This window comes from Pelomonas sp. CA6 (genome assembly GCF_022549225.1).
Taxonomy (GTDB): domain Bacteria; phylum Pseudomonadota; class Gammaproteobacteria; order Burkholderiales; family Burkholderiaceae_C; genus Roseateles.
Genome location: NZ_JAKZFD010000010.1, coordinates 1 through 111,171 on the forward strand (window position 1 = coordinate 1; position 111,171 = coordinate 111,171).

Here is a 111,171-nt window from a genome sequence, read left to right on the forward strand (position 1 = left end):
GGAGCGATCCGGCCCTTGGCGTTCATGCCCGCGGCGTCAGGGCAGGGTGTAGCTGGCCAGCGCCTTGGGGAACTTGATCAGCCACAGCCGGGTGGGGCGCACGGACGCCTCGGCGCGGGCCACGCGCGCGCCCACCGCGCCGGCGGCGCAGCTGCCGTCGTTGACGATGGCGCCGGCGGCGTCCACCGTGCACGCGGTGATGTCTCCGGCGAGTTCCTTGCCGTCCTTGTCCACCAGCACGGTGCGCAGGCCGAAGTCGTTGTCGTTGATCAGCGCCACGGTCTGCTCGTCGACCAGGGCCAGGCCCTCGGCCTTCTCGGCGGTCCAGCCGATGGCATTGAGGTCCAGCAGCAGGGTCTTGCGCAGCTTCACCAGCGCGGCCCAGGGGTGGGCGGTGGCGGTGCTGCCGTCAATGCTGTTCTGCTCCAGTTCGATGCCGTCGGCCTTGATGTCGGTGACGCCGGACGGGATCTCCACCAGCATCAGGAAGTTGCGCACCTTGCCCGCCGCGTCGGCGCCTTGCTCGATGACCAGGAACTTGCCGTTGGGCAGGGCCAGCAGGTCACCCAGCTTGGCGCTGCCGGTGCGGTTGCGGTCCCACTTCTCGCCGGCGACGGCGTAGTTCAGCGGATAGGCGTAGAGCTTGGAGCTTTCCGTGACCGGATCGAATTCCAGCCAGCGCGTGAACTGGGCGTAGTCCTTCACGTTGACCTTGTCGGTCTTCTTGCCATCGCCGTTGAGGTCGCTCGCGTCCACCGCCTTGATGGACTTGCCGGCAGCGTCCAGCGGGTCGACCGGGCTTTGCAGGAAGCCGTGCAGCTTGCCGTCGGCGGCCAGGGCCAGGCCTTCCATGCCGCGGTTGGCGCGGCGCTGCTTGAGCACCTCGGGCAGGTCGGCGGCGCCGGAGCCCGGCTGGTACTTCTTCAGGATCACGCCCGTGTCGGCATTGATCTTGACGATGAAGGGGCCGTACTCGTCGGAGGTCCAGAACACCTTGTTCTTGGCGTCGTAGACCAGGCTTTCGGTGTCCAGGCCGTTGGGGCCGAAGGCGGCCTTGGCGGCGTCGTACTTCATGCCGTCGGTCAGCGGGATCTCGACCGGGTTGCCGACGCTGCGCGGCAGGCCGGTGATCTTGGTGCTGGCGTCCAGCTTGATGGGCATCAGCGACTTGATCTGCGCGCCGTCCTTGCCCACCGAGATCAGGCCGATGGACGGCGCGAAGCTGGGGGCGGGGAACATCTTGGTGATGCCGGTCTTGCCGCTGGCATCGCCGGGGATGGGGGCATTGGGGCTGTCGCCATTGGGGCCGCGGTCGGTGATGCCGTAGAACTCCAGGCTGCCGTCCGCGGCTTTGCCCTTGAAGGCCAGGCCGGAACCGACGGCCGGGAAGAAGCCGTTGGCGAAGTCCTTGCGGGCCTCGGCGTTCGTGCCCTCGTAGGGCACGTACAGCGAGGGGTCGGCCGTCAGCTGAAAGCGGGTGACGCTGACCTCGCCGCCAGCGCTGGCCTGGTTGCTCTTGCTGGTGTTGTGGCTCTGGCCCAGCTGAGCGCCCAGCACGCCTTCGACGAAGTGCTGGCGGGCGAGGGCCAGCCGGGTCGCGTCGGGCTTGCGGCCACCGTAGGCCTTGCCGGATTTGTCGGTGGCGACGATGCCGTTGAGCCGGGTCTGCAGATCGCCGAGGAAGGCGGCCGAGGCCTGCTTGAAGTTCAGGCTCTGGCCGGCCAGCGCGCTCGCGGCCTCGGCGCTGATGCGGATGCCGTTGGTCGGGTCGTCGTCCTCGTCCAGCGACTGCAGGAACATCAGCAGATGGCCGACCTGTTCGTTGTCGTCCGAATAGTTGACGGTTCCGGCCAGGTCCAGCGCGGTGACCAGGCTGGCGCAGCGCGCCGTGCCCAGCTCGATGCCGCCGACCTTGAAGCTCACGCTGTCGCCGGCCAGGCAGTCGAACTTGCCGCTGGCGTCCGTCTTGCCCGATTTGCCAGAGGGGCTGGCGCTGTAGGCCACGCCTTCCACCGCCGAGTCCAGCAGCACGCCGCTCATCGCCGCGGGCACCGGCGTCGCCGGGCTTTCATCGCCATCGCCCCAGCATCCCGCCAGCCCGAATGCCGCGGTCAGCGCGGCGCCCCACATCTTCTTTTGCATCTGCTTTCTTTCGCCTGACCCCGTCGTGGTCGTGTCGGTGGAAGGCCGAATCTAGCGACGGGGCGTGAAAGAAATATGGCAGTGCGCTAAGCGGTCTCGCGGCGGGCCAGGAATTCCCAGCAGGACTTGGGCGCGCCGTAGCGTTCGGTCCGGCTCTTGTCCAGCTGCAGCAAGGTCCAGTGCGGCGTGTCGAACAGCGCCAGCAGCTTGGCGCGGTCGAAAAACTGCTTGGGCACGCCGTCCACCAGCACCGGGGCCCAGCCGCTCGAATCGGGCGGCGCGCCATAGTGCCAGTCGTCGTCGGCGTTGACGCAGCCCAGCAGCAGCCCGCCGGGCCGCAGCACGCGCGCCGCTTCCTGCCAGGCCTTGCGGCTGTCGGCGTGGTCGAAGTAGTGCAGTGACAGATGGGCCACGACCAGGTCGAATTCGCCCGTGCGCAAGGGGCCCAGGTCGCGCAGGTCCAGCCGCAGGTGGCGAGCCGCGGGCGTGCGGCGCTGCGAGCGTTCCAGCGCCTGGGCCGACAGGTCCACCGCGGTCACAGCCCAGCCCCAGGCCGCGAGCAACTCGGTTTCGCCGCCGTCGCCGCAGCCCAGATCCAGCGCCGCGCCCGGCGCGGGCAGGCGCGCCTGCCAGCCGGGCAGCCAGCCGTCGGGCGTGGCCAGGCCCTGGTTTCGGTAGCGCTGCTCCCAGCGCGCGGCCGCGGCGCGGTCGGCGGGCTTGCTCGTCGTCATGCGCCCAGTGTGGCATGGCGGCGGGCGCCCAAGAAAAAGCCGCCTGCGTCGGCAGGCGGCTGTCATGGCGGGGCGGGGAGGGGATCAGCCGGGCAGGAAGTGCAGCTTCACCGCGACCAGCACGCCGTTCTGCACCGTGCCCTTGACCTCGACCTTGGCGCCGTTGGCCAGCTTGCTGGCATTGCCGTCCACCCATTGCACGCCGCTGCCGCTCGCATCGACCCACTGGCCGCCGACGCGGAAGCTCGCGGCGCTGGCGTAGTCGGTGATCAGGCCGGTGACGTAGGCCAGGTCGCGGCCTTGGTCGTCCTTGTCGCCCTCGATCTCGACCTTGACCGCACTCAGCGTCACGCTGCCGTTGGCGCTGCTGACCTGGGCGACGACGCTGACGCGCACGCCATTGACCAGGTCGGCCGCGCTGTTGGTCTTGGACTCGAACTGGGTCGTGTTGGTGATCTGTACCGTGTTGCTGCCGACCTTGAAGCTGCTCGCGCCGACGTCATAGGCCAGGCCCGAGAAGCCCACGGTCTTCAGGCCGGTCACCGGCTGCAGGAAGGCGATGCTGGTGGCATTGAACGCGCCGCTGCTGGCCGAGTAGCTGCCCTCCACGGCGACCATGCCGCCATTGGCCAGCTGCGCGGCGGACTTGCCGTCGGGGCTGAACTTGGTGCTGTCGCTCCACTGCACCTTCACGCCCAGCAGCGTGAACTGCTTGGCCGTGCTGTCCAGGCCGCCGATCGCACCGGCCAGCTTGGCCGGCTTGTCGCTGGGCGGCGGGGTCACGCTGATTTCCTTGGCCAGCACGCCGCTGGCGCTCAGGCTGCCGGTGATCTGCACCCAGGTGCCCACGGCCAGATCGCTGGCCTGGCCCTTGGTGAAGCTGGCCTGGCTGCCGTCGACGACGGTGCCGCGCACGCTGAAGTTGGCCAGCGACACATAGTCGGTGACCTGGCCCACCAGCAGCGCCTTGATGGCCGTGTCCTGCTTGAACACCTTCAGCGTGTCGGCCGCCAGCACGCCGTTGCTGACCTTGCCCTGCGCCAGGGCCAGCGCGCCGTTGACCACGTCGGCGGCGCTCGTGCCCTCGGTGAGCTTGGCATTGCTGGCGTCGACCTGCACGTCGCCGATGCGCATCGAGGCCAGGCTCTGGAAGGCCGAGATCACGCCGCCGACGCTGACGCCATTGCCGTCCGGCAGCTTCTTGGCCTTCACCTCCACCTGCTTGGCGGCGAGCACGGTCTGGCCGCCCGTGGTCGTGGGCGCGCTCAGCGAGATCACGCTGACCAGCTTGTTGTTCTCCAGCACGGCGCCGGTGGGCAGCACATTGGCCTGGCTGTAGTCCACGACCACGCCGCTGTTGCCCTGCAGGCCGAAGCGCTTGTTCGTGCTGTCCAGCGACTGGATCGCGCCGCTGAGGCGGAAGACCTCGGTGCCGCCGTTCTTGGCCTTGCGCTCGATGCGTGTCGCGGTGATGCGGCCATCGCTGCCGACCGTGCCGTAGACGCGGATCAGGTCGCCGATCGCCAGCTGGCCCAGCGCGGTGAAACCGTCGAACACGGTGGGCAGCTGCCCGCTGGCGACGGTCTGGATGGTCTGGCCGAACACGGTCACGGTCCCCGCCGTGGCATCGACCGCTCCGATGGTGCCGACCAGCGCGAAGTTGACGGTCAGCGCCTGCAGCACGCCGTCCTTCACATCGGCCTGCACCCGCATGCCGGTGCGCAGGTCGGCGAGCGTGCCCGCGGTGCTGGCATCGGCCATCTTGGCGAAGCCGACCCGCGCCTGGCTGTCGTCGTAGCGCACGCCGTCGATGACGACGCTGCCAAAGCCGGTGATCGTGCCGTCCAGCATGCTGATGGTGGCGGGCGCCGGGTTGGCCGGCGTCTGGGCATTGCTGCTGGTGTCGGTCCCGCCGCCGCCACCGCCGCCACAGGCGATCAGCAGGCCGGCGGACAGGGCCATCGCGGCCACGGTGCTCATCCAACGGAAGCGAGGGAGTCTCATGTCATACCTCTGATGAAACGATGGAATTGGGCGAAATTCGCCCGTAAATCCCACTTTAGGGGGTATCGACGCGACACTGTTCGCGGCTTTGTAAGTCAACGTGACAGCGCCACCCATGATTCGTGACGCTTTTCACAACCCGCGGGTAGGCGCCGCGGAGGCGACCCCAGGGCGCCGGCAGGGCGGGCCCGGTGGGGCGCTCGGAAGCACGCCGCGGGGCGCGGGCTAAAATGGCGGGCTCTTTGTCTGCCGCGGCGCGCGCGGCGCAAACACCCCCGGGATTCCATGGTCAGCACCACCTCCTCCAAGCATCTTGTTCACTTCGAGGGGGGGAATGCCCTCTCCGCCTTCCGCGCCCAGGCGCTGCTGGCGCGGCTGCAGGCGCTGCATCCGGCCATCGCCGAACGCGTGGACGCCCTCCATGCGCGCCATGTGCACTGGGTCTGGACCGACAGCCCGCTGGACGCCTCGGCGCAGGACAAGCTGGCCGCGCTGCTGAACTACGGCGATCGCTACGAAGGCCCGGCCGAGGGCGCGCTGATCGTCACCGCGCCGCGCCTGGGCACGCTGAGTCCCTGGGCGTCCAAGGCCACCGACATCGCGCACAACTGTGGCCTGGCGATCCGGCGCGTGGAGCGCGTCACCGAGTACCGCCTGGTGCTGAAGAGCGCCGGGCTGCTGGGCAAGGTGACCGGCGGTGCCGTCGGCGGCGTCAAGCCGCTGGCCCAGGAGGAACTGCTCGCCTGCGCGGCGCTGCTGCACGACCGCATGACCGAGAGCGTGCTGTTCGCGCGCGAGGACGCCCGCCATCTGTTCGACGACAAACAGGCCGAGGCGCTGGCCCATGTGGACGTGCTGGGCCGCGGCCGCGCCGCGCTGGACGAGGCCAATGGCGCCTGGGGCCTGGCGCTGTCCGAGGACGAGATCGACTACCTGGTCGCCGCCTTCCAGAAGCTCGCCCGCAACCCCAGCGACGTGGAACTGATGATGTTCGCGCAGGCCAACAGCGAGCATTGCCGGCACAAGATCTTCAACGCCCAGTTCACCATCGACGGCGAGGCGCAGCCGCTGTCGCTGTTCGGCATGATCCGCAACACCGAGAAGTGCCATCCGCAGCACACGGTGATCGCCTATGCCGACAACGCCGCGGTGATGGAAGGGCATGTGATCGAGCGCTGGATGCCGGCGGGCGACCAGCGCGCGCCGCAGTACCAGGCGCGCCAGGAGACGGCGCATGTGCTGATGAAGGTCGAGACGCACAACCATCCGACGGCGATCTCGCCGCACCCCGGCGCGTCCACCGGCGCCGGTGGCGAGATCCGCGACGAGGGCGCGACCGGCCGCGGCTCCAAGCCCAAGGCCGGCCTGACCGGCTTCTCGGTGTCCAACCTGCACCTGCCCGGGCTGGCCGAGCCCTGGGAGCAGCAGCCGGTGGGCAAACCGGCCCACATCGCCAGCGCGCTGCAGATCATGACCGAAGGTCCGCTGGGCGGCGCCGCGTTCAACAACGAGTTCGGCCGGCCCAATTTGGCGGGCTACTTCCGTGTCTATGAGCAGCAGGTGGACGGCGTGCAGCGCGGCTACCACAAGCCCATCATGATCGCGGGCGGCCTGGGCGCGATTCGCGCCGACCTGACGAAGAAGATCGAGTTCCCCGCCGGCACCTTGCTGATCCAGCTGGGCGGCCCGGGCATGCGCATCGGCATGGGCGGCGGCGCGGCCAGCTCCATGGCCGCCGGCACCAACACCGCGGACCTGGACTTCGATTCCGTGCAGCGCGGCAACCCCGAGATCCAGCGCCGCGCGCAGGAGGTCATCAACCACTGCTGGGGCCTGGCCGAGAACAACCCCATCCTGGCCGTGCACGACGTCGGCGCGGGCGGCATCTCCAACGCCTTCCCCGAGCTGGTCAATGACGCCGGCCGTGGCGCCACCTTCGACCTGCGCCAGGTGCCGCTGGAGGAGTCCGGCCTCGCGCCCAAGGAAATCTGGTGCAACGAAAGCCAGGAGCGCTATGTGCTCGCCATCGCGCCGGACAGCCTGCCGCTGTTCCAGGCCATGTGCGAGCGCGAGCGCTGCCCCTTCGCCGTGGTCGGCGTGGCGACCGAGTCGCGCGAGCTGGTGCTGGAAGACGGCCCCGGCGGCGAGCGCGCGATCGACATGCCCATGGACGTGCTGCTGGGCAAGCCGCCCAAGATGCAGCGCGACGTGCGGCGCGTGCAGCGTTCGGGCGGCGTGCTGGACCTGACCGGCGTGGCGCTGGACGCGGTGGCGACCACCGTGCTGCGCCACCCGACCGTGGCGTCCAAGCGCTTCCTGATCACCATCGGCGACCGCACCGTGGGCGGTCTGAACCACCGCGACCAGATGGTCGGGCCCTGGCAGCTGCCGGTGGCGGACTGCGCGGTGACGCTAGCCGACTTCAAGGGCTTCGCCGGTGAGGCGATGAGCATGGGCGAGCGCACGCCGCTGGCGGCGGTGGACGCGCCCGCCTCGGGTCGCATGGCGGTGGCCGAGGCCATCACCAACCTGCTCGCCGCGCCCATCGAGCTGTCCCGGGTGAAGCTCAGCGCCAACTGGATGGCCGCCTGCGGCGAACCCGGCGAGGACGCCGCGCTGTACGACACCGTCAAGGCCGTGGGCCTGGAACTGTGCCCGGCGCTGGGCGTCTCCATCCCGGTGGGCAAGGATTCGCTGTCCATGCGCACGCGCTGGACCGAGGCTGGCGGCGAGGTGCGCCAGGTCACCGCGCCGGTGTCGCTGATCGTCACCGCCTTCGCGTCGCTGGCCGATGTGCGGGGCACGCTGACGCCGCAGCTGCGCGAGGGCGACACCACGCTGATCCTGGTCGACCTGGGCCAGGGACGCATGCGCATGGGCGGCTCCATCCTGGCGCAGACGCTGAACCAGTTCGGCGGCCCGGTGCCGGACCTGGACGACCCGGCGCTGCTGAAGAACCTGGTGGCCGCCGTCAATGCGCTGCGCGCCGAGGGCAAGCTGCTGGCCTACCACGACCGCAGCGATGGCGGCCTGTTCGCCGCCGTCTGCGAGATGGCCTTCGCCGGCCGCCGCGGCGTCAGCCTCAACGTGGACCTGCTGGTCACCGAGGGCGACGGCATCAGCGACAGCCGTGCCGAGTACGGCGACTCCAAGAACTGGGCCGGCCAGGTCAGCGCGCGCCGCGAGGAACTGACGCTGAAGGCGCTCTTCAACGAGGAGCTGGGCGTGGTGCTGCAGGTCGCCTCCGGCGAGCGCGACGCGGTGCTGCAGACCCTGCGCGCGCACGGGCTGTCGCGCCACAGCCATGTGCTGGGCAAGACCAACGAACACCAGCAGCTGGAAGTCTGGCGCGACACCAAGAAGGTCTTCGCCGCCGGCCTGGCCGAGCTGCTGGAGGCCTGGGACCAGGTCTCGTGGCGCATCGCGCGCGAGCGCGACAACCCGGTCTGCGCCGACCAGGAACACGAACAGGCCCGCGACCCGGCCCAGCCCGGCCTGCAATGGGCGCCCAGCTTCGACCCGCTGGACGACGTCGCCGCGCCCTATGTGGCGCGCGCCAGCGCGCGGCCCCGCGTGGCCATCCTGCGCGAGCAGGGCGTGAACTCGCACGTCGAGATGGCCTATGCCATGGCGCTGTCCGGCTTTGACAGCTTCGACGTGCACATGAGCGACCTGCAGGCCGGCGCGGTCGACCTGGCGCAGTTCAAGGGCTTCGTCGCCTGCGGCGGCTTCTCCTACGGCGACACGCTGGGCGCGGGCGAGGGCTGGGCGCGGTCCATCCTCTTCAACCCGCAGCTCAAGGACGCCTTCGAGGCCTTCTTCGGCCGCAGCGACAGCTTCGCGCTGGGCGTGTGCAATGGTTGCCAGATGCTGGCTGCGCTGTCGCCCATGATCCCCGGCGCGCAGGACTGGCCCAAGTTCACGCGCAACAAGAGCGAGCAGTTCGAGGCCCGTCTGAGCCAGGTGGAGGTGCTGGATTCGCCCAGCCTGTTCTTCGCCGGCATGGCCGGCAGCCGTCTGCCGATCGCGGTGGCGCATGGCGAGGGCTATGCCGACTTCTCGCAGCGCGGCGACGCCGGCCGCGTGCTGCGCGCGATGCGCTTCGTCGACGGCCACGGCCAGCCGACCGAGCGCTACCCGACCAACCCCAACGGCAGCCCGCAGGGCCTGACCGCGGTGACCACGGCCGACGGCCGCTTCACCGCGATGATGCCGCACCCCGAGCGCGTGTTCCGCAACATCCAGATGAGCTGGAGCGGCGGCGGCGCGGGCGATGCCAGCCCCTGGCTGCGCATGTTCCGTAACGCGCGCAAGTGGGTGGGTTGAGCCCGCGCGCGCGGGCCGGTCAGGCCTGGTTCAGCTCGGCCAGCAGCCGGTAGGAATGGCGCCGCGCGTCGGCGTCGTGCACCGGGCAGTTGACGATCAGCTCGTCCGCCCCGGTGCGCGCCAGCGTCTCGCGCAGCGCGGCGCGCACCGTGTCGGGTGAGCCCACCAGCGATTCGGCAAGCATGCGCTCCACCGCCAGCCGCTCGCCCTCGCTCCACAGCCCGTCCATGCAGTCGACCGGGCGAGGCAGAGGGCCGCGCTGGCCGCGCTGCATGCCCAGGAAGCGCTGCTGCAGCGAGGTGTAGAGACGCCGCGCCTCGGCATCGCTGTCCGCGACGACGACGTTGAGCCCCACCATGGCCTGCGGGCGCGGCTGGGCGGGGCTGGGCCGGTAGCCCTCGCGATAGAGCTGCAGCGCCTGCATCAGCTGGGCCGGCGCGAAGTGCGAGGCAAAGGCGAAGGGCAGGCCGAAGGCCGCGGCCAGCTGCGCGCCGTACAAGCTGGAGCCCAGGATCCAGATCGGCACCTCGGTGCCCTGACCCGGGATCGCGCGCACGACCTGACCCTCGCGCGCCGGCGCCAGATAGGTCTGCAGCTCCCGCACGTCCTCGGGGAAGCGGTCTTCCATCGCACTGGACAGGTGGCGGCGCAGTGCGCGCATCGTCGGCCCGTCGGTGCCCGGCGCGCGGCCCAGACCGAGGTCGATGCGGCCGGGGAACAGCGTGGCCAGCGTGCCGAACTGTTCGGCCACGGTCAGCGGCGCGTGGTTGGGCAGCATGATGCCGCCCGAGCCCACGCGCAGTGTCGTGGTCGCGGCGGCGATCTGCCCGATCAGCACGGCGGTCGCCGACGAGGCCACGCCGTCCATGTTGTGATGCTCGGCCACCCAGTAGCGCCGGTAACCCAGCGCCTCGGCATGGCGGGCGAGTTGCAGCGATTCCCGCAAGGCGTCGGCGGCACTGCGGCCTTCGGCGATGGGGGCGAGGTCGAGGATGGAGAGGGGCACCAGCATGGCCGCAGTCTAGGCGCCGCCTGCAAAAGCCTGGGCCGGCAAGGCTATTGGTTTGCTGGCCTGAACTGCGGCGCCACGTAGGGGAGGCGGAAGACGAAACGGCTGCCCTGTCCCGGCGCGCTGTGCAGCTCCAGCTCGCCGCCCAGCGGGCCGGTGACGATGTTGTAGACGATGTTCAGCCCCAGCCCGGAACCGCCACGGCCCAGCTTGGTGGTGAAGAAGGGGTCGAAGGCGCGCCGCCGCACCTCGTCGCTCATGCCGCGGCCGTCGTCCGCCACCTCGAGCAGGAAATGCTGCGCGTCCAGCGGCCGGCCGACGATGCGCAGGCGGCCCTGATCGCGGCCCTCGAAGGCGTGCAGCAGCGCGTTTTGCAGCAGGTTGCCGAGCACCTGGCCCAGTGGGCCCGGATAGCCGTCCACCTGGCGCTCGACTTCGATCTGCGACTCCAGCTGGAAGGGCGTCGTGCGCCAGCGCGCGCGCGCCAGCCCGAGCACGTCGTTGACCACCTCCTCCAGCTGGAAATGGCGCCGCTGCTCGCTGGTCTGGTCCACCGACAGCTGCTTGAAATGCGTCACCAACTCCGCGGCCGCGTGCAGGCCGCGCAGCAGCAGCTCGCTGGAGGTGCCGGCATCGACCAGGTAGTGCTCCAGCACCGAGCGGCGCAGGCTGCCCTGGGCCATCGCGCGGCGGACTTCCTGCGTGCGCTCCGACAGCGTGGAGGCGGTGGTGAGGCAGTTGCCCAGCGGGGTGTTCAGCTCGTGCGCGACGCCGGCCACCAGCGAGCCCAGCGCGGCCATCTTCTCGGAGCGCAGCAGCTCGTCCTGGGCCTGGTGCAGGTGCTCCAGCGCCTCGCTGAGCTCGCGCGTGCGCGCCTGCACGCGCGCCTCCAGCTCGGCATTGAGCGTCTGCAGTTCGCGCTCGGCCTGCAGCTGCTGGCCGATGTCGCGCGCCACCCAGAGATGCCCGATCGGCTCGCCGGCGCGCGACAGGACCCGGCTGATGGTCAGCGAGACCTCGACGCGGCGGCCATCGGCGCGCACCAGGACGCGCCGGCGCGCCGTGCCATTGGCCAGCGGCGCGGGGTCCCCACCCGCGCTGGCCTCCAGCGTGTGCAGGTCTTCCTCGGCGGCCAGCGTCAGCGGCAGGCCGTGCCAGGTGTTGTCCCGGTACCGGCCCAGCAGCGCCGGCGCCAGCCCCAGCACCTCGCGCGAGCGGTAGCCCAGCATGCGCTCGGCGCCGGCGTTGAAGACCAGCACCCGGTCCTGCGCGTCGGTGGCGATGATCGCGACCTCCACCGCGGCGTCCAGCACCGCCTGCAGGCGGTCTTTCATGGTCTGGGCGTCGGCCTGCGACTGGCGCAGGCGCGCCTCGGCCTCGCGGGCCGCCGTGATGTTGCGGCCGATGCCGCGATAGCCCTGGAACTGGCCCTGGGCGTCGTAGAAGGGGGCGCCGCTGACCGTGACGTGACGTAGCCGGCCGTCGGGCTGGTAGAGCGAGTACTCGAAGTCGCGGAAGGTTTCGCGCCGCTGCAGGCAGGCCTGGTGCGCGCGCCAGTCCATCGGCAGCAGGCCGGGCAGCTCCCAGCGCTGGCGGCCCAGCACGCTGCCGGCGTCGGGGTCGCTGGCGTCCTCGCCCAGGCGCGACACATAGGTGAAGCGCAGCTGCGCGTCCTGCTCCCAGACCCAGTCGCTGGCCAGCATGGCCAGCGTGCGGAAGCGGGCCTTGGAGGACTCCATGTCATCCTGCAGGCGCAGGGCGGCGTCGACGCGCGCGCGCAGCTGCCGGTTGCTGCGCCGCAGCCGCCAGGCCTGATGCAGCAGCCCGGCCATCAGCAGCGCTAGCGCCGCGCAGATCCAGGGCAGCAGCCACAGGGGGCGCGGGGAGGGCGCGGCCAGCAGCGCCGGGTCGACCGCGCGGCTGAGCACCCAGCGTGCACCGGGCATGCCCAGCGTCGTGCGCAGCGAACCCTGGTCGGCCGCGGCGGGGCTGCCCCACAGCAGCCGGCCGGCCGGCGTGCCGCCGTCGTCCTGGCTCAGGCTCAGGTCACCCGCTTGCGCCGGGTCCAGTCCGGCCGCCCGTAGCAACAGATCCAGGTCGGCGACCAGCGCGATGCGCCCCCAGTAGCGGAGTGCGCCACCGCCCTCGCCGGGCAGGTAGAGGCTGCGCTGTTGCACCAGCGCGCTGCGCCCGCCGGGCAGCGCGATCGGGCCGAGCAGGTGCGCTGCGGGGCCGTGCCGCGGCGCGGCGGTGGGCGCGCGCTCCGCGGCGCCTGGGGCGGGCTCGCGCGCCGCCGCTTCGTCCAGCGCGGCCGCCCAGTCCGGCTGCACCTGGCCCAGGCTGGGGCCCTGGGCCGGCGTCACGCGCAGGCCGCGTACCTGCGGCGGCAACGGCGGCGCGCCGTCCATCAGACGACGCCAGCGCGCCTCGCTCAGTTCGCCGTCGGCCTGGATCAGCGCGGCCAGCGTCGCGGCCGGCTCGAAGCTGGCCCGGCCGGCGGTCTCCAGGCGTTCGCGCAGCAGGTCCAGCGCGTCGGCGGCCTGGCGCCGCTGTTCCTCCTGCCGCTGATCCTGGCGCAGTGCCAGCAGCGCCCAGCCCAGCGCGAACAGCAGCAGGGCGAGCATCAGCGTCAGCGGCCAAGGCGCCGGCGCATTCCAGATCGCTCTCCGAGGGGCGTGGAGAGGACGGGCTTCGGGCACGACACCGGGGTCGGGGCGCATGAGCGGGGCGGGAACTGCGGCGGCCCACCGACGCTAACACAGGCCGGCGCGGGCGGCGCGGCCTGGCGCCCCCCGACAACAAGGGATGACCCGGGCTAGCCTGCCGCGGCGCCGGGGCGGCTGCGGTAGAACTGCAACGGCTGCGCCGCGACCTCGTTGAGCACGCCGCGCTTGATCTTGCCCACCACATGCATCTCGCAGGGCTTGCAGTCGAAGCGCAGGGTCAGCTTCTCCTTGCCGTTGATCAGCTGCAGCGGCTCGGCGCGCACCGTGCCCTGCACGCCGGTCACGCCCTTGGCCTGCTTGGGGCACAGCGACAGCGAGTAGCGCACGCAGTGCTTGGTGATCATCAGGCTGACCTCGCCCAGTTCCTCGTGGCTTTCGTAGGCGGCGTCGACCACGCGGACGCCATGCTTCAGGTAGAACTGGTGCGCCGCGTGGTTGTAAACGTTGGCCAGGTAGCTCAGTGTGTCCTCGGGGTAGGGCACCGGCGGCTCGACGGGCACAGCGCGCGGCAGGCGCATCCAGGCCTGGGCGCGCGCCTGTTCCAGCGCGGCGATGCCGTCGCGGCGCAGCGCGTTCAGCAGCGACGCGGGCCAGAAGCCCGGGGCGCCGCCGTGCAGCGGCTGCAGGCTGATCTCGCGTGCCTCGAAGAGGGTGTTGCCCAGCCGGGCCATGGCCTCGCGCATCGCGGCCTCGGCCCGCGCGGCGTCGCGCGCCGGTTGGCGCTCATGCGTCAGTTCGACGTAGGCCGCATGGTGGTCCTCGTCCTGCAGCTGCAGCGCCAGGCCGTCCGGGGTCTCCATGAGCATCAGGTCGACCGCGATGCGCCGCTCGGCGGTGCGTTCGCCGGCGATCATGCGGTCCCAGGCCATGTCGCGGTTGCGTGACAGGGCCACGCCCTTGCGCAGGTCCTTCAGACTGTCCATGGGCTCATTGGGCCAGGCGCGCCAGCGCGCGCCGCCCAGCGGCTCGGCGATGTTGACGCGCAGGCCGATGAGTTCTTTCTGCAGGTCGAAATAGGTCAGCGCGTCGCCGTTGTTCAACGCCGCGACGCCGTCGTCCAGCGCCAGCTCGAAATGATCGGCCGCCGTCTTCGTGACATAGCCCAGCGGCAGCCCGGCGTGCTTGGGCGTGTCGAAGGCGCCGATGTCGTCTTTGCGGCCGTTGACGAAGTAGTCGGTGCTGCCGCGGTTGAAGCTGCGCTCCGGGTCAGGCGTGAAGAGCAGCCGGGTGTGGCCGCTGGACGCGCGCGCCAGGTCGGGGCGCTGCGCCAGCAGCTCGTCGAGCAGGCGGCGGTAGTGGCCGGTGATGTTCTTCACATAGGCCATGTCCTTGTAGCGGCCCTCGATCTTGAAGCTGCGCACCCCGGCATCGACCAGCGCGCGCAGGTTGGCGCTCTGGTCGTTGTCCTTCATGGACAGGACATGCTTCTGGTGCGCCACGATTCGGCCCTGGCCGTCGACCACCTCGTAGGGCAGGCGGCAGGCCTGCGAGCAGTCGCCGCGGTTGGCGCTGCGGCCGGTGTGCGCATGGCTGATGAAGCACTGGCCGCTGTAGGCCACGCACAGCGCGCCGTGGACGAAGAACTCCAGCACCGCGCGGTCCAGCTGCTGCGCCACCGCGCGGATCTGCGGCAGCGTCAGCTCGCGCGCCACCACCACCTGCGAGAACCCGGCGTCCTGCAGGAAGCGCGCTTTTTCCGGCGTGCGGATATCGCATTGGGTGCTGGCATGCAGCTGCAGCGGCGGCAGGTCCAGCTGGGTCAGGCCCATGTCCTGCACGATCAGCGCGTCCACGCCGGCGTCGTAAAGCTGCCAGGCGAGGCGGCGCGCGCCTTCGAGTTCGTCGTCGCGCAGGATGGTGTTGAGCGTGACGAAGATGCGCGCGTTGAAGCGGTGGGCCTCGCGCACCAGGCGCTCGATGTCGCCGATCTCGTTGCCGGCGTTGTGGCGGGCGCCGAAGCTGGGCCCACCGATGTACACCGCATCGGCGCCATGGTGGAGGGCGGCGATGCCGATGTCGGCCGTCTTGGCCGGGGCCAGCAGTTCCAGATGTTTGGGGGAGGCGCTCATGGGCGGCGATTTTATCGGCCGCCCCGTGCTCGCGTGCCCCGCATTCCGCGCCTTCTGCCTGCCTTTGGCGGCGCGCTGAGGCCGTTTGGTCGCAGCGCCATGGCGCTGCCCCAGGGGCTGCCTACACTGCGGCGCAACCCAGGAGCCCACGATGAACGACACCCTCCACCCCCAGGTCTCGCCGCCGGCCGCCGCTGCGGACGAGGTGCTCAGTGCCAGTGGTCTGCGCAAGCGCTTCGGCACGCGCGAGGCGGTGCGCGGCGTCAGCCTGTCGCTGCGCCGCGGCGAGATCCTCGGACTGCTGGGGCCCAACGGCGCCGGCAAGTCCACCACGGTGGCGATGCTGTGCGGCCTGCTGCGCCCCGACGCCGGTACGGTGCAGGTGCTGGGCCAGCCCATTGGCGCCGACGCCGATCCGCGCAAGGCCCGCATCGGCCTGGTGCCGCAGGAGCTGGCCTTGTACGAGGTGCTCAGCGCACGCCAGAACCTGGAGGCCTTCGGCCGCCTCTATGGACTGGGCGGCGGGCTGCTGGCCGGGCGCATCGAGCGCGCGCTGGCGCTGTCGGGCCTGCAGGAGCGCGCGCGGGACCGGGTCGACGGCTTCTCGGGCGGCATGAAGCGGCGGCTGAACATCGCCTGCGCGCTGCTGCACGAGCCGGACATCGTGGTGCTGGACGAGCCCACCGTGGGCATCGACCCACAAAGCCGCAACGCGATCTTCGACACGTTGGAGCAGCTGCGCGACCAGGGCCGCGCGCTGATTTACACCACCCACTACATGGAAGAGGCGCAGCGCCTGTGCGAGCGCCTGGTCATCATGGATCACGGCGAGGTGATCGCGCAGGGCCGCCTGCGCGAGTTGCTGGCCGGACTGGCCGGCGCCTGCGTGCTGCGCCTGCAGTGGGCGGCGGCGCCGGGCGCGGAGCTGGAGGCGCGGCTGCGCGCGCTCGCCGGCGTCCAGGCGCTGCAACGCCTGGACGAGCGAACGCTGCGCCTGACGCTGGCCGGCGCCGAGCATCTGGCGCCAACCTGCGCGGCGCTGGGCGCCCTGGGCCTGCCGCTGCAGGGCCTGCAGACCGAGGAGGCGAGCGTGGAGCAGCTCTTCCTCGCGCTGACCGGCCGCCAGCTTCGCGACTGACCCGGACTGCCCCCGGCTTTGAGTAACCCATTTCGTGTGACAACGAACCGCAGGACTGGAGAAGCGATGAATCTGTCGGCACTGGCAGCCTTGGTCCAGGTGCAGCTGAGGCTGTACCTGCGCAACCGCAAGGCCTTGATGATCCACCTGGCCATGCCCATCCTGATCGCGGCCTTCTTCGGCTCGCTGTTCGGCGGCAAGGGCGGCGACATGCCCACCCATGTCAAGGTGGCCCTGGTCGACGAGGACCGCAGCGAGCTGAGCCAGGCGGTGATGACGGCGCTGGCCGCCGATGCCGCGCTGGAGGCGCGCCGCCTGGCGCGCGACGAGGCCCAGGACCTGGTGCGCCAGGGCAAGCTGCCCGCGGCCCTGGTGTTGCCCGCCGGCTTCGGCGACTCGGCCAGCCGCGCGCTGCTGAGCGGGCACAAGGCCCAGGCCGAGATCCTCTACGACCCGTCGGACGCCATCACGCTGAATCTGCTGCGCGGGCTGCTCGCCCAGTATGCGATGCGCGAGACGCTGACGCGCAGCTTCAGCGGGACCGCGGGCCGCGAGCGCCTGGCCGAGACCCTGCAGTCGCTGGACCGCGCTCAGGGGCTGCCGACGGAACACCGCGAGCACCTGAAGGGCTTGTTCACCCATCTGCAGGCGCTGCAGTCCGAGCCGCAGGCGGCTGGCGCCGCGGCCTCGGCGGCCTCGGGCCCGGCGGCCCTGGGGCAGGCGCTGTCGCTGCCCTACGAGCTGAAGGAAGAGGCGCTGAGCGCCGGGCACAGCGGCTACAACGGCTATGCCCATTCCTTCGGCGGCATGGGCGTGCAGTTCGTGCTGATGCTGGGCGTGGAGCTGGGCGTGGGCCTGCTGCTGGCCCGCCGCGGCGGCCTGTGGCAGCGGCTGCGCGCGGCGCCGCTGTCGCGCGCCACGCTGCTGGGCGGCCATTTCATCAGCACCACGCTGATCGCCAGCGGCGTGCTGGCGCTGGTGATGCTGGCGGGCATGGCGCTGTTCGGCGTGCGGCTGCATGGCTCGGCGCCGGGGCTGGCGCTGATCGTGCTGGCCTATGGCTTCTTCACCGCCGGCTTCGGGCTGCTGCTGGCGGCGATCGGCGGCTCGCCGGAGGCAACGCGCGGCCTGGCCATCATGGCCAGCCTGATGATGGTGATGCTGGGCGGCGCCTGGGTGCCCAGCTTCGTCTTCCCGCGCTGGCTGCAAGACCTGACCCTGTTCGTGCCGGTGCGCTGGGCGGTCGACGGCCTGGACGCGATGACCTGGCGCGGCCTGGGCCTGGACGCCGCCTGGCCGGCCGTGGCGGTGCTGATGGGCAGCGCGGCACTGATGGTGCTGCTGGCGGTGTGGCGCTTCCGTTGGGAAGAGTAGGGGGCGCGGCCCTCAGTCGGCGGACGCGGCGAGCAGCGCCTGCACCTGGCGCGTGCGGCCGCCGTTCCAGACCGTCAGCGTGACGCGTTCGCCGACCTGGCGGGTTTCCAGCAAGCTGAGCATGTCGTCCAGGTCGGCCACCTCCTGGCCGTTGACCGCGGTGATCACGTCGCCGGACAGGATGCTGCCGTCGCGCGCGCGGCGGAAGGCCTGCAGCCCGGCGGCCGCGGCCGGCCCGCCGGCCTGCACGGCCACCAGGGCCACACCCTTGGGCAGGCGCAGCGCGCGGCTCAGGTCCTGCGAGCCGGCGGTGACGCCCAGCGCGGGGCGGATGAAGCGGCCGTCCTTGATCAGCCGCGGCACGACGCGGTTGACCTCGTCGGCGGGGATCGCGAAGCCGATGCCGGCGCTGGCGCCGCTGGGGCTGTAGATGGAGGTGTTGACCCCGATCAGCCGCCCGGCCGAGTCCAGCAGCGGGCCGCCGGAGTTGCCGGGGTTGATCGCCGCGTCGGTCTGAATCACCCCGCGTATGGTGCGCTGGGTCATCGATTCGATCTCGCGGTTGAGCGCCGAGACGATGCCGCGCGTCAGGGTCTGGTCCAGGCCGAAGGGGTTGCCGATCGCATAGACGGTCTGGCCCACCAGCAGATCGCGGCTGCTGCCCAGCGGGATGGGCTGAAGCTTGTCGCGCGGCGCACTGATGCGCAGCACCGCCAGGTCGCGGTCGGGAAAGGCACCGACCAGGCGCGCCGCGTAGCTGCTCTGGTCGGCCAGCGTGACGCGGGCGGCGTCGGCGCCCTGGATCACGTGGAAGTTGGTCACGACGTGGCCCTGCTCGTCCCAGACGAAACCGGTGCCGGTACCGCGCGGCACCTGGCTCACCGCGCGCGAGAAGAAATCGCGCTGGGTGTCCAGCGTCGTGATGTGCACCACCGAGGGCGAGGCCTTGCGGAACAGCTGGGTGGTCTGCTGTTCCTGCGCCTCCAGCGGCCCGCGGGGCGTGATCGCGCGCGGCTGGGCCTGCAGCGCGGCGCAGAACAAGACCAGCGCCGCGGTCGCGGCGCCATGGAGGAACAGCTTGAGAGTCATGGGCGGATGGGTGTGCGGCGCCCCATCGTCGGGGCTTCGCGCGGATTATGGCTAGACTGCGGCTCCCACCATGACACAGGCCCCCGCATCCCCGGTTCCCGCACGGCCCGTGCGCCACGCACGCCTGGACGCGCTGCGCGGCTTGGCCATGGTGTGGATGACGGTCTTCCATTTCTGCTTCGACCTGAGCCATTTCCGGCTCATTCAGCAGGACTTCTACCGCGACCCCTTCTGGACCTGGCAGCGCGTCGCCATCGTCAGCCTGTTCCTGCTCTGCGCGGGCATGGGGCAGGCGCAGGCGCTGGCCCAGGGGCTGCCGGCGCGGCGCTTCTGGAAGCGCTGGGGCCAGATCGCCGTCTGCGCGCTGCTGGTTTCGGTGGGCTCGTGGTGGATGTTCCCGCGTTCCTACATCCATTTCGGCGTGCTGCACGGCATGGCGCTGATGCTGCTGTTGCTGCGCTTCGGGCTGCACCGGCTGGGCCCCGGGCTCTGGCTGCTGGGCCTGGCGGCCGTGCTGGCGCCGCAGCTGCTGGCGCACCCGCTGTTCGACGGTCGCGCGCTGAACTGGGTGGGCCTGGTGACGCGCAAACCCATCACCGAGGACTATGTGCCGCTGCTGCCCTGGCTGGGCGTGATGCTGTGGGGCTTCGCGTTGGCGCGCACCGCGGCGCTGCGCCGCTGGCTGGCCGGTCCGCTGCCGCGTGCGCTGTCGCCGCTGGCCTGGCTGGGGCGCTGGTCGCTGAGCTACTACATGCTGCATCAGCCGGTGATGATCGGGCTGTTGATGCTGGGCTTGGCCCTGTCGCCGAACTGAGCGGCGGCGCGCGCGGCGGGCTTCATGGCGCCGTCATGCGGTGTGCGAAGAATGCACGGGATCACTGCCGGAGCCCCCCATGACCCCGTTTCGCAACTGCCCCATCCTCGCCCTGAGCCTCCTGGCGACCGCCGGCCTGCTGAGCGCTTGCGGCGGCAGCGACGAGACGCCGCTGCCCACACTGGACGGACGTGCGCCGCTGGTGGTGGGGCACCGCGGCGCCTCGGGCTATCTGCCCGAACACACGCTGGAGTCCTACACGCTGGCCATCCAGCAGGGCGCGGACGTGATCGAGCCGGACCTGGTGTCGACCAAGGACGGCGTGCTGGTGGCCCGCCATGAGCCCATGCTCAGCGGCACCACCGACGTGGCCAGCCGTCCCGAGTTCGCCGCTCGCAAGACCACCAAGATGGTCGATGGCGATGCCACCACCGACTGGTTCGTGGGCGACTTCACGCTGGCGGAGCTGAAGACCCTGTACGCCAAGATCGCGCCGGCGGACCGTCCGCAGGGCAACGACGGCAAGTTCCGCATCCCGACGCTGCAGGAGATCATCGACCTTGCCAAGGCCAAGAGCCGCGAGACTGGCCGCACGATCGCGATCTATCCCGAAACCAAGCATCCCACCTTCCACATCGAACAGGGCCTGCCGCTGGAGGACCGGCTGGTGAAGGCGCTGGTGGACGCGGGCTGGAACAGCAAGGAGGCGCCCGTCTTCGTGCAGAGCTTCGAGCCCGGCAGCCTCAAGGCCTTGCGGGCCAAGGGGCTGCAGGTGCGCATGGTGCAGCTGATCGACGCCGACTGGGTCGACTTCATGACCGGCCAGACCACGTATGACGCCATCGCCTGGGCCCGTCCTTACGACTGGACCAAGGCCGGCGACACGCGCTTGTACAGCGTCATGGTCACGCCGGCCGGGCTGGCGGAGATCAAGACCTATGCCGACGGCATCGGGCCCTGGAAGCCCTACATCGCCTCGCTGAAGTACACGCTCGATGCGGCGGGAAAGCCGCGCGACATGAACGGCGACGGCAAGCTGGACTGGAGCGACGCCAGCAGCATGGCGCCCACCTCGCTGGTGGCCGATGCCCACAAGGCGGGGCTCTTTGTCCATGCCTACACCTTCCGCAACGAGAAACGCAACCTGGCCTACGACTTCGGCGGCGATCCCCAGAAGGAGTACCTGCTGTACTTCCGGACCGGGCTGGACGGGCTCTTCTCGGACTTCCCGGATACCGCGGTGGCGGCTCGCGGCGCCTATCTGAAGGAAATGGGCCACTGAACCGTCCTTGCGCCGGGCCGGCCCCGGTGCTCGCCGCTGCGGCGACAATCGCGGCATGAGCGCCTCTTCCTCCTCTCCCTCCAAGACCCAGATCCTGTTTGGCTTCCACGCCGTCACCGTGCGGCTGAAGACCGCGCCGGACTCGGTCCAGGAGATCCATTTCGACGCCACGCGCCGCGACCAGCGCATGCGCCAGTTCCTGGACCGTGCCCGAGACGCCGGCGTGCGCCTGATCGACAGCGACGACGAGCGCCTGCACAAGCTCTGCGGCAACCACCGCCACCAGGGCGTGGTCGCGCGCGTCAGCGCGGTGGCGCGCTCGCATTCGCTGGACGAGGTGCTGGACGGCGTCGACGGCGCGCCGCTGGTGCTGGTGCTGGACGGCGTGACCGACCCGCACAACCTCGGCGCCTGCCTGCGCGTGGCCGACGGCGCGGGCGCCCATGCGGTGGTGGCGCCCAAGGACCATGCGGTGGGGCTCAACGCCACGGTGGCCAAGGTCGCCAGCGGCGCGGCCGAGACCGTGCCCTACCTGATGGTCACCAACCTGGCGCGCACCCTCAATGAGTTGAAGGAACGCGACATCTGGGTTGTCGGCACCTCCGACCGGGCCGAGAAGACCCTGTATGACCTGGACCTGAAGGGCCCGGTCGCGCTGGTGCTGGGCGCCGAGGGCGAGGGCATGCGCCAGCTCACCGCCAAGACCTGCGACGAGCTGGTGCGCATCCCCATGCAGGGCGCGGTGGAGAGCCTCAACGTCTCGGTCGCCGCCGGCGTCTGCCTCTACGAGGCGCTGCGCCAGCGCAAGGGATAATCGGGCCAACTCATCCCCCCATTGCCACCATGCCCGTCATCGAAGTCAAACATCCCCTGGTCAAGCACAAGATCGGCCTGATGCGCGAGGCCGACATCTCGACCAAGAAGTTCCGCGAACTGACGGGCGAGGTCGCGCGGTTGCTGGCCTACGAGGCCACCGCCGATTTCCCGCTCGAGAAGACGACGATCGACGGCTGGTGCGGCCCGGTGGAGATCGACCAGATCTCCGGCCGCAAGGTCACGGTGGTGCCCATCCTGCGCGCCGGCCTGGGCATGCTGGACGGCGTGCTGGACATGATGCCCAACGCCAAGGTCAGCGTCGTCGGCCTCGCGCGCGACCACGAGACCCTGCAGCCGGTGAACTACTTCGACAAGTTCGTCGGCCATCTGGGCGAGCGCACCGCGCTGATCATCGACCCCATGCTGGCCACCGCCGGCTCCATGATCGCGACGGTGGACCTGCTGAAGAAGCGTGGCTGCAAGGACATCCGCGCGCTGGTGCTGGTCGCCGCGCCCGAGGGCGTGGCCGCGCTGCAAAAGGCCCACCCGGAGGTGCGGTGCTGGACGGCGGCCATCGACTCGCACCTCAACGAGCAGGGCTACATCATTCCCGGCCTGGGCGACGCCGGCGACAAGATCTTCGGCACGAAGGACGCCTGAGGCCCCCTTCGCACCAGCGCGTCATTCGGCGGCCTGGTTGATCACGGCCTCGATGCGATGGCCATCCGGGTCGACCAGGAAAGCGGCGTAGTAATGCGGCCCGTAGTGCGGGCGCAATCCCGGCGAGCCGTTGTCCTGCCCGCCGATGCGCAGCGCATCGCGGTGGAAACGGTCGACCGCCGCCCGGTCCGGTGCGGCGAACGCGAGGTGAAACCCTGGCCCGGCGGCGATCGCCGGCGAGCGCAACTTCAGGCAGAGCTTGTCCTTGCCGTCTTCGACGCCATAGCCGATGGCGGTGTCGTCCTCGAAGACGCGCCGAAAGCCCAGTGCGCCCAGGGCCGCGTCATAGAAACGCCCGCTCAGGGCAAGGTCCGCGACCGGCAGTGAGAGGTGATGCAGCATGGGCGTCGGTGTGTCGAGTGGTCGAATCCTTCGGCCTTCAGACCCAGCCCAGCGCCCCCGCCACGCCGCCGGCCAGCACCATCCACACCAGGCTCAGCCGGGTGCGCAGCGTCAGCGCCACGGTGGCGGCGATCAGGGCCAGGGTGGCCCAGCGATGCTCGGGCACGAGCAGATAGGGCTGGGCGAGCAGCCAGCCGGTGGCCAGCATCAGGCCCAGGGTCAGCGGGGCCATGCCCAACGTGAAGGCACGCACGGCCAGGCGCTCGCGGTTGGCGCGCGCCCAGCGCGTGGCCACCATCACCAGCGTGGTCGAGGGCAGCATGATGCCGAGCATGGCCGCCGCGGCGCCGGGCAGGCCGGCCGTGTTGTAGCCCAGCACGGCCACGAAGAGGATGTTGGGCCCGGGCGCGGCCTGGGCCAGCGCGATGGAGCTGGTGAACTGGGTGTCGGTCAGCCAGTGGCGCTGGTCGACCAGGAAGCGGTGCATCTCCGGCGCGGTGCTGATCGCGCCGCCGATGGACAGCAGCGACAGCATCAGGAAATGCAGCATCAGCTGCAGCAGCAGGCTCCAGTCCCAGGCCGTTCCCATCAGTCCGCTCCCTCGCGGCCGCGCAGCGCGCGCCAGGCCAGTGCCATGCCCAGGCCGCCCACGCCCAGCACCACCCAGACCAGCGGCGCCCGCCACACCACGGTGGCGGCGATCACCAGCGTGGCCAGCAGCAATGCCGGCCGCAGCCCGACGGGGTTGGCGCGCAGCGAAGGCAGCAGCTTGAGCCCGGTGGCCAGGATCAGCCCGGCCGACACCGCGCCCATGCCGCGCAGCGCGCCCTGCAGGGTCTGCGCATGCGGGGATCCATCCGACCAGCCCGCCGCGGCGGCGGCCAGCCCCAGCACGATCAGGGCCGGCAGCAGCAGCATGCCGGCCAGCGCCATCAGCGCGCCGCGCAGGCCGAAGAAGCGGTCGCCGATCATCAGCGACAGGTTCACGACGTTGGGTCCCGGCAGCACCTGGGCCACCGAGAGCATCTCGACGAACTCCTCGCGCGTGAGCCAGCCCAGGCGCTCCACCAGTTCGCGCTGCGCCACCGCCAGCACGCCGCCGAAGCCCTGCAGCGCCAGCCGGTTGAAGGCCCAGAACAGCGCGCCGGGGCTGTGCGGGCGGGATGTCGGGGCGGCCGGGTTCAGCGCAGGACCTTCAGCGCGTCGGGGTTGACGATGTTGCTGGGCTGCCCTTTGATGTAGTTCAGCACGTTGTCGAAGGCGGCGCTGAAATACATCTCGTAGCTGTCCAGCTCCACATAGCCGATGTGGGGCGTGCAGACGGCGTTCTCCAGGCGCAGCAGCGGATGGCCTTGCAGGATGGGTTCGCTCTCGAAGACGTCCACCGCCGCCATGCCCGGCCGGCCGCGGTTCAGCGCGTGCACCAGCGCGCCGTCGGCCAGCAGCTCGGCGCGCGAGGTGTTGACGAACAGCGCCGAAGGCTTCATGCGCGACAGGTCCTCGGGGCCGATCTGGGCACGCGTCTCGGGCGTCAGGCGCAGGTGCAGGCTGAGCACGTCGCATTGCTCGAAGAAGCTCTCGCGGCTCTCGGCCGCCAGATGGCCATCGGCCTCGGCGCGCAGGCGCGAGGCCTCGCTGCCCCAGACCACCACCTTCATGCCAAAGGCCTTGCCATAGCCGGCGACCAACTGGCCGATGCGGCCATAGCCCCAGACGCCCAGCACCTTGCCGCGCAGCACCATGCCGATGCCGAAATTGGCCGGCATGGACGCGGCCTTGAGGCCGGACTGCTGCCAGGCGCCGTGCTTGAGGTTGCCGATGTACTGCGGCAGGCGGCGCATCGCGGCCATGATCAGCGCCCAGGTCAGCTCGGCCGGCGCGACCGGGGAGCCCACGCCCTCGGCGACCGCGATGCCCAGCCGTGTGCAGGCCTCCAGGTCGATGTGGGCGCCGACGCGGCCGGTCTGCGCGATCAGCTTGAGGCGGGGCAGTTTTTCCAGCAGCTGGCGGTTGAACTGGGTGCGCTCGCGGATGGTGACCAGCACGTCGGCGTCACGCAAGCGGATGGACAGCTGGCCCAGTCCCTTCACCGTGTTGGTGTAGACCTTGGCGTTCAGCGATTCCAGCTTGTCGGCGCAGCGCAGCTTGCGGACCGCATCCTGGTAGTCGTCGAGGATGATGATGTTCATGGCGTGCGCGGCCATTTTGCACCGCCTCCGCGGCCTCGCCGGCGTGGGACTGCAACTTTCGTGAAACAGCGTGGCCCGGACCGGGCCGCACGCTCAGCTGGCGAAGGCGCAGAGCAGCTGGTCGATGTCGGCGCGATGGCGCTCGGCGCGCGGGCATTCCGTGGGCAGCGCCTCCAGCAGCGGGTGGCTCAGCACCCACAGCTCGATGGGCTCGCCGGCCGTGCGGATGCGTGCCTGCAGCTCGCCAGCGCCAGGGCCTTGCAGCTCGGCCGCGGCGCGCGAACAGGCGAGCTTCAGCGCCAGGAAGTGCTCGCGCGCCTGGGCGCGTCCGCGTCGGTCGCTCAGGCTGGCCTGGGGGAAGCGCACCGAGGCATAGGCCCAGGGTGGCGGGAAGTCCGGGATGGAGCGCAGGGTGAGGGTCATGGTGGGGCTAGAGCGGCATTCCGCGGCGCTGGGGCTGGAGCAGCGGGCCCAGCGAGGCCAGCCGGCGTTCGGCTTCCTGCTGGCTGAGTGCCCGCGCGACTTCGTTGTAGAGGGCGGTGCGCAGGTACCAGAGATCCTGGATGCCGCGCGCCCGCGTGATGCCGTGCTGCAGCTCGGCGGCGGCCTGGCCGTCCAGCCCCTGCAGGCAGGCGCGGCAGGCCTCGCGCAGCGCCTGCATGTGGGCGCTGTCGGGGCCGCGGCGGCGCCGTTCGCGCGGCAGCCAGCGCAACAGGCTTTGCAAGAAGGAGTCGGTGTTGCGCGCCGTGGCCGAGCCGGTGGCGAGCTGCGAGGACTCGTCGCGCGCGCCGGGGGGCGGCTGGGCCGACGCCGGGCACCAGGCCAGCGTGGACAGCTGCAGCGGATCGACCATGGCGGGCGTCCGGCCGTCGTGGGCCGCATGCCGGAGGGACCTCAATGTCTTGTGGATCATGGGGGGCTCTGATGGCTGGTCCGGGTTCCCCCTCCCCGGGGACCGCGGTGAGCCTCTGACCCAGGGGAGGGCAGGGGCGAGCCACCATTCTGGGGAGCTGACCGGTGCGGCAAAGCGGCGATAAGGGCCGGGAGACACGGCCAGATCCGTGCCGTCTGCACGGCGCCCGCCCCAGGGCCGGAAAGTCTTGAACCAGTGCAAGGAAACCGGGCGGCGCGCCGGCTACGGTGGAGGCTGCCCCGCTGAAAGAGAGCCTTGCCGTGAGCACCACCGCCCTGACTTCGTTGCCGCTGCCGGCCGCGCCACGCCGCGGCGGCCAGGGGAGGGTGCCCGGCAACCTGGGCATCTGGGCCGGCATCTGCTGCGAATTCATCGAGTTTTCGGTGCTGTTCACCGTCTATTTCGTCGCCCGCAGCCATGCGCCCGAGGCCTTCCATGCCGGCGCGCAGCGCCTGTCGCAGACCGCCGGCGTCGTGATCACGTTGCTGATGATCACCAGCAGCGCGCTGCTGGCCTGTGCCGTGGCCAGCCTGCGCGCCGGGCGCCGGCGTGAGTCGCAACGTTGGCTGATGGGGGCCTTGCTGGTGGCGCTGGGCTACCCGGTGGTGAAGCTCCTGGAGTTCCACTTCAACCTGTCCCAAGGGCTGGGCGTGGGTGCCGGGCTGTTTTTCACGGTCTATTACTACCTCTGCATCGCTCACATGATCCATGCCGTCTGGGGCATCATGGGCATGTGCTGGGCGCTGGCGCGCCATCTTGGCGGCGCCTACACCCCCGAGCAACACGAGGGCCTGGAGGCGCTGGCCAGCTACTGGCACGCCACCGACCTGGTCTGGCTGGCCATCTTCCCCTTCTTCTACGTGCTGGTCTGAGCCATGAGCGACCTGTCCTCGCCCCGTCCCGGCCGCTCGCTGCGGCCCCTGCTGCTGGCCTGGGCCGCGCTGGTGCTGCTGACTCTGCTGAGCCCGCTGCTGAGCCACGTGCTGAAGGACCCACGCCTGGGCGCGCTGGTGGTGGCCAGCATTCTGTGGGCCAAGGCCTGGCTGGTGCTGCGCCATTTCCTGGAGGTCCAGCTGGCCCGGACCTTCATCGCCCGCGCGCTGTGGATCTTCGTGTCCTACGCGCCGCTGGCCATCGTGCTGACCACCTTCCTGGCCTGATCCGACAAGCCGGCCCGGCTGTCCACTACTGGGCAATTGCCGGGTTTTGATCGCCCAATTGGCGCGATCGCGCGCCCGGCGGCGGCCTAACATCCCCCCAAAGCCGGCCCGTGGGGCCCGGAGCGGCCGCGCGCGAGGCGTGGCGGCCGTCCGGACCCGCCTGGGCCGTCGCCCCGGTCTGGCCCGGAATCCGACACCATGAACATCGCCGCACCCAGCATGCAGAACCTCAGCGTCCCCGAGGCGGAAGCCCGCGCGCTCGAGCAGGCCCTGGCGCAGAGTCGCGCCGGCCAGCTGGGCCTGGCCGAATTGCTGGGCCTGGCCGGCACGCTGCAGCAGCGAGGCCACCTGGACGCGGCCCTGCTGCTGTACGAGACCTGGGTGGCCCACCAGCAGACGCCGCTGCGCGTCGTCGCGCTGTACAACATGGGCACACTGCTGAGTCAGCAGCGCCTCTACGACCGCGCCGAGCAGGTCTACCGCCAGGCGTTGGAGATCAAGCCCGATTTCACCCAGGCGGCCCTGAACCTGGGCCACCAGCTGGAGCACCTGGGCCGCCCGGCCGAGGCGCTGCAATGCTGGGCCGCGGTGGCCGACGACCAGGGCCCGCAGGATCCGATGGGCACCGACCCGCTGGAGTTGCGCATCCATGCGCTGAACAACTCCGCGCGGCTGCTCGAGCAACTGCGCCAATACCCCGCCGCCGAGGCGCGCATGCGCCAGAGCCTGGCGCTCAAGCCGGCCCAGCCCGACGTCACGCAGCACTATGTGCACATCCGCCAGAAGCAGTGCGCCTGGCCGGTGTACCAGCCGCTGGGCGAGGTGACGATGAACCAGCTGATCGCCGGCACCTCGCTGCTGGCCATGCTGTCGGCGAGCGACGATCCGGCGCTGCAGATGATGGCCTCGCAGCGCTTCGTGCACGACCGCGTGCAGAAGTACAGCGGCGCGCCGCTGCACAAGCTGGCGGCGCAGCAGCGCCCGCGCGAAGGCAAGATCCGCATCGGCTACCTGTCCGGCGACCTGTGCATGCATGCGGTGGGGCTGCTGACCGCGGAGCTGTACGAACTGCACGACAAGAGCCGCTTCGAGCTGCACGCCTTTTGCTGGAGCCGCGAGGACGGTTCGCCGCTGCGCGCGCGCATCGTCGCGGCGATGGACAAGGTCTGGCGCATCGGCGAACTGGACGACCGCAAGGCCGCCGAGCTGATCGCCGGGCAGGGCATCGACGTGCTGGTGGACCTGCAGGGCCTGACCAGCGGCGCGCGCCCCAACATCCTGGCCTACCGGCCAGCGCCGGTGCAGGTGGGCTACCTGGGCCTGCCGGCGACCTCCATGCTGCCCGGCGTGGACTGGATCGTCGCCGACCGCTTCGTGATGCCGCCGGAGTACCTGCCCTACTGCAGCGAAAAGCCCATCTACCTGCCGCATTGCTACCAGGTCAGCGACCGCCGCCGCGAGGCCGGCCCGCTGCCCACGCGCGCCCAGTACGGGCTGCCGGAGCAGGGCTTCGTCTATTGTTCGTTCAACAACAACCACAAGCTGGGCGAGGAAACCTTCTCGGCCTGGATGCGCATCCTGAAGGCGGTGCCGGACAGCGTGCTGTGGCTGCTGGCGGACAACGAATGGTCGCGCGCCCACATGCAGCAGGCCGCGATCGCGCAGGGCGTGGACCCGGCGCGGCTGGTGTTCGCGCCGCGCGAGGACCCGCCCGCCTACCTGGCGCGCTTCCAGCTGCCGGACCTGGTGCTGGACACCTTCCCGTACAACGCCGGCACCACCGCGAGCGACTGCCTGTGGATGGGCACGCCCATCCTGACCCGCTCGGGCCGGACGTACATCTCGCGCATGTGCGGCAGCTTGCTCACCGCGGTGGGCCTGCCCGATCTGGTGACGCATTCGCTGGACGAGTACGAGCGCCTGGCGATCACCATCGGTCGCAACCCGGCCCGCGCGGCGTCCTACAAGCGCTATCTGCGCGAGCATGGCCGCCAGAGCGCGCTGTTCGACCTGCCGCAGATCGTGAAGGACCTGGAGTCCGAGTTCGAGCGCCTGGCGCTGGCGCAGCGCGGCTGAACGGACGAAGATCCACCCCATGAGCCGGCGACACGATCCCTTCTTCGACGGACCCCAGGGCCGCCCCGGGGCGCCGGCGCTGCGCCTGGCCACCGCGGAGGACGCCGCCCGCCTGCCCGACCCGGCGCCGCCGGCCCAGCCCGGCGAGGCGCTGCAGGGCGATCCGCTGCTGCAATGCCTGGTCTGGCTGACCCAGCACCATGGTCGCGCGCGCTCGGCCGAATCGCTGCGCGCCGAGGCTTCGGTGGACGGGCTGCTGACCCCCGATGCCGCGCTGCGCCTGATGCGCGACGCCGGCTACAACGCCGGGCTGCTGCGCCGCGGCATCGCTGAGATCAACCCGCTGCTGCTGCCCGCGGTGCTGCTGCTCAATGGCGGCGACGCCTGCGTGCTGGTGCGGCGCGTGGACGAAGTCGCGCAGCCGGCCGGGCCGGTACGCTTCGAGGTGGTCTTCCCCGGCCCCGACGCCAGCCGCTGCATCGCGGCCAGCGACGAACTGGAGCAGGAGTTCAGCGGCTTCGTGCTGACGGTCTCGCCGCGCGAGCAGTCCCTGGCCGCGCAGTCGGGCCGGCGCGCGCACGGCGACGACGCGCTGCTGGCGCCGCCCGAAAGCCACTGGCTGTGGGGCACGCTGCGCCGTTTCATTCCCTATTACCGCTCGGCCATGGTGGCGGCGCTGCTGTCCAACGTGCTGATGCTGGTCTCCGGGCTGGTGACTTCGGTGATCTATGACAAGGTCATCCCGCACCAGGCCATGGTCACGCTGTGGACCCTGGCCGTCGGCGCGGCGGTGGCGCTGCTGTTCGACCTTTTCTCGCGCCAGCTGCGCTCTCACCTGATCGACCTGGCCGGGCGCAAGGCGGACCTGATCATCAGCGCCAAGCTGTTCCGTCAGACCCTGGGCGTGCGCATGGAACACAAGCCCGCGTCGGCGGGTTCCTATGCCCACTATCTGGCGCAGGTGGAGGTGGTGCGCGACTTCTTCACGTCGGCGACCATGTCGGCGCTGTCCGATGTGCCCTTCATCGTGCTCTTCGTCGCGATGACCTTCATCGTCGGCGGGCCGCTGGGCTGGGTGCTGGTGCTGGCGATTCCGTTGATCCTGATGCTCAGCTGGGCCATCCAGGGGCGGCTGCGCCGCGCGATGCGCACCCAGGTCGCCGAGACGGCCGACCTGCAGGGCACGCTGGTCGAGGCCATCGAAGGGCTGGAGGACCTGAAAACATCCGGCGCCCAGGGCCGCTTCCTGCGCCGCTACGAGCAGAGCACCGTGATCGCCGCCGAGGCGGCGCTGCGCGCGCGCAGCGCGTCCAGCTGGAGCAGCAACATCGCGATGACGCTGCAGCAGGCGATCAATCTGGTGATGCTGGTCTGGGGCGTCTATCTGATCCATGAAGGTCAGATCACCTCCGGCGCGCTGATCGGCGCGGTGATGTTCGCCGGCCGCGCCACCATGCCGCTGAGCAGCGTGGTCAGCCTGGCCACCCGCTACCAGGGCGCGCGCGCGGCCATGCTGTCGCTGAACCGGATGATGAACGCGCCGACCGAGCGCGAGAGCGAGCGCAACTACGTGCCGCTGAACCAGACCACGGGCCGGCTGGGCCTGCATGACGTGGGCTTCGCCTACCCGGTGCAGGGCCAGGCCGACCCCGGGCAGGCGCCCAAGGTGCTCAAGGGCGTGAACCTGCGCGTCCCGGCGGGCGAGCGGGTCGCGGTGCTGGGCCGCATCGGTAGCGGCAAGTCCACCGTGCTGCGCATGCTGGCCGGGCTCTACCAGCCCACCGAGGGCATGGTGGAGATCGATGGCATCGACCTGCGCCAGGTCGACCCGGCCGAGTTCCGCGAGCGCGTGGGCTTTGTGTCGCAGGAGCCGCGGCTGTTCCAGGGCACGCTGCGCGACAACGTGCTGATGGGCCGCCATGTCGACGCGCAGCGCCTGGTCGAAGTGGCGCAGCTGACCGGGCTGGACCGCGTCGTCGCGGCGCATCCCATGGGCTGGGACCTGCAGGTCGGCGAGATGGGCAGCCAGCTCTCCGGCGGCCAGCGCCAGCTGGTGGCGCTGGCGCGCGCGCTGGTGAGCCGGCCGCAGATCCTGCTGATGGACGAGCCCACCAGCTCGATGGACGCGCAGTCCGAAATCGCCTTCCTGCGCCAGCTGCGCGACGCCGCGCAGGGCTGCACTCTGATCGTCGTGACCCACCGCCCGGCGGTGCTGGAGCTGGTGCAGCGCATCGTCGTGATGGACAACGGCCGGCTGGTGATGGACGGCCCGCGCGACCAGGTGCTGGCCGTGCTGTCCGGCGTGCGCCCGGCGCAGGGCGCGCCGGCGGCACCGGCCGCGCAGGACGGCGCCAATCTGCACATGCATCCGGCCACGCAGCCGGTGCAGCGTTCGGCGTCGGTCTGAGATGGCACGCCCGTCCCGGTCCAGGCCTGCCGCGTGGGAGTCGCCGGCATGAGTGCGCCCAAGTCGCTGAGCCGCGAGGAAGGCCTGTTCGTCGGCGGCGTGCAGGGCGCGATGCTGGACGAGCCGCTGCCGCGCGCGGTCTGGGCGCTCTACCTGGTGTTGGCGGTCGTGGTGTTCGCGATCGGCTGGGCCGCGCTCGCCAAGGTCGACGAGGTCACGCGCAGCGACGGACGCATCGTGCCCGACGGCAAGGAGCAGGTCATCTCCAGCCTGGAGGCCGGCGTGCTGGGCGCGCTGATGGTGAAGGAAGGGCAGGAGGTCGAGGCCGGCCAGCCGCTGGCCCAGCTCGATCCCACCCGCGTCGAGGCGGCCCAGAACGAGGGCCAGGCCAAGCGTCTGGCGCTGATGGCCCAGGTGGCGCGGCTGCAGGCCGAGTCCTTCGGCCGGCCGCTGCAGTTCCCGCCCGAGGTGCAGAAGCAGCCGCGCCTGGTGCAGGCCGAAACCGAGGTGCACGAGAGCCGCCGCCGCGCGCTGGACGAGGCGGTGGCCAGCATCGGTAGCAGCATCGGGCTGGTGCAGCGCGAGCAGCGCATCGCCCAGTCCATGGCGGCCAAAGGCCTGATGTCGGACGTCGAGGTGATGCGCCTGGCGCGCCAGGTCAACGAGCTGCAGCAGCAGCGCAACGAGCGCGTCAGCCGTTTCCGCCAGGAGGCCAGCGCCGATCTGTCGCGCGTGCAGACCGAGCTGGCCCAGGTGGACGAGCAGATGGTGGTGCGCCAGGACGCGATGCGCCACACCCTGCTGAAGTCGCCGGTGCGCGGTCTGGTCAAGAACATCCGCATCAACACCGTGGGCGGTGTCGTGACCACCGGCGCGCCCATCATGGAGATCGTTCCGCTGGGGCCGCGCGTGCTGATCGAGGCGCGCATCAAGCCGCGCGACGTGGGCTTTGTGCAGATCGGGCAGACCGCCATCGTCAAGCTCGCCGGCTATGACTACAACGTGCACGGCGGGCTGGAGGGCAAGGTGGAGTACATCAGCCCCGACGCGTTGGGCGAGACGGAGAAGGGCGGCGACGCCACCTACTACCGCGCCGTCGTCGCCGCCGAGCGCAACAACCTGCGCCTGAAGGGCGAGCCGCTGCCGGTCATCCCCGGCATGACCGCGTCGGTGGAGATACGCACCGGCGAGCGCTCGGTGCTGAGCTATCTGCTGCGGCCGATGATGAAGTCGCGCGAGGCGATGCGCGAGCGTTGAGCGGCAGCGCCGCATTTGCGCCCCGACAGGCCTTTTAATCCGGCTTTTGCGGCCGGCGCCGCGTGATGAAGTACGGGCTACGGAAATCCGCCGTCGTCGTTCCCGCATCTACCTGCCGCGCCCATGTCCATCGAACCCCGGTCATTTGCCCTTGCCCGTCCCGGCACCTTGGGGATGGGCGCTCTGCTGCTCGCGTTGGGCCTGCTCACGGGCCCCGCCGCGCAGGCTCAGAAGGCCGGCGCGCGTGGCGCGCGTCCCGCCGCAGCCCAGCCCGCGCCGCCGGCCACGCCGGCCGCCGAAGGCGGTGTCAGCCGCTGTGGCGAGGACGAGGTGAAGGTCGCCGCGCGCGGGCAGGACCTGTCTCAGCTGGAGGCCAGCGGCGCCGACCCGCGCGGGCAGCTGCAGGAGCTGGTGCAGGCGGCGATGACGCGCAGCCGCGCGATCGGCGCGGTGCGCCTGCTGACGCTGGCCGCCGATGCCGACCACGAGGAAGCCAAGGCCCAGCGCCTGCCGACGATCAGCCTCAACGCAACCAGCAACTACACCGGCACCGAGGTGGGCGGCATCACCACCGCCAATGGCATGCAGTCGCGTCTGGCCCTCAACGTCAGCGCGCCCATCTACGATTTCGGCCGGATCGAAAAACTGGCCCAGTGGCGCCGCGAACTGGCCGAGGCGGCGCGCTACAGCCAGAACAGCGCCGAGGAGCAGCTGGCGCTGCAGACCGTGTCGCTGGCGCTGGACCGCGGCCGCTACCAGCTGCAGGCCCAGGTCTACCAGCAGTACACGCGCAAGATGGCCTGCCTGGTCGACGCGCTGGAAACCATCACCCGCGCCGACCGCGGCCGCGCCAGCGAGCTGGTGCAGGCGCAGAAGAGCCTGCAGCAGGCCCAGCTGTCGCTGGAGCAGACCCTGTCCACGCTGCGCCAGACCGAGGTCAAGCTGCGCCGCTTCGTCGGCGACGAGCTGCCGCGCCCGGCCAGCATGAGCGCCGTGCTGGCGCGCCTGCCCGATCTGCAGGAGATGCAGTCCGACGTGCTGCAGTCCGCCGACGTGGCCCAGCTCACCGCCACCGCCAATGCGCAGCGCAGCTATGCCGAATCGGTGTCGGCGTCGCAGAAGCCTTCGGTGAGCCTCTTGTCCAGCGGGGCCGTGGGCACCGGCCAGGTGCGTTCCAAGGAGGTGGTGGCGGGCCTGGCGCTGAACATCCCGCTGCTGCAGCCGGGCGCGGGTTCCGCGGTCGCCGCCGCGCAGCGTCGCGCCCAGGCCGCCGGGCTGCAGCGCGAGGACACCATCGAGGCCAAGCGCTACCGCGTGCAGGAGATGCACGAGCTGGCCAGTTCGTCGATCGACCGCGCCGGCCGCATCGTCGACATCCTTCGCAACAGCGACCGCGTGCGCAGCTCCACGCTGCAGCAATGGCAGCAACTGGGCCGCCGCTCGCTGTTCGACGTGATGGCCGCCGAAGGCGACTACTACTCCATGCGCATCGCCCATGTGAATGCGCTGTTCGACGCTCAGCAGATCATTGCGATCATCTGGTCGCAGGGGCGCGGCGTGATGGCGCCCTTGCGCTGAGCGACTCTATTCCCTAGACAGACAAGGCCGGGTCCCGGTGGGGCCAGGCGCGGAGACCCTGGATGAGCCCGAGACTGGAACACGACAGCGAACGCAGCAAGCTGGAACAGATTGCCGGCCAGTCGCTCTATTCGGCTGGCGTGATGGAGGCGTCGATCGCCTATTGCTGGCGCATCCTGGCGCGCCATCTGCATGGCGAGCGGGTGCTGGAAATGGGGCCGGCCGAGGGCGTGATGACGGAATTCCTCGCGCGCAGCGGCCGCCGGCTGTCGGTGGTGGAAGGCTCGGAGAGTTTTTGCCAGAGCCTGCGCCAGCGCTTCCCGGACGCCGAGGTCACCCACGCGCTGTTCGAGGAATACCAGCCCAGCCAGCGCTTCGACACCATCGTGATGGGCCATGTGCTGGAGCATGTCGACGACCCGGTGGCGGTGCTGCGCCGCGCGATGGGCTGGCTGAATCCGGGCGGGCGCATTTTTGCCGCCGTGCCCAATGCGCGCTCGCTGCACCGCCAGGCCGCCGTCGTGATGGGCATGCTGGCCCAGGAGGACGCGCTGAACGAGCGCGACCGCCACCATGGCCATCGCCGCGTGTTCAATCCGGAGTCCTTCCGCGCCTGCTTCAGCCAGGCGGGTCTGCGCGTCGAGCTGTTCGGCGGCTACTGGATGAAGCCGCTGGCCAACGGGCAGATCGAGGCCCACTGGACGCCGCAGATGGTCGAGGCCTTCATGCAGCTGGGCGAGCGCTACCCCGACATCGCCGGCGAGATCTACGTGCTGGCCGCGCTGCCGGACTGAGCGGCGGTGCGCGGCGCGACCTCAGCCGCGCTCGATGAACTCCAGCATGGGGCCGTGGCGGAACATCACGAAGGCGATGCGCCGCCCGCCAAAGGCCACCGCGGCGACCGGTTGCACCGTCACCAGGCCGCGCTGCGCGCGGCTCCAGGCCAGCGCGGCGTCCATGTCCGGCACCTCGTAGGCCAGGTGATAGAGCCGCGAACCGCCGCCGTCCAGCCAGGGGCGCAGCGTGTCGCGGCCGGGCAGGTCTTGCAGCAGTTCGATGCGCGGGCCGGCGCCATTCAGGAAGCGGCCGCGTATGCCCTGGGTCGGGTCCTCGAACTCCGCGCCTTCCAGCGTGTAGCCGATGGCGGCGAAGAAGCGCTGCGCCGCGTCCAGGTCCTTGCAGGCGTAGCCGAGGTGGTGGAAGTCCCAGCCTCCGGGCAGGGCGGGCGGGCTGGGAGAAGTGGGGGCGGTGGTGGGTTCAAGCACGGCGCAGCCTTCTGGCGGTCAGCGTGGCGAGGCGTTCGAGCTGGGCGCCGACGGCCGGCCAGGCCTCGCGCGACAGCCGGTGCTCGATCGCGTCCAGTGTTTCATCTCCCAACTGGAACTGCGCGGTCAGGCGCTCGCGGTCGGTGAGGCCGCAGGAGTCGTGGAAGGACACCACCGCCTGGTTGTCGGCGACGGTGCGGCAGTAGACGCTCTGCAGGCCCAGCACCTCGAACGCGGCGCGGTAGATCAGCCAGGCGCTCTCGACCGCGGCCAGCGACTGCGGCTTCAGGATCCAGCGTCCCCATTCGGCGCGCTGCGTCTGTGTGTCCAGATCGTAGAGGGCGATCAGCCCTTCGGGCGATTGCGTATCCCGGCGTTCGACGACGAAGTAATAGTCGCCGGCGCGCTCGTAGTAGCGCGCCAGCCAGTCGAGCTGTTGCGACGTGTTCGCGGCGCCGCCATGCAGGTAGCGGCCCAGCGCCGGATCGTTGCGCAACTCGACGATGAAGGGCGCGTCCTCGTCGCGGACCGGGCGGATGCGCCAGGCCGGGCCTTCCAGGCAGATCGAATGCCGCATGGTCGCCGGGCGCTCAGGCGCCACTCTCGGCCGCCGCGACCAGCGCGGCGATGCTGTGCAGCGAGGCCAGCTGTTCCTCGCTGAACTGCAGCCCCAGCTCGTCCTCGATGGCGAAGACCAGCTCGACATGCTTGAGCGAATCCCATTGCGGGGTGTTCTCGCGCGAGCTGTCGGCATGGATCTCGCACTTGAGCACGCTGGAGGCGATGGCGATCACGCGGTCACGAAGAAGAGGGGAGCTCATGCAGAGGGTCCTGGCAGGTGGCGGAAACGGTGGAGGTGGCGGGGAGGGCGGGGGCCAGCAGCGTGACGCCGTCGGGCGCGCGGTGCGCGCGCAGCCGCTCGGCCGGCACGGCATGCCAGCCCGGCTCCGGCGCCTGGCCCAGCCAGCGCGCCAGCCATTCTCGCGCAGGCTGGTTGCGCGGCCCATGTTCGACGCGGAAGCGCACCGACTCGCAGTCCGCCAGCTGCGGCATCTGCTGCAGCGCCAGCGCAACGATGCTGTCCTCCAGCCGGCGCCCCAGCGCGCGGCAGCTGATGCACAGCTCCAGCACGTCCAGCGCCGGCCCGTTGCGCTGCGCGACGAGCACGGCGATGGTGCCGCTGTCCGACAGCCGGTCGGCCAGGCGCACGCTGACCACGGCCGAGTCCGGCGCCTGCAGATGCTGCTGCAGCTCGGCGCCGTTGAAGCGGCGCATCGCCAGGTTGAACTGGTTGGTTTTCACGCAGAGGTCGGCCAGGCGCTGCAGGTCGGCTGCCGGGTCCAGGCGCAGCTCCAGGCTCACCTGCAGGCTGCGGTAATACTCGGCATCGGGCTCGCCCTGGCCCTGCAGCGCGGCGCGCTCGGCCTGGGCCTGCGCGTCCTGCACGCGCTTGCGGTCGTCGTCGCTGACGGCCCAGCGCCACAGCGCGGGGCAGAGGTCCAGCGCGGCCTGGGTCTGCGCGGCGTCGGCATGGGCCCACAGCGTGCGGATCTGCGGGTGGTGGCTGGCCACTTGGGCCAGCTCGCCGGCGTTGTCGTCCACGTAGACCATGGCGTCCAGACCGATGCGCAGCTGCTGCGCGATGCGCGCGAGCGCCTCGGACTTGTCGCCCCAGCCGATCTCGGTGGCGGAGAAATGCGCCCAGCGCAGCGGAAAGTCCTGCCGCTCGTCAAACAGCTGGCGCACGTCGACGGCCTCGTTGCGCGAGACCAGCGCGAGAAAGATGCCGCGCTCGCGCCATTGCAGCAGGCGCTGCTGCAGCGCGCGGTGCGCGTCGCTGAGCTCGACGCCGCGCACGCCGTCCTCGCCCAGCACGCCGCGGTACAGGGTGTGGTCCAGGTCCAGCGCGATCGCCTTCAGCGGTGGCAGCAGCAGCGCCGGCAGCCAGTGGCAGGCCAGCGCGCGGGCGGCCTGCAGCTGGGCCAGGCGCGACAGCGGCGAGCCGGCCCAGCTGGCATTGCGCGTATCCAGCAGCGGCACCCCGGCCTGCTCGCACAAAGGCTGGAGATTGGCCAGCTGCACGCCCGGCTGGGCCAGCAGCCGCTCGCGAGCTTGCGCCTCCTGCTCCGGCGCGAGCCAGGTGGCGATCAAAATGGGCGCGGCGTCGGCCTGGCGCAGCGCGCGGACGCGGCCGCTCAGCCAGTCCAGCCAGTCCGCGAGCGCCAGCTTGCTCAGCAGCCGCGTGTTGTCCAGCCAGAGCAGGTGCAGGTCGGGCGGGCGCAGCGTGGGCAGCTCGGCGAACATCAGGCTGTCGTCGTAGTCGCCGATGTCGAAGTCCGCCGTCCAGCGGCCGAAGCGCAGGTAGGGCGTCATCAGCTCGATGAGCGGCTCGAAGGCGTGGTTGCGCCAGACGCGGATGCGCCGCGCCGGGGCCTGCGGGTCCGTGGGCAGCTCGGCCTGCGTCAGCGCCAGCCGCGCGGGCCGGGGCGCGAACAGCAGCTCTTGCGCTTCACACAGCGCCAGGACTCGGTCGATGGTGGGAGGGCTGGACATGGCGGTGGTGGGGCAGGGTCAGGCCTTGCGTGAGGCGGCGGGCGCCCGCGCGAGGCCACAAGCTTGGCAGGCATGATAGCCAGGCGCCCCGCCGATCAAGGCCGCAGTAGGCGGGCAAAGGCCGCGCATCTCTGCGCCTGGCCCCGCGGCGCGGCACTGGGTCTGTCGGTGGAACTGCCGGGGTCGGACGGCGGTCCTCCGGCGATTGGCCGCGGCCACGGCTTGCACAATCGGCCCATATTTCCGTGCATCCGAATCCCGGAGAGCCCTGGTATGAGCATTCACGATTGCAAGCTGCTGGACCTGCCCAAGATCCACGATCCCCGCGGCAACCTGACCTTTGTCGAGGGCGGCGTGCATGTGCCGTTCGACATCCAACGCGTCTACTACCTCTACGACGTGCCGGGCGGCTCCGAGCGCGGCGGCCATGCCCACAAGGCGCTGCACCAGTTCATCGTCGCGATGTCGGGCAGCTTCGACGTCGTGCTGGACGATGGCAAAGATAAGAAGCGCGTGCACCTGAACCGCAGCTACAACGGGCTCTATGTCTGCCCCATGATCTGGCGCGAGTTGGACAACTTCTCGTCCGGCGCGGTGTGCATGGTGCTGGCGTCGACCAAGTACGACGAGTCCGACTACTACCGCGACTATGCGGAATTCATGCGCGCGAGGTGGAGCAAGTGATTCCCTTCCTGGACCTGAAGCGGGTCAACGCCCCGCACGACGCGGCGATGCGCGCGGCCATGGGCCGCGTGCTGGATTCCGGCTGGTACATCCTGGGCGAGGAGGTGCAGGCCTTCGAGCGCGAGTTCGCCGCCTACTGCGGCGTGCGCCACTGCATCGGCGTGGCCAACGGGCTGGATGCGCTGCATCTGATCCTGCGCGCCTATGGCATCGGCGCGGGCGACGAGGTGATCGTGCCCTCCAACACCTTCATCGCCACCTGGCTGGCAGTCAGCCAGGCCGGCGCGCAGCCGGTGCCGGTGGAGCCGCTGGCGGCCACGCACAACCTGGACCCGGCGCGCATCGAGGCGGCGATCACGCCGCGCACGCGCGCCATCATGCCGGTGCACCTGTACGGCCAGCCGGCGCAGATGGACGCCATCCTGGAGATCGCGCGCCGCCGCGGGCTGAAGGTGATCGAGGACGCCGCGCAGGCGCATGGCGCGCGCTGGCAGGGCCGGCGCGCCGGCGGCCTGGGCGACGCCGCGGGCTTCAGCTTCTATCCGGGCAAGAACCTGGGCGCGCTGGGCGATGGCGGCGCGATCACGACCGACGACGACGAACTGGCCGAGCGTCTGCGCAAGCTGCGCAACTACGGCTCCAGCGTCAAATACCACCACGAGTTCGCCGGCGTGAACTCGCGTCTGGACGAACTGCAGGCCGCAGTGCTGCGCGTCAAGCTGCCCCATCTGGAGGCCGAGAACGCGGCCCGCCGCCGCGTCGCCGCGGCCTATCTGGAGGCGCTGGACGGACTGCCCCTGGCGCTGCCCGAGGTCGCCGCCGGCGCCGAGCCGGTCTGGCACCTGATAGTGGTGGCCAGCGAGCGCCGCGGCGCGCTGCAGCAGGCGCTGGGCGCGGCGCAGATCGGCCATCTGGTGCACTACCCGATCGCCTGCCACCGCCAGGGCGCCTATGCGGACCAGGCCTGGCCGGCGCTGCCCATCGCCGAGCAGCTGCAGGAGCGCGTGCTGAGCCTGCCGATCGCGCCCTACATGGGCCCGGACGAGGTCGCCGAGGTGGCTGCGGTGCTGCGCCGCGCGCTGGGCTGAGGGTGGCCGCGCGATGCAGATCACCACGCTGATCCCGGCCTACAAGCCGGCCTATCTGGCGGAGCTGCTGGCCTGCCTGCGCCATCAGACCCTGAAGCCGGCCCGCGTCCTGGTCTCGGACGACAGCCCCGACCAGGCCTTCGTCGCCGCGCTGTCTCAGGAGCCGCTGAAGAGCCTGGTGGCCGATCTCCACATCGAGGTCTTCCCTGGCCCGCGCCGCGGCGGCTACAACAATTTCCGCCAGCTGCTGTGGCGCTTCCGCCAGCAGCCCACGGAGCTCTTCCATTTCCTGCTCGACGACGACGTCATCTACCCCGCCTTCTACGCCCGCCACGCGATGGCGCATGGTTCGGGCGAGCCGCTGTGCGTGGTGAGCCGCCGCTGGACCGCGCTGGAGGGCGGGCTGCCGGTGCGCGACCTGCCGGTGCCCGCCGCGGTGGACCAGCATCCGCAGCGCCTGCTGGCGCTGGACGCCACGCTGCTGTTCCGGCACACCGCGGGCTCCAGTGCGAACTGGCTGGGCGAGCTGTCCAACGCCACCTTCCGCGCCGAGGCGGCCGAGTCGCTGGACCAGGCCCGGCTGGCCGGCCTGTCCTACGCGGGGCTGGAGGACCTGGGGGCCTTCCTGGTCAATTCGCTGAAGCGTCCGCTGGGCTATATCAACGAGCATCTGGGCTTCTTCCGCACCAGCTCGCAGCAGAACTCCGCCAACCCCATGGGGCGGCCGTTGAAGCTCGCACACCTGGCCTATGTGGCGCTGACGCTGGCCGGCCGCGATGTGGGCGTGCTCAGCGCCGACGAATGCGCGCAGAACCTGGCGCGGCTGTGCCCGCTGATCGCGCAGCGCTACGGTGGCGAGGCGGACATGGCGGCGCTGTGCGAGACCATGCCGGCGCTGGCGCGCCACGAGGCGGCGGCCGAACAGCAGTTCCGCGCGCTGTGGGCCGACTACAGCGGCGCAAGCCACATGCCGCCGGTGCCGCTGGTGTGAGCGCGATGGAACCCAGGCTGAGCGAATTCCTGCAGGCCGAGCGCCAACTGGCGCTGGCCAACCACCAGCGGCTCGCGGCCCTGTACGACCGCCCGCAGGGAAGCCTGTCGGCCGATCAGGTGGCCATCACCGGCGCCGACGGCTGGCAGTTCATCGCCAATGGCAGCAATGCCTGGGAGCAGCAGTATCTGGGCCAGGTCCGGCTGGGGGATGAGGCGCTGGGCCAATGGCAGGCGGTGTTCGCGCGCCGTCAGCAGGCCGCGCGTGCGATCGGCGCGCGCTTCGCCCATCTGGTCGTGCCGGAAAAACAGGCCCTGCTGCCGCAGGCGCGCTGGCCGGGCGGCGCGCCCGTGCAGGGCGATCGGCCGGTGCAGCAGCTGCAGAAGGCGCTGGCGCCGGACGCCGGCCTGGTCTACCCACTGGCGCATCTGCTGGACGAATCCTGGCGCGCCGAGCTGGCCTTTCGCGGCAACAGCCATTGGTGCGCCAGCGGCAACTGGTTCGGCTTCGAGGCGCTGATGCGGGCGGTGTTCCCGGAGCGACGCTTTGACTTCGCGCGCGTCCCGCTGGCGCGCGCCTGGTGGCGCCACGACCTGCTGCTGAAGTACGTGGCCGAGCCGGTCTACGAAAGCGTGATCGCCATCCCGCGCCGCGCCCAGCTGGTCTACGACAACCGCCTGCTCGCCACCACCGGCGCCCATGTCGGCAACCACTATGTGCTGCAGAACCCGGCCGCGCCCTACCAGGAGGCGGTGGTGATCTTCGGCGACAGCTATTCCTACGACTGCGGCTTCGCCGACCTGTGCGCTGCCTTCTTCGGCCAGGTGCATTTCGTCTGGAACACCGTGGTCGACTTCCGCTATTGCCGGCAGATGCGCGCCAGCCTGGTGCTGCTGCAGAGCGCCGAGCGCTACCTGATACGGCCGCACGGCGACGACCTGCTGCCCGAACCTGCACCCTGAAAGAGGCGCCTGATGAAAGTCTGTCTGGTCCAGTACAACCCCTTCCATCCCAAGGTGGGCATCCTGGATGCCTACAACGAGGTCGTCGAGTCCTACCACTGGGGCTTCCTGGCCCTGGGGCATCAGGTGGAACGGCGCATCAACCACTTCGACCCGGACGCGCTGAACATCGTGTTCGGCTTCCAGATCCCCATGCAGCTGGGGCTGATGCCTCAGTTCCCGGACAACACCATCTTCTTCAACATGGAGCGCTATGCCGGCGTGAACCTGCGCGGCACCGCGGCCGAGCAGCTCGCCTCGCGCTTCCAGATCTGGGACTACAGCCGCTCCAACGTCGACACCTGGAACGCGCTGGGGCCGCGCTTCCCGGCCTACCACGCGCTGACCGCCTACGCGCCCAACCTCGAGAAGGTGCCCAAGGGCGTGGAGCAGGACATCGACGTGCTGTACTACGGCAATCTGACGCCCGACCGCGTCGAGTCGCTGCACAAGATCGCCGGGCTGCGCCGCGACCTGACCGGGCTGTCGGTGATGACGCTGTGCAATGTCTGGGGCCGGCAGCGCGACGAGTTCATCGCCCGCGCCAAGGTGATCGTCAACTTCTCGCGCGGCAACATCTTCGAGATCGTGCGCGTCTCCTACCTGATGGCCAATGCCAAGGCCGTGGTCTGCGACTACAGCGAGGAGCTGGAGATCGAGCCCGACCTGCGCGGCCCCGATGGACTCACCTTCGTGAAGACGCCCGAAATCCAGGCCGCCTGCGAGGCCCTGGTGGCCGACGACGCGCGCCGCGAGGCCTATGCGCGCCAGGGCTATGAGCTGATCCGGCGGCGCGACATCCGCGACGTGATCCGCGGTTTCTTCGGCTGAGTCCGCGCGCAGCCTGGGCGGCACGGGCCGCCCGCGGCTACTGGCTGATCTCGCGCGCCGCCTCGACCTGGCTTTCGAAGTAACGCTGCGCCGAGAAGGCGATGGTGGCCATCAGGCAGCCGCCGCCCACCATCAGGCAGGCGATCGCACCCAGCACCGGCCCCCAGCCGGTCTTGCGCACCGGCTGGCCGGGGTTGTGGCGGTCGCGCCAGCGTTCGTCCGGCGTCAGCGCATGCACGATGCCGGCCAGCATGCTCTGCGTCAGCATCAGCCCCAGCAGCGGGATCAGCACCCAGGCCAGGCGGTCGTCCTGGCCCAGCACATCCATGCGCTGCACGCCATACAGCCCCAGCAGCGTGGGCGGCAGATGCAGCCAGGCCCAGGGATCGCGCAGGCCATGGAGGTAGAAACGGTGCACGCCCAGGCTGCCCAGCGCGAAGCTGAGCCACACCGCGACGGTCTTGGAGCGCTTACCCGTGCTCATGGGTCGCCCCTCAGCGCTCATGCCGCCGGCGGGCATTGGTCGCCTTGGCCCAGGGTCTTCTGCATCAGCACCACGTCCAGCCAGCGGTCGAATTTCCAGCCGGCGGACTTCATCACGCCCACCGGCTCGAAGCCCAGCGCGCGGTGCACGCCGATCGAGCCCTGGTTGGCGGAGTCGCCGATCACCGCGATCATCTGGCGCGCGCCGGCCTGCTCGCAGCGGCTCACCAGTTCGGCCAGCAGCAGCCGGCCCAGGCCCATGCCCTGGGCCTGCGGGTGCAGGTAGATCGAATCCTCGACGAAGAAGCGGTAGGCCATGCGCGGCCGGAAATAGTTGGCATAGGCATAGCCCAGCACCTGCCCGTCGCGCTCGGCCACCAGGTAGGGCAAGCCGCGGCCCAGGACCTCGGCGCGGCGGCGCGCCATCTCGGCCGTGTCGGGCACCTCGGTCTCGAAGGTGCCAGTGCCCTGCAGCACGGCAATTTCATAGATGGACTGGATGGCGGCAAGGTCGGCGTCCGTGCTGGATCGGATCAGCAGACCGGGCTGCGGCGCGCGGCTGGCCGGGTCGTGAGAGGAAGATTGCATGGGGTGTCCACAAACAGGTCGGCGCGAGTTTATAATGCCCGGTTTTGGCGCTGGCCCTGGGGTGTGGTTTGCGCGCGGTGGATGGCCTTGAACGGTGGGGATTCTCTCCCATCCGCGAGAGGCGATCGGCGGCGGGCGACAGGCTTTCGGGCACGTATCTACAGTGCCTTTCCCGGCTGCTGTCGCGGGGGATCCGGATCGATTCCGGAGCTTCGTGGCGAGGCCTTTCCGATCTGCTGGCCTGTTGTGTCCCTGGTGCGGTGGAACGCTAGAGAACATTTGAAGGATTGATCATGGTCGTGATTCGACTCGCACGCGGTGGCTCCAAGAAGCGCCCGTTCTACAACATCGTCGTGGCCGACAGCCGCGAGCGCCGTGACGGCCGCTTCATCGAGCGCGTGGGTTTCTACAACCCCGTGGCTTCCGGTGCCGCCGAGTCGCTGCGCGTCGCGCTGGACCGCGTGAGCTACTGGACCGGCGTGGGCGCCCAGCCCTCGGCCGCCGTGGCGCGCCTGGTCGACGTGGCCACCAAGAAGGCCGCAGCCTAAGCCTCGCGCCTCCATGCCAGCATCCGACGCCACCTTGGTCCCGCCCGCCGGCAGCGACTGCCCGGACGACGCGATCGAGGTCGGCCGGGTGCTGGACGCCTGGGGCATCAAGGGCTGGATCAAGGTCCTGTCCCATTCCGCCGATGCCCAGGCCCTGTTTTCCGCCCGCCGCTGGTACCTGAAGCCCAGCGAGCAGGCCTTGCCCGGCAAAGCCCCGAGCGTGCCGGCGCAACTGAAGATACGCGCCATCCGCGATCACGGCGACGGCATCGTCGCCCAGCCCGATGGCGTGGCCGACCGCAATGCCGCCGAGGCGCTGCGCGGCGCCCGCATCTTTGTCTCCCGCGCCGATTTCCCCGCCACCGATGGCAACGACGAGTTCTACTGGGTGGACCTGATCGGTCTCACCGTGGTGAATCGCGAGGGTCAGGTGCTGGGCGAGGTGCTGGACCTGATCGACACCGGCCCGCACTGCGTGCTGCGCATCGTGCCGCCGGGTCTGACCCCGCCCATCAAGCCAGACCAGGAGCGCCTGGTGCCCTTTGTGTCGGCCTTTGTCGACGGCGTGGACCTGGCAACGCGCCGCATCACGGTCGACTGGGGTCTGGATTTCTGATCCCCGCGGCCTGCGGGCCGTCCCGAACTGTCGCCACCGGCGCGAATCCCCATGCGCTTCGACGTCATCACGCTGTTCCCCGAGCTGTTCGAGCCCTTTCTGCAGGTGGGCGTGACCCGGCGTGCCTTCGAGAGCCGGCAGGTCGACGTGCGCCTGTGGCCGCTGCGCGAGCATGCGCTGGACAACTACCGCCGCGTCGACGACCGCCCCTATGGCGGCGGCCCCGGCATGGTGATGCTGGTGGAGCCGCTGGAGCGCGCGCTGGCGGCGGTGAAGGCGGACCGCGCCGAGGCCGGGGAGGGCGGCGGGGCGCCCGCCATCATCCACTTCACGCCCACCGGGCGCCGCATCGACCAGGCGCTGGTCCGCGAGATGGCACAGGGGCCCGGCGCGGTGCTGCTGTGCGGGCGCTACGAGGGCATGGACCAGCGCTTCCTGGACCGCCATGTGACGCTGGAGCTGAGCCTGGGCGACTTCGTGCTGTCTGGCGGCGAGCTGCCCGCGCTGGCGCTGCTGGACGCCGTCGCCCGGCTGCAGGAGGGGGTGCTGAACGACGCCGCCTCGCACCAGCAGGACAGCTTTTCCGAGGGCTTGCTGCTGGACTGCCCGCATTACAGCCGTCCCGAGCTGCTGACGTTGCCTGACGACGCCGGCCAGCCGCAGGCGCTGCCGGTGCCACCGGTGCTGCTGTCCGGCAACCACCGCGAGATCGCGCGCTGGCGCCGCGAACAGTCGCTGCGTCTGACGCAGGCGCGCCGGCCCGAGCTGATCGCCGAGGCCCGCGCCGCCGGGCTGCTGAGCCCGGCCGACGAGAAATTCCTGCGCGCTTTGAGCAAGAGCTGATTCACGCTACAATCGCGGGCTTTTCCGATCCTCTGCCTGGGCAAACGGGATTGCACGCGTGGCCTTGAATCGCGTCCGATAGGGGCGAACTTCGGGGGAGCGCCAGCAAACCAACGGCAGGTCCGCCATCGGGGCGGCCTTCGCCAGCTGAAGTACACAGCGCCGGCATGATCACTAGGAGATAAGTCGTGGATCTGATCCGTACCCTCGAGCAAGAAGAAATTGCTCGCCTGAACAAGACCATTCCCGCGTTCGCCCCCGGCGACACGGTGATCGTCAACGTGAACGTGGTCGAAGGCACGCGCAAGCGCGTGCAGGCCTACGAAGGCGTGGTCATCGCCAAGCGCAACCGTGGCCTGAACTCGTCCTTCATCGTCCGCAAGATTTCCAGCGGCGAAGGCGTGGAGCGTACCTTCCAGCTGTTCAGCCCGCTGATCGCGTCGATCGAAGTCAAGCGCCGCGGCGATGTGCGCCGCGCCAAGCTGTACTACCTGCGTCAGCGTTCGGGCAAGTCGGCCCGCATCAAGGAAAAGCTGGCCTGATCGGCAAGCCCCGGGCGGTGTCGTCGATGGCTGTTCGCAAGCCCTTGACGCCGCCGCCGCACCGGGTCCTGGCGATCCGGTGTCTCGAAAGCCGCCTTCTGGCCCCCGGCCGAGGCGGCTTTTTTCATGGCCAGGCGTTTCTTGTGTCCTGGCCGCCGCGTTGACAGGCCTGAGTCCCGCCGATGAACGCTCCCTCGTCGCGTCCGCCGATCCAAGATCCCCGCCAGGTGCCGGTGACCGGGCTGGACACCCATCTGCCACCGGTGCCGGCGCAGCGCCTGCAGGCCCAGGCGCTGCGCGAGCGCTTCGCGGCGGGCGCGGACTTCCAGCCCGAATGGGCCGGCGACGGCGGGCTGCTCAACGGCGCCCGTGCGCCGGCCGCCGCCGCGGTGCTGGTGCCGCTGGTGCAGCGCGACGCCGGCTTGAGCGTGTTGCTGACCCAGCGCACCGCGCATCTGCGCGACCATGCCGGGCAGATCAGCTTCCCGGGCGGCCGCAGCGAACCCGAGGACCTCTCGCCCGAGGCCACCGCGCTGCGCGAGGCCCAGGAAGAAATCGGCCTGACGCCGCGGCATGTCGAACTCATCGGCCGGCTGCCGGTCTACCGCACCGTCACCGCCTTCGACGTGACCCCGGTGGTCGCGCTGGTGCAACCGGACTTCCAACTGGCGCTGGATGCCTTCGAGGTGGCCGAGGCCTTCGAGGTGCCGCTGGCCTTTCTGATGGACCCGGCGAACCATCGCCGTCACACCGTGGCCTGGGGCGGCGGGGAGCGCCAGTTCCTGTCCATGCCGTGGACGGGGACAGGTCTTGCCCCGTCCGATGGTCCGCGCGAGTATTTCATTTGGGGGGCGACGGCCGCGATGCTGCGCAACCTCTATCGTTTTCTCTCTGCGTAGCGCCTGTCCGGCGGGCTTGCAGGGCCCCCGCTCCCGCTATCATCCCGGGCCATGAACTTCTTCGCCGTCTTGTTCGCGCTGCTGTGCGAGCAGCTCAAGCCCTTGCGGCATGGCAATCCGGTGCACCAGGGCATGATCAACTGGGTGCGCTGGACCGGCCGCAACTTCGATGCCGGCCGCGAGCATCATGCGACGGTGGTCTGGTGCATCACCGTGCTGGGGCCGGCCGTTGCCGTGGCGCTGATCTATGCCGGCGTGCGCCATTTCAGCCTGCTGCTGGCGCTGGCGCTGGACGTGCTGGTGCTCTACCTGACACTGGGCTTCCGCCAGTTCAGCCATTACTTCACCGACATCCGCGATGCGCTGGAGCGTGCCGACGAGAGCGAGGCGCGCCGCCTGCTCGCCGAGTGGCGCCATCTGGACGCCAGCGAGCTGCCGCGCACCGAGCTGTTGCGCCATGTGCTGGAGCACTCGCTGCTGGCGGCGCACCGCCATGTGTTCGGCGTCTTCTTCTGGTTCGTGCTGCTGTCCACGCTGGGCCTGGGGCCGGCCGGCGCGGTGCTCTACCGCATGGCAGAGTTCGCCAGCCGCTACTGGGCCTTCAAGAGCCGCACGCTGGATGCGCCGACCAATGAGCGGCTGATGCAGCTGTCGCGCCGCGTCTTCGGCTGGATCGACCATGTGCCGGCCCGGCTCACCGCGGCGGGCTTTGCCATCGTCGGCAACTTCGAGGAAGCCGTCGGCAGCTGGCGCCGCCATGCCAGGCTGTGGGCCCATGAGAACGAAGGCGTGATCCTCGCCGCCGCCGCGGGCGCGGTGGGCGTGCAACTGGGCGGATCGGCGGCGCCGGGCGTGACCCCGGACCGCAGCAAGACCTTCGAGGCCGGTGGCGACGCCGAAGCCACCCAGGCCGAGGGCTCCACCGCGGGCCAGCCGCCGCAACTGGGCCACTTGCAGAGCGTGGTCGGCTTGGTCTGGCGCTCGGTCGTGCTGTGGATGATGCTGCTGGCGTTGATGACCTTGGCGAACTTGGTCGGCTGAATTTGTTGGCTCTCCCGGGGAGCATGGTGCCCCCCGCCCAAGGAGTACCTTGGGCCGCCCCCCATGGGGGGCGGCGATACGGGTGGCATTCAGCCACCCGTATCGCCAAGCGGGCCGGCTTGGGGCGGCCCGGCACCGGCCCCTGGAATACCCCCTCGTCCAGGGAGTACCCTGGCCGGTCCCCCGAGGGGACGCCGATACGGGCGGCATTCAGCCACCCGTATCGCCAGGCGGGCCGGCTTGGGGCGGCCCGGCGCTTGGCCCTGGAATACACCCCCTCGTCCAGGGAGTACCCTGGCCGGTCCCCCGAGGGGACGGCGATGCTCGCGGGGGTGCCCCCGCTCGCACATCGCCAAGCGGGCCAGCTTGGGGCGGCCCGGCGCTCGGCCCCAAATACAGTCTCTGCTCGCGGCGAAATTGGCAGGCGTCTCGGCAAGAGGCCCGATGTGGAGTCGAGCCGTACTCGGCGAGCGACTTAAAGCCTGAGCGGTGGCGTTGCCCCGCTGGTCGTCGGGCCGGCACTCAGTGCCCAGCGCGGGTCTCGGTCAAATCGCATTCAGGCCCTCCTTTTGGTGACTTTTCCTGGGCCCGCAGGAAAAGTTACCCGGCTGCCGGGCCGGGACCCGGCGGGCTCTGCGCCCCGCGCAAAACCCAATAAACCCAAAACCCCGAAAACCCAAAGAACCAAAAAACAAACACTCAATCCCTTACATCCCCCACCACCACCTCCCCGAAATCCTCCCGCGCCAGAAAGCGCAACACCCGCTCCGCCGTGTCCTCGGCGGACACCAGCTGCCCCTGGCTTTTGAAATCGGCAAAGCGCTGCCGATCGGGGAAGCCCGCCGGGTCGCCGCTGCGCAGCTGGACCTGCATCTGGGTGTCGATGATGCCGGGGGCCAGTGAGACGATGCGCGCCGCGTTCAGGCCCTGCGCGCGCTTGTGCGCTTCGTCCAGCGCCATCGCGCGCGACAGGTGGTCCATGCCCGCCTTGGCGGCGCAGTAGGGCGCGCTGCCGGCCATGGCGCGCCGCCCCAGGCCGGAGGAGATGTTGAGGATGCGCCGCCGCGCCGGGCTCGCGCGCGTGGCGTCGAGGAAGGCCGCGCTGAGCAGCAGCGTGGCCTCCAGCCCCGCGCGCAGCGCGGCGGACAGCTGCGGCAGCGGCACGCCTTCCACCGGCCCCGGCGGCGTGACCACGCCGGCGTTGTTGATCAGGGTCAGGTCTTGCCAGGCTTCGTCGCCATGCTGGGCCAGCCAGCCGGACAGGCGCTCGGCCACCGGCAGCGGGTCGGCCAGATCGGCCTGCCACTGCCCCAGGCGCAGCGTGGCGCCCTGCGCGGCGGCAAAGGCGTCCAGCGCGGCGCTGCGGCCGCGTGCGATGCCCAGCACTTGGTGGCCCTGGGCCAGCAACTGCCGCGCCAGGGCCTCGCCCAGGCCGCGCGAGCTGCCGGTGATGATGGTGAAATGCTTCATGAAGGGTCCTCGTTCGACGGTAGGTCCAGGAAGTCCGGCGCGCTGTTCAGCCGCAGCGCCGCGGCTCCCAGCAGCGCGGGCAGGCCCAGTTCGCAGGCATGCAGCATCAGCCGTGGCGCCTGCAGCTCGGGCGGCGCGTAGAGGGCGTCGCCGAGGATGGGGTGGCCGATCGCCATCAGGTGCACGCGCAGCTGGTGGGAGCGCCCGGTCACGGGTTCCAGCTCGACATGGCTGAGGTCGCGCCGGGCGTCGTAGCGGAGCAGGCGCACGCGGGTCAGGCTGGGTTTGCCGCGCTGCGGGTCCACCATCTGGCGCGGGCGGTTGGGCCAGTCGGCGATCAGCGGCAGCGCGATCTCCTGCCGCGGCTCGCGCAGCCGGCCGTGCACCAGGGCCTGGTAGCGCTTGTGCACCTGGCGCGCCGCAAAGGCCAGGCTGAGCGCCCGCTGCATGGCCTCGCCGCGCGCGAACACCAACAGGCCGGAGGTGGCCTGATCCAGGCGGTGCACGACGAGCGCGTCCGGCGCGCGACCGCGCACGCGCAACCATGCGCAGTCCTGCTTGTCCTCGCCGCGCCCGGGCACCGACAGCAGGCCCGCGGGCTTGTCGACGACGATGCGCTGCTCGTCCTCGTGCAACCAGCGCAGCGCGGGCGCGGCCGGGCCGTTCGGCAGGGGCGGAGCAGGGGAGGCGAGGGCGTTGGCCGGCATGCGCGCATTGTCGCGTGTGCCTAAAGGCAACGGTCCGGGGCGGCCCTTATCATCGCCAGCCACGCAGTCGAGCACAGCAAGGAGATGGCCATGCGCCAGGACGACAAACCGGCAAATCCCGATTCCCCCGCGCGCCGTCGCTGGCTGGGCGGCCTGGGCGGGACCGCGGTGGGCGCGGCCTTGGCCGGCTGCGCCAGTGGCGGCGGGGCGATCAGCGCACCGATCGCGGCGGCCGGCAGCAAATCCGCGATGGGGCTGCGCGCCAATCCCATGGAGGAGGTGCGCTTCGCGGTGATCGGCGTCGGCCAGCGCGGCAGTTTCCTGGCGCAGACCCTGTGCCAGATCGAGGGCTGCCGCGTGGTTGCCATCGCCGATACCGACGCGCAGTCGATCGCCAGCACGCAGGCCCTGATCGCCAAGACCCAGCGCCCCCAGCCCGAGGTCATCACCGGCTCCAGCGGAGCCTGGGAACGCGTGCTGGACCGCCGCGACGTCGACGCGGTGGTCATCGCCACACCCTGGGAGCTGCACACCGCGATGGCAGTGGCGGCGATGCGCGCTGGCAAGCATGCCTTCATCGAGGTGCCCGCCGCGGTCACGCTGGACGAGGCCTGGCTGCTGGTGGACACCGCCGAGGCCACGCAGCGCCATTGCATGATGCTGGAGAACTGCTGCTACGGCCGCGAGGAGTTGATGCTGCTGAACATGGTGCGCCAGGGCCTGTTCGGCGAACTGCTGCATGCCGAGGGCGCCTATATCCACGACCTGCGCTGGCAGATGAAGGAGATCCAGCGCGGCACCGGCTCCTGGCGCACGCTGTGGCATGCGCGGCGCAACGGCAACCTCTATCCCACCCACGGGCTGGGACCGATCGCGCAGTACTTCGGCATCCACCGCGGCGACCGCTTCGAGTACCTGAACTCGCAGAGCTCGCCGTCGCGCGGCTTCGCTGCCTACGCGCGGCGCGAGTTCCCCGCCGACCATGCGCGCAACCGGCTGCCCTACATCAATGGCGACATCAACACCAGCCTGATCAAGTGCGCGTCGGGGCGCACCATCCTGCTGCAGCACGACACAAGCACGCCGCGGCCCTATTCGCGGCTCAACCAGGTCGTCGGCACGAATGGCAGCTTCGCGGGCTTCCCCGACCGCATCGCGCTGGAGACGCTGGACGGCAAGACGCTGATGCAGCGCTCGGGCAAGCGCGAGGCCTACCACGACTGGGACATGCGCATGGAGCCCTGGTTCGAGCGCTACGACCACCCGCTGTGGAAGCGCCTGGCGGCCGAGGCGCAGCGCAATGGCGGCCACGGCGGCATGGACTACCTGATGATGTGGCGCCTGGTCTACTGCCTGCGCCATGGCGAGGCGCTGGACCAGGACGTCTACGACGCGGCGAGCTGGTCGGCGGTGTTTCCGCTGTCCTGCGATTCGGTGGCCGATCGCGGCAACGCCAAAGACTTCCCCGACTTCACGCGCGGACGCTGGAAGACCGCCAAGCCGCTTGCCGTGGTGGGCTGAGCCCGCGCCATGCTCACCGCGCTGGCCGTCGCCAACTACCGCTCGCTGCGCCAGCTGCGCCTGCCGCTGGGGCCGCTGACGCTGATCACCGGGGCCAACGGCAGCGGCAAGTCCAGCCTCTACCGGGCGCTGCGCCTGCTCGCCGATGCGGCGCAGAGCCGCGTCGTGCCGGCGCTGGCGCGCGAGGGCGGGCTGGAATCCACGCTGTGGGCCGGGCCCGAGCAGATCAGCGCCGCGATGCGCCGCGGCGAGCAGCCGGTGCAGGGCACGGTGCGGCGCGAGCCGGTCAACCTCAAGCTGGGCTTCGCGGCCGAGGATTTCGGCTATGCGCTGGAGCTGGGCCTGCCGCAGCCGAGCAACTCCATGTTCGGGCGCGACCCGCAGATCAAGCGCGAGGCGATCTGGTCCGGCCCGGTCTACCGGCCCGCCGCCGCACTGGTGGAGCGGCGCAACGCGCTGCTGGAGCTGCGCGAGGGGCGCAGCCTGCGCGCCCAGAGCGTGCCGCTGGCCTCCTTCGACAGCATGCTGACCGAGCTGCTGGACCCGGTGCGCGCGCCCGAGATGATCGCGCTGCGCGAACGCATGCGCGCCTGGCGCTTCTACGACCAGCTGCGCACCGACGCCGACGCGCCCGCGCGCCGGCCGCGCATCGGCACCGCGACGCCGGTGCTGGCGGCCGATGGCGCCGACCTGCCGGCGGCCTGGCAGACCCTGCGCGAGATCGGCGACGACGCGCTGCTGCAGCGCAGCCTGGACGATGCCTTTCCCGGCGCGTCCGTGCATATCCGGCCGGGCGACGCGGGCCTGTGCCTGGCGATGCAACAGCCGGGCCTGCTGCGCCCGCTGATGGCGGCCGAGCTGTCCGACGGCACGCTGCGCTACCTGATGCTGCTGACCGCGCTGCTGAGCCCGCGGCCGCCCGAACTGCTGGTGCTCAACGAACCCGAGACCAGCCTGCACCCCGACCTGCTGCCGGCGCTGGGCCGGCTGATCGCGCGTGCCGCCGAACGCAGCCAGCTGATCGTCGTGACCCATGCCGCGCGCCTGGTGGCCACGCTGGAGCATGAGCCCAGCTGCACCAGCTGGCACCTGGAGAAGGAACTGGGCGAGACCCGGCTGCGCGGGCAGGACCTGGACAGCACGCCGCCCTGGCAGTGGCCGGCGCGCTGAACGGGCCGGGGACCGGACCGGGCAAGACCTGACCCCGCGGCGCGCGGATCAGTTTTGATCGGGCCGGGTCAGAACTGATCGATCCAGCCCGATTGCAGCGCCGACTGCGGATTGGAACCGGCGGCGCGCACCGCGGCCAGCGCCTGCTCGGCGGACAGGCCCAGGCGCTTGAGCACGCAGGCCGCCACCGTGCCGGTGCGACCCATGCCGGCGGTGCAGTGCAGCAGCGCGCGGTCGCCCAGGACCAGGCCGTGCGCGAGTTGTTCGACGCCCTGGCGGAAGGCCTGGGGGTCGCTGCCCAGCCCGAAGTCGCGCATCGGCAGGTGCATCCAGCGAAAGGGCAGCCGGCCCTCGGCGATCGCCTTGTGATACGCGGGCGAATGCTGGGCAACCTCTTCCAGCGGATTCAGGCAGACGACCAGGTTGAGCCGCTCCAGCCGCGCTTCGTCGAGGAAGCCGCCCCAGGATTCCAAGCGCCCGGGCATGGACTGCAACCACAGGCGGCCGGGCGTGCCCGCGGGGAGTTCGAGTGATCGGAAGGCCATGCGCGGATTGTCGTTCAAGCCCGCCCACCCGACCTTTGGTCAGGGGTGGCCGCGCGCGCGGGCGCATGCCGCGTCGCGCGACCGCGCAAGCGCGGCGCGGGACGGATGCATGGTTTATCTTGGCGGCTGGCCGGCGCGGCGGATTCGACAGAGGAGGGCGGGGTGGAGGTGGCGATGAGCATGAAGGTGGCACCGGGCGGGCCGGGGCTGCGCCATCCGCGGCTGATGCTGCTGATGGTGTGCGCGCTGGCGCTGATGAGTACGGCCGGCGTCGCGCTGCCTTATCCCATCCTCGCGCCCATCTTCGTCGGCGGCCCGGTGGACGACTTCACGCATTGGGCCGGCCTGCCGGCGGAACTGCTGATGGGCGTGGCGCTGGCGGTCAATCCGGCGGGCATCCTGCTCGGCAGCCTGGTGGTTGCGCCGCTGTCCGACCGCTACGGCCGCCGCCGCGTGCTGACCATCACGCTCAGCGCCACGCTGCTGGGTTATGCGCTGAGCGCGCTGGCGCTGGCGCGGCGCGACTTCCCGCTGTTCGTGCTGTCGCGCTTCGTGACCGGGCTCACCGAGGGCAACGTGGCCGTGGTGCGCGCGCTGGTGGCGGACTGGCATCCGCAGCTGGAGCGCACACGCAGCTTCGCCTGGCTCAACGCCAGCCTCTACGGCGGCTGGCTGGTGGGGCCGCTGCTGGGCGGCCTGACCCTGCCCTGGGGCGAGCCGGTGCCCTTCCTCGCGGCGGCCGCGGTGCTGCTGCCCTGCCTGTGGCTGCTGTGGCAGGGCCTGCCCGACGACAGCCCGGCGCACCCGGTGCGCGGCGGGCTGTGGCGCGCGATGCGCGAGCAGCAGTCGCTGGGGTTGCTGGCGCAGGACGCGGTGCTGCGCCGGCTTGCCGTGCTGCAGGCGCTGTACACGCTGGGCGTGAATGCGCTGTACGAGTACGCGCCGCTGTGGATGCTGCAACAGGCCGGGCTGGGCAGCCAGGGCATCGCCGGCATCACCGCGGGCCAGTGCGCGTCGATGACGCTGGCCAGCGTGCTCGCTGCTCGGCTGGGCAGCTCGCGCTCGCCGCTGCACCAGTCGGCGCGCTGGGCGCTGGTCTCGGCGCTGGGCATCGCCAGCCTGGCGCTGCTGCCCGGCGTGCCGGGGCTGGTGATGGTGATGGCGCTGGGGCTGTCGCTGTCCTTTTACAACGCGCTGATGCCGGCCTGGATGTCGGAGCGCTTCGCCGCCCATGGGCAGGGGCGGGTGATGGGGCTGCTGACCACGGTGTTCTGCCTCTCCAACGTGGTGATGGCGCTGGTGGGCGGCCTGCTGGGCCAGCTGTCCGCGCGCTGGATCATGGCGCTGGGCGGCCTGTGCTGCATCGTCGCGGCGCTGGGCCTGCTGCGCTTCGCGCAGCGCGAGGCGCCGCTGGAGAAAGCTCAGGAGACGATGTAGGCCGCCGAGCCGGTGGACAGCAGCCGGCCCTGGGCGTCGAGGAAGCTCATGCGCGTGCTCGCCACGCGGCTGCCCAGGCGCAGTACCTCGGCCGTGGCCTGGAAGCGCTCGCCGGTGGCCGGACGCAGATAGTCCACGCGCAGGTCGATGGTGCCCAGCTTGCCGAAGCGCTGCAGGCGCTGCGCCGGCGGCTCGTCGAGATGGCGCGCGCCGATGGCCGCCATCACGGCCAGGCCGCCCATGGCGTCCAGCGTCGCGCTGATCACGCCGCCATGCAGGCGGTTGTGTGCGTAGTGGCCGATCAGCTCGGGCCGCATCTCGATGTGGGCCTGGGCGCCGAGCTGCTGCAGCGCGTCGACCTTCAGGCCCAGCACCTGGTTGAAGCAGATCAGCCGCTCGAAGATTTCGCACAGCTTGTCGGTGAACTCGGGTTCGAAAATGCTCTGGACGTGGCTCATGGCCCGACCTTAGCCGATCGTGCCGGCGGCGCGTCCGCGTATCAGCCCGCATTGCCTGACGCGCAGGCGACAGCAGCCCTTGGCGCGGGGCAGGGCGCGCGGGCTTCTTGCACAATGGCGCCATGAGCGAATCCGCGACCCCCACCGTCAACGAGGGCTTCGAGCGCGTGCGTGCCGCGCTGGCCGAGCGAGCCCACTCCGAATCACCGCGCTGGCTGGACGCGTCCGCGCGCAGCTCCGCCGAGGCTGCGCAGGCCCTGGGCGTGGCGCTGGGCCAGATCGCCAAGAGCGTGGTCTTCCGTCGCAAGGCGGACGACGCGGCGGTGCTGGTGATCGCCTCCGGCGACAAGCGCGTCGACGAGAAGAAGCTGCAGCAGCACACCGGCCCGCTGGGCCGTGCCGATGCCGACTTCGTGAAGGCGCGCACCGGCTTCTCGATCGGCGGGGTCTCGCCGCTGGGCTTCGCGCCGGGGCCCGGCCTGGCCCATCCGCAGCTCTTCATCGACCGCGAGCTGTTCCGCTTTGCCGAGATCTGGGCCGCGGCCGGCCATCCCAACGGCGTGTTCCGCCTGTCGCCGGACCAGCTGGTGCAGCTGACCGGCGCGCCGGTGGTGGAGGTGATGCAGTCATGAGCGCGCCGGGCCGTTCCCAAGCGCGAATCCCGGAGCACCCCGTGCGGAGGGTTCAATGAGCGCGCCGGGCCGTTCCCAAGCGCGAATCCCGGAGCACCCTGTGCGGAGGGTTGTCCAATGAGCGCGATCGCCCCGCCGCCGCCGCCGGTTTCCTCGGTGCCGTCGCCCTGTATCAACGTTTGCAAGATGCACGAAGCCACCGGCCTGTGCCGCGGCTGCGCGCGCACCATTGCCGAGATCACGGTCTGGAGCCGCGCCGACGACGCGACGCGGCGCGAAATCCTCGCCCGCCTGCCCGAGCGCCATGCGCAGCTGGAGGCCGCGGGCGTGACCGACTGGAAGCGCTGAGCCTGGCGCTGGACCTGACGACGGAGCTGATGCGGGAGCCCTTTCGATGAAGACGCTGCATTTCCACTTCGACCCGATCTCGCCCTATGCCGCGCTGGCCTTCGCGCGCCTGCCCGAGGCGCTGGCCGGCTGCAGCTACGAGGTCCGCTATGTGCCGGTGTTCTTCGCCGGGCTGCTGAAGGCCTGGAGTCACAAGGGCCCGGCCGAGATTCCGCCCAAGCGCGACTGGACCTATCGCCAGGTCGCCTGGCTGGCGCACCGGCAGCAGGAGCCGCTGCAGCTGCCCGCCAGCCATCCCTTCAATCCGCTGCCGCTCTTGCGCCTGGCCTGGGCCTGCGCGCCCGAGGGGCAGACGCCGGGCCGCCATGTGGTGGAGCAGATCTTCCACCACGTCTGGCGCGGCGGCGCCGAGGCCGCGGACCCGGCGCGGCTGCAGGCCCTGGCCGAGCAGTTGCAGCCGCGGCGCGACCCGGACTGCGACGCCGTGAAGCAGCAGCTGCGCCAGGCCACCGAGCAGGCACAGGCGCAGGGCGTGTTTGGCGTGCCCACCGTGGTGGTGGACGATATTCCGTTCTGGGGGCTGGACGCGCTGGAGATGGTCGCCGCCTATCTGCGCGACGACGCTTTCTTCCACGGCCAGGCCTGGGCGGAGGCGACGCGTCCACGCGCTGGCCTGTTCCGCGCCGGCTGAGCCCACGCCGCAGGGCGGGCCGCGCCAAGCCGCGGCAAATCGGCACTACTCCCTGTTTTTGGCAGGCGCATTGGCGCATTCCGGCATCGACGGCGCATAGTTGCTGTTCGCAAACCGCCCGCAGATGGCGGTTCAGGGAGCGTGACCATGAACCTGTCACTGGGCATGCGGGCTCGCATGCGTCTCTTTGCCGCGGTGCTCACCGCGTTCACCCTGCTCGTGATGGCCGTCGGCCTGCAGCGCATGCACAGTCTGCAGAGTGGACTGCAGACGGTGTACGAGGACCGCGTGCTGCCGCTCAAGCAGCTCAAGCGCGTCGCCGACGCTTATGCGGTGCAGGTCGTTGACGGCGTCCACAAGGCGGCGCATGGCGCACTGGCGCCCGAGCAGGCCCTGGCCCAGCTGCGCGAGGCGCGCGGCCGCATCCGCAGCGAATGGCAGGCCTACCGCGCCACGCAGATGGATGCCCGCGAACGCGCGCTGGCGGACGAGGCCGAAGCGGCGATGGCCGCCGCCGAGCCGGCGCTGGCCGAACTGGAGCAGCTGCTGGCCAGGCGCGACCTTGGCGCGCTGCAGCGCTTCGCGGCCGGTGCGATGTACCCGCGCCTGGATCCGATCTCCAGCCGCGTCGACCAGTTGGTGGACCTGCAGCTTGACGTGGCGGCGCGCGAGTACGAGCGGGGCCAGGCCAACTACCAGGACACCTGGCGGCTGCAACTGGTGATGATGGTGGGCGCGCTGCTGGTCGGCGCGATGGCCGCGCAGGCGGTGGTGCGCTGGCTGGGGCGCACGCTGGGCGGCGAGCCGGCGCGGGTGGCGCAGATCGCCAGCGAGATTTCCGCTGGCCAGCTGGACGACCGCGCCGCCGATGGCGGCGAGCCCGAGGCCAGCGTGATGGCGGCGATGGTGCGCATGCAGCGCCAGCTTTGCACGGTGATCTCCGAGATCGACACGGCCTCGGGCTCGGTGGCCTCGGCCTCGCAGCAGATCGCCATCGGCAACCAGGACCTCAGCCATCGCACCGAAAGCCAGTCGGCCCATCTGCAGGAGACGGCGGCGACCATGGAGCGCATGAGCGAGGACGTGCAGGACAACGCCCAGCTGGCCCAGCAGGCGCAGGGCCTGGCGCAGGGCGTGGCGCACAGCGCCGACCGCAGCGCGCAGCAGATGACGCAGGTGGTCCAGACCATGCAAGAGATCCAGCAGGCCAGCCAGCGCATCGGCGAGATCACCGGGCTGATCAACAGCATCGCCTTCCAGACCAATCTGCTGGCGCTCAATGCCGCGGTGGAGGCCGCGCGCGCCGGCGAGGAAGGGCGCGGCTTCGCGGTGGTGGCGGCCGAGGTGCGCGGCCTGGCGCAGCGCGCGGCCGCGGCGGCGCAGCAGATCACGCGGCTGATCGCCGACAGTGGGCACAAGGTGGCGCAGGGGGCGACCCTGGTGCAGCAGACCGGTGCGGGCATGCGCGACCTGGCCCAGCAGGTGGGGCAGGTGCAGACGCTGACGCAGCGCCTGGCGCAGGGCACCGAACGCTACAGCGCCGGCATCCATCAGATCAACAGTTCTCTGGCCCATCTGGACCGCAACACGCAGAGCAATGTGGCGCTGGTGGAGGAGTCCTCGGCCGCGGCGATGGCGCTGGCCGAGCAGGCGCAGCGGCTGCGCAGCGTGATGGGTTTCTTCCGCCTGCGCTCGTCGGGATAAACCCTTTGCCCCCCGTCAAGACCGCCTGATTTCCACATGGAGAAAAGCCGGCCTAGGGTTGCTGCTCATTTTGTCAGCCAACGGAAAGAATGACGTCAGAAAGAGGTCAGAGCCCGCGCAGATAGTCGCCCTCAGGAGGACACCGGGCGGTGCTTCTCTGCACACACACACTACGGAGACATCAACCATGGCAACCGCAAGCGCAGTCGCCACCAACACGCCGATGACGGCCGAGGAAAAGAAGGTCATCTTCGCCTCCTCGCTGGGCACGGTGTTTGAGTGGTACGACTTCTACCTGTACGGCTCGCTGGCCGTGTTTATCGGCAAGCACTTCTTCTCGGCGCTGGATCCGGCCTCGCAGCTGATCTTCTCGCTGCTGGCGTTTGCGGCGGGCTTCATCGTGCGCCCCTTCGGCGCGCTGGTGTTCGGCCGCCTGGGCGACATGATCGGTCGCAAGTACACCTTCCTGGTGACCATCCTGATCATGGGCCTGTCCACCTTCATCGTGGGCTTGCTGCCGGGCTATGCCACGCTGGGCGTGGCGGCGCCGGTGATCCTGATCGGCCTGCGCCTGCTGCAGGGCCTGGCGCTGGGCGGCGAGTACGGCGGCGCGGCCACTTATGTGGCCGAGCATGCGCCGCATGGCCGCCGGGGTGCGTACACCGCCTGGATCCAGACCACCGCGACGCTGGGCCTGTTCCTGTCGCTGCTGGTGATCCTGCTGGTGCGTAACATGGTGGGCGAGGACGCGTTCGGCGAATGGGGCTGGCGCGTGCCCTTCGTGGTCTCCATCCTGCTGCTGGCGATCAGCGTCTGGATCCGCCTGGCGATGAACGAGTCGCCGGCCTTCCAGAAGATGAAGGCCGAGGGCAAGACCTCCAAGGCGCCGCTGTCCGAGTCCTTCGGCCAGTGGAAGAACCTGAAGATCGTCATCCTGGCCCTGGTGGGCGTGGTCGCTGGCCAGGCCGTGGTCTGGTACACGGGCCAGTTCTACGCGCTGTTCTTCCTGACGCAGGCGCTGAAGGTGGACGGCACGACCGCCAACCTGCTGGTGGCCGCGTCGCTGGTGATCGGCACGCCTTTCTTCGTGGTGTTCGGCACCCTGTCCGACCGCATCGGCCGCAAGCCGGTCATCATGGCCGGCCTGCTGCTGGCCATCGTCACCTACTTCCCGCTGTTCAAGGCACTGACCAAGGCCGCCAACCCCGACCTGGCCGCCGCGCAGGCGAACGCCCAGGTGGTGGTCACCGCGGATCCGAAGGAGTGCTCGTTCCAGTTCAACCCGACCGGCACGGTGAAGTTCACCAGCACCTGCGACATCGCGAAGCAGAAGCTGTCGGCCGCCTCGGTGAGCTATGAGAACGAGGCCACGCCGGGTCAGCCCGCGACCATCAAGGTGGGTTCCACCGTGATTCCGGTCAACGTCTCGGCCGAGGACGTCGCCGCCGCCAAGGCGGCCGCCGAAGCCAAGCTGGCCACGCTGAAGGCCGCCGCCGAACCGGATGCCAAGGCCATCAAGGCCGCCGAGGACAGCGTCAAGACCCTGGGCGACGAGAAGAAGGCCAAGGACGCGGTGTTGACCGGCAAGCTGAAGGCCGCGTTGAAGGCCGCCGGCTATCCGGACAAGGCCGACCCGGCCAAGCTCAACAAGCCGCTGATCGTCGCCATCCTGACGGTGCTGGTGATCTACGTGACCATGGTCTACGGCCCGATCGCCGCGATGCTGGTGGAGATGTTCCCGACCCGCATCCGCTACACCTCGATGAGCCTGCCGTACCACATCGGCAACGGCTGGTTCGGCGGCCTGCTGCCGACCACCGCCTTCGCCATCGTGGCGCAGACCGGCAACATGTACAACGGCCTCTGGTACCCCATCATCGTGGCCGCGATCACCCTGGTGGTGGGCATGCTGTTCGTCCGCGAGACCAAGGACGTGGACATCTACGAGCACGACTGACGCCGCCGCGTGCCGCGCCGCGCGCGGCACCCGCCGACCACGCCCCCGGGTCCGCCCGCGGGGCGTTTTTCATTGGGGCGGGCCTTCGCGGGCGGCATGGCGCTTGGCGGGACGCGGCCCGCTGCTCAGCCTGTTGTCAGCCAGCCGTCCAACAATGGCTTTGTCTTCATTTCGACCTGGAAACGATCATGTGGAAACTTGTCGTGGGCTTTCTCGCCTTTGCTGCGTTGGTCCTGTACGTGATGTTCAAGAGCGACGCCAACATCGACATGAGCGGCGAGAAGCACGACGTGTCGGGCGGCCACACGGAGACGGCGGCCTCGGTGCCGGCGCCCAGCGCCAGCCTGCCGGCCGAACCGGCCTCCGCGGCATCTCAGTAAGACGGGCGCCGCTCAGGCCACGCGTTCGTCGGCCTGGGCGTTCTGCGGTGCGCTGCGGGGCAGGCGCACCACCAGCCGCGTGCCTTCGCCGGGGGCGCTGATCACCTCGACCTGGCCGCCCAGCACATTGGTGACGATGTTGTGCACGATGTGCATGCCCAGCCCCGAGCCGCCCTTGCCCAGCTTGGTGGTGAAGAAGGGGTCGAAGATGCGCCGCACCACCGAGGCGTCCATGCCGCGGCCGTCGTCTTCGACGACCAGGGCCACCGCGTCCTCGCCTTGCGCGGCGCAGCGGACCACGACCGTGCCGCTCTCGCGGCCTTCGAAGGCGTGCACGCGCGCGTTCATCAGCATGTTGGTCAGCACCTGGCCCAGCGCGCCCGGATAGCTGCTCATGCGCAGCCCCGGCTCCAGCTCGGTCTGGATGCGGAAGGGCGTGTGCTTGAAGCTGGGCTCCACCATCACCAGCACGTCCTCGATCACCTGGGCCAGCTCGAACTCGCGGCGCGTGTCGTTGGTCTGGTCGATCGCGACCTGCTTGAAGTCGCGCACCAGGTCGGCGGCCTTCTGCACATTGCGGTGCAGGATGTCCTGGCCGCGCCGCGTGTCCTTGACCAGTTCTTCCAGCTGGCTGCGCCGCATCGGCGTGTTGTCGCTCAGCATCTGGTCCAGCTTGGCCCAGCGATCCTCCAGCGCCGACACCACGGTCAGCGCATTGCCCAGCGGCGTGTTGAGCTCATGGGCCACGCCGGCCACCAGCCGGCCCAGCGAGGCCAGCTTCTCGGACTCGACCAGCTCGCGCTGCGCGGTCTTCAGGTGCTCCAGCGCCTGGGTCAGCTCGGCGTTCGTCTGCGTCAGCTGCTGAGTGCGCTGCGTCACCTGGTCTTCCAGCGTGTTGGCATGGCCGCGCAGTTCGTCGAAGGCCTTCAGCAGCGCCAGTCGCATGCGCTCCATGGCGCCGCCGACGCGGGCGATCTCGTCCTCGCCTCCCAGGCGCAGCGGGCTGTCCAGCCGGCCCGCGCCCAGCTCGTCCGCGGCCTCGCTGAGCCGCGCCATCGGCGACAGCACGCGACGCTGCATCACCAGCAGGATGAGGGCCAGCGACAGCGTCAGCGTCAGCAGGCTGCGGCCGATGGCGCCGAACATCTCGTCGCGCTTGCGCGCCAGCAGCGGTTCGGCGCTCATCACCACGGTCAGCTTGGCGATCTCGCGGCCGTCGCGCAGCACCGGGCGGGCCTCGCTAAGGGTCAGCTTGGGATCGTAGTTGTCGCGGTGGCGCTCGATGAAGGGCTCCTGCGCGGTGTTCTCGACCACCAGCACCGAGACGAAGCGCGGGTCGTCCATCTGCGCGTCGATCATCGGTTCGGCGAGGTCGGGCGAGACCTGCCAGATCGGCTCGGCCAGCGACAGCGCCAGCACTTCGCTGGTGCGCGTCAGGTCACGGCGCAGGTCTTCCATGGCGACGCGCTGGCTGGCCTGCTGCTCGTAGAGCAGCACCAGGGTGGTCGGCAGCGCCAGCCCCAGCAGAAGGGCCAGCACCACGGCGTTGCGAAGCGAGCTATTGATCAGCGCCACCGGCCTGTGTCCATGTCCTGTCGTCGCGGCTCTTGGCGGCCGCCCTCCGGATGCGACAACGGGACCGTGCCCCGCTGCACCCGCCTCCAGCCAGCGCGTGGCCGGCCTCTCTGTCGCGGACCATTATCCATACAAACCGTTGCAGTCCGGACCGCGCCGCGCCGGCCGACCGTCAGGCTCAGGCGGCCAGCGCGTCCTCGCGGGTCACGACGGTGACGCGGTTGCGGCCCTGGGCGCGCGAGAGCTTGAGCGCCTGATCGGCGCGCGTGACGAAGGCTGCGGCGCTCTCGTCGCGGCCCAGCTGGGTCAGCCCCACCGAGAGACTGACCCGGCCGTTGGCCGACTGCAGGTGGTTGACGCGCTGGCGGAACTGCTCGGCCACGGCCACCGCCTCGTGCAGGCCGGCGCTGGGCATCAGCAGGGCAAACTCATCGTCGCCCAGGCGCGCCGCGACATGGTGGGCCTGGGTCACGCCGCGCAGGATGCCGGCCAGCTGCAGCAGCAGCTCGTCCAGTGCCGGCGCGGCGAGTTGCTGGCGCAGGCGCTGGAATTCGTCGATGTCGCCCAGGATCAGGCAGGGGCCCACCGGCGTGCCGGCGTCGGGGCTGCCCAGGCAGCGCTGCAGAGCCTGCTCGAAGCCGCGCCGGTTGGACAGACCGGTCAGCGTGTCCAGCAGTGCCTCGGAGCGCGCGCGCTGCACCTCGCGGTGCAGGCGCTCGATCTCCTCCTGGGTGCTCGCCAGCCGCGCGGCCAGCGCATCCATCGCGGTGTGCATGCCCGAGGTGCCCTGCATCACCTCGGCCAGCACATGCATGTGTTGGCCCGGCGCGGCGCGGCGCAGCGCCTCCTGCCAGTCCTGCAGCGCGCGCCCGTACGCCTGGGTGCGCAGCCCGGCCTGCTCGGCGCTCTGCGCCATGCCCTGCAGCAGGTCCTTGAAGCCCTGCTCCAGCCGGCTGGCGCTGTCTTCGTCCAGCTCGGCGATGTGGCGCTGGTAGAGCGACCAGGTCTGGGCCTCGTCGATGCTCTGGCCGTCGCGCGTCAGCGCATTGAGCTCGCGGCTCAGGGCGCCGTTGCGGCCGCTGACATGCTCGTACCACACCGCATAGCTGACCGGATGCAGCGCCGCGCGCTGCCGGGACATCAGCGGCAGGGCCATGCGCAGCGTCTGCGCGCTCTGGGCAATGCTGTCTTCGTATCTCATGCTCGTTCCTCGCGAAGGCTGACACCTGTGGCGGTGCCTTCCCTTCCTCCCTCGACCGTGCAGCGCCGCACCTGGCCGGCGCGGCTGCATCGGTTTGATCGGCCGCCGCCCGGGCAATCTGTAGGCCTGCGCACGCGCGGCGCGCCCGGATCTCGCGCCCTGGCGCGTCAAAGCGGCAATAGCTCACGACCGGCAGCCGTCGCAAGGCGCGATGCCGGGCTTGAGCAGAGGCGGGGGCTGGCGGCCGTGCGGGGCCGGAGCCTCTTCCTAGAATGGGGCCATGTCTTCCCGTCCGCCGTCCTCCGCCATGCCCGTCGGTCCCGTCACGAGCACCGCCCCGGCCTGGCAAGGCCTGGCACTGGCCTCGCTGGGCGCGGTGGCGTTCTCCGGCAAGGCCATCATCGTGAAGCTGGCCTATCGGCATGGCGTCGATGCGGTCACGCTGATCATGTTGCGCATGGTGTTCGCGCTGCCGCTGTTCCTGGCCCTGGCGTGGTGGGCGGGCCGTGGCAAACCGCGCCTGGGCGGACGCGACCGGCTGGCCATCCTGGGCCTGGGCTTTTGCGGTTACTACCTGTCCAGCATGCTGGACTTCGCCGGGCTGGCCTATATCAGCGCCAGCTTCGAGCGCCTCATCCTCTATCTCAACCCCACCCTGGTGCTGCTGCTGGGCTGGCTGCTGTTCAAGCGCCGCGTCGGCGGCCGGCAGCTGCTCGCGCTGGCGATCAGCTATGGCGGCGTGTTGCTGGTCTTCGGCCAGGAGCTGAAGCTGCAGAAGGGCGAGCACACGGCGCTGGGCGCGCTGCTGGTGCTGGGCAGCGCGATCAGCTATGCGGTCTATCTGCTGTACAGCGGCGAATGGGTGAAACGCATCGGCGCGCTGCGCCTGACCGGCCAGGCCACCGCGGTGGCCTGCGTGCTGTGCATCGCGCAGTTTCTGCTGCTGCGGCCGCTGTCCGGCCTGGCCGAGCTGGCGCCGCCGGTGTGGTGGCTGTCGGTGCTCAACGCGGTGGCCTGCACCTTCGCGCCGGTGGTGATGGTGATGCTGGCCATCGAACGCCTGGGCGCGACGCTGACCGCGCAGACGGGCATGATCGGACCCATGTCCACCCTGTTGATGGGCGCGTTGCTGCTCGACGAGCCCTTCACGCCCTGGGTGCTGGCGGGGACGGCGCTGGTGCTGTCCGGTGTCTGGTTGCTGAGTCGAAGGTAGCGAAGATGGATCTAGGAATCGCGGGCCGCTGGGCCCTGGTGTGCGCGGCCTCCAAGGGCCTGGGCGCGGGTTGCGCCGAGGCGCTGGTGGGCGAGGGCGTGCATGTGGTAATCACCGCGCGCGGCGAGGAAGCGTTGCAGGCGCAGGCCGAGCGGCTGCGGGCGTTGAACCCGGCGGTGCAGGTGCGCAGCGTGGTTGGCGACATCGCCACCGAGGCTGGCCGTGCCGCCGCGCTGGCCGCCTGCCCGCAGGTCGACATCCTGGTCAACAACGCCGGCGGCCCACCGCCCGGCGACTTCCGCGACTGGGACCGCGCGGCCTGGCTCGCGGCGCTGGAGGCCAACATGCTGACCCCCATCGAGCTCATCAAGGCCACGGTGGACGGCATGGCACAGCGCGGATTTGGGCGCGTCGTCAACATCACCTCGGGCGCGGTGAAGGCGCCCATCGACGTGCTGGGGCTGTCCAACGGCGCCCGCTCGGGGCTGACGGGCTTTGTCGCCGGGCTGGCGCGCCAGCCGCGCCTGGCCGGGCGCAATGTGACGATCAACAACCTGCTGCCCGGGGCCTTTGACACCGAGCGGCTGGGCAAGACCCTGGCCGCCGGCGCCGCGAAGAGCGGCCAGCCGCTGGACGAGCTGCGCGCGCGGCGCATGGCGGCGATCCCGGCGCAGCGCTTCGGCAGCGCGGCGGAGTTCGGCGCGCTGTGCGCGATGCTGTGCAGCGCGCAGGCTGGCTATCTGACGGGGCAGAACATCCTGCTCGATGGTGGGGCCTATCCGGGCACGTTCTGAGCGGTCCGCGACCCGGTGCGCGGGCCTGTCGGCCGCCGCCGGGCGCGCCATGAAGAAAGGGGCCCGCGGGCCCCTTCGATGGCAGGCGGCCCGGCGCCGGCTCAGAGCTTGCGCAGCAGCACCTTCTTGACCCAGCCTTCGCCCTTGGGCGCCTGGACCTTCAGGAAGCCGTCCTTCTCCTCGCCGAGGAACAGCACCTCGTCGGCCTTGGTCAGCGACTGCAGCTCGGGCGAGCCCTCGCGAGGCATGCGCAGCACCTTGGCGCCGGCGATCTTGGGCACCATCACATCGCCTTCGGCCGCGGCATTGGCCTGCACGCTGTGCGCGGCGTTGGCCTGGGCCGCCGGGCCCGCCTTGGCCTGGATCAGCTGCGGGCTGTTCTTGATCGCGCGGACGATGTTGTTCCAGTTGTCGACGAAGGAGGCGGTGATCACCTTGCCCTCGTTGGTGTTGGAGTAGCCGCCCGCGCCGACGCCCACGCCGCCGCCGAACAGCGCGCCACCCAGCGAGAAGTCCGCCTTTTCGGCACTGCCCTCGGCCGCGGCGACCTGGATGCCGGAGCGCGCATCCACCAGCAGCATGCTGGTCTGCGCCTGCTTGAACTTCAGCCCGCCGGCGATCGCGCCCAGCACGCGGCCGGCGCCGCCGAACAGGCCCAGCACGCCGGCCCCGACGCCGCCAGCATTGTTCTCGGAGAACACGATGTTGGGGGTGACCAGGAAGTCCGCCGTCACCATCTGGCCGCGGCCCATGTTGGCACCCTGCTGCAGCATGCCGCTGTCGGCCAGCTGGCGCTCCTGCATCATGTTCTGCATCGCGACGCCGCGCTCGATCACCTGGAAGCAGTTGGACTGCTGGATGATCATGCGGATCAGGCCGTTGGGCGAGGGCAGGCCGTAGCCGCGCAGGCGCACCAGCAGGTCGTCCTGGGGCTCATGGACCGCGATCGTGCCCTTGGGGCTGTCGCAGCGTTCCAGCTGGGCGTTGGCGTTCTGGGCGCCGTCGGGACCGGCGCTGCCGGTGGCGATGGAGCCGCCCTTGCCCAGCTCCTGGGCGGCGGCGATCAGCGGCAGGCACAGCGCCACAGCGGCTGCGGCGCGCAGGATTCGTTGTTGTTGTCCGTTCATCGGAGTTCTCCCACAAAAGGTGACCGGCGATTCTAGGACCCGCGTGGCGGGCTCGCGATCCCGAAGACCTCCGGTGTGCGCCTGCAGCGCCGCCGGGGCACGCCGCGCCGGCAAGCGTGCAGGAAGTCGCGGCGCGACTGTGGCGCGCCGGCCTCAGCGTCGCGAGGACACCAGGATGCCGGCCGCGATCAGCACGAAGGCCGCGCCATGGAACCAGCGCGGCCACTCGCCCAGCAGCGCGGCCGACATCAGCGCGGCGAACACCGGCGTCAGATTGCCGAAGAAGGCCGCCATCGCCGGGCCGGCCTGCGCCACGCCCAGCCCCCAGGCGCGGTAGGCGATCAGCGACGGGCCGACCGCGACATAGACCAGCGCGGCCACCAGCCCGGCGCTCCATTGCAGCGTCTGCGACGTCCAGGCCTGCTCGGCGCCGGCCATGCCCCAGGCGAAGCTGAGGCCGAACAGCAGCTGTGCCATCAGCATCTGCGCCCAGTCCCAGGGCGGCCGGGCCTCGCCCTGCATGTGCGCGGGCGGCCGCGCCAGCAGCCAGCTGTACACGGCCCAGGCCTGCACCGCCAGCAGCATCAGCAGGTCGCCGGGCACGAAGTGCACCGCGGCCAGGCTGCGCAGGTCGCCGCGCGCGAGCACCAGCGCGACGCCGGCCAGCGAGAACAGCGCGCCCAGCAGCTGACGCCGGGCCGGCATCACGCGGTAGAACAGCGCGCCCACGCTGAGCATCCACACCGGCAGGCTGGCGGCGATCAGCGTCACGTTCAGCGCGCTGGAGCTGTGCAGCGCCTGGTACTGCAGCGCGTTGTAGCAGCCGATGCCCAGCAGCCCCACCACGGCGAGGTAGCGCCAGCGCTGGCGCAGCGGGGTCAGGTCTTGCAGCAGCGGCCGTGCCAGCGGCGCCAGCAGCAGCCCGGCCAGGGTCCAGCGCATCGCGTTGAGCAGCAGCGGCGGCACGGCGCCCGCCACGAGCCGGCCGACGACCGCGTTGCCAGCCCACAGCAGCGGGGGCAGGGTCAGCATCAGGGCCAATCGTGGGGTCAGCTGCATGAGGTCGGGCGGGAGCGGCGCAAGGCTGGCACGATAGCGGAATTCCATCCCAGTTGCAGGAGACGCAGATGAGCGAGAAGGCGGTGCGCATGGCGCAGGCGGGCGGGCCCGAGGTGATGAGCCTGGAGACCGTGGTGGTGGGCGATCCCGGACCCGGCGAGGTGCGCATCCGCCATATGGCCTGCGGGCTCAACTACATCGACGTCTACCACCGCAGCGGCGTCTATCCGCTGCCGCTGCCGTCGGGGCTGGGCATGGAGGGCGCGGGTGTGATTGAGGCGGTGGGCGAGGGCGTGCAGCACTTGCGCGTCGGCGACCGCGCCGCGTATGCGAGCCAGCCCGTCGGCGCCTACGCGACCGCGCGCGTGATGCCGGCCCGCTGCGTGGTGCGCCTGCCCGAAGGCATCTCCTTCGAAACCGGCGCGGCGATGATGCTCAAGGGGCTGACCGCGCAGTACCTGCTGCGCAAGACCCTGCCACAGGGCGGACTGCAGGCGGGCGACGCGGTGCTCTTCCACGCGGCGGCTGGCGGTGTCGGCCTGATCGCCTGCCAGTGGGCGCGCGCGCTGGGCCTGCGCCTGATCGCCACCGCCGGCAGCGACGAGAAATGCCGTCTGGCGCTGGAGTCCGGCGCCAGCGACGCGATCAACTACCAGCGCGAGAACTTCGCGCAGCGCGTGCGCGAGCTGACCGGCGGGCAGGGCGTGAAGGTGGTCTACGACTCGGTCGGCGCGGCGACCTGGGAGGGCTCGCTGGACTGCCTCGCGCCCTTCGGGCTGATGGTGAGCTTCGGCAACGCCTCGGGCATGGTGCCGCCGGTCTCGCTGGGCGCGCTGGCGGCCAAGGGCTCGCTCCATGTCACCCGGCCGACGCTGTTCACCCACCTGGCCACCCGCGAGAGCACGCAGGCGATGGCGGACGAATTGTTCGACGTCGTGCTGAAGGGCCAGGTGCAGATCCGCGTCGAGCAGCGCTACGACCTGGACCAGGTGCAGCAGGCCCACCGCGACCTGGAGGCCCGCCGCACCGTCGGCTCAGGCGTGCTGCTGACCTGAGGCAGCGGCGCCCAGCCCGCCCGGCAGGGGCGGCGTGGGCGCTGCGGGCGCCGGCGGTTCCTCGGCCAGCGCCTCGGCGGCGCGGGTGAGCGGCGCCGCGGCGGCCTCGGCCCGCGGCAGCTTCAGCTCAAAGCTGAAGCAGGAACCCACGCCGGGCTCGCTCTCGACCTGGATCTGCCCGCCCATCAGCTCCACCAGGCGCTTCACGATGGTCAGGCCCAGCCCGGTGCCGCCATAGCGGCGGGTGATGCTGCTGTCGGCCTGCGTGAAGGGGCTGAAGACCTGCGCGATCTGGTCGCGCGTCATGCCGATGCCGGTGTCGTGCACCGAGAAGCGCAGGTGCACCGGGGCCTGCGGCGCCGGCGTCTCGTCCAGGCACTGCACCTCGACGCGCACCTCGCCCTTCTCGGTGAACTTGAGCGCGTTGCCGACCAGGTTGACGAGGATCTGGCGCAGCCGCAGCGCGTCGCCCTGCATGTGCTGGGGCACGCCGGGCTGCACGCGCGCGTTGAGCTGCAAGCCCTTCTCATGCGCCTGCAGCAGCAGCGGGTGCAGCGCTTCGCGCAGGCAGTCGTGCAGCGAGAAGGGGGCGTGGTCGATGACCACTCGGCCGGCCTCGATCTTGGCGACGTCGAGCAGGTCGTTGATGATCAGCATCAGCCCCTTGGCGGAGTTGTGGGCGAGGTCGATGAACTTGCGCTGGCGCTCGCTCAGCTCGGTCTGCAGCACCAGCTCGGTCAGGCCCAGCACGCCGTTCATGGGCGTGCGGATCTCATGGCTCATGTTGGCCAGGAAGGCGCTCTTGGCCTGGCTCGCGGCCTCGGCCGCGGCGCGCGCGGATTCCAGCTGGGCCTGGGTGGTCTTGAAGTCGGTGATATCGCGGGCGTTGAGCTGCAGCACCAGGTCGCCGCTGACGGGGTCGCGCATCGGGCGCGCGTCCAGCGCGTGCCAGCGCCGTCCCTGCACGGTGTTGAGCTCGATCTCGGCGCCGAAGGTCTGGCCGCGCTGGACCTGGGCCATCACGCGCCGCGCCAGCTCGGGTTCGGGGAACAACGCGCTGAACTCGCTGCCGCCTATGGTCTTGCGCAGGCCGGCGAAGGTCACGGCGGCGGCCGGGTTGCGCATCAGCGCGCTGCCGTCGCGCAGCGAGAACACGGCGATGCGCACCGAGGTGTGCTGCAGCGCCTCGACGCCGCGCAGCATGGCCTTGTCCACGCCGCTGACCAGCGAGTCCGCCGCGAAGAGCATGACCTGGCGCTGGTCGGGCGTGCGCAGCCCGCGGGAGACCAGCATCACCGTGATGGGCTGGCCCTTGGGGTAGAGCGTCCATTGCTCGCGCACGATCTTGCCTTGCGCATGGTCGGCGGCGGTGACGGCGAGGCGCTCGCGTACCGCCTCGCTGGTGTCGGACAGGTCCCGGCCCAGGAATTCCTCGGCGCTGTCGGCGCGCCAGAACTGCAGCGCGGCGGCGTTGGCCCAGAGGTTGCGACAGCGCTCGGGGTCGTGGACCCACATGGGCACGTCCAGCCAGTCGTAGTGAGTCAGGCAAGAGAAATCAAGCATGGCGGGGCGATTGTCGCCGCGTTGGATGTCAGTCAGATCACCGCCGCCCGGTAGGCGTGCCAGCTGGCGTGACCGATCACCGGTCCGACGAACAGCAGGCCGGCGAAGCCGGGCAGCAGGGCGAGCAGCACCAGTCCCGTGATCAGCGCGCCCCACAGCAGCATCACGCCGGTCTGGGTCAAGGTCAGCTTCATGCTGGTCAGCGCGGCGGTGATGGCGTCGACCTCGCGGTCCAGCATCATCGGGATCGCGACCACGGACACCGAGAAGATCAGGCCGGCGAACAGCGCGCCCACGCACAGATAGGCGACCAGGAAGCCCAGGTTGTCCCCGGACAGCAGCGTGGACAGCGAGCCGGAGAAGTCCGGCATGCCGTCAAAGCTCACCGCGAACACCACCAGCGACGCGCGCCCCCAGATCATCTCCAGGATCAGCAAGGCGCAGCCGTAGATGGCCATCTGCCCGCCATGGGAGCGCCAGGCGAAGAGCGCGTCGGCCAGCCCGACCGGCTCGCCGCGCTCCAGCCGCCGGCTCGCCTGGTAGAGCCCCATGCACAGGAAGGGGCCCACGAGCAGGAAGCCGGCCGACAGCGCCAGCGTGTAGGCCGGCGCATGCTTGAACACCGCCAACAGGGCCCAGCCCATGGCCATGAAGCAGGCGCCGAAGAACAGCCCGATCAGCGGCGCGCGGCGGAAGTCGCGCCAGCCGGCGGCCAGCCAGCCCAGCGGTGCGCTCAGGCGCAGCGGACGCAGCTCGGGGGTGAGGGGGCGGTCCTCGGAGGGCGGGGCGCTGGAGGGGTGCATGGCCTCTTAGGCTATGCCAGCGTCGCGCCCGGTGGTTCAGTGTTTATCCTCATCGGGCGCGCAGGGCGCGCCGTGGGATCTCCCCCTCTCGGGGGATGGCGGCGGGCTAGCCGCGGCGCACGCGGCGCAACTCGTCCCAGACCAGCAAGAGGGCGCCCACGGTGATCGCGCTGTCGGCCACGTTGAACGACGGGAAGTACCAGCCGCCCCAGTGGAACTGCAGGAAGTCCACCACATAGCCGTGCATCAGCCGGTCCACCACGTTGCCGATCGCGCCACCCATGATCAGGCTCAGCGCGAGCGCAAACACGGTTTGGTGGCCGTGGCGGCGCAGCAGCCAGACGATGAAGCCCGTCGAGGCGACACCCAGCAGCACGAAGAACCAGCGCTGCCAGCCCGACGCGCCGGCCAGAAAGCTGAACGCGGCACCGGTGTTGTGCACGCGCACGAGATTGAAGAAGCCGGTCACGGTACGGCTGTCGCCGTACTGGAAGCTGGAGAGGATCAGCAGCTTGGTGAACTGGTCTGCGAGGATGATCAGCAGCGCGATCGCCAGCCACTGGAACAGGCGCGGGGAAGAGGACTTGGAGGCCATGGGGACAGGATGATGCAAGCTCGCTACTGTAGCGTCTGCCGGACATCCGGCGGGCCGGGGGTGGCGGGCCGGGCTACAGTGCGGCCGACAAATGAAACTGCGACTGAAAATCCTGCTGGTGGCCATCCTGCCGCTGATCGTGGCGCTGTGCCTGATCGCCTGGGCCGTGGTGCAGCAGGAGAAGGAACTGCTGCAGCGCGAGCGCGCCGCGGTCCACAGCGCCTACATGGAGGCGCGCCGCGATGAGCTGCGCCACTACGTGGAGCTGGCGGTCAGCAACATCAGGCCGCTGTACGAGCAGTCCCAGGGCCTGGACGAGCCGGCGCGCGCCGCCGCCGCCGCGCAGGCGTTGCAGCAGCTGGCGCGGCTGGACTATGGTGCCGACGGCTACTTCTTCGTCTACGACCTGCAGGGCCGGGTGCTGATGCACTCGCGCCAGCCCGAGCTGCTGGGCCAGAACCTGTGGGAGATGCGCGACCCCAGCGGCGAACCGACGATACAGCGCCTGATCGGCCGCGCGATGGCCGGCGGCGGCTTTGTGGAATACCCCTGGCGCAAGCCCTCCAGTGACCAGGTGGCGCCCAAGCTGGGCTATGTGGTGGCGCTGCAGGGCTGGAACTGGATGATAGGCACGGGCCTGTACCTGGACGGCATCCAGGCCACGCTGGACCATCTGGAGCAGGAGGCGCAGCGCAACATCGCGCGCACGCTGTGGTGGATCGCCGGCATCGCGCTGGCCGCGGTGCTGCTGATCAGCATCAGCGGGCTGGCGCTCAACCTCAGCGAGCAGCGCATCGCCGAGCACAAGTTGCGCACCCTGGCCCACCAGGTGGTGCATTCGCAGGAACAGGAGCGCGCCCACCTGGCGCGCGAGCTGCATGACGGCATCAGCCAGAACCTGGTGTCGATCAAGCTGCTGATCGAATCCGCGCAGCGCGAGGGCCAGCAGGCCGGGCCACTGCAGCAGGCCGCGCAGCGCCTCAGCGGCTGCCTGCACGAGGTGCGGCGCATCTCGCACCGGCTGCGCCCGGCGCTGCTCGACACGCTGGGGCTGCCGGCCGCGCTGGCCCATCTGGCCCAGGAGTTTTCGGAGATCGACGGGCTCTCGGTCAGCGCCCCGGTGCTGGGCACGCCGCGCGAGCTGCCGGAGGTGGTCAACACCGTGCTGTTCCGCGTCGCCCAGGAGGCGCTGACCAATGTGGCCAAGCATGCCGGAGCGTCCAACCTGGAGCTGGCACTGGAGTTCCGCGCCGACGGCGGCGTCGCCATGCGCGTGCTCGACGACGGGCGCGGCTTCGACGCCGAGGCGGTGCAGGCCGACCCGCGCCGCGGCATCGGGCTGCGCAACATGCGCGAGCGCATGGTGTCCATCGGCGGCCATCTGGAACTGCAGAGCGGCGTGGGCCATGGCACCCAGGTGGAGGCGCTGGTCGACGTCGACCAACTGGCCCATCTGGCGCGCGACAATCCGGCCCATGACTGAGGCCCTGCGCATCCTGCTCGTCGATGACCATCCGCTGGTCCGCGAAGGCCTGCGCGCGCGCCTGCAGGCCGAGGGCGGCTACGAGGTGGTGGCCGAGGCCGGCGACGCCGAGTCGGCGATGCAGGCCCTGGTGCGCGAACAGCCCGAGCTGGTGGTGATGGACGTGGGCCTGAAGCAGGGCAATGGCATCGAGCTGGCGGCGCAGATGCTGGCACGCCGGCCCGAGCTGCACCTGCTGATGTTCAGCATGTACGACAACCCCGAGTACGTGCAGCGCGCGCTGCAGGCTGGCGCGCGCGGCTACGTGCTGAAGGACGCGTCGGCCGGCGAGATCCTGGTGGCGATCGAGGCGGTGCGCGCCGGCGGCACCTTCCTGAGCCCGGGCGTATCGCGGCGCATGTTCCGCGCCCAGGCGCCGCGTCCCATCCTGACCCCGCGCGAGAGCGAGATCCTCAGCGCGCTGGCGCGCGGTGAAACCAGCAAGCAGATCGCCCGCGCGCTGGACCTGTCGGTGCGCACCGTGGAGACGCACCGCCAGAACATCAAGCGCAAGCTGGACCTGGAAGGCCCGGCCGAGCTGATGCGCTATGCGCTGGCGCACGCGCGCGAACCGGGCGGCGACCGCTGAACCTGCGACGTCCCGCCCGCGGCGCGGGTGGACCTAGGGTTGACCCCTAAGCGGCGGCACGTAGAGCCCACCGGGAGGTAGACGGATGCCGGGCCGGCGCCGGCCGGGAACACTGGCGGGCTGTCAGCAGACTCCGCGCGTCCGCGCCCATCCCCTCGGCGGCGACGCGCGATACAAGGAGACAACCATGTCCAGGTTCAGTCGCCACCTCGCTTGGGCGGGAGTGGCTGTTTTGGGTGCGTTCGCGCTGGGCACCGTGGCCCTCGCGCGCGGCGAGGCAATCAGCGCGCTGTGGGTGGTGGTCGCCGCCATCTGCGTCTACCTGATCGGCTATCGCTACTACAGCCTCTTCATCGCGCAGCGCGTGCTGGGCCTGGACCCGACGCGCCAGACGCCGGCCTGGCGCCACAACGACGGGCTGGACTTCGTGCCCACCAACAAGCACGTGCTCTACGGCCACCACTTTGCCGCGATCGCGGGCGCCGGTCCGCTGGTGGGGCCGGTGCTGGCCGCGCAGATGGGCTATCTGCCGGGCCTGCTGTGGATCCTGGCCGGCGTGGTCTTCGCCGGTGCGGTGCAGGACTTCATCGTGCTCTTCATCTCCACGCGCCGCGATGGCCGCTCGCTGGGCGACCTGGTCAAGCAGGAGATGGGCACGGTGCCGGGCCTGATCGCGCTGTTCGGCGCCTTCATGATCATGATCATCATCCTGGCGGTGCTGGCGCTGATCGTGGTGAAGGCCCTGGCCGAATCGCCCTGGGGCACCTTCACGGTGGCCGCCACCATCCCGGTGGCGCTGTTCATGGGCGTCTACCTGCGCTACATCCGCCCGGGCCGCATCGGCGAGGTCTCGGTGATCGGCTTCGTGCTGCTGATGCTGGCCATCGTGGGCGGGCAGTGGGTGCATGAGAGCCCGACGCTGGCGCCGCTGTTCACCTATGACGGCAAGGCGCTGACCTGGATGCTGATCGGCTACGGCTTCGTCGCCGCGTCCATCCCGGTGTGGCTGCTGCTGGCGCCGCGCGACTACCTGTCCACCTTCCTGAAGATCGGCACCATCGTCGCGCTGGCGGTGGGCATCGTGATCGTCGCGCCGACGCTGCAGATGCCCGCGGTCACCCAGTTCGCTGCCGGCAACGGCCCGGTCTGGGCGGGCGACCTCTTTCCCTTCCTCTTCATCACCATCGCCTGCGGCGCCGTGTCCGGCTTCCACGCGCTGATCTCTTCGGGCACCACGCCCAAGATGCTGGAGAACGAGACCCACGCCCGCTACATCGGCTACGGCGGCATGCTGGCCGAGAGCTTTGTCGCGGTGATGGCGCTGGTGGCCGCCTCCTGCATCGAGCCGGGGGTCTACTTCGCGATGAACAGCCCGGCCGCGATGGTCGGCAAGACGCCCGAGGCGGTGGCGGCCACGCTGTCCACCTGGGGCTTCGTGATCACGCCCGAGATGCTGGTGCAGACCGCCAAGGACGTCGGCGAGCACACCATCCTGGCCCGCGCCGGCGGCGCGCCGACGCTGGCCGTGGGCATGGCCCACATCCTGCACCAGGTCGTCGGCGGCAAGGCCCTGATGGCCTTCTGGTACCACTTCGCGATCCTGTTCGAGGCGCTGTTCATCCTCACCGCCGTCGACGCCGGCACGCGCGCGGGCCGCTTCATGCTGCAGGACCTGCTGGGCAGCTTCGTGCCCGCGCTCAAGCGCACCGAGTCGCTGCCGGCCAACCTGATCGCCACCGCCTTGTGCGTCGCGGCCTGGGGCTACTTCCTCTACCAGGGCGTGGTCGACCCGCTGGGCGGCATCAACACCCTGTGGCCGCTGTTCGGCATCGCCAACCAGATGCTGGCCGCCGTCGCATTGATGCTGGGTACCGTGGTGCTGTTCCGCATGAAGAAGGATCGCTACGCCTGGGTCACCGTGCTGCCGGCCCTCTGGCTGCTGATCTGCACGATGAGCGCCGGCTGGCAGAAGATCTTCTCGCCCGACGTGCGCGTGGGCTTCCTGGCCCATGCCAGCAAGTACGCCGATGCGCTGGCCCAGGGCCAGGTGCTGGCCCCGGCCAAGAGTCTGGGCGCGATGGAGCGGGTGATCTTCAACGACCGCCTGGACGCCGCGCTGTGCGCGCTGTTCATGTTCGTCGTGGTCAGCATCCTGGTCTACAGCGTCAAGTCGGTGCTGGCCGCGCGCGCCAGCCGTGAGCCCAGCGTCAACGAGGTGCCCTATCAGGCCCTGCCCGAAGGCGCCCGCGCCGCCGCCCATGCGTAAGCCCGCCTCGGCCGGTCCGTCCCGCGCGCCGCTGGCGGCGCTGGGCCAGGCCGGCCGCTACCTGACGCAGAGCCTGCGCCTGATGGTGGGCGTGCCCGACTACGGCAGCTATCTGGCACACATGCAGCGCACCCACCCGGACCAGGCGCCGATGAGCTACGAGGACTTCTTCCGCGAGCGCCAGCAGGCGCGCTACGGCTCGCGCACCGGGCGCTGCTGCTGACGTGGCGCGGCGCCGGAGGCACCCCTCGCGCAGCAGGGGCGGGCGTTGCGGCTCCGCGGCTCGCGGCCTACAGTGGTGGCGAGGCCTCTTCAGCGGCCAGGGTGGCCGTGCGGGCCTGCGAGGAGTCTCCCATGCGCAAACGCATCTACTGGCTGCTGCCCGACCACCAGAGCGCCCGGCACTGCCTGAACGAACTGCTGCTGGCCCGCATCCCGGTGCAGCAGATCCATGTGATGGCCGAGGAGGGCGCCGAGATGGCCGGGCTGCCGGCGGCCTCGGTGCTGCAGACCTCCGACCTGGTCGAATCGGCGGAAAGTGGGCTGTTGATCGGGGCCGGGCTGGGCGCCGCGGCCGGTGTGGCGTCGGCCTACAGCCTGGCCGTCGCGGCGCCGGCGGGGCTGGTGATTGCGCTGGCTGCGCTGGGCGCGGTGCTGGGCACCTGGTCGTCCAGCATGATCGGCAGTTCCACGCCGAGCCGGCGCCTGCGCCGCTTCGAACATGCGATCGCGCGCGGCCAGTACCTGATGATGGTGGACGTGCCGCGCCAGCGCGTCGAGGAGATCGAGGCGCTGCTTGCCAGCACCCATCCGGAGGCGCGGCTGCAGGGCCTGGAGCCCAATGTGCCGGTGTTCCCTTGAGCACCACCCCGGCCACCGCGTTCGCGGTGGCCCTCCCAGCGTCCCCACGCCCGGCGGAGATTTCCGCTGCTGCCTGCGGGAATGTATACATTCTCCTCACGCTGTCCACCGGGCTTGGTCGTTCAGACCTGGCTTGTCGTCGGCCCTGTCAGCCTGGTCGGTGACGAATTCCCAAGATCATCCGGTGCTGAGTTCTGGCTAACCCTCGGTTCTTCTGCGTACGGTTTTGTATACATTCTGCGGGCGGCCGTCGGGTCTGTCCTGGCGCGCCGGGCGCCGCCAACAGACGCAGAGGAGACCCGTCGATGTCGACACCCGTGGTCCACCCCGTGGACGAGAGACTGCCCGCCGGTCGCCTGGCGGCCCTGGGTTTGCAGCATGTGCTGGTGATGTATGCCGGTGCCGTCGCCGTCCCGCTGATCGTCGGGCGGGCGCTCAAGCTGACGCCCGAGCAGGTGGCGTTGCTGATCAGCGCCGACCTGCTGTGCTGCGGCCTGGTGACGCTGATCCAGTCGCTGGGTGTGACGCGCTGGTTCGGCATCCGGCTGCCGGTGATGATGGGCGTCACCTTCGCCGCGGTGGGCCCGATGCTGGCCTTCGCCAACGCGATGCCGGGCGTGGAGGGCGCGCGCGCGATCTTCGGCGCCATCATCGGTGCGGGCGTGATCTCCATGCTGCTGGCGCCGCTGATCGGCCGGTTGCTGCGCTTCTTCCCGCCGGTGGTCACCGGCACCATCATCGCGATCATCGGCATCAGCCTGATGCGCGTGGGCGTGGGCTGGGCCATGGGCGGGCCGGCCCAGCTGGCGCAGACCGTGGACCTGCCCCGGCTGGTGGCGATGGTGGACCAGGCCAAGGCCGCGGCCGCGGCGGGGGGCGCGCTGAAGCTGCCCGGCCCCATCCCGATGAGCGACAACCCGGCCTATGGGGCGCTGGACAACATGGCCATCGCCGCGGCGGTGCTGGTCTTCGTGCTGCTGCTGGTGCGCTATGCCCGCGGCTTCGTCTGCAATATCGCGGTGCTGCTGGGCATCGTCATGGGCTGCGCGCTCGCCGTGGCCACCGGCAAGATGAACTTCGACAAGGTGGCGAAGGCGCATTGGCTGGACCTGGTAACGCCCCTGAGCTTCGGCATGCCCACCTTCGACGGCGTGATGATCCTGACCATGGTGCTGGTGATGATCGTGGTGATGATCGAATCGACCGGCATGTTCCTCGCGCTGTCCGAGATCACCGGGCGTCGCATCACCACGCAGGAGCTCGCCGCCGGGCTGCGCTGCGATGGCCTGGGCACGCTGATCGGTGGCCTCTTCAACACCTTCCCCTACACCAGCTTCAGCCAGAACGTGGGCCTGGTGGGCGTCACCGGCGTGCGCAGCCGCTGGGTGTGCGTGGCCGGCGGGCTGATCATGATCGTGCTGGGCCTGATCCCCAAGATGGCGGCGCTGGTCGAGTCCATCCCGCAGTTCGTGCTCGGCGGCGCCGGCCTGGTGATGTTCGGCATGGTCGCGGCGACCGGCATACGCATCCTGTCCACGGTCGACTACAAGGGCAACCGCAACAACCTCTATGTCGTCGCGCTGTCGATCGGCTTTGGGCTGATCCCGCTGGTCGCGCCGCGCTGGACGCAGCAGATGGCGCACGGGCTGCATCCGCTGCTGGAGAGCGGCATCCTGCTGACGGCGCTGTCCGCGCTGGTCCTCAACGTGTTCTTCAACGGCCTTGGCGGCGACGCCCGGGCTTCGGTCGACGCCGCCAAGACCGTGGAAGCGCACTGAGCGCCGCCGCCCCGCGGCCGGGGCGGCACAAGGGCCCCGGGGCTCAGGCGATGCTGCGGAGCTCGCCGTCGCCGTGCAGGTTGCTGTCGCAGCGCGCGCACAGCGTCGGGTGCGCCGGGTTGGCGCCCACGTCGGCGCGGTAGTGCCAGCAGCGCTCGCACTTGGCGTGCGCGGACGGCGTGACCGTGACGCTCAGGGTTTCGGCCGGCACCAGCTGCGCCGCGGAGGTGATGAGCACGAACTTCAGGTCCTGGCCCAGGCTTTGCAGCAGGGCCAGGTCTTGCTCGTTGGCGCCTATGGTCACCTCGGCCTGCAGCGACGAGCCGATGGCGCCGGTGCCGCGCACGTCCTCGATGGCCTTGTTGACCGCGTCGCGGATCTCGTGGATGCGGTTCCACTTGGCCGTCAGCGCGCCATCGGTCGTGCCGAAGTCCCAGTAGGTTTCGGTGAAGAGGGTGTCGCCCGCGCCCTTGTGGGCGAACACCTTCCAGGCCTCCTCGGCGGTGAAGCTGAGGAAGGGGGCCATCCAGCGCAGCATCGCGTTCGTGATGTGCCACAGCGCGGTCTGCGCCGAACGGCGTGCCTGCGACTTGGGCGCCGTGGTGTAGAGGCGGTCCTTCAGCACGTCCAGGTAGAAGGCGCCCAGGTCCTCGGAGCAGTAGACCTGCAGCTTGGCCACCACCGGATGGAACTCGTAGCGCTCGTAGTGGGCGAGGATCTCGGCCTGGAACTCGGCGGCCCGCGCCAGCGCGTAGCGGTCGGCCTCCAGCAGCAGCTTGGTCGGCACGGCCTCGGTCGCGGCGTCGAAGTCGGAGGTGTTGGCGAGCAGGAAGCGCAGCGTGTTGCGGATGCGGCGGTAGCCGTCGACGACGCGCGCGAGGATCTTGTCATCGCCAGCGATGTCGCCCGAGTAGTCGGACGCGGCCACCCACAGGCGGATGATCTCGGCGCCCAGCTTCTTGCTGGTGTCCTGCGGATCCACGCCGTTGCCGCGCGACTTGCTCATCTTGTGGCCCTTGCTGTCCACGGTGAAACCGTGGGTCAGCAGCCCCTTGTAGGGCGCGCGTCCGTTGATCGCGCAGGAGATCAGCAGCGAGCTGTGGAACCAGCCGCGGTGCTGGTCATGGCCTTCCAGGTAGAGGTCGGCCTCGGGGCCGCTGGCGTGCGCGGCGCCGGCGTGGCTGCCCTTGAGCACATGCTGGAAGGTGGAGCCGGAGTCGAACCAGACGTCCAGGATGTCCTGGCCCTTGCTGTAGTGCTCGGCGTCGGCGCCCAGCCAGTCGGCCGGGTCCAGCTTGGCCCAGGCCTCGACGCCGCCGGCTTCGACCAGCTGCGCCGCGCGCTCGATGAACGCCAGGGTGTCGGGGTGGGGTTGGCCGGTGTCCTTGTGCAGGAAGATGGGCAGCGGCACGCCCCAGGAGCGCTGGCGCGAGATGCACCAGTCGGGCCGGCCGGCGATCATGTCGCGCAGCCGCGCCTGGCCGTTCTCGGGGTAGAAGCTGGTCTGCTCGATGGCCTCCAGCGCGGTCTGACGCAGGGTCTTGTCGGCCTTGTCGACCGTGAACAGGCCGTCGCCCTCGTCCATGCGCACGAACCACTGCGCCGCGGCGCGGTAGATCACCGGGCTCTTGTGGCGCCAGCAGTGCGGATAGCTGTGGCTGATCTTGCTGTGCGCCAGCAGCCGGCCGGCGTTCTGCAGCGCCTCGGCGATCACCGCATTGGCCTTCCAGATGTGCTGGCCGGCGAACAGCGGCAACTCGGCGGCGTAGACGCCGTTGCCCTGGACCGGGTTGAGGATGTCCTTGAAGGCCAGGCCGTGGCTCACGCAGCTGTTGAAGTCGTCCAGGCCATAGGCCGGCGCCGAATGGACCACGCCGGTGCCGTCGTCGGCGGTGGCGTAGTCGGCGAGGTAGACCGGGCTCTCGCGGTCGAAGCCGGGGTCGACATGGGCCAGCGGATGCTTGAACTTCAGCAGCTCCAGCGAGCGGCCCGGCGTGACCGCCACCACCTGGCCCGCGAGGCCCCAGCGGGCCAGGCATTTCTCCACCAGCGCCTCGGCGACGACGAAGTAGCCGCGCTCGGTGTCCACCAGCGCATAGGGCAGCTCGGGGTTGAGGTTGAGCGCCTGGTTGGCCGGGATGGTCCAGGGCGTGGTGGTCCAGATGACGGTGAAGGCGTCCTTGGCCAGGGCTGGCAGCCCGAAGGCCGCCGCGAGCTTCTGCGGTTCGGCGCAGAGGAAGGCGACGTCGACGGCGGGGGACTGCTTGTCGGCGTACTCGATCTCGAACTCGGCTAGCGAGGAGCCGCAGTCGAAGCACCAGTAGACCGGCTTCAGCCCGCGGTAGACGAAGCCCCGCTCGAACAGGCGCTTGAGCACGCGGATTTCGCCGGCCTCGTTCTTGAAGTCCATGGTGCGGTAGGGACGCTCCCAGTCACCCAGCACGCCCAGGCGCTTGAAGTCGGCCATCTGCTGCGCGATCTGCTCCGCGGCATAGGCGCGGCTCTTGGCCTGCACCTCGTCGCGCGGCAGGCCGCGGCCGAAGGTCTTCTCGATCTGGTTTTCGATCGGCAGGCCATGGCAGTCCCAGCCGGGGATGTAGGCGGCGTCAAAGCCGGCCAGCTGGCGCGCCTTGACGATCATGTCCTTGAGGATCTTGTTGACCGCATGCCCCATGTGGATCTGGCCGTTGGCATAGGGCGGACCGTCGTGCAGCACGAACTTGGGAGCACCGCAGCGCGCGTCGCGCAGCTTCTTGTAGATGCCCTGGTCCTCCCAGTCCTGGACCCAGCCCGGCTCGCGCTTGGGCAGATCTCCGCGCATCGGGAAGGGGGTGTCGGGCAGATTGAGGGTGGAGCGGTAGTCTTTGGCAGCGTCGGTCATGGCAGCGGCAAGGGAAGGGCAGACGGCAAACGGTCTGCGTTGAAGCGGGCGGGGACGGGAGGGCGCGCGCGGCGCTTCAAATTCGGTCGCGCGTGGTCTGGCGACGCAGGGCTGCGTGGGCGGCCAGGTAGGCGCGCGCCTGATCCACGTCCTGGCGGATGGCGGCGGTCAGGGCCGAAAGGCTCTCGAAACGAGCCTCGTCTCGCAGTTTGTGCAGCAGTTCCACACGCACGAGTTTACCGTAGGCCCCATCGCGGCCCAGGCCGGCCGGCCAGTCCAGGCAGTGCACCTCCAGCAGCACGCGGCCCGCGTCCTCCACGGTGGGGCGCACGCCCAGCGAGGCCACGCCGGGCACCCAGTCGCCGTCCAGCCCCTCGGTGCGCACGACGAAGATGCCCTGCGCGGCCGGCCGGGCATGGGCGAAGCGCAGGTTCAGCGTGCGGAAGCCGTCGGCCGCGCCGTCGGCGCTCTCGGCCAGGCGGCGGCCCAGCTTCTGGCCGTGGATCACATGGCCGGAAATCGAGTAGGGCCGGCCCAGCAGCTGCTGGGCGGTCGCCAGGTCGCCGGCGGCCAGCGATTCGCGCACCGCCGAGCTGGAGACGCGCAGCCCGTGCACCTCGTAGCTCATCATGCGGGCGACGTCGAAGCCCAGGCGCTGGCCGGCGGCGTCCAGCGTGGCGTAGTCGCCCTGGCGCTTGGCGCCGAAGCGGAAGTCGTCGCCCACCAGCACATAGCGCGCGCCCAGGCCCTCGGCCAGCACGCGCTGGATGAAGTCCTGCGCGCTCAGCGAGGCCAGGCGCTCGTCGAAGCGCAGCACGATGACCTGGTCCACCCCGCAGCGCTCCAGTTCGGAGAGCTTGTCGCGCAGCGTCGCGATGCGGCTGGGCGCCAGCTCGGGCCGGCCCGCCTTGGCGGCGAAGAAGTCGCGCGGGTGGGGCTCGAAGGTGAGCACGGTGGAGGGCAGGCCGCGATGGCGCGCCTCCGAGTTCAGCAGCGCCAGCATGGCCTGGTGGCCGCGATGGACGCCGTCGAAGTTGCCGATGGTCAGCGCACAGGCGCTGGCGATGCCGGGATGGTGGAAGCCGCGAAAGACCTGCATGGACGGCATTATCGGCGCCGCGACGGCGTGCGGCGGGGCGCGGCGGAGGTCAGGCGGGCTGCCAGCGCACGTCGGACGGCTCGACGGCGGTCGGGGCGGCGGTGGCCGCGGGTGCGGGGACATGGCGCTGCACCAGCGCCACCAGCGCCTCCATCTCGAAGGGCTTGACCAGGTAGTCGTCCATGCCGCAGGCCAGGCAGCGGTGGCGGTCCTCGTTCACCGCGCTGGCCGTGAGCGCGACGATGGGCGTGCGCGCGCGGCGCTCGGCGGCCTCGCGGGCGCGCCAGCGCTGCGTCGCCTCGAAGCCGTCCATCTCGGGCATCTGGCAGTCCATCAGCACGAGATCGAAGGCCTGGGCCTGCAACTGCTCCAGCGCCTGCAGCCCGTTCTCGGCCGGCACCACGTCCATGCCGAAGCGCTCCAGCATGCCGGCCGCGACCAGCAGGTTGACGGCGTTGTCGTCCACCAGCAGCACGCGGCCGGACAGGCGCGGCGGCTCGGCGGGCGGCGCAGGCACGGCCGGAGACCCGGCGGGCTCGACGGCCGCGCAGGGCTGCAGCGGCAGCGTGAACTCGAACACCGACCCCAGGCCCAGCGTGGAGCTGCAGCGCAGTTCGCCGCCCATCGCGCGCGCCAGTTCGCGCGAGATGGTCAGGCCGAGTCCGCTGCCTTCGCGTTGGGCGCCCGGCGCGCTGGCGACCTGCTCGAAGGGGGCGAAGATGCGCTCCATCTGGTCCGCCGGAATGCCCTCGCCGCTGTCCTGTACCGCGAAGCGCAGCAACGTGCCGGTGTGCATGTCCTGCAGCGCCGACACCTGAACCCGCACCGTGCCCTGGGCGGTGAACTTGATCGCGTTGCCGACCAGGTTGTGCAGGATCTGCTGGATGCGCGAGGCGTCGCCCATGAAGCGCTCGGGCAGGCCCGGCGCGAGGTCGAGCCGGAAATCCAGCCCCTTGCCGCGCGCCGTCTCGCCGAGCAGTCGGCAGACGTCGTCCACCACCTCGCGCAGGACCACCGGCTGGGCATCCAGCACCAGCTTGCCGGACTCGATGCGGGCGAGGTCGAGGATGTCGTTGACCAGGGTGAGCAGGTGGCGGCCGGAGCGGCGCACGATGTGCACCTGCTCGCGCTGCTTGGCTGACAGCTCGGACTGCTCCAGCAGCTGGGTCATGCCCAGGATGCCATTGAGCGGGTTGCGGATCTCGTGGCTCATCACCGCGACGAAGCGGCTCTGGCTGTGGCTGTCGCGCTCGGCGTCGCGGCGCATCTCGGCACTCAGACGGCGCTCGCGGGCGAGTTCATCGCGCAGCTGCGCGAGTTGGCGTTGTTCGCTGCGGCGCTGGTCCTGCGTCCACAGCAGACTGCCGGCCAGCAGGCCCAGCCCGACCAGACCCACCGAGGGTTGGCGCAGCAGCACGGCCATGGCCAGCAGGCCCAGCCCGCCGGCCGCCAGTCCCAGCGCGGCGCCGGCATGGCGCCTGTTGTCTTCGGCCGCCGTAGGCGCGCGGACGGCCGATTCTTCTTCCTGTTGTGTTTGCATGAACCCCACGACACGGCCCGGGCTCGGGTCCGGGCTTTCTGCGCCTGCGTCGGCCGATGGGCCGCGCGTCGGACACATTTCTACACAAGTTGTGTGACAAATGCCCTAGGAGCAACCCTGCTCGCGAGGTGAAACCCTGATTCCTGCGTGCGCGTTGTGGCAGGAGGGGTCAGGTCTTGCCTTCTCCCTTGATGGTGGCGAGTCCGCCCTCCAGCCAGCGCCACTGGCCGGGCGCAAGGTCCTCGGGCAGCCACAGCGCGCCATAGGCGGCGCGGTGCAGGGCCTCGACGCGGTTGCCCACCGCGGCGACCATGCGCTTGACCTGGTGGTAGCGGCCCTCGGTCAGGGTCAGCTGCAACTGTCCGTCGGGCAGCAGCTCGGCGGCCTCGGCGCGCGCGGGCTTGTCCGCCAGGCGCGGGTCGTCTTCGTGCAGCAGCACACCGTCGCGCAGCGCCTGCAGGTCGTTCTCGGTCAGCGGATGCTTGCAGCGCGCGTGGTAGACCTTGGGTACATGGTGCTTGGGGCTGGCCAGCTGGTGCAGCAGCTGGCCGTCGTCGGTGAGCAGCAGCAGGCCGGTGGTGTCCTCGTCCAGCCGGCCCACCGGCTGGACCTCGCGCTGGCGCAGCGGCTCGGGCAGCAGGCTGAGCACGCCGGGATGGTGGCGGGGCTTGCGCGAGCATTCGTAGCCGGCCGGTTTGTTCAGCAGGATCAGGGCCTGCTCGTGGAAGGGCCAGGTCTTGCCCTGGACCTCGAACTGCAGGCCGGCGGTTTCAAAGAGGGCGTCGCCATCGTCGACGGTCTGGCCTTCCACGCGGACCAGGCCATGGTCGATCAGCGCGGCGCAATGGCGGCGCGTGCCGAAGCCCTGGCTGAACAGGATTTGCGCGAGGGGGAGGGCGGTGGGCGAAGCGCGGCGGCGTGAACTCATGAGGAATCGGAGGCGGCGGGCCGCCCCGGCGTCCTCACCGGGGGCGGGAGCGGTCGGGGTCAGGCTGCGCAGGCGTTGACGAGGCCTGATTGTCGCGCCAGGCCGGGAGGTGGTAGGGCGCGCCCAGTCCCTGGGCGCTGCGCACCGCGTCGGCCACGGCGCGCGCCACCACCTCGGCGGCCAGCGCACCCAGCAGCCCCAGGTCGCCGTCGCGCCCGCTGGCGCCGGTGGCCAGCGCGAACATCACGTCGCCGTCCATCAGCTGATGCACCGGGTGGATGCTGCGCGCGAAGCCGTCATGCGCGATCTGCGCCAGCTTGTGGCACTGGGTCTTGCTCAGCCGCGCGTCGGTGGCGATCACGCCCAGCGTGGTCGCGCTGCCCGGTCCCGGGCCGCCCAGCGGCGCGCCATCCAGCAGGGCCTGCTCGGTGGACTGCGGGCGGCCGTCGGCGCCGCGCGGGCCGGCCAGGCGCTCGCCGCTGGCGCAATCCAGCACGTCGCCGACCGGGTTGGCCACGACCAGGGCCGCCAGCGTCTGGCCCTGGACCTTCAGCGAGGCCATGCCCAGTCCGCCCTTCATCGCGCGTTCGCGGCCCAGCAGCTTGCCCACGGTGGCGCCCGCGCCGGCGCCCACGTTGCCGCGCTGCTGGTTGGGGCGGGTGGCGGCCTCGCAGGCGGCGTGGCCGGCGGCGGCGTCGGGCGTGATCGCCGGGTCGCCCAGCTGCAGGTCGAAGATCACCGCGGCCGGCACGATGGGCACGCGCGCCGCGCCCACCGCAAAGCCATGGCCGCGCTCGACCAGCCAGCGCATCACGCCGTCGGCGGCGGCCAGCCCGAAGGCGCTGCCGCCGGACAGCAGCAGGCCGTGGATTTGCTGCACCGTGTTCTCGGGCCGCAGCAGCTCGGTCTCGCGCGTGCCGGGCGCCGCGCCGCGCACGTCCACGCCGGCGCTGCAGCCAGCCTCGCACAGCACCACGGTGCAGCCGGTGGGCCGGCGCGCGTCGGTGTGGTGGCCGACGCGCAGGCCGGCCACGTCGGTCAGGCTGCCGGGGTCGGTGCGCATCAGCTGAACACGCCGGCCTGGTCCTGCATGCGCTGGCTGACTTCGCCCAGATGGTGCAGGCTGTCGCCGAACTGCATCTCCATCACGGTGAGGCGCTTGAAGTAGTGGCTGGAGATGTACTCGTCGGTCACGCCGATGCCGCCATGCAGCTGCGTGCACTGCTGGCCGACGAAGCGCATGGACTGGCCCAGCTGCAGCTTGGCCTGCGACAGCGCGCGGCGGCGGCTGTCGGCGCCGTCGCCCAGCTTCAGTGTGGCGAAGTAGCTCATGGAGCGTGCCAGCTCCAGCTGCATCTTCACGTCGGCCATGCGGTGGCGCAGCGCCTGGAAGCTGCTGATCGCGACGCCGAACTGCTTGCGCGTGTTGAGGTAGTCGGCGGTGATGGCCACCAGCCGGTCCATCGCGCCCACGGCCTCGGCGCACAGCGCGGCGATCGCGACGTCGGCCGCCAGTTCCAGCACCGCCAACCCCTGGTCGGCGCCCACCAGCCGCGTGCCCGGGGCGCCATCCAGCACCAGCTCGGCGGCGCGCGAGCCGTCCTGCAGCAGATGGCCGCCGGCGCTGACGCCAGGGGCCTGTCGTTCGACCAGATACAGCGCCAGGCCCTGGGCGTGGCGTGCGGGCACGATGAAGGCGTCGGCCCGGTCGCCGGCCGGCACCAGGCTCTTGCGGCCGCTGATGCGGCCCTGGTCGTCGGCCTGGGTATCGCAGCGGTCCAGCCGGTAGCGCGCGCCGCGCTCCTGGTGGGCCAGCACCACCAGCGCGTCCCCGGCGGCGATGCGCGGCAGCCACTGCGCCTGCAGCGCGTCGGGCGCATGGGCGAGCACGGCGGGCGCCACCAGCGCGGCCTGCGCATAGGGCTCCATCACCAGGCCGCGGCCCAGTTCTTCCATCACCACCATCGCCTCGACCGGGCCGAAGCCCAGTCCGCCCTGCGCCTCGGGCACGGCCAGCGCGCTCAGGCCCAGCCCGGCCAGCCCGTCATAGGCCTCGCGCGAGAAGCCGCCCGCGCGCACGATGGCGCGGCGCTGCTCGAAGCCGTAGTCCTTGTCCACCCAGCGCCGCACCGCGTCGCGCAGCGATTCCTGGTCTTCGGTGAAATCGAAATCCATGGTCTGTCCTTGTATCTCGCGAGCTTGCGGGGGGTCAGCCCAGCAGGGTCTGGGCCACGATGTTGCGCTGCACCTCGTTGGAGCCGCCGTAGATCGTGGTCTTTCGATAGTTGAAGTAGTGGCTGGCCAGCGGCGCGCAGTGCGCGGCGCCGCCCGGCCACAGGCCGCCCAGGGCCTGGTCGCCCTGCCAGCCGGCCTCCATGGCTTCGTGGATGTAGGGGGTGGAGAAGGGACCGCCGGCCAGCATCATCAACTCGGCGTAGCGCTGCTGGATCTCGCTGCCGCGTATCTTCAGCAGGCCGGCGACGTCCAGCGACTGCTTGCCGGACTTCTCGGCCGACAGCACGCGCAGCACCATCATCTCCAGCGCGACGATGTCCACCTCCAGCAGCGCGATCTGATCCCGGAAGCGCAGGTCGTCGTAGACGCCCTCGGTCTTGGCGATGCGCTTGAGCCGCTCCAGCTCGCGCTTGGCGCGGTTCACGTCGGCGATGTTGGTGCGCTCGTGCGCGAGCAGGTATTTGGCGTAGGTCCAGCCCTTGTTTTCCTCGCCGATCAGGTTCTCGGCCGGGACCTCGACGTTGTCGAAGAAGACCTCGTTCACCTCGTGCTCGCCGTCCAGCATGATGATGGGCCGCACGGTGACGCCGGGCGACTTCATGTCGATGAGCAGGAAGGAGATGCCGGCCTGCGGCTTCACCGTCGTGTCGGTGCGCACCAGGCAGAAGATCCAGTCGCCGTACTGGCCCAGTGTGGTCCAGGTCTTCTGGCCGTTGACGATGTATTTGTCACCGCGGCGTTCGGCGCGTGTCTTGACCGAGGCCAGGTCCGAGCCCGAGCCCGGCTCGCTGTAGCCCTGGCTCCACCAGACGTCGCCGCTCATGATGCCGGGCAGGAAGCGCTGCTGCTGCTCGGGCGAGCCGAAGGCCATGATCACCGGCGCCACCATCACCGGTCCGAAGGGCACCACGCGCGGCGCGCCGGCGAGCGCGCATTCCTCCTCGAACAGATGGCGCTGCACCGCGTTCCAGCCCGGGCCGCCGAACTGCTTGGGCCAGGCCCAGCCATGCCAGCCCTTTTTGCCGAGGATCTTGGCCCAGCGTTGCAGATCGTCTTTGGAGAGGCGCAGCGCGTTGTGCACCTTGTGGCTGATGTCGGCCGGCAGGTTGGCGCGCACCCAGTCGCGGATCTCGGCCCGGAAGGCGAGTTCCTCGGCGGTGAAATTGAGGTCCATCGTCGTTGTCTCCTTGTCGTGCGCTTTTTAGCACGGTCGTTCGAAAAATCCCTGTCTCAGCCGAGACAATGGGCGGACAAAGAACCGGAGACCTCGGATGCCCCCCACTTCCTCCTTCCAACCCGCGCTGGCCCTGCATGGTGGTGCGGGTACGCTGCAGCGCGGTGACATGTCCGCTGAGATGGAGCAGACCTACCGGGCCGCGCTGCGCCGCATCGCCGAGGCCGGCGTCGCGGTGCTGGCCGACGGCGGCAGCGCGCTGGACGCGGTCACCGAGACGGTGCGGCTGCTGGAGGAATGCGAGCTGTTCAATGCCGGCAAGGGCTCGGTCTACACCGCCGACGCGCGCCACGAGATGGATGCCAGCGTGATGGATGGCCCGAGCCGGCGCGCCGGCGCGGTGGCCGGCATCAGCCGGGTACGCAACCCGGTGCTGGCGGCGCGGGCGGTGATGGAGCACAGCGGCCATGTGATGCTGATCGGTTCCGCGGCGGAGGTCTTCGCGCAGCACCAGGGCCTGGAGCTGGTGGCGCCGGAATGGTTCGGCACCCCGCAGCGCCTGCGCCAGCTGCAGCGCGCCCGCGAGCAGGCCGGGGTGCCGCTGCTGGACCACGACGCCCAGCACCTGGAGGCGAGCATGGCGACGGCCGCGCAGCCGCCCATCGACGAATCGACCAAGATGGGCACGGTCGGCGCCGTGGCGCTGGACGCGCGCGGCCAACTGGCCGCGGCCACCTCCACCGGGGGCATGACCATGAAACGCGCGGGCCGGGTCGGCGATTCGCCCATCCTGGGTGCGGGCTGCTGGGCCGACGCCGCAGTGGCGGTGTCCTGCACCGGCACCGGCGAGGCCTTCATGCGCAGCGCCGCGGCCCACGAACTGTCGGCGCTGATGCGGCTCAAGGGCCTGAGCCTGGCGCAGGCGGCCGAGCAGGTGCTGTGGCAGGAGCTGCCGTCGGTGCAGGGGCAGGGCGGCCTGATTGCGGTGGACGCCGGCGGCGAGCTGCTGCTGGGTTTCAACACCGAGGGCATGTACCGCGCCTCGGGTCGCGTGGGCGAGCCGGTGCAGGTCGGCGTCTACAAGGACGAGTGAGTCAGTAGCGCTGGTCCAGCGTGAGGACGGAGTCCTCGCGCTTCATCTGGAAGCGGTTGAGGAAGCTGTTGCCCAGCAGTACCTGGCTCATCGCCGCGGGCACCACCATGGCCTCCACGCCGCGCACCTCGACCGCGCCCACGCGCACCGAGTCCAGCAGGATGCGATGGGCCGGCACCACGCCGTTGGCGGTCTGCATCAGTACCTGCTGGCCGCGGCGAAAGGGCAGCTTCATGCGTTCGGCGTCGGCCTGGGACAGCGCGACCGTGGTGGCGCCCGTGTCCACCATCATCTGGACGGCATGGCCATTGATCTGACCTTCGGTGATGAAGTGGCCGCGCGGATCGGCGCTGAGCACGATCTGGCGCGCCGCGCCCGGACCGCCAGCGCCCAGGCGGACCTGGGCCGCGCCCATCACCAGCGTCTGGCGCCGGCCATTGGCCTCCACCACCGCGCCGTCCGCGCCCATCGACACCAGGCGCACGCCGCGTGCGCTGTCACCCACGCGCAGGGTCTGCGGCTGGCCGTCGATCACCAGCAGCGCGGCCTGCGCGCCCAGGCTGCCCTGAAGGCTGACGGCGGGGCCGGGGGGCTGGGTTTGCGCTTGGACGGTGTGGTGGGGGGCCTGGGCGTGGGCCGGCGAGGAAGCCAGTGCCGCGGCCAGCGCTGCGACCAGCGTCGCGGCCGGTGGGAGGAGGGAGAGACGGTTCACGGCGGGGCGTTCCTCTGTTGTGTGGAGCGGTGGTGCCTGCTGCGGTGAGTTGGGGGTGGTGGGTGGGCCGTGGGCGAGTTGGCGGGTTGGCGGGTTGGCTCCATTGTCTGCGCGGGGCGCAGAGCCCGCCGGGTCCCGGCCCGGCAGCCGGGTAACTTTTCCTGCGGGCCCAGGAAAAGTCACCAAAAGGAGGGCCTGAATGCGATTTGACCGAGGCCCGCGCTGGGCACTGAGCCCTGGCCCGACGACCATCGGGGCGGCTCCACCGCTCAGGCCTTGAGTCGCTCGCCGAGTACGGCTCGACTCCACATCGGGCCTCTTGCCGAGACGCCTGCCAATTTCGCCGCGAGCAGCGACTGTATTTGGGGCGGAGCGCCGGGCCGCCCCAAGCTGGCCCGCTTGGCGATACGGGTGGCTGAATGCCACCCGTATCGGCGTCCCCCTTGGGGACCGGCCAAGGTACGCCTTGGACGAGGGGGTGTTCCAGGGGCCGGCGCCGGGCCGCCCCAAGCCGGCCCGCCTGGCGATACGGGTGGCTGAATGCCACCCGTATCGGCGTCCCCACGGGGGACTGGCCAGGGTACTCCCTGGACGAGGGGGTGTATTCCAGGGCCGGTGCCGGGCCGCCCCAAGCCGGCCCGCCTGGCGATACGGGTGGCTGAATGCCGCCCGTATCGGCGTCCCCACGGGGGACCGGCCAGGGTACTCCCTGGACGAGGGGGTGTATTCCAGGGCCGGCGCCGGGCCGCCCCAAGCCGGCCCGCTTGGCGATACGGGTGGCTGAATGCCACCCGTATCGCCGCCCCCCACGGGGGGCAGCCCAAGGTACTCCTTGGGCGGGGGGCACCATCTAGTCTCGGAAGTTGTTGTAGGACAGCGGCGTATCCGCGAACTCCTTCTTCAGCAGCGTGATCGCCACCTGCAGGTCGTCGCGGTTCTTGCCGGTCACGCGCACGGTGTCGCCCTGGATGGAGGCCTGGACCTTGAGCTTGCCGTTTTTGATTGCGGCGACGATCTTCTTGCCCAGGTCGGATTCGATGCCGGCCTTGATCTTGTAGCTCTGCTTGAGCTTGTCGCCGCCCATCTTCTCGGGCTTGGCGCTCATGTCCAGATAGGTGATGGGCACCTTGCGCTTGGTGAGCTTGTCCAGCAGCACGGCCTGCAGCTGTTCCAGTTGGAAATCGCTGTCGCCATGCAGCAGGATTTCCTTCTCCTTGTCCTTGAGCTCCAGCTTGGCGCCCGTGCCCTTGAAGTCGAAGCGGGTGGAGACTTCCTTGGCGGCGTTGTCGACGCCATTGCGGATTTCGACCATGTCGGGTTCAAGAACGGTATCGAAGCTGGGCATATGCGTGATCCTGTGGGGCCTCGGTCAGGTCCGGGCCACGGGGAAGAGGGAATGGTTTGGGGGAGAATTCTGCCATGCAGTCCTCCCCGATCCCGCCCGCGGACACCGCGTCCGCCAGCACCTCGCCCACGCCCGCAGCCAGCGGGCTGAACGTGGAAAGCGACGTCAATCTGAAGCCCTACAACAGCTTCGGCCTGCCCGCCGTGGCGCGCCGGCTGGTGCGCCTGCGCAGCGAAGCCGACGCGCGCCGCGTCGTGGACCATCCGGAGTTGGGGCGCGCGCCCAAGTTCGTGCTCGGCGGTGGCTCCAACCTGGTGCTGACCCGGGATGTCGAGCCCGTGGTGCTGAAGGTCGAGATTCCGGGGCTGCGGGTGCTGGAGGAGCGCGCGGACTGCTGGATCCTGGAGGCCGGCGCCGGCGTGGTCTGGCATGAGCTGGTGGCCTGGTCGCTGGCGCAGGGCGTGCCCGGCCTGGAAAACCTGGCGCTGATCCCGGGCACCGTGGGCGCGGCCCCGGTGCAGAACATCGGCGCCTATGGCCTGGAGCTGAAGGACCGCTTCGACAGCCTGGACGCGATCGACTTCACCACCGGCCGGCGTGTCACGCTGGACGCCACGGCCTGCCGCTTCGGCTATCGCGACAGCGTGTTCAAGCAAAGCGGCTTCGGCGGCCTGGCCGGCAAGGGCGTGATCACCGCGGTGCGGCTGCGCTGCCCCAAGCCCTGGCAGCCCCAGCTGGGCTATCTGGACCTGCAGCGCAAGATGGCCGAAACCGGCCTCACCGCGCCCGACGCGCGCCAGGTCTTCGACTGGGTCTGCGAGATCCGCCGTGCCAAGCTGCCCGATCCGGCGCGCATCGGCAACGCAGGAAGTTTCTTCAAGAACCCCGTGGTCAGCGCCGAGCAGTGCCGCGACATCATCGCGCGCGACCCGCACATCGTGCACTACCCCATGCCCGACGGCAGCTTCAAACTGGCCGCCGGCTGGTTGATCGACGCCTGCGGCTGGAAGGGCAAGTCGGTGGGCGACGCGGCGGTCTACGACAAGCAGGCGCTGGTGCTGGTGAACCGTGGCGCGGCGCGTGGCGCCGAGGTCGTGACCCTGGCGCGCGCGATCCAGGAAAGCGTGTACGGCCGCTTCGGCATCCGCCTGGAGCCCGAGCCCGTCGTGGTCTAGCGCGGCGGGCTGTCGCTGCGGGGACAGCGCAAGCCGCCGCGGCTGGACAAGATCGGGGCCAGTGGCGCGCAGACGCCGACCCGGAGACTTGCCCATGACCCTCGTCGCCCAGGCGCGCCCCGAGCAGGCCGCCGTGCAACACAGCCATTGGCCGCGCCGATTGCCGCGGCAGCTGGAGATTCCGCGCACCTCGTTGTGGTTCAACCTGGAGGTCGCGGCGCGGCGCTTCCCGGACAAGCCGGCGCTGCACTACGTGGGCGCGACGCTGATCTACGCCCAGTTGCATGAGCAGGCGCTGCGCCTCGCCGCCTGGCTGCAGTCGCGCGGCGTGCAGGCGGGCGACCGCGTCGCGCTGTTCATGCAGAACTGCCCGCAGTTCGTCGTCGCCTTCTATGCGGTGAACCGCGCCAACGCCGTCGTCGTGCCGGTGAACCCGATGAACCGCGAGGACGAGTTCGGCCACTACATCAGCGACCCCGAGACGCGGGTCGTGATCTGCAGCGCCGAGCTGGCGCCGGTGGTCGAGGCGGCGAATGCCCGGCTGGCGCCCGAACGCCGCCTGGATACGCTGCTGGTCACGCACTACGCCGACATGCTGCCGCCCGGCGGCCCCGACCCCGACGCGGGCCTGCCCGCCGCGATGCGCGATTGGCTGAGCGCGCGCCACGCGCTGCCGGAAGGCGCCGTGCCGTGGACGCAGGCCCTGCGGGAGGGCGAGTCCGGCCAGCTGGGGCCGCACAGCGCGGGGCCGGACGATCTGGCGCTGCTGCCCTACACCTCGGGCACGACCGGCCTGCCCAAGGGCTGCATGCACAGCAACGCCACGCTGATGGCCAACGCGGTCGGCGGCGGGCTCTGGGGGCATGCCAGCCCAGAGGCGGTGGGCCTGGCGGTGGTGCCCATGTTCCACATCACGGGCCTGCTCTACGGCGTGCTGAGCCCGGTGTACAACGGCATGAGCATGGTCATCATGCCGCGCTGGGATCGCGAGCTGGCTGGCCGGCTGATCTCGCGCCACCAGGTCACGCACTGGACCTGCATCCCGACCATGATCATCGATCTCTTCGGCAGCCCGAACTACCGCAGCTTCAATCTTTCCAGCCTGCGCTATCTGAGCGGCGGTGGCGCGGCGATGCCGGAGGCGGTGGCGCAGCGCCTGCTGGACGAGTTCGGCCTCACCTTCGCCGAGGGCTATGGCCTGACGGAGACCGCCGCGCCCAGCCATGCCAACCCGCCGGAGCGCGCCAAGCTGCAATGCCTGGGCATGCCGCTGTTCGGCGTGGACTCGCGCATCGTCGACCCGGTGACGCTGGAGGAGCTGCCGGTGGGCGAGGTGGGCGAGATCATCACCCATGGGCCCATGGTCTTCCTCGGCTACTGGCGCCAGCCCGAGGCCACCGATGCCGCCTTCGTGGAGCTGGACGGACGACGCTTCTTCCGCACCGGCGACCTGGGGCGCATGGACGACGAAGGCTATTTCTTCATCACCGACCGGCTCAAGCGCATGATCAATGCGAGCGGCTATAAGGTCTGGCCGTCGGAGGTGGAGATGCTGCTCTACCGCCACCCGGCGGTGCAGGAGGCCTGCGTGATCGCCGCGCGGGACAGCTACCGCGGCGAGACCGTGAAGGCGGTGGTGGTGCTGCGCGCCGAGGCGCGCGGGCAGACGCGCGAGCAGGACATCGTCGCCTGGGCGCACGAGCACATGGCGGCCTACAAGGCGCCGCGCATCATCGAGTTCGCCGACAGCCTGCCCAAGTCCGGCTCGGGCAAGGTGATGTGGCGTCTGCTGCAGGAGAAGGAAGCCGCGGGCGGCTGACGCGCCCGACGGCGCCGCTAGAAGCCGGCGCCGGGCTGGGCCAGGTAGTCCCGCTCCTCGGCCGTGCTCTCGCGGCCCAGGATGGGGTTGCGGTGCGGGAAGCGGCCGAAGCGGCGGATCACCGCTTCATGGCGGCGCGCATAGTCCAGCGCGTCGGCCAATCGGGCATCCTGCGCGGCCAGGGCCTCGAACTCGCGCACGCAGCGCGCCTGCAGCGCGGCGTCCTCGGCATGTTCCAGCGGCATCAGCGCGAACCAGCGCTGCAGCGGCCCGAGGTCCTGCCAGCGCGGGATCAGCGCCAGCGCCGCCTCCAGCGCCAGCGCGTCGCCCGCGAAGGCGCGCGGCGTGTCGCGCCCGGTGTTGCGCGTGAACTGATCCAGCAGCAGCACCCGGGCCAGCAGGCCCCAGGGCGTGTCATCCCAATCGCGCAGACCGCCGGCCAGCGCGTCGTCGATCCGTGCGCCGAAGCGCTGCTGCAACTGGCGGTCGAAGTCGGGGTTCTTGCGGAACCACTTGGCCTGGATCTGGCCGTCCTCGGCGCTGCCCGGCGCGCCGAACCATTCGTTGAGCACCGCCTGCGCCGCCGCGGGCGCGAGCAGCCGCTGCCAGTGCGCATGCCGGCGCAGATGCAGTTGCACATAGCTGCAGGCCGGCACAAGCTGCAGGCCCTGCGGCGCCAGCCAGGCCAGCGCCGCTTCCACCAGCTGCGCGGCGACGCCCTGGCCGCGCAGCGCCGGGTCCACGCCGGTGTGCGTGATCAGCAGCTGCTCGCCGCGGCGCTGGTAGTCCAGCTCGCCGTGCAGACCGGGGCGCGGCTCGGTGCTGAAGCGCTGGCGCTCGGGATGGTGCTGGATGTGCAGGGCGGTGCTCATGGCGATGGTTCCTGACGGTGGAGCGCCGGATCCGGCGCGTTCAGTGGGGCTCCAGCGCCAGGCCCAGGCGGCGGGCCAGGTAGCTGTATTCCAGGGCCTGCAGATCGGCGCGCTGCAGGTTGTCGGCCGCGCCGCCATGCCCGCCCTCGAGGGCCTCGACATAGAGTGGCGCATGGCCCAGCGCTTCCATGCGGGCGACGAATTTGCGTGCATGGCCGGGATGGACGCGGTCGTCGCGCGTGGAGGTGGTCAGCAGCATCGAGGGCAGGGCGCGGCCCGGCCGCAGCTGGTGATAGGGGCTGTAGCGACGCAGCACGGCCCAGTCCTCGGGGTCGTCGGGATCGCCATACTCGGCCATCCAGGAGGCGCCGGCCAGCAGTTGGTGGTAGCGCCGCATGTCCAGCAGCGGCACCTGGCAGACCACGGCACCGAACAGCTCCGGGCGCTGCAGCGCGCAGGCGGCGACCAGCAGGCCGCCGTTGCTGCCGCCCATCAGGCCCAGCTGGTCGGGCCGGCACAGGCCGCGTGCCAGCAACTGCTCCGCCACGGCGATGAAGTCGTCGAAGCTGCGCTGGCGCTCGCGGCCCTGCGCGGCCTGGTGCCAGGCGGGTCCGTATTCGCCGCCCCCGCGGATGTTGGCCACCACCAGGCGGCCGCCGCGCGCCAACCAGGCCTGGCCCATGCCGCCCAGGTACCAGGGCTGCAGCGCCACCTCGAAGCCGCCATAGCCATACAACAGCGTCGGGCCGGGCGCGGCGTGGTCCGGCGCCGCCGGGCCGACGAGGAAGTAGGGCACGCGGGTGCCGTCGGCCGAGACGGCGAAATGCTGGCGGACCGCCAGCCCGCTGGCGTCGAACTGCGGCGGCTGGGCCTTCAGCGGGATGCGCTCGTCGCTGCCGCCGCGCGCCAGGCTGACGCTGTCGGGCGTCAGGAAGTCCTCGTAGTGCAGCAGATAGTCCTCGGCCAGTGCATCCTCGGCCAGCTCCGGGTCGTGCAGCGGCTGCACCGACAGCAGCCCCGGGAAGGGCGCGGCCACGTCGCGACGGCGCGGCGGCGTGGCGGCCAGGTCCCATTCCTCCAGCCGGCTGGCGACATGCTCGCTGACGTGCAGCAGCAGGTGGTCGCGCGTCAGGCTGTAGTCCGCCAGCGAGCGAGCGGCGTCCGGCGTGAACAGCGGCTGCAGCGCGCGGTCGCCGGCCAGGAAGGCTTCCAGTTCGATGAGCAGCAGGCTGCCCGCCGGATGGGTGTGGCCGCCCACGGTCCAGTCCTCCCGCGGCGACAGCAGCATCCATTGCCGGTGCAGGCCCAGCTCCACACTGCTGGGCAGGTCCAAGCGACGCAGCTGCCCGTCGGGTTGCAGCAGGTGGTGTTCGTCGTTGTAGAAGTCCAGCGCGCGATGCAGCATCACGCGCTCATGGCCCGGCGTGCGGTCCACGCTGGCGCTGACCGCGACGTCCTCGGCCTCGCCTTCGAAGATCACCGGTGCGGCCGCCAGCGGCGTGCCGCGGCGCCAGCGCCGGATCTGGCGCGGATAGCCCGAATCGGTCAGCGAATCCTCGTCCAGCTCGGTGCCGATCAGCAGCGTGTCCTCGTCCAGCCATTCGGCCTCGGTCTTGGCCTCGGGTACGAAGAAGCCGCCTTCTTCGGGCGGGATGAAGCGGCATTCCAGCAGGTCGAACTCGCGCAGCTCGTGCGCATCGGCACCGCCATCGGACAGCGCGAGCAGGCAGCGCCGGTAGGCCGGCGCCAGCGCGTCGGCACCGTCGAACACCCAGCTGCGTCCCTCGGCCGCACCCAGGGCGTCCAGGTCCAGCACCGTGTGCCAGTCGGGCCGGTCCTCGCGGTACGACTCCAGCGTGCAGCGCCGCCACAGGCCGCGCGGATGGGCCTCGTCCTGCCACAGGTTGTAGAACCAGTCGCCGCGGCGGGCGATGTGCGGGATGCGGCGGCTGTCGTTGAGCCGCTCCAGCAGCTCGCCGCGCAGCCGCTCGAATCCCGGCGTGGCGCGCAGCAGCGCTTCGCTGCGGGCATTGCGCTCGCGCACCCAGGCCAGCGCACGCTCGCCGTCGGGGCCGTCCAGCGCCTCCAGCCACAGGTGGGGATCGTCGTCGTCGGAAGCGGCCGGGGCCGTGGCATGGGGGTTCAGGGTCTTACTCCTCGCGTTCTTTCAGCAGCACCGGATGGATCTCCACCGAGCCCTTGGCGGCGTTGAGGTAGACGCTGCCGTCCTGGATGCTGATCTGCAGCTGCATGCTGCGCTCGGCCAGCTGCGCCAGCGCCTGCGACTGGTCCGCCGGGATCTGCACCACCGCCAGCCGTGGCGTGCGCTGCAGCTTGTTCTGCAGCGCGCTCCACCAGACCGGGGTGCTGCTGGCATAGGAGATCACGGTGAGCCGTTCGGCACGGCCGTGCGCCTGGCGGATGCGGCGTTCATCGGGCTGGCCCAGGTCGATCCAGTGCACGATGTCGCCGGTCAGGTCGATCTGCCAGAGGTCGGGCTCGTCGACGTCGGACAGGCCCTTGCTGAACTCCAGCCGGCCGCGCAGATCGTCGGCGGGCAGGTGCATCGCAAAGGCGAGCACGCGCTGCATCATGCGCTCCTCGGTCTCCGACGGGTGCAGCGCGATCGTCAGGTTGTGGTCGCCGTAGACGTGGCGGTCCATGTCGGCGATCTGTAACTGGGCTTTATAAATGGTGGCTTTCAGCGCCATGGGCTCGTCCGCGGGCAAAAGAGCATTATCCGGCCGTGGCATCATCCCGCCCTGGCTCGTCCGAACGGCGGGCTTCCCCATGGTCATGAACCGATGAGCCGCAGCGCCGACCCGGTGCCGCGGTGCCAGAGCACCGGTGACGGTGCAGAGGTCAAGAAAATGAAGATGCGCACCACGATCGTCGCGATCGCCAGCCTGATTGCCTGCGGCCTCGTCCAGGCCCAGATCGCCACCAACCCCAACGCCAAGGTCGACCCCAAGAACAACAAGGTCAGCCGCCCGGTGGTGGAGAAGCCCAAGCAGAAGCTGCTGACCCGCGACGAACTGCGCGCCTGCATGGTCGGCCGCGCCGACAACGAGGCCGAAGGCAAGAAGATCAAGGAAGAAGAAGCCCAGGTGACCGCCCAGCGCACCGCCGTGCTGGCCGAGAAGGAAGAGCTGACCAAGCGCGGCAACGAGATCGCGGCCAGCCTGAACCAGCTCAAAAGCGAGCGCGACGCGCTGATCAAGTCTGGCGAGGACGCCAAGGCCAATGCCGCCAAGATGACCAAGGACGAGCTGAAGGCCGCGCAGGAGGCCTACCAGGCCAAGGCGGTCGAGTTGGACAAGCGCATCGAGGCGCACAACAAGACCAAGGACACCTACATCTCCGACAGCCAGGGCTTCGATGCCAAGGTCGAGGCCTACAACAAGCGCAAGGACGAACTCGCGACCCGCGTCGACAAGTACCTGGAGACGGTGGACGAGTGGCGCACCAGCTGCCAGAACAAGGCCTACGACGAACTCGACGAGAAGGCGATCAAGAAAGAGCTGGACGCCAAGGCCGCCGCGGGCCAGGCCAAGTAAGTCGGGCGCGCCCCAGGAGTCGCGATGACGTCTGCCAATCCGCTGCTGCGGGCCTGGACCGGCCCGCACGGCCTGCCCCCGTTCGACGCGATTTCCGCGGCCGACTTTCCCGCTGCCTTCGAGCAGGCGCTGGCCGAGCACCGCGCCGAACTGGCCGCGATCGCCGGCGCCGCGCAGCCGCCCGATTTCGAGAACACCGTCGCGGCCTTCGACCGCAGCGGCCGGCGTCTGACGGCGCTGCAGCATCTGTTCTACACGCTTTGCGCCTCGGCGAGCTCGCCGGAACTGCAGAGCGTGCAGCGGCAGATGGCGGCGCCGCTGGCGGCGCACGACAACGCGGTCTACATGGACGAGGTGCTGTTCGCGCGGCTGGAGCAGCTGCACGAGCGGCGCGCGCAGCTGGGGCTGGACGGCCAACAGCTGCGGCTGCTCGAGCGCATCCATCTGGACTTCGTTCGCGCCGGCGCGCGGCTGCAGGGCGAGGCGCGCCAGCGCTATGCGCGCATCATGGAGCGTCTGGCCGAGCTGAACACCCAGTTCGCGCAGAACGTGTTGGCCGACGAGAGCGGCTACCAGCTGGTGCTGCGCTCCGACGAGGAACTGGCCGGGCTGCCCGGCTTCGTGCGCGCGGCGGCGCGCCAGGCGGCGCTGGACCGCGGCCTGGGCGACGGCCTGCATGTGGTCACGCTGTCGCGCTCGCTGATCGTGCCCTTCCTGAGCTTCAGCGAGCGTCGCGACCTGCGCCAGCAGGCCTACGAGGCCTGGGTGAGCCGCGGCGAACATGCCGGCGCCAGCGACAACCGCGGGCTGGTGCGCGAGATCCTCACGCTGCGCCGCGAGCAGGCGGCGCTGCATGGCCACGACTGCTATGCGGACTACGCGCTGGCCGACACCATGGCCGGCCGCCAGTCCGCCGTCCGCGCGCTGCTGGACCAGGTCTGGGGCCCGGCCAAGGCGGCCGCCAGCCGCGAGCGCTCGATGCTGGAAGAGGTCAAGGCGGCGCTGGGGCAGGGCGGAGTCGAGCTGCAGGCCTGGGACTGGCGCTACTACGCCGAGAAAGTCCGTCAGCAGCGCTTCGCGCTGGACGAGGCCGAGATCAAGCCCTATTTCCCGCTGGACCGCATGGTGCAGGCGCTGTTCGACTGCGCCGGCCGGCTCTTCGGCCTGCGCTTCGAGCACCGGCCGGAGATCCGCGCCTATCACCCCGACGTGCAGGCCTACGAGGTGCTGGACGGCCACGGCCGGCTGCGCGGCCTGTTCCTGCAGGACAACTTCGCGCGGCCGAACAAGCGCAGCGGCGCCTGGATGAACGCGCTGCGCTGGCAGTCGCGCAACGGGGCGGAGGCGCTGCCCATCATCCTGAACAACAACAACTTCGCCAAGGGCGCGCCCGGCGAGCCGACGCTGCTGTCCTTCGACGACACCCGCACGCTGTTCCATGAATTCGGCCATGGGCTGCACGGCCTGCTGTCGGACGTGGACTATGAGCGCCTGTCCGGTACCCAGGTGCTGCGCGATTTCGTCGAGCTGCCCTCGCAGCTGTTCGAGCACTGGATGGCCGAGCCCGAGGTGCTCAAGCGCCATGCCCGCCACCACCTGAGCGGCGAGCCGATTTCCGACGCGCTGCTGGCCAAGCTCAAGGCGGCCGAGACCTTCAACCAGGGCTACGAAACGGTGCGCTACTGCGCCTCGGCGCTGGTGGACCTGGCCATCCATGCGCAGACCTCGGCGCAGGCGCCCGATCCGGTGGCCTTCGAGGCCCAGACCCTGGCCGAGGCCGGGCTGCCGCCCGCGGTGGGCATGAATCACCGGCTGGTGCATTTCCAGCACCTGTTCTCGGGCAGCAGCTATGCCGCGGGCTACTATGTCTACCTGTGGGCCGAAGTGCTGGACTGCGATGCCTACGAAGCCTTCGTCGAAGCGGGCGATCCCTTCGACGCGGCGACCGCCGCTTCGCTGCTGCGCCACGTGCTCGCGGTGGGAAACAGCCGCGAGCCGGGACAGACTTACCGCGCGTTTCGTGGCCGCGATGCGCGTGTGGAGCCCATGCTCAAGGGCCGGGGGTTGCTCTGAACCGGCGCCCGGGCGGTGATCGGCGCTGCCCCGGGACGCGGCCTGGGCGAACGGGTTGACGCGGTGTCGGCGACACCGCAAGGAGAGGCGAACATGCATGTGGGGGTGCTGACCGGCGGTGGCGATTGCCCGGGCATCAATGCCGTGATCCGCGCGGTGACGCTGGCGCTGCTGCAGTCCGGCGCGGTGTCGCGAGTGACCGGCATCGAACGTGGCTTCCTGGGACTGCTGGAAGACGGCTACCGACCGCTGGACGTGGCGACGGTGCGCGACATCCTGGACGAGGGTGGCAGTGTGCTGGGCACCCACAACCGCGCCGACCCCTTTGCCTACTTCGCGGCCGGCGGCGCCGATTGCTCGGGCCGCGCGCTGGACACGGTGGGCCGGCTGGGCCTGGATGCGCTGGTGGCCATCGGCGGCGACGGCACCATGACCATCGCCGAGCGCTTCTCGCGCCTGGGCCTGCCCGTGGTGGGCGTGCCCAAGACCATCGACAACGACATCGCCGGCAACGAACGCAGCTTCGGCTTCGATTCGGCGGTGGCGGTGGTGGCCGACTCGCTGAACCGGCTGGAGACCACGGCGCGCAGCCACGGCCGCGTGATGCTGCTGGAAACCATGGGCCGCGAGGCCGGCTGGATCGCGCTGGAAGGCGGGCTGGCCGGCGGCGCCGATGCCATCCTCATTCCCGAGCGTGCCTACCACCTGGACGACCTCGCGGCCTTCTGCCAGCGCCGCGTCGCCGAGCAGGGCTATGCGCTGGTCTGCCTGTCGGAGGGCATACGCGACCAGCACAGCGCGCTGGATGTCAACCGCTACCTGGGCACGGCGCCCAGCGGCGCGCGCCTGGGCGGTGTGGGGCAGGTGCTGATGCAGGACCTCCAGGGCCGCTTCGGCGCGGCCCTGGAGGTGCGCTACACCCTGTTGGGCCATTTGCAACGCGGCGGGGCGCCCACCGCCTACGACCGCGTGCTCTCGACGCGCTTCGGCGTGGAGGCGGCGCGCATGGTGCTGCGCCGCGAATTCGGCCGCATGGTGGCGCTGCAGGCGGATGTCTGCACCAGCCTGGCGCTGGTCGACGTCGCCGGGCGCAGCCGCAGCGTGCCGCTGCAGCACGAGCTGGTGCTGGCCGCTCAGGACCTCGGCCTGTACATCGGCTGAGATCTAACGGTTAACCCGGATTCCATCCCCCGTTCATCGCGGCTAGGCGCGATTCGTCGCGGCGATGCGCGGCTTGGTCGCAGCGGGCTTGGGCGGTGTGCCGGGCTTGGGCACAGTTCACCCATGCCGCTGACATCTGCGGCTCAAGGAGACCGGGATGAACACCATTGCCTGCTATGACCGCCGCGCTGGCCTGACGCGCTCCATCGCCGCGATCGCCGTGATCACCGGCATGGCCGCCGGCCTGGTGCTGGGCCTGGGCGTGCGCGCCCAGCCTTCGCCGGTCGCGGTGCAGAAGCTGCCCACCGTTGTGATGAACGGCAAGAGCGTCAAGAGCGCCGATGCGGCGGATGCCGAGGTCCAGATCGAACGCCTGCCCACCGTGGTCGTGTCGGGCAAGCGCAGCGTCGACGGCGAACAGCTGGCCCAGCGTTGAGCGAAGTCTCTGCAAGACCTGGCCCCGGCGCCATCGTCGCGGGTCTGCCTATGATGAGGGCATGAGCACTTACCAGCCCCCATCCGCAGGCGAAATCCGCGTCGCCGCGATCACCGGCGCGGGGTCCGGCATCGGCCGCGCGGCCGCCCAGGCGCTGCTGGCGCGTGGCTGGCGCCTGGCGCTGCTGGGCCGCCGGGCCGAGGCCCTGGAAGAAACCGCGGCGCCGGCGCCGGAGCGCTGCCTGCTGCTGCCCACCGACGTGGCCGACGAGACCCAGGTCCGCGACGCCTTCGCCCGCCTGCGCGAGCGCTTCGGCCGGCTGGACCTGCTGTTCAACAACGCCGGCATGGGGGCTCCGGCCTGCGACATCGACCAGCTGTCCGTGGCCCAATGGCGCCGCGTCGTCGACGTCAACCTCACGGGCAGCTTCCTCTGCGCGCGCGAGGCCTTCGCGCTGATGAAGGCGCAGCGGCCGCGCGGCGGGCGCATCGTCAACAACGGCTCGATCTCCGCGCATGCGCCGCGTCCCGGCTCGGTGGCCTACACCAGCACCAAGCATGCGATCACCGGGCTGACGAAGACGCTGGCGCTGGACGGCCGCGCCCATGACATCGCCTGTGGCCAACTGGACATCGGCAATGCCGAGACGCCGCTGACCGCCGGCTTCGCCGCCGGCATGCCGCAGGCCAATGGCCAGATCGCTGCCGAACCGGTGATGGACGTCGAACATGCGGCCCTGGCCTTGGTCTACATGGCCGAGCTGCCGCTGTCGGCCAACGTGCCTTTCATGACCGTGATGGCCACCAAGATGCCCTATATTGGGCGCGGATGAGCGGTGCCCCCTCGGGAAGCCGTGTGAAGAAAGGAATGAACTTGTTTGCAGCCCTCCTGTCCCTGGTCGCCCGCGTCGTGCTGGCGGTGGCCTCCCTGCTGCTGTTCCTGGCGCTGCTGGTGGTGGGGCTGAGCGTGGTCCTGGCCGTGGTGATCTGGAGCCTGCTGCGAGGCCGCCGGCCCCAGCTGCACACCGCCACGTTCCGCCGTGCCGGCGACTTCGGCGCCCGCGCCTTCGGCACGCGCCGCGCGCCGCAGGGCGAGGTGGTGGACATCGAGGCGCGCGAGGTGGGCGACGAGCATGCGGCGTCGGCCAAGCCGCGGCTGGAATGACGAGCGCAGCCTAGGCGGCAGACTTTCTTATTGCGGGCACAGGGCCACCTGGCGCGCCAAGTCCTGCACCTGCCCGTCCTTGAGCAGCACCACGCGCTGAGCGCCAGCAATCGTTTCAGGGCGGTGGGCGATGACGATGCGTGTGAGTGACATGCGCGCCAACTGGGCCGTGACCGCCCGTTCATAGCCCAGGTCCAAGTGGCTGGTGGCTTCGTCCAGGGCCAGCACGCGCGGCTGCTTGTACAAAGCGCGTGCCAGCAGGAGCCGTTGTTTCTGCCCGCCACTGAGTCCTGCGCCCAGGTCACCGACCAGTGTCTGGTAGCCCATGGGCATGCGGGCAATGTCCTCATGCAACTGGGCCAACTGGGCACAGGTTTGCACGCGCTGCAAGTCTGCTTCGGCGTCGAAAAAGGCAATGTTGTCGGCCAACGAGCCGCTCAGCAGCACGTCGTCCTGCATCACCGTGCCGATCTGGGCGCGGAAGTTCTGCAGGCCAATCTGTTTCAGAGGTTGGCCACCATAGAGCACCTCGCCTTCCACGGGCTGAAGCAACCCCAGCGCGATTTTCAGCAGCGTGGTCTTGCCGGCGCCGCTTGCACCGGTGATGGCGACGTTCTCGCTGACGCCGACGCGGAAGTTGGCATTCCTGAGAATCCAGGGCTCGCCTTCGCCATAGCGAAAGCTGACGTCTCGCAGTTCGATTTCAGGGTTCAGGTGAGACAGATCGTGCGCTGGCGCACTGTCCTTCTCGGGCGCCTCCAGCGCGATGTCGGCCAAGCGCTCGGCATGCAGCGAGAGCATCTTGAACTCGGCGACGAAGTCGATCAGCTTGGCCACCCGGCCCGTGAATTGTGCCTTGTAGGAGAGAAAGGCGAAGAGCATGCCGATGGTGAACAACTCGCCACCATTGGATACCTTCATCACCAGCCCGGCGCCGAGGTACAGCGTGACCAGGTTCTCCAGCCCGAAGATGAAGGTATTGCCCGTGCTGAACAGCATGCTCAGCTTGGCGGTGCGGACGTCTCGGTTCTGCACGTCCACCAGCAGGTTCTGCCAGCGCGAGCGCCGCTCTTCTTCGCGGCTGAAGAGTTTCAGGGGCTGGATGGCACGCAGGGTTTCCAGAAAATGGGTCTGTTCCTTGGCCGCCAGCACCAGACGCTCCGCCGATGCATTGCGAAGTGGCGCCCAGGCGGCCCAGCGCAACAGTCCGTAGGCGCCCACCGCAACGGTCACCACGACGCTCAGCTGTAGCGAATACAAGCCCATCATCACCCATGCGGCCACCGCCATGATCCCGTCCAGCACGGCTTCAACGGCTGAGGTGGTGAGCGTGCGCTGAATCTCACGCACCGCGCCAAAGCGCGACACCACATCGCCCAGATGACGCTGCTCGAAGTACGCCGTGGGCAAACGCACCAGGTGCGCAAAGACATTGCCCAGCCATTGCAAGGACAAGCTTTGCCCCAGCAGCATCACCATCCAGCTGCGAGCCAGGCCCAGCGTTGTCTGAATCAACAGCAGCAATCCGAAACCCAGCACCAGGACCTGCAACAGCTCTCGATCCTGGCTGACGATGGCATCGTCCACCACCCATTGGTTCAACAAGGGCGCGGCTAGTGCAAACAACTCCAGGGCCAAGGCCACGGCGCCTATGGTCAGCAGCGAAGGGCCCAGCCCCGCCACCTTGCCTGTCAGTTGGCCCAGACTGACTCTAGGGGCAGTTTTCTCTGGCTTGAAATCCGCATTGGGGGCCAGTTCCAGCGCCACCCCCGTGAAATGCCGGGACACCTCGGCCATGGAGAGCTTGCGCTGCCCCACCGCAGGATCCAGCACCGTGATCGCCCGCTGCCCGTGGACCTGCTTGAGCACCACGAAATGGTTCATGTCCCAGTGCAGGATGCAGGGGCGCTTCAGCTTACCCAAGTCGGGCGGTTCAAGACGTAAGGGCCTGCCGGCAAAGCCCAGCGCCGAGGCGTAAGCCATCAGCTGCTTGAGATTCGCTCCTTTACCACTCTGCGGAAAACGGCGACGCAAATCCGCGAGTTGCCAGTGCTGCCCGTGAAAGGCGGCCACCATGGTCAAACAGGCAAGACTGCACTCGGCGGTTTGAGATTGAAGAACGGGGCGCACTAGCTGATTATAAATATATAATTTATCTTATTAATAATTTTTCGCACCGTATTTTATTCCACTTCATTGGAGTGATTTATTAAAATTTATAATTCATCCCACTTTGATAGCCTGGCTTTGGCTGTTGTTATTTTATAGTAAATATAGCAAGATGATCCAAATATAAATGTAAATACCATAAGGAGAAATGCACCTATGTCGAATCTAAATTCATGACCAACGAAAGTAAGATACAATCCGACTGCTGTCAGTCCGAATGGGATTCCCATTAATAGAAACAACGGTAGTCCTTGCATGTAGTGGGGAGGTCTTATCTTTACTCCTTTGTTCCATAGGAATTTAAACAAGGGGGGGAATAATTGCGTGGTGCGATGCCACTTTTTTCAAGCTCCTGTATGGCTCGAGATATCTTTCTCTCAAATTCGTTCATATCGATAAGTTGGCTTTGGTTGAATAAATCGCCCCATGGAGGGGCGAATGGGAGGTTATTCAATCATTATTCGTCTGCCGGATCCGCGTGAAGGGTCCCCGCTTCCGCTTGCATTTGCATAGCCGGACATCATGTTGGCGCCGACGGCCGCAATTGCCAGAACTCCCCCAATAGCTCCCCATGCTGGTGCGGTACATACGGCAATACTGGCTGCGCCTATAGAGAGGACTGCGCCAGCGAAGCTCCAGCCATCAACTGCTCCTCCATATATTTGTTCCGATTCGCTTTCCGTCAATTCAACGATCATTGTGGTCTCCAAGATTCGTCGGAATGCGCCGACACGCCTCCTTCCTTCGTTGGTTTCAACATCAATTGCTGATGTGACGCCAACTCAGGTTGGAATCTGCCACCGTCGCCGAGCCGCCAACAAGGGCTCCATCACCCACTCCCATATGGCTCGGCGATCCTGGAGGACATCGGCGTCCAGGGTCATCCCGGCCTTGAGGGGTTGAGGACGGCCAAAGGCTTGCAGGCCTTGGGCTTGCAGTGCCACGGTGATTCGATAGAGGGGCTCTTGCGCCTGGGCGGCAGTGAGCAGGGTTTGGGCCATGCCGCCAGGCAGGTCCTGGGGCATGACGGGTGTGCGCCCGACTTCCCGCACCTGCCCAGACAGCATCCCAAACTTCTGGTAGGGGTAGGCCTGCAGGCGCAACCAAACAGCCTGCCCAGGTTCCACAAATCCGGCAGCCCGGCTGGGCGCATACAGCTCGGCCTGCAATGCCTGGGTTTCGCTCTTGTCTGTGGCTCCAGGCTGGAGATGGAGCACGGTCTGCCCGGCTTGCAGGCTTTGTCCGGGGTGGACGGGGATGGCACCCACCATGCCCGACGCGGGAGCTTGAAGCACCAGGGTGCTGCGGGCCGCCAGTTCGTGGCTCTCTTGAGTGAGGCTTTGCCCCGCACGTTCCAACTGCGCATCTTCGGCCGTCGATTGAAGACGGTTGTTGCGGATGTCCGCCAGCACGCCCTGGGCTTCGCGCCGCAAGGCCTCCAAGTTGCGTTGGGTGCTGCGTTCGCGCTGCTGGAGATCCAGCAGCTCTTCCTGCCGGGTTTGTGCCTGGGCGGCAGAGAGGAAGCCTTGTTGAGCGAGGCCTTGGTCGCGTCGCAAGCTGGCTTCGGCCAATTGGACCCGACGCTGGGCAGCACTCAATTCGCCTTCGGCCTGAACCACATCCAGTTGCAGGCTGCGCAAACGGTCGCGCAGGGCCAGTTCTCGCTGTTGGAACTGGGCGGCCTGACTGCGGCGTTCGCTTTGCAACGCGGCCTGGCGTGCCTGGATGCTCTGAGCGACCAGCTGGGCCGTATCGCCCTGGTCACTGCGGGTGCTCAAGAGCAGCACGGCCAGCAACTGTCCCGCCTCAACCCGGTCGCCTTCGCGGACCTTGATGTCCACGATGCGGGCCGGCTGCTGGGCGCTCACAGCAAGCAACCCGTCGCTGGGCAGGATCAGCCCGGAGATGCGGGCTTTGCGGGTGTATTCACCCCAGGTGGCGAAGCTGAGCAGCCCCAGTGCCAACAGCACGGCGATCACCGCCACCAGCTTGAGGCTCCAGGGCTGGGCCAACCGGATGGCGCCCAGCCATTGCGCGCTTTGTGCTTCTACGGCTTCGCGCCTGAACAGCGTTGCCATGGTGCTCCCCCCGCATTGCTCCGCCATCTCGGTCCAGGACCGTGTGGTTAAGGTTTTGAGCCACGGTAGCAGCGGGTGGGCTGGGAGAACAGTCTTGAGCTGTCGCTGTATCGAGCGATAGCTGGCTGCAGGTCAGGAGGCGGTCAATCGCTTCTTAGCGGGGCGGAGTTGTTGGGCCTCACCACCGCGGCGGGCTGCTCAGCTCCTGCCAGAGTTCGTCGTAGATGCGGTAGCGCGACGGGCTGATCTGCCCGGCCTGCAGGGCCTGCTGCACCGCGCAGCCGGGTTCGTGGCGGTGGCTGCAGTTGTGGAAGCGGCACTGGCCCAGGAAGGGCTTGAAGTCCGCCATCCAGCCGGCCAGTTCGGGCGCCGGGATCTGGCGCAGGCCGAATTCCTGGAAGCCGGGTGAGTCGATCAGCGCGCTGTGGCGCTGCGCGTCCAGCCAGTACCACTGCGTCGTCGTCGTCGTGTGGCGGCCGGAGTTCAGCGCCTGCGAGATTTCGCCCACCTGGGCCTGGGCATCGGGCACCAGCAGGTTGATCAGGGTGCTCTTGCCCGTGCCGCTGGGCCCCAGCACCAGGGTGGCGTGCCCCTGTAGCAGCGGCGCCAGCACGGTGCGGGCCTGTTCGGCCTCGCCCTTGAGGCTCAGCTCCAGCACGTCCTGCCCCATGGCCTTGTAGGGCGCCAGCCGTTCGCGCGCTGTGTCGGCGCCGGGCAGGTCGGTCTTGTTCAGGATGATGTGGGTGGCGATGCCGGCGCTGGCGGCAGCGATCAGCGCACGCGTCAGCTGCGACTCCGAGAACTGGGGCTCCACCGCGACCAGGATCAGCAGCCGGTCCAGGTTGGCGGCGAAGCTCTTGGTCTTCCATTCGTCCTGGCGGAACAGCAGGTTGCGGCGCGGCTCCAGCGCCTCGATCACACCTTCGTGATCGCTGCTGCGCACCCAGCGCACGCGGTCGCCGACCACGCAATCGCTTTTCTTGCCGCGCGTCAGGCAGTGCAGGCGCTCGCCCTGTTCGTCTTCAACGAGGTAGTGGCGGCCATGGCCACGCACCACCAGTCCGGTTTGCTGGGCCTTGCTCACCGTGCCGCCCCTGGGTTGCCGCGGCGCATCAGGGGTGGGCCTCGGGCAGGGCGCTGACCTGGGCGGCGCAGATGAAGTCGTTGGCGCTCAGACCCTGCACCGAGTGGGTGCTGTAGGCGACGGTGGCGGCATTGAAGCTCAGGATCAGATCGGGGTGGTGGTCCTGCGCGTGGGCGATCTCGGCCACCGCGTTGGCGAAGGCCATGACCTGGTAGAAGTTGTCGAACGCGAAGCGGCGGCCAATCTGCTTGCGGCTGGGGTCCGGCGTCCAGCCGGGCAGCTGGGCGAGCCAGTCATCGAGCTGGTCGTCGGGCAGGGCCGCGGTCTGCGGCGTGCATTGGGCGAGAAGAAGGTTCATGCGTGGGTGTCCTTGGCCATCAGGGCCGCGCGGCGATCGCGGCGAGGCGCTCGCTGGCCGGCGGGTGGGAGTAGTAGAAGCGGGCGTACACCGGGTCCGGGGTCAGCGTGCCGGCATTGTCCTCGTGCAGCTTTAATAGCGCCGCCGACAGGTCGGGGCCGCTGGCCTGCTGGCAGGCATAGGCGTCGGCCTCGAACTCATGGCGGCGCGACCAGTGCGCCATCAGAGGCGTCAGGAAGAAGCCCAAGGGCGGGGTGGCCAGCATGAACAGCAGCAGCGCCAGCGCGTCGTTGGGCGCCCCCAGGTTGGGGCGCACGCCAAGACCAAGGTAGAAGGCCGCCTGCGTGGACAGCCAGCCCAGCAGCGCGAAGCCGGCCAGGCTCAGCGCGAACATCAGCACCATGCGCTGCAGCACGTGGCGGCGCTTGAAGTGGCCCAACTCATGGGCCAGCACCGCCTCCACCTCGGCCGGGTTGAGCCGGGCCAGCAGGGTGTCGAAGAACACCACGCGCTTGGCGGCCCCCAGTCCGGTGAAATAGGCATTGCCATGCGCCGAGCGACGGCTGCCGTCCATCACGAAGAGCCCGCGCGCGGCAAAGCCGCAGCGCGCCATCAGGCCCTCGACGCGTGTCTTCAGTGCCGCATCGGCCAGCGGCTCGAACTTGTTGAACAGCGGCGCGATCAGCGTCGGGTAGAGCACCAGCATCAGCAGGTTGAAGCCCATCCACGCGCCCCAGGCCCACAGCCACCAGGTCTTGCCGGCCGAGGCCATCAGCCACAGGATCAGCGCGGCGATGGGCAGGCCCAGCAGCGCGCCGACGAGCAGGCCCTTGAGCGCATCGGCGACGAAGAGCTTCAGGGTGCTGCGATTGAAGCCGAAGCGCTGCTCCAGGCGGAAGGTGTCGTACAGGCTCCACGGCAGGTCCAGCAGCCCGGACAGCAGCGTGAATGCGGCCAGCAGCCCCAGCTGGTAGGCCATCGCGCCATGCGGCAGCAGCGCGGCCAGGGCCCACTGGTTGACCAGGTCCAGCCCGCCCAGCAGGGTCCAGCCCATCAGCAAGG

The 111,171-nt window shown here is 70.1% G+C and carries 100 protein-coding genes (1 of these 100 only partly in view); 52 read left to right on the top strand and 48 right to left on the bottom strand.

The window, feature by feature from the left end; all coding sequences use genetic code 11:
• Positions 1–36 precede the first annotated feature (36 nt).
• The 3 genes from LZ017_RS16370 to LZ017_RS16380 form a co-directional block, all read right to left on the bottom strand.
• Positions 37–2,142, bottom strand: a complete 2,106-nt coding sequence (locus tag LZ017_RS16370) for an esterase-like activity of phytase family protein (RefSeq protein ID WP_241397970.1) — start codon at positions 2,140–2,142, stop codon at positions 37–39.
• Between the two features lie 86 nt (positions 2,143–2,228).
• On the bottom strand, positions 2,229–2,873 hold the full coding sequence (locus tag LZ017_RS16375) for a class I SAM-dependent methyltransferase (RefSeq protein ID WP_241397971.1): 645 nt from the start codon (positions 2,871–2,873) through the stop codon (positions 2,229–2,231).
• A gap of 84 nt (positions 2,874–2,957) precedes the next feature.
• On the bottom strand, positions 2,958–4,877 hold the full coding sequence (locus LZ017_RS16380) for a DUF5666 domain-containing protein (RefSeq protein WP_241397972.1): 1,920 nt from the start codon (positions 4,875–4,877) through the stop codon (positions 2,958–2,960).
• A 285-nt stretch (positions 4,878–5,162) separates the two neighbouring features.
• Between LZ017_RS16380 and purL the strand changes: the two genes are divergently transcribed.
• The gene (gene purL / locus LZ017_RS16385; protein ID WP_241397973.1) at positions 5,163–9,203 is read left to right on the top strand and encodes a phosphoribosylformylglycinamidine synthase; all 4,041 of its coding nucleotides are present in this window, start codon (positions 5,163–5,165) and stop codon (positions 9,201–9,203) included.
• A 19-nt stretch (positions 9,204–9,222) separates the two neighbouring features.
• Here the strand turns inward: purL and LZ017_RS16390 are convergent, their stop codons facing one another.
• The 3 genes from LZ017_RS16390 to LZ017_RS16400 all read right to left on the bottom strand — a co-directional run bounded on the left by LZ017_RS16390 (position 9,223) and on the right by LZ017_RS16400 (position 15,007).
• On the bottom strand, positions 9,223–10,212 hold the full coding sequence (locus LZ017_RS16390; protein WP_241398197.1) for an LLM class flavin-dependent oxidoreductase: 990 nt from the start codon (positions 10,210–10,212) through the stop codon (positions 9,223–9,225).
• A gap of 47 nt (positions 10,213–10,259) precedes the next feature.
• On the bottom strand, positions 10,260–12,836 hold the full coding sequence (locus LZ017_RS16395; RefSeq protein WP_241397974.1) for a PAS domain-containing sensor histidine kinase: 2,577 nt from the start codon (positions 12,834–12,836) through the stop codon (positions 10,260–10,262).
• Positions 12,837–13,027: 191 nt separating this feature from the next.
• Positions 13,028–15,007 (bottom strand): U32 family peptidase, encoded by a 1,980-nt coding sequence (locus tag LZ017_RS16400; RefSeq protein WP_241397975.1) that lies wholly within the window; start codon positions 15,005–15,007, stop codon positions 13,028–13,030.
• Between the two features lie 151 nt (positions 15,008–15,158).
• Between LZ017_RS16400 and LZ017_RS16405 the strand changes: the two genes are divergently transcribed.
• Positions 15,159–16,145: an ABC transporter ATP-binding protein gene (locus LZ017_RS16405; RefSeq protein WP_241397976.1), complete on the top strand. Its 987-nt coding sequence runs from the start codon at positions 15,159–15,161 to the stop codon at positions 16,143–16,145.
• 66 nt (positions 16,146–16,211) lie between these two features.
• Positions 16,212–17,519, top strand: coding sequence for an ABC transporter permease (locus tag LZ017_RS16410; protein ID WP_241397977.1), 1,308 nt, complete (start codon positions 16,212–16,214; stop codon positions 17,517–17,519).
• A gap of 12 nt (positions 17,520–17,531) precedes the next feature.
• Here the strand turns inward: LZ017_RS16410 and LZ017_RS16415 are convergent, their stop codons facing one another.
• Positions 17,532–18,608, bottom strand: coding sequence for a S1C family serine protease (locus LZ017_RS16415; RefSeq protein ID WP_241397978.1), 1,077 nt, complete (start codon positions 18,606–18,608; stop codon positions 17,532–17,534).
• A gap of 70 nt (positions 18,609–18,678) precedes the next feature.
• Between LZ017_RS16415 and LZ017_RS16420 the strand changes: the two genes are divergently transcribed.
• From LZ017_RS16420 to upp, 4 genes are all read left to right on the top strand, one after another.
• Positions 18,679–19,422 carry a DUF1624 domain-containing protein gene (locus LZ017_RS16420; RefSeq protein WP_241397979.1) on the top strand — a complete coding sequence of 248 codons (744 nt, stop codon included), beginning with the start codon at positions 18,679–18,681 and terminating at the stop codon, positions 19,420–19,422.
• A gap of 79 nt (positions 19,423–19,501) precedes the next feature.
• Positions 19,502–20,704, top strand: coding sequence for a glycerophosphodiester phosphodiesterase (locus tag LZ017_RS16425; RefSeq protein ID WP_241397980.1), 1,203 nt, complete (start codon positions 19,502–19,504; stop codon positions 20,702–20,704).
• Between the two features lie 55 nt (positions 20,705–20,759).
• A complete protein-coding gene (gene rlmB, locus LZ017_RS16430) occupies positions 20,760–21,518 on the top strand; it encodes a 23S rRNA (guanosine(2251)-2'-O)-methyltransferase RlmB (RefSeq protein WP_241397981.1) in 759 nt (252 codons plus the stop codon).
• 29 nt (positions 21,519–21,547) lie between these two features.
• Positions 21,548–22,180 carry a uracil phosphoribosyltransferase gene (gene upp / locus LZ017_RS16435; protein ID WP_241397982.1) on the top strand — a complete coding sequence of 211 codons (633 nt, stop codon included), beginning with the start codon at positions 21,548–21,550 and terminating at the stop codon, positions 22,178–22,180.
• Between the two features lie 21 nt (positions 22,181–22,201).
• Here the strand turns inward: upp and LZ017_RS16440 are convergent, their stop codons facing one another.
• From LZ017_RS16440 to LZ017_RS16465, 6 genes are all read right to left on the bottom strand, one after another.
• On the bottom strand, positions 22,202–22,582 hold the full coding sequence (locus LZ017_RS16440) for a VOC family protein (RefSeq protein WP_241397983.1): 381 nt from the start codon (positions 22,580–22,582) through the stop codon (positions 22,202–22,204).
• A gap of 37 nt (positions 22,583–22,619) precedes the next feature.
• Complete coding sequence (locus LZ017_RS16445) at positions 22,620–23,171, bottom strand: chromate transporter (RefSeq protein WP_241397984.1); 552 nt, start codon at positions 23,169–23,171, stop codon at positions 22,620–22,622.
• On the bottom strand, positions 23,171–23,767 hold the full coding sequence (locus tag LZ017_RS16450) for a chromate transporter (protein ID WP_241398198.1): 597 nt from the start codon (positions 23,765–23,767) through the stop codon (positions 23,171–23,173). The genes LZ017_RS16445 and LZ017_RS16450 overlap by 1 nt, the downstream gene beginning before the upstream one ends.
• Positions 23,764–24,771: a D-2-hydroxyacid dehydrogenase family protein gene (locus LZ017_RS16455; protein ID WP_241398199.1), complete on the bottom strand. Its 1,008-nt coding sequence runs from the start codon at positions 24,769–24,771 to the stop codon at positions 23,764–23,766. Before LZ017_RS16455 ends, LZ017_RS16450 begins: the two co-directional genes overlap by 4 nt.
• 93 nt (positions 24,772–24,864) lie before the next feature.
• On the bottom strand, positions 24,865–25,194 hold the full coding sequence (locus tag LZ017_RS16460) for a hypothetical protein (RefSeq protein ID WP_241397985.1): 330 nt from the start codon (positions 25,192–25,194) through the stop codon (positions 24,865–24,867).
• 7 nt (positions 25,195–25,201) lie between these two features.
• Positions 25,202–25,624, bottom strand: a complete 423-nt coding sequence (locus tag LZ017_RS16465; protein WP_241397986.1) for a hypothetical protein — start codon at positions 25,622–25,624, stop codon at positions 25,202–25,204.
• Between the two features lie 320 nt (positions 25,625–25,944).
• Between LZ017_RS16465 and LZ017_RS16470 the strand changes: the two genes are divergently transcribed.
• The 7 genes from LZ017_RS16470 (at position 25,945) to LZ017_RS16500 (ending at position 34,956) form a co-directional block, all read left to right on the top strand.
• Entirely contained in the window at positions 25,945–26,556 is a 612-nt protein-coding gene (locus LZ017_RS16470; RefSeq protein WP_241397987.1) for a cytochrome c oxidase subunit 3 family protein, read from the top strand.
• Positions 26,557–26,559: 3 nt separating this feature from the next.
• A complete protein-coding gene (locus LZ017_RS16475) occupies positions 26,560–26,844 on the top strand; it encodes a hypothetical protein (protein WP_241397988.1) in 285 nt (94 codons plus the stop codon).
• A 198-nt stretch (positions 26,845–27,042) separates the two neighbouring features.
• Positions 27,043–28,920 (top strand): acetylglucosamine transferase, encoded by a 1,878-nt coding sequence (locus LZ017_RS16480; protein WP_241397989.1) that lies wholly within the window; start codon positions 27,043–27,045, stop codon positions 28,918–28,920.
• A 19-nt stretch (positions 28,921–28,939) separates the two neighbouring features.
• On the top strand, positions 28,940–31,327 hold the full coding sequence (locus LZ017_RS16485; RefSeq protein WP_241397990.1) for a type I secretion system permease/ATPase: 2,388 nt from the start codon (positions 28,940–28,942) through the stop codon (positions 31,325–31,327).
• A gap of 48 nt (positions 31,328–31,375) precedes the next feature.
• Entirely contained in the window at positions 31,376–32,584 is a 1,209-nt protein-coding gene (locus LZ017_RS16490; RefSeq protein WP_241397991.1) for an HlyD family type I secretion periplasmic adaptor subunit, read from the top strand.
• A gap of 174 nt (positions 32,585–32,758) precedes the next feature.
• Positions 32,759–34,162: a TolC family protein gene (locus tag LZ017_RS16495; RefSeq protein WP_241397992.1), complete on the top strand. Its 1,404-nt coding sequence runs from the start codon at positions 32,759–32,761 to the stop codon at positions 34,160–34,162.
• Between the two features lie 62 nt (positions 34,163–34,224).
• The gene (locus tag LZ017_RS16500; protein WP_241397993.1) at positions 34,225–34,956 is read left to right on the top strand and encodes a bifunctional 2-polyprenyl-6-hydroxyphenol methylase/3-demethylubiquinol 3-O-methyltransferase UbiG; all 732 of its coding nucleotides are present in this window, start codon (positions 34,225–34,227) and stop codon (positions 34,954–34,956) included.
• Between the two features lie 21 nt (positions 34,957–34,977).
• Here the strand turns inward: LZ017_RS16500 and LZ017_RS16505 are convergent, their stop codons facing one another.
• From LZ017_RS16505 to LZ017_RS16520, 4 genes are read right to left on the bottom strand one after another with little or no spacing between them, the layout of a single operon-like run.
• Positions 34,978–35,427 carry a VOC family protein gene (locus LZ017_RS16505; protein WP_241397994.1) on the bottom strand — a complete coding sequence of 150 codons (450 nt, stop codon included), beginning with the start codon at positions 35,425–35,427 and terminating at the stop codon, positions 34,978–34,980.
• The gene (locus LZ017_RS16510) at positions 35,420–36,004 is read right to left on the bottom strand and encodes a GNAT family N-acetyltransferase (RefSeq protein ID WP_241397995.1); all 585 of its coding nucleotides are present in this window, start codon (positions 36,002–36,004) and stop codon (positions 35,420–35,422) included. The genes LZ017_RS16505 and LZ017_RS16510 overlap by 8 nt, the downstream gene beginning before the upstream one ends.
• A gap of 13 nt (positions 36,005–36,017) precedes the next feature.
• A complete protein-coding gene (locus LZ017_RS16515; RefSeq protein WP_241397996.1) occupies positions 36,018–36,248 on the bottom strand; it encodes an acyl carrier protein in 231 nt (76 codons plus the stop codon).
• A complete protein-coding gene (locus LZ017_RS16520) occupies positions 36,226–37,980 on the bottom strand; it encodes an HAD-IIIC family phosphatase (RefSeq protein WP_241397997.1) in 1,755 nt (584 codons plus the stop codon). Before LZ017_RS16520 ends, LZ017_RS16515 begins: the two co-directional genes overlap by 23 nt.
• Before the next feature lie 273 nt (positions 37,981–38,253).
• On the opposite strand from LZ017_RS16520, the gene LZ017_RS16525 reads away from it, so the two are divergent.
• Genes LZ017_RS16525 through LZ017_RS16545 form a run of 5 tightly spaced genes read left to right on the top strand, consistent with a single transcriptional unit; the run spans position 38,254 to position 42,575 of the window.
• Positions 38,254–38,664 (top strand): FdtA/QdtA family cupin domain-containing protein, encoded by a 411-nt coding sequence (locus LZ017_RS16525; RefSeq protein ID WP_241397998.1) that lies wholly within the window; start codon positions 38,254–38,256, stop codon positions 38,662–38,664.
• Positions 38,661–39,752: a DegT/DnrJ/EryC1/StrS family aminotransferase gene (locus LZ017_RS16530; protein WP_374109944.1), complete on the top strand. Its 1,092-nt coding sequence runs from the start codon at positions 38,661–38,663 to the stop codon at positions 39,750–39,752. The genes LZ017_RS16525 and LZ017_RS16530 overlap by 4 nt, the downstream gene beginning before the upstream one ends.
• Positions 39,753–39,765: 13 nt before the next feature.
• Entirely contained in the window at positions 39,766–40,743 is a 978-nt protein-coding gene (locus tag LZ017_RS16535; protein WP_241397999.1) for a glycosyltransferase family 2 protein, read from the top strand.
• A gap of 5 nt (positions 40,744–40,748) precedes the next feature.
• Positions 40,749–41,705 (top strand): hypothetical protein, encoded by a 957-nt coding sequence (locus LZ017_RS16540; RefSeq protein WP_241398000.1) that lies wholly within the window; start codon positions 40,749–40,751, stop codon positions 41,703–41,705.
• A 12-nt stretch (positions 41,706–41,717) separates the two neighbouring features.
• Positions 41,718–42,575: a glycosyltransferase gene (locus LZ017_RS16545; RefSeq protein ID WP_241398001.1), complete on the top strand. Its 858-nt coding sequence runs from the start codon at positions 41,718–41,720 to the stop codon at positions 42,573–42,575.
• A gap of 37 nt (positions 42,576–42,612) precedes the next feature.
• Here the strand turns inward: LZ017_RS16545 and LZ017_RS16550 are convergent, their stop codons facing one another.
• Both LZ017_RS16550 and LZ017_RS16555 read right to left on the bottom strand, forming a co-directional pair.
• Positions 42,613–43,059: a TM2 domain-containing protein gene (locus tag LZ017_RS16550; protein WP_241398002.1), complete on the bottom strand. Its 447-nt coding sequence runs from the start codon at positions 43,057–43,059 to the stop codon at positions 42,613–42,615.
• A gap of 17 nt (positions 43,060–43,076) precedes the next feature.
• On the bottom strand, positions 43,077–43,646 hold the full coding sequence (locus LZ017_RS16555; RefSeq protein WP_241398003.1) for a GNAT family N-acetyltransferase: 570 nt from the start codon (positions 43,644–43,646) through the stop codon (positions 43,077–43,079).
• A gap of 293 nt (positions 43,647–43,939) precedes the next feature.
• On the opposite strand from LZ017_RS16555, the gene rpsP reads away from it, so the two are divergent.
• The 6 genes from rpsP (at position 43,940) to LZ017_RS16585 (ending at position 48,135) form a co-directional block, all read left to right on the top strand.
• On the top strand, positions 43,940–44,194 hold the full coding sequence (gene rpsP, locus LZ017_RS16560) for a 30S ribosomal protein S16 (RefSeq protein WP_241398004.1): 255 nt from the start codon (positions 43,940–43,942) through the stop codon (positions 44,192–44,194).
• Between the two features lie 13 nt (positions 44,195–44,207).
• A complete protein-coding gene (rimM, locus tag LZ017_RS16565; RefSeq protein ID WP_241398005.1) occupies positions 44,208–44,810 on the top strand; it encodes a ribosome maturation factor RimM in 603 nt (200 codons plus the stop codon).
• A 51-nt stretch (positions 44,811–44,861) separates the two neighbouring features.
• Positions 44,862–45,653, top strand: coding sequence for a tRNA (guanosine(37)-N1)-methyltransferase TrmD (gene trmD / locus LZ017_RS16570; protein WP_241398006.1), 792 nt, complete (start codon positions 44,862–44,864; stop codon positions 45,651–45,653).
• A gap of 188 nt (positions 45,654–45,841) precedes the next feature.
• A complete protein-coding gene (gene rplS, locus LZ017_RS16575) occupies positions 45,842–46,195 on the top strand; it encodes a 50S ribosomal protein L19 (RefSeq protein WP_241398007.1) in 354 nt (117 codons plus the stop codon).
• A gap of 182 nt (positions 46,196–46,377) precedes the next feature.
• Entirely contained in the window at positions 46,378–47,094 is a 717-nt protein-coding gene (locus LZ017_RS16580; protein WP_241398008.1) for a CoA pyrophosphatase, read from the top strand.
• Between the two features lie 51 nt (positions 47,095–47,145).
• Entirely contained in the window at positions 47,146–48,135 is a 990-nt protein-coding gene (locus LZ017_RS16585; RefSeq protein WP_241398009.1) for a CobD/CbiB family protein, read from the top strand.
• Between the two features lie 699 nt (positions 48,136–48,834).
• Here LZ017_RS16585 and LZ017_RS16590 read toward each other — a convergent pair.
• Positions 48,835–49,605 (bottom strand): SDR family NAD(P)-dependent oxidoreductase, encoded by a 771-nt coding sequence (locus LZ017_RS16590; protein ID WP_241398010.1) that lies wholly within the window; start codon positions 49,603–49,605, stop codon positions 48,835–48,837.
• Positions 49,602–50,312 carry an RluA family pseudouridine synthase gene (locus tag LZ017_RS16595; protein WP_241398011.1) on the bottom strand — a complete coding sequence of 237 codons (711 nt, stop codon included), beginning with the start codon at positions 50,310–50,312 and terminating at the stop codon, positions 49,602–49,604. The genes LZ017_RS16590 and LZ017_RS16595 overlap by 4 nt, the downstream gene beginning before the upstream one ends.
• Before the next feature lie 90 nt (positions 50,313–50,402).
• On the opposite strand from LZ017_RS16595, the gene LZ017_RS16600 reads away from it, so the two are divergent.
• Positions 50,403–51,833, top strand: coding sequence for a Gfo/Idh/MocA family protein (locus LZ017_RS16600; protein WP_241398012.1), 1,431 nt, complete (start codon positions 50,403–50,405; stop codon positions 51,831–51,833).
• Positions 51,834–51,842: 9 nt separating this feature from the next.
• Entirely contained in the window at positions 51,843–53,003 is a 1,161-nt protein-coding gene (locus tag LZ017_RS16605; protein WP_241398013.1) for an AAA family ATPase, read from the top strand.
• Between the two features lie 68 nt (positions 53,004–53,071).
• Here the strand turns inward: LZ017_RS16605 and LZ017_RS16610 are convergent, their stop codons facing one another.
• Positions 53,072–53,548, bottom strand: coding sequence for a tyrosine-protein phosphatase (locus LZ017_RS16610; protein ID WP_241398014.1), 477 nt, complete (start codon positions 53,546–53,548; stop codon positions 53,072–53,074).
• Positions 53,549–53,722: 174 nt separating this feature from the next.
• Between LZ017_RS16610 and LZ017_RS16615 the strand changes: the two genes are divergently transcribed.
• Entirely contained in the window at positions 53,723–54,985 is a 1,263-nt protein-coding gene (locus LZ017_RS16615) for an MFS transporter (RefSeq protein WP_241398015.1), read from the top strand.
• Here the strand turns inward: LZ017_RS16615 and LZ017_RS16620 are convergent.
• On the bottom strand, positions 54,970–55,443 hold the full coding sequence (locus LZ017_RS16620) for a thioesterase family protein (protein ID WP_241398016.1): 474 nt from the start codon (positions 55,441–55,443) through the stop codon (positions 54,970–54,972). The genes LZ017_RS16615 and LZ017_RS16620 overlap by 16 nt on opposite strands.
• A gap of 122 nt (positions 55,444–55,565) precedes the next feature.
• On the opposite strand from LZ017_RS16620, the gene LZ017_RS16625 reads away from it, so the two are divergent.
• The 6 genes from LZ017_RS16625 (at position 55,566) to LZ017_RS16650 (ending at position 61,155) form a co-directional block, all read left to right on the top strand.
• A complete protein-coding gene (locus tag LZ017_RS16625; RefSeq protein WP_241398017.1) occupies positions 55,566–56,075 on the top strand; it encodes a YbaK/EbsC family protein in 510 nt (169 codons plus the stop codon).
• A gap of 117 nt (positions 56,076–56,192) precedes the next feature.
• Positions 56,193–56,423 (top strand): DUF1289 domain-containing protein, encoded by a 231-nt coding sequence (locus LZ017_RS16630; RefSeq protein WP_241398018.1) that lies wholly within the window; start codon positions 56,193–56,195, stop codon positions 56,421–56,423.
• Positions 56,424–56,469: 46 nt separating this feature from the next.
• Positions 56,470–57,114, top strand: coding sequence for a 2-hydroxychromene-2-carboxylate isomerase (locus LZ017_RS16635; RefSeq protein ID WP_241398019.1), 645 nt, complete (start codon positions 56,470–56,472; stop codon positions 57,112–57,114).
• Positions 57,115–57,261: 147 nt separating this feature from the next.
• Positions 57,262–58,818, top strand: a complete 1,557-nt coding sequence (locus LZ017_RS16640) for a methyl-accepting chemotaxis protein (RefSeq protein WP_241398020.1) — start codon at positions 57,262–57,264, stop codon at positions 58,816–58,818.
• 187 nt (positions 58,819–59,005) lie between these two features.
• A complete protein-coding gene (locus LZ017_RS16645) occupies positions 59,006–60,775 on the top strand; it encodes an MFS transporter (RefSeq protein ID WP_241398021.1) in 1,770 nt (589 codons plus the stop codon).
• Between the two features lie 188 nt (positions 60,776–60,963).
• On the top strand, positions 60,964–61,155 hold the full coding sequence (locus tag LZ017_RS16650; RefSeq protein WP_241398022.1) for a hypothetical protein: 192 nt from the start codon (positions 60,964–60,966) through the stop codon (positions 61,153–61,155).
• A gap of 12 nt (positions 61,156–61,167) precedes the next feature.
• On the opposite strand, the gene LZ017_RS16655 is transcribed toward LZ017_RS16650, so the two are convergent.
• Together LZ017_RS16655 and LZ017_RS16660 are read right to left on the bottom strand one after the other, a co-directional pair.
• Entirely contained in the window at positions 61,168–62,730 is a 1,563-nt protein-coding gene (locus tag LZ017_RS16655) for an ATP-binding protein (RefSeq protein WP_241398023.1), read from the bottom strand.
• A gap of 178 nt (positions 62,731–62,908) precedes the next feature.
• The gene (locus tag LZ017_RS16660; RefSeq protein WP_241398024.1) at positions 62,909–63,931 is read right to left on the bottom strand and encodes a GGDEF domain-containing protein; all 1,023 of its coding nucleotides are present in this window, start codon (positions 63,929–63,931) and stop codon (positions 62,909–62,911) included.
• Positions 63,932–64,211: 280 nt separating this feature from the next.
• On the opposite strand from LZ017_RS16660, the gene LZ017_RS16665 reads away from it, so the two are divergent.
• Positions 64,212–65,144: a DMT family transporter gene (locus LZ017_RS16665; protein ID WP_374109934.1), complete on the top strand. Its 933-nt coding sequence runs from the start codon at positions 64,212–64,214 to the stop codon at positions 65,142–65,144.
• A 5-nt stretch (positions 65,145–65,149) separates the two neighbouring features.
• On the top strand, positions 65,150–65,938 hold the full coding sequence (locus LZ017_RS16670; protein ID WP_241398025.1) for an SDR family oxidoreductase: 789 nt from the start codon (positions 65,150–65,152) through the stop codon (positions 65,936–65,938).
• Between the two features lie 101 nt (positions 65,939–66,039).
• Here the strand turns inward: LZ017_RS16670 and LZ017_RS16675 are convergent, their stop codons facing one another.
• Both LZ017_RS16675 and LZ017_RS16680 read right to left on the bottom strand, forming a co-directional pair.
• Positions 66,040–67,065 (bottom strand): CsgG/HfaB family protein, encoded by a 1,026-nt coding sequence (locus LZ017_RS16675; protein ID WP_241398026.1) that lies wholly within the window; start codon positions 67,063–67,065, stop codon positions 66,040–66,042.
• A 153-nt stretch (positions 67,066–67,218) separates the two neighbouring features.
• Positions 67,219–68,097 carry a DMT family transporter gene (locus LZ017_RS16680; RefSeq protein WP_241398027.1) on the bottom strand — a complete coding sequence of 293 codons (879 nt, stop codon included), beginning with the start codon at positions 68,095–68,097 and terminating at the stop codon, positions 67,219–67,221.
• Positions 68,098–68,192: 95 nt separating this feature from the next.
• Between LZ017_RS16680 and LZ017_RS16685 the strand changes: the two genes are divergently transcribed.
• Positions 68,193–69,179 carry a quinone oxidoreductase gene (locus LZ017_RS16685; protein ID WP_241398028.1) on the top strand — a complete coding sequence of 329 codons (987 nt, stop codon included), beginning with the start codon at positions 68,193–68,195 and terminating at the stop codon, positions 69,177–69,179.
• Here the strand turns inward: LZ017_RS16685 and LZ017_RS16690 are convergent.
• The 3 genes from LZ017_RS16690 to lspA form a co-directional block, all read right to left on the bottom strand.
• Complete coding sequence (locus LZ017_RS16690; RefSeq protein WP_241398029.1) at positions 69,159–70,742, bottom strand: ATP-binding protein; 1,584 nt, start codon at positions 70,740–70,742, stop codon at positions 69,159–69,161. The two genes, LZ017_RS16685 and LZ017_RS16690, sit on opposite strands and share 21 nt — an antisense overlap.
• 32 nt (positions 70,743–70,774) lie before the next feature.
• Complete coding sequence (locus tag LZ017_RS16695) at positions 70,775–71,545, bottom strand: DUF2189 domain-containing protein (protein ID WP_241398030.1); 771 nt, start codon at positions 71,543–71,545, stop codon at positions 70,775–70,777.
• Between the two features lie 106 nt (positions 71,546–71,651).
• Entirely contained in the window at positions 71,652–72,140 is a 489-nt protein-coding gene (lspA, locus tag LZ017_RS16700; RefSeq protein ID WP_241398031.1) for a signal peptidase II, read from the bottom strand.
• A gap of 91 nt (positions 72,141–72,231) precedes the next feature.
• On the opposite strand from lspA, the gene LZ017_RS16705 reads away from it, so the two are divergent.
• From LZ017_RS16705 to LZ017_RS16730, 6 genes are all read left to right on the top strand, one after another.
• On the top strand, positions 72,232–73,623 hold the full coding sequence (locus tag LZ017_RS16705; RefSeq protein ID WP_241398032.1) for a cache domain-containing protein: 1,392 nt from the start codon (positions 72,232–72,234) through the stop codon (positions 73,621–73,623).
• Positions 73,616–74,251, top strand: a complete 636-nt coding sequence (locus tag LZ017_RS16710) for a response regulator transcription factor (protein WP_241398033.1) — start codon at positions 73,616–73,618, stop codon at positions 74,249–74,251. The genes LZ017_RS16705 and LZ017_RS16710 overlap by 8 nt, the downstream gene beginning before the upstream one ends.
• A gap of 187 nt (positions 74,252–74,438) precedes the next feature.
• Positions 74,439–76,517, top strand: a complete 2,079-nt coding sequence (locus LZ017_RS16715; protein WP_241398034.1) for a carbon starvation CstA family protein — start codon at positions 74,439–74,441, stop codon at positions 76,515–76,517.
• Positions 76,510–76,740, top strand: a complete 231-nt coding sequence (locus LZ017_RS16720; protein ID WP_241398035.1) for a YbdD/YjiX family protein — start codon at positions 76,510–76,512, stop codon at positions 76,738–76,740. Before LZ017_RS16715 ends, LZ017_RS16720 begins: the two co-directional genes overlap by 8 nt.
• Before the next feature lie 131 nt (positions 76,741–76,871).
• Positions 76,872–77,378, top strand: a complete 507-nt coding sequence (locus tag LZ017_RS16725; protein ID WP_241398036.1) for a DUF1269 domain-containing protein — start codon at positions 76,872–76,874, stop codon at positions 77,376–77,378.
• Positions 77,379–77,683: 305 nt separating this feature from the next.
• Positions 77,684–79,156: a nucleobase:cation symporter-2 family protein gene (locus tag LZ017_RS16730; RefSeq protein ID WP_241398037.1), complete on the top strand. Its 1,473-nt coding sequence runs from the start codon at positions 77,684–77,686 to the stop codon at positions 79,154–79,156.
• A 43-nt stretch (positions 79,157–79,199) separates the two neighbouring features.
• Here LZ017_RS16730 and ileS read toward each other — a convergent pair whose 3' ends face one another.
• The 7 genes from ileS to LZ017_RS16765 all read right to left on the bottom strand — a co-directional run bounded on the left by ileS (position 79,200) and on the right by LZ017_RS16765 (position 89,013).
• Positions 79,200–82,037 carry an isoleucine--tRNA ligase gene (gene ileS / locus LZ017_RS16735; RefSeq protein ID WP_241398038.1) on the bottom strand — a complete coding sequence of 946 codons (2,838 nt, stop codon included), beginning with the start codon at positions 82,035–82,037 and terminating at the stop codon, positions 79,200–79,202.
• A gap of 76 nt (positions 82,038–82,113) precedes the next feature.
• Complete coding sequence (locus LZ017_RS16740) at positions 82,114–83,136, bottom strand: bifunctional riboflavin kinase/FAD synthetase (RefSeq protein ID WP_241398039.1); 1,023 nt, start codon at positions 83,134–83,136, stop codon at positions 82,114–82,116.
• Positions 83,137–83,185: 49 nt separating this feature from the next.
• Positions 83,186–84,676, bottom strand: coding sequence for a response regulator (locus LZ017_RS16745; RefSeq protein WP_241398040.1), 1,491 nt, complete (start codon positions 84,674–84,676; stop codon positions 83,186–83,188).
• A 169-nt stretch (positions 84,677–84,845) separates the two neighbouring features.
• Positions 84,846–85,604 carry a pseudouridine synthase gene (locus tag LZ017_RS16750; protein ID WP_241398041.1) on the bottom strand — a complete coding sequence of 253 codons (759 nt, stop codon included), beginning with the start codon at positions 85,602–85,604 and terminating at the stop codon, positions 84,846–84,848.
• Positions 85,605–85,638: 34 nt separating this feature from the next.
• A complete protein-coding gene (locus tag LZ017_RS16755; RefSeq protein ID WP_241398042.1) occupies positions 85,639–86,667 on the bottom strand; it encodes a P1 family peptidase in 1,029 nt (342 codons plus the stop codon).
• Complete coding sequence (locus LZ017_RS16760) at positions 86,667–87,779, bottom strand: acyl-CoA dehydrogenase family protein (RefSeq protein WP_241398043.1); 1,113 nt, start codon at positions 87,777–87,779, stop codon at positions 86,667–86,669. Before LZ017_RS16760 ends, LZ017_RS16755 begins: the two co-directional genes overlap by 1 nt.
• Before the next feature lie 34 nt (positions 87,780–87,813).
• Entirely contained in the window at positions 87,814–89,013 is a 1,200-nt protein-coding gene (locus LZ017_RS16765) for an acyl-CoA dehydrogenase family protein (RefSeq protein ID WP_241398044.1), read from the bottom strand.
• 97 nt (positions 89,014–89,110) lie between these two features.
• On the opposite strand from LZ017_RS16765, the gene LZ017_RS16770 reads away from it, so the two are divergent.
• Complete coding sequence (locus tag LZ017_RS16770; RefSeq protein ID WP_241398045.1) at positions 89,111–90,106, top strand: isoaspartyl peptidase/L-asparaginase family protein; 996 nt, start codon at positions 89,111–89,113, stop codon at positions 90,104–90,106.
• Between the two features lies 1 nt (position 90,107).
• On the opposite strand, the gene LZ017_RS16775 is transcribed toward LZ017_RS16770, so the two are convergent.
• Both LZ017_RS16775 and LZ017_RS16780 read right to left on the bottom strand, forming a co-directional pair.
• Positions 90,108–90,818 (bottom strand): TIGR02281 family clan AA aspartic protease, encoded by a 711-nt coding sequence (locus LZ017_RS16775; RefSeq protein WP_241398046.1) that lies wholly within the window; start codon positions 90,816–90,818, stop codon positions 90,108–90,110.
• Between the two features lie 850 nt (positions 90,819–91,668).
• The gene (locus LZ017_RS16780; protein ID WP_241398047.1) at positions 91,669–92,163 is read right to left on the bottom strand and encodes a YajQ family cyclic di-GMP-binding protein; all 495 of its coding nucleotides are present in this window, start codon (positions 92,161–92,163) and stop codon (positions 91,669–91,671) included.
• Positions 92,164–92,237: 74 nt separating this feature from the next.
• Here LZ017_RS16780 and murB point away from each other — a divergent pair, with 74 nt between their 5' ends.
• On the top strand, positions 92,238–93,338 hold the full coding sequence (gene murB, locus LZ017_RS16785) for a UDP-N-acetylmuramate dehydrogenase (RefSeq protein ID WP_374109935.1): 1,101 nt from the start codon (positions 92,238–92,240) through the stop codon (positions 93,336–93,338).
• Positions 93,339–93,432: 94 nt separating this feature from the next.
• Positions 93,433–95,157 carry a long-chain fatty acid--CoA ligase gene (locus LZ017_RS16790; protein WP_241398048.1) on the top strand — a complete coding sequence of 575 codons (1,725 nt, stop codon included), beginning with the start codon at positions 93,433–93,435 and terminating at the stop codon, positions 95,155–95,157.
• Between the two features lie 17 nt (positions 95,158–95,174).
• Here LZ017_RS16790 and LZ017_RS16795 read toward each other — a convergent pair whose 3' ends face one another.
• Genes LZ017_RS16795 through LZ017_RS16805 form a run of 3 tightly spaced genes read right to left on the bottom strand, consistent with a single transcriptional unit; the run spans position 95,175 to position 98,740 of the window.
• A complete protein-coding gene (locus LZ017_RS16795) occupies positions 95,175–96,029 on the bottom strand; it encodes a DUF924 family protein (RefSeq protein ID WP_241398049.1) in 855 nt (284 codons plus the stop codon).
• Between the two features lie 40 nt (positions 96,030–96,069).
• Entirely contained in the window at positions 96,070–98,175 is a 2,106-nt protein-coding gene (locus LZ017_RS16800; RefSeq protein WP_277604753.1) for a prolyl oligopeptidase family protein, read from the bottom strand.
• 4 nt (positions 98,176–98,179) lie between these two features.
• Positions 98,180–98,740: a YaeQ family protein gene (locus tag LZ017_RS16805; protein WP_241398050.1), complete on the bottom strand. Its 561-nt coding sequence runs from the start codon at positions 98,738–98,740 to the stop codon at positions 98,180–98,182.
• A gap of 165 nt (positions 98,741–98,905) precedes the next feature.
• On the opposite strand from LZ017_RS16805, the gene LZ017_RS16810 reads away from it, so the two are divergent.
• The 6 genes from LZ017_RS16810 to LZ017_RS16835 all read left to right on the top strand — a co-directional run bounded on the left by LZ017_RS16810 (position 98,906) and on the right by LZ017_RS16835 (position 104,420).
• Positions 98,906–99,586, top strand: coding sequence for a hypothetical protein (locus tag LZ017_RS16810; RefSeq protein WP_241398051.1), 681 nt, complete (start codon positions 98,906–98,908; stop codon positions 99,584–99,586).
• A gap of 24 nt (positions 99,587–99,610) precedes the next feature.
• On the top strand, positions 99,611–101,659 hold the full coding sequence (locus tag LZ017_RS16815) for a M3 family metallopeptidase (RefSeq protein WP_241398052.1): 2,049 nt from the start codon (positions 99,611–99,613) through the stop codon (positions 101,657–101,659).
• A gap of 93 nt (positions 101,660–101,752) precedes the next feature.
• On the top strand, positions 101,753–102,820 hold the full coding sequence (locus LZ017_RS16820) for a 6-phosphofructokinase (RefSeq protein ID WP_241398053.1): 1,068 nt from the start codon (positions 101,753–101,755) through the stop codon (positions 102,818–102,820).
• Between the two features lie 157 nt (positions 102,821–102,977).
• Positions 102,978–103,256, top strand: a complete 279-nt coding sequence (locus LZ017_RS16825) for a hypothetical protein (protein ID WP_241398054.1) — start codon at positions 102,978–102,980, stop codon at positions 103,254–103,256.
• 61 nt (positions 103,257–103,317) lie between these two features.
• Entirely contained in the window at positions 103,318–104,088 is a 771-nt protein-coding gene (locus LZ017_RS16830) for an SDR family oxidoreductase (RefSeq protein WP_241398055.1), read from the top strand.
• Between the two features lie 35 nt (positions 104,089–104,123).
• Entirely contained in the window at positions 104,124–104,420 is a 297-nt protein-coding gene (locus LZ017_RS16835; RefSeq protein WP_241398056.1) for a hypothetical protein, read from the top strand.
• 27 nt (positions 104,421–104,447) lie between these two features.
• On the opposite strand, the gene LZ017_RS22290 is transcribed toward LZ017_RS16835, so the two are convergent.
• The 6 genes from LZ017_RS22290 to LZ017_RS16860 all read right to left on the bottom strand — a co-directional run.
• The gene (locus LZ017_RS22290; RefSeq protein WP_241398057.1) at positions 104,448–106,496 is read right to left on the bottom strand and encodes a peptidase domain-containing ABC transporter; all 2,049 of its coding nucleotides are present in this window, start codon (positions 106,494–106,496) and stop codon (positions 104,448–104,450) included.
• A 140-nt stretch (positions 106,497–106,636) separates the two neighbouring features.
• Positions 106,637–106,897: a DUF6404 family protein gene (locus LZ017_RS22340; RefSeq protein WP_374109936.1), complete on the bottom strand. Its 261-nt coding sequence runs from the start codon at positions 106,895–106,897 to the stop codon at positions 106,637–106,639.
• Between the two features lie 474 nt (positions 106,898–107,371).
• Positions 107,372–108,667 (bottom strand): HlyD family secretion protein, encoded by a 1,296-nt coding sequence (locus LZ017_RS16845; protein WP_241398058.1) that lies wholly within the window; start codon positions 108,665–108,667, stop codon positions 107,372–107,374.
• Between the two features lie 178 nt (positions 108,668–108,845).
• On the bottom strand, positions 108,846–109,751 hold the full coding sequence (gene rsgA / locus LZ017_RS16850; RefSeq protein ID WP_241398059.1) for a ribosome small subunit-dependent GTPase A: 906 nt from the start codon (positions 109,749–109,751) through the stop codon (positions 108,846–108,848).
• 28 nt (positions 109,752–109,779) lie between these two features.
• Positions 109,780–110,109: a 4a-hydroxytetrahydrobiopterin dehydratase gene (locus LZ017_RS16855; protein WP_241398060.1), complete on the bottom strand. Its 330-nt coding sequence runs from the start codon at positions 110,107–110,109 to the stop codon at positions 109,780–109,782.
• A gap of 19 nt (positions 110,110–110,128) precedes the next feature.
• Positions 110,129–111,171: the 3' portion of a M48 family metallopeptidase gene (locus LZ017_RS16860; RefSeq protein WP_241398061.1), read on the bottom strand. Its footprint extends 247 nt past the window's final position; 1,043 of the gene's 1,290 nt are visible here — the last part of the coding sequence; its start codon lies beyond the right edge, outside the window — the gene reads right to left on this strand; its stop codon occupies positions 110,129–110,131.

Excerpts from the sequence above, each read along its gene's own strand:
- LZ017_RS16510 (WP_241397995.1), bottom strand. The coding sequence starts at position 36,004 with ATGCGGCATTCGATCTGCCTGGAAGGCCCGGCCTGGCGCATCCGCCCG.
- rpsP (WP_241398004.1), top strand. The coding sequence starts at position 43,940 with ATGGTCGTGATTCGACTCGCACGCGGTGGCTCCAAGAAGCGCCCGTTC.
- LZ017_RS16755 (WP_241398042.1), bottom strand. The coding sequence starts at position 86,667 with ATGCGCACCGACCCCGGCAGCCTGACCGACGTGGCCGGCCTGCGCGTC.
- LZ017_RS16770 (WP_241398045.1), top strand. The coding sequence starts at position 89,111 with ATGCCCCCCACTTCCTCCTTCCAACCCGCGCTGGCCCTGCATGGTGGT.
- LZ017_RS16795 (WP_241398049.1), bottom strand. The coding sequence starts at position 96,029 with ATGAGCACCGCCCTGCACATCCAGCACCATCCCGAGCGCCAGCGCTTC.
- LZ017_RS16480 (WP_241397989.1), top strand. The coding sequence starts at position 27,043 with ATGAACATCGCCGCACCCAGCATGCAGAACCTCAGCGTCCCCGAGGCG.
- murB (WP_374109935.1), top strand. The coding sequence starts at position 92,238 with ATGCAGTCCTCCCCGATCCCGCCCGCGGACACCGCGTCCGCCAGCACC.
- LZ017_RS16740 (WP_241398039.1), bottom strand. The coding sequence starts at position 83,136 with ATGCAGGTCTTTCGCGGCTTCCACCATCCCGGCATCGCCAGCGCCTGT.
- LZ017_RS16730 (WP_241398037.1), top strand. The coding sequence starts at position 77,684 with ATGTCGACACCCGTGGTCCACCCCGTGGACGAGAGACTGCCCGCCGGT.
- LZ017_RS16760 (WP_241398043.1), bottom strand. The coding sequence starts at position 87,779 with ATGGATTTCGATTTCACCGAAGACCAGGAATCGCTGCGCGACGCGGTG.
- LZ017_RS16720 (WP_241398035.1), top strand. The coding sequence starts at position 76,510 with ATGCGTAAGCCCGCCTCGGCCGGTCCGTCCCGCGCGCCGCTGGCGGCG.
- LZ017_RS16540 (WP_241398000.1), top strand. The coding sequence starts at position 40,749 with ATGGAACCCAGGCTGAGCGAATTCCTGCAGGCCGAGCGCCAACTGGCG.
- LZ017_RS16665 (WP_374109934.1), top strand. The coding sequence starts at position 64,212 with ATGTCTTCCCGTCCGCCGTCCTCCGCCATGCCCGTCGGTCCCGTCACG.
- LZ017_RS16685 (WP_241398028.1), top strand. The coding sequence starts at position 68,193 with ATGAGCGAGAAGGCGGTGCGCATGGCGCAGGCGGGCGGGCCCGAGGTG.
- LZ017_RS16525 (WP_241397998.1), top strand. The coding sequence starts at position 38,254 with ATGAGCATTCACGATTGCAAGCTGCTGGACCTGCCCAAGATCCACGAT.
- LZ017_RS16630 (WP_241398018.1), top strand. The coding sequence starts at position 56,193 with ATGAGCGCGATCGCCCCGCCGCCGCCGCCGGTTTCCTCGGTGCCGTCG.
- ileS (WP_241398038.1), bottom strand. The coding sequence starts at position 82,037 with ATGACCGACGCTGCCAAAGACTACCGCTCCACCCTCAATCTGCCCGAC.
- LZ017_RS16495 (WP_241397992.1), top strand. The coding sequence starts at position 32,759 with ATGGGCGCTCTGCTGCTCGCGTTGGGCCTGCTCACGGGCCCCGCCGCG.
- LZ017_RS16855 (WP_241398060.1), bottom strand. The coding sequence starts at position 110,109 with ATGAACCTTCTTCTCGCCCAATGCACGCCGCAGACCGCGGCCCTGCCC.
- LZ017_RS16580 (WP_241398008.1), top strand. The coding sequence starts at position 46,378 with ATGAACGCTCCCTCGTCGCGTCCGCCGATCCAAGATCCCCGCCAGGTG.
- LZ017_RS16440 (WP_241397983.1), bottom strand. The coding sequence starts at position 22,582 with ATGCTGCATCACCTCTCACTGCCGGTCGCGGACCTTGCCCTGAGCGGG.
- LZ017_RS16425 (WP_241397980.1), top strand. The coding sequence starts at position 19,502 with ATGACCCCGTTTCGCAACTGCCCCATCCTCGCCCTGAGCCTCCTGGCG.
- LZ017_RS16650 (WP_241398022.1), top strand. The coding sequence starts at position 60,964 with ATGTGGAAACTTGTCGTGGGCTTTCTCGCCTTTGCTGCGTTGGTCCTG.
- LZ017_RS16780 (WP_241398047.1), bottom strand. The coding sequence starts at position 92,163 with ATGCCCAGCTTCGATACCGTTCTTGAACCCGACATGGTCGAAATCCGC.
- LZ017_RS16490 (WP_241397991.1), top strand. The coding sequence starts at position 31,376 with ATGAGTGCGCCCAAGTCGCTGAGCCGCGAGGAAGGCCTGTTCGTCGGC.
- LZ017_RS16805 (WP_241398050.1), bottom strand. The coding sequence starts at position 98,740 with ATGGCGCTGAAAGCCACCATTTATAAAGCCCAGTTACAGATCGCCGAC.
- LZ017_RS16375 (WP_241397971.1), bottom strand. The coding sequence starts at position 2,873 with ATGACGACGAGCAAGCCCGCCGACCGCGCCGCGGCCGCGCGCTGGGAG.
- LZ017_RS16715 (WP_241398034.1), top strand. The coding sequence starts at position 74,439 with ATGTCCAGGTTCAGTCGCCACCTCGCTTGGGCGGGAGTGGCTGTTTTG.
- LZ017_RS16615 (WP_241398015.1), top strand. The coding sequence starts at position 53,723 with ATGAGCATGAAGGTGGCACCGGGCGGGCCGGGGCTGCGCCATCCGCGG.
- LZ017_RS16590 (WP_241398010.1), bottom strand. The coding sequence starts at position 49,605 with ATGAAGCATTTCACCATCATCACCGGCAGCTCGCGCGGCCTGGGCGAG.
- LZ017_RS16725 (WP_241398036.1), top strand. The coding sequence starts at position 76,872 with ATGCGCAAACGCATCTACTGGCTGCTGCCCGACCACCAGAGCGCCCGG.
- rlmB (WP_241397981.1), top strand. The coding sequence starts at position 20,760 with ATGAGCGCCTCTTCCTCCTCTCCCTCCAAGACCCAGATCCTGTTTGGC.
- LZ017_RS16550 (WP_241398002.1), bottom strand. The coding sequence starts at position 43,059 with ATGAGCACGGGTAAGCGCTCCAAGACCGTCGCGGTGTGGCTCAGCTTC.
- LZ017_RS16745 (WP_241398040.1), bottom strand. The coding sequence starts at position 84,676 with ATGCAAACACAACAGGAAGAAGAATCGGCCGTCCGCGCGCCTACGGCG.
- LZ017_RS16475 (WP_241397988.1), top strand. The coding sequence starts at position 26,560 with ATGAGCGACCTGTCCTCGCCCCGTCCCGGCCGCTCGCTGCGGCCCCTG.
- LZ017_RS16455 (WP_241398199.1), bottom strand. The coding sequence starts at position 24,771 with ATGAACATCATCATCCTCGACGACTACCAGGATGCGGTCCGCAAGCTG.
- LZ017_RS16545 (WP_241398001.1), top strand. The coding sequence starts at position 41,718 with ATGAAAGTCTGTCTGGTCCAGTACAACCCCTTCCATCCCAAGGTGGGC.
- LZ017_RS16705 (WP_241398032.1), top strand. The coding sequence starts at position 72,232 with ATGAAACTGCGACTGAAAATCCTGCTGGTGGCCATCCTGCCGCTGATC.
- LZ017_RS16845 (WP_241398058.1), bottom strand. The coding sequence starts at position 108,667 with ATGGCAACGCTGTTCAGGCGCGAAGCCGTAGAAGCACAAAGCGCGCAA.
- LZ017_RS16830 (WP_241398055.1), top strand. The coding sequence starts at position 103,318 with ATGAGCACTTACCAGCCCCCATCCGCAGGCGAAATCCGCGTCGCCGCG.
- LZ017_RS16625 (WP_241398017.1), top strand. The coding sequence starts at position 55,566 with ATGAGCGAATCCGCGACCCCCACCGTCAACGAGGGCTTCGAGCGCGTG.
- LZ017_RS16585 (WP_241398009.1), top strand. The coding sequence starts at position 47,146 with ATGAACTTCTTCGCCGTCTTGTTCGCGCTGCTGTGCGAGCAGCTCAAG.
- LZ017_RS16675 (WP_241398026.1), bottom strand. The coding sequence starts at position 67,065 with ATGAACGGACAACAACAACGAATCCTGCGCGCCGCAGCCGCTGTGGCG.
- LZ017_RS16645 (WP_241398021.1), top strand. The coding sequence starts at position 59,006 with ATGGCAACCGCAAGCGCAGTCGCCACCAACACGCCGATGACGGCCGAG.
- LZ017_RS16465 (WP_241397986.1), bottom strand. The coding sequence starts at position 25,624 with ATGGTCGATCCGCTGCAGCTGTCCACGCTGGCCTGGTGCCCGGCGTCG.
- LZ017_RS16690 (WP_241398029.1), bottom strand. The coding sequence starts at position 70,742 with ATGCTTGATTTCTCTTGCCTGACTCACTACGACTGGCTGGACGTGCCC.
- LZ017_RS16405 (WP_241397976.1), top strand. The coding sequence starts at position 15,159 with ATGAACGACACCCTCCACCCCCAGGTCTCGCCGCCGGCCGCCGCTGCG.
- LZ017_RS16500 (WP_241397993.1), top strand. The coding sequence starts at position 34,225 with ATGAGCCCGAGACTGGAACACGACAGCGAACGCAGCAAGCTGGAACAG.
- LZ017_RS16820 (WP_241398053.1), top strand. The coding sequence starts at position 101,753 with ATGCATGTGGGGGTGCTGACCGGCGGTGGCGATTGCCCGGGCATCAAT.
- LZ017_RS16750 (WP_241398041.1), bottom strand. The coding sequence starts at position 85,604 with ATGAGTTCACGCCGCCGCGCTTCGCCCACCGCCCTCCCCCTCGCGCAA.
- LZ017_RS16815 (WP_241398052.1), top strand. The coding sequence starts at position 99,611 with ATGACGTCTGCCAATCCGCTGCTGCGGGCCTGGACCGGCCCGCACGGC.
- rimM (WP_241398005.1), top strand. The coding sequence starts at position 44,208 with ATGCCAGCATCCGACGCCACCTTGGTCCCGCCCGCCGGCAGCGACTGC.
- LZ017_RS16825 (WP_241398054.1), top strand. The coding sequence starts at position 102,978 with ATGAACACCATTGCCTGCTATGACCGCCGCGCTGGCCTGACGCGCTCC.
- LZ017_RS16555 (WP_241398003.1), bottom strand. The coding sequence starts at position 43,646 with ATGCAATCTTCCTCTCACGACCCGGCCAGCCGCGCGCCGCAGCCCGGT.
- LZ017_RS16415 (WP_241397978.1), bottom strand. The coding sequence starts at position 18,608 with ATGACTCTCAAGCTGTTCCTCCATGGCGCCGCGACCGCGGCGCTGGTC.
- LZ017_RS16640 (WP_241398020.1), top strand. The coding sequence starts at position 57,262 with ATGAACCTGTCACTGGGCATGCGGGCTCGCATGCGTCTCTTTGCCGCG.
- LZ017_RS16515 (WP_241397996.1), bottom strand. The coding sequence starts at position 36,248 with ATGAGCTCCCCTCTTCTTCGTGACCGCGTGATCGCCATCGCCTCCAGC.
- LZ017_RS16790 (WP_241398048.1), top strand. The coding sequence starts at position 93,433 with ATGACCCTCGTCGCCCAGGCGCGCCCCGAGCAGGCCGCCGTGCAACAC.
- LZ017_RS16410 (WP_241397977.1), top strand. The coding sequence starts at position 16,212 with ATGAATCTGTCGGCACTGGCAGCCTTGGTCCAGGTGCAGCTGAGGCTG.
- LZ017_RS16835 (WP_241398056.1), top strand. The coding sequence starts at position 104,124 with ATGAACTTGTTTGCAGCCCTCCTGTCCCTGGTCGCCCGCGTCGTGCTG.
- LZ017_RS22290 (WP_241398057.1), bottom strand. The coding sequence starts at position 106,496 with ATGGTGGCCGCCTTTCACGGGCAGCACTGGCAACTCGCGGATTTGCGT.
- LZ017_RS16765 (WP_241398044.1), bottom strand. The coding sequence starts at position 89,013 with ATGGACCTCAATTTCACCGCCGAGGAACTCGCCTTCCGGGCCGAGATC.
- LZ017_RS16610 (WP_241398014.1), bottom strand. The coding sequence starts at position 53,548 with ATGGCCTTCCGATCACTCGAACTCCCCGCGGGCACGCCCGGCCGCCTG.
- LZ017_RS16620 (WP_241398016.1), bottom strand. The coding sequence starts at position 55,443 with ATGAGCCACGTCCAGAGCATTTTCGAACCCGAGTTCACCGACAAGCTG.
- LZ017_RS16395 (WP_241397974.1), bottom strand. The coding sequence starts at position 12,836 with ATGCTCGCCCTGCTGCTGTTCGCGCTGGGCTGGGCGCTGCTGGCACTG.
- LZ017_RS16600 (WP_241398012.1), top strand. The coding sequence starts at position 50,403 with ATGCGCCAGGACGACAAACCGGCAAATCCCGATTCCCCCGCGCGCCGT.
- LZ017_RS16460 (WP_241397985.1), bottom strand. The coding sequence starts at position 25,194 with ATGACCCTCACCCTGCGCTCCATCCCGGACTTCCCGCCACCCTGGGCC.
- LZ017_RS16660 (WP_241398024.1), bottom strand. The coding sequence starts at position 63,931 with ATGAGATACGAAGACAGCATTGCCCAGAGCGCGCAGACGCTGCGCATG.
- LZ017_RS16810 (WP_241398051.1), top strand. The coding sequence starts at position 98,906 with ATGCGCACCACGATCGTCGCGATCGCCAGCCTGATTGCCTGCGGCCTC.
- lspA (WP_241398031.1), bottom strand. The coding sequence starts at position 72,140 with ATGGCCTCCAAGTCCTCTTCCCCGCGCCTGTTCCAGTGGCTGGCGATC.
- LZ017_RS16380 (WP_241397972.1), bottom strand. The coding sequence starts at position 4,877 with ATGAGACTCCCTCGCTTCCGTTGGATGAGCACCGTGGCCGCGATGGCC.
- LZ017_RS16420 (WP_241397979.1), top strand. The coding sequence starts at position 18,679 with ATGACACAGGCCCCCGCATCCCCGGTTCCCGCACGGCCCGTGCGCCAC.
- LZ017_RS16595 (WP_241398011.1), bottom strand. The coding sequence starts at position 50,312 with ATGCCGGCCAACGCCCTCGCCTCCCCTGCTCCGCCCCTGCCGAACGGC.
- LZ017_RS16695 (WP_241398030.1), bottom strand. The coding sequence starts at position 71,545 with ATGCACCCCTCCAGCGCCCCGCCCTCCGAGGACCGCCCCCTCACCCCC.
- trmD (WP_241398006.1), top strand. The coding sequence starts at position 44,862 with ATGCGCTTCGACGTCATCACGCTGTTCCCCGAGCTGTTCGAGCCCTTT.
- LZ017_RS16680 (WP_241398027.1), bottom strand. The coding sequence starts at position 68,097 with ATGCTGACCCTGCCCCCGCTGCTGTGGGCTGGCAACGCGGTCGTCGGC.
- LZ017_RS16605 (WP_241398013.1), top strand. The coding sequence starts at position 51,843 with ATGCTCACCGCGCTGGCCGTCGCCAACTACCGCTCGCTGCGCCAGCTG.
- LZ017_RS16635 (WP_241398019.1), top strand. The coding sequence starts at position 56,470 with ATGAAGACGCTGCATTTCCACTTCGACCCGATCTCGCCCTATGCCGCG.
- purL (WP_241397973.1), top strand. The coding sequence starts at position 5,163 with ATGGTCAGCACCACCTCCTCCAAGCATCTTGTTCACTTCGAGGGGGGG.
- LZ017_RS16520 (WP_241397997.1), bottom strand. The coding sequence starts at position 37,980 with ATGTCCAGCCCTCCCACCATCGACCGAGTCCTGGCGCTGTGTGAAGCG.
- LZ017_RS16370 (WP_241397970.1), bottom strand. The coding sequence starts at position 2,142 with ATGCAAAAGAAGATGTGGGGCGCCGCGCTGACCGCGGCATTCGGGCTG.
- LZ017_RS16535 (WP_241397999.1), top strand. The coding sequence starts at position 39,766 with ATGCAGATCACCACGCTGATCCCGGCCTACAAGCCGGCCTATCTGGCG.
- LZ017_RS16445 (WP_241397984.1), bottom strand. The coding sequence starts at position 23,171 with ATGGGAACGGCCTGGGACTGGAGCCTGCTGCTGCAGCTGATGCTGCAT.
- LZ017_RS16670 (WP_241398025.1), top strand. The coding sequence starts at position 65,150 with ATGGATCTAGGAATCGCGGGCCGCTGGGCCCTGGTGTGCGCGGCCTCC.
- upp (WP_241397982.1), top strand. The coding sequence starts at position 21,548 with ATGCCCGTCATCGAAGTCAAACATCCCCTGGTCAAGCACAAGATCGGC.
- LZ017_RS16400 (WP_241397975.1), bottom strand. The coding sequence starts at position 15,007 with ATGAGCGCCTCCCCCAAACATCTGGAACTGCTGGCCCCGGCCAAGACG.
- LZ017_RS16485 (WP_241397990.1), top strand. The coding sequence starts at position 28,940 with ATGAGCCGGCGACACGATCCCTTCTTCGACGGACCCCAGGGCCGCCCC.
- LZ017_RS16710 (WP_241398033.1), top strand. The coding sequence starts at position 73,616 with ATGACTGAGGCCCTGCGCATCCTGCTCGTCGATGACCATCCGCTGGTC.